At 64.7% G+C, this 112,504-nt stretch carries 107 protein-coding genes, 2 tRNA genes and 1 pseudogene; 69 read left to right on the top strand and 41 right to left on the bottom strand.

Annotation, left to right across the window (positions count from 1 at the left end; genetic code table 11):
- Window positions 1-67: 67 nt before the first annotated feature.
- The 12 genes from tsaB to AYJ54_RS20535 all read left to right on the top strand — a co-directional run bounded on the left by tsaB (window position 68) and on the right by AYJ54_RS20535 (window position 11,149).
- Window positions 68-763, top strand: coding sequence for a tRNA (adenosine(37)-N6)-threonylcarbamoyltransferase complex dimerization subunit type 1 TsaB (gene tsaB, locus AYJ54_RS20590; RefSeq protein WP_063701780.1), 696 nt, complete (start codon window positions 68-70; stop codon window positions 761-763).
- Entirely contained in the window at window positions 760-1,245 is a 486-nt protein-coding gene (gene rimI / locus AYJ54_RS20585; RefSeq protein WP_063701655.1) for a ribosomal protein S18-alanine N-acetyltransferase, read from the top strand. Before tsaB ends, rimI begins: the two co-directional genes overlap by 4 nt.
- Window positions 1,246-1,282: 37 nt before the next feature.
- Complete coding sequence (locus AYJ54_RS20580) at window positions 1,283-1,738, top strand: Fur family transcriptional regulator (protein WP_063701653.1); 456 nt, start codon at window positions 1,283-1,285, stop codon at window positions 1,736-1,738.
- Between the two features lie 205 nt (window positions 1,739-1,943).
- Complete coding sequence (locus AYJ54_RS20575; protein ID WP_063701651.1) at window positions 1,944-2,624, top strand: HAD family hydrolase; 681 nt, start codon at window positions 1,944-1,946, stop codon at window positions 2,622-2,624.
- Between the two features lie 188 nt (window positions 2,625-2,812).
- Complete coding sequence (gene miaB, locus AYJ54_RS20570; RefSeq protein ID WP_063701649.1) at window positions 2,813-4,210, top strand: tRNA (N6-isopentenyl adenosine(37)-C2)-methylthiotransferase MiaB; 1,398 nt, start codon at window positions 2,813-2,815, stop codon at window positions 4,208-4,210.
- A gap of 64 nt (window positions 4,211-4,274) precedes the next feature.
- Window positions 4,275-5,270, top strand: a complete 996-nt coding sequence (locus AYJ54_RS20565; RefSeq protein ID WP_063701647.1) for a PhoH family protein — start codon at window positions 4,275-4,277, stop codon at window positions 5,268-5,270.
- A 52-nt stretch (window positions 5,271-5,322) separates the two neighbouring features.
- Window positions 5,323-5,820 carry an rRNA maturation RNase YbeY gene (gene ybeY, locus AYJ54_RS20560; protein ID WP_063701778.1) on the top strand — a complete coding sequence of 166 codons (498 nt, stop codon included), beginning with the start codon at window positions 5,323-5,325 and terminating at the stop codon, window positions 5,818-5,820.
- Window positions 5,821-5,833: 13 nt separating this feature from the next.
- Window positions 5,834-6,949: a hemolysin family protein gene (locus AYJ54_RS20555; RefSeq protein ID WP_063701645.1), complete on the top strand. Its 1,116-nt coding sequence runs from the start codon at window positions 5,834-5,836 to the stop codon at window positions 6,947-6,949.
- Complete coding sequence (lnt, locus tag AYJ54_RS20550; protein WP_063701643.1) at window positions 6,946-8,559, top strand: apolipoprotein N-acyltransferase; 1,614 nt, start codon at window positions 6,946-6,948, stop codon at window positions 8,557-8,559. The genes AYJ54_RS20555 and lnt overlap by 4 nt, the downstream gene beginning before the upstream one ends.
- A gap of 224 nt (window positions 8,560-8,783) precedes the next feature.
- Window positions 8,784-9,197 (top strand): helix-turn-helix domain-containing protein, encoded by a 414-nt coding sequence (locus tag AYJ54_RS20545; RefSeq protein ID WP_027550026.1) that lies wholly within the window; start codon window positions 8,784-8,786, stop codon window positions 9,195-9,197.
- A gap of 84 nt (window positions 9,198-9,281) precedes the next feature.
- Window positions 9,282-10,439, top strand: coding sequence for a M20 family metallopeptidase (locus tag AYJ54_RS20540; RefSeq protein WP_063701642.1), 1,158 nt, complete (start codon window positions 9,282-9,284; stop codon window positions 10,437-10,439).
- Window positions 10,436-11,149, top strand: coding sequence for a tRNA (guanine(46)-N(7))-methyltransferase TrmB (locus AYJ54_RS20535; protein ID WP_063701640.1), 714 nt, complete (start codon window positions 10,436-10,438; stop codon window positions 11,147-11,149). Before AYJ54_RS20540 ends, AYJ54_RS20535 begins: the two co-directional genes overlap by 4 nt.
- Here AYJ54_RS20535 and AYJ54_RS20530 read toward each other — a convergent pair.
- On the bottom strand, window positions 11,146-12,228 hold the full coding sequence (locus tag AYJ54_RS20530; RefSeq protein ID WP_063701776.1) for a DUF2336 domain-containing protein: 1,083 nt from the start codon (window positions 12,226-12,228) through the stop codon (window positions 11,146-11,148). The genes AYJ54_RS20535 and AYJ54_RS20530 overlap by 4 nt on opposite strands.
- Window positions 12,229-12,598: 370 nt before the next feature.
- Between AYJ54_RS20530 and rimP the strand changes: the two genes are divergently transcribed.
- The 7 genes from rimP to rpsO all read left to right on the top strand — a co-directional run bounded on the left by rimP (window position 12,599) and on the right by rpsO (window position 20,398).
- Complete coding sequence (gene rimP / locus AYJ54_RS20525) at window positions 12,599-13,354, top strand: ribosome maturation factor RimP (RefSeq protein WP_063701639.1); 756 nt, start codon at window positions 12,599-12,601, stop codon at window positions 13,352-13,354.
- A 2-nt stretch (window positions 13,355-13,356) separates the two neighbouring features.
- Window positions 13,357-14,967 carry a transcription termination factor NusA gene (gene nusA / locus AYJ54_RS20520; RefSeq protein WP_063701637.1) on the top strand — a complete coding sequence of 537 codons (1,611 nt, stop codon included), beginning with the start codon at window positions 13,357-13,359 and terminating at the stop codon, window positions 14,965-14,967.
- Window positions 14,968-14,990: 23 nt separating this feature from the next.
- A complete protein-coding gene (locus tag AYJ54_RS20515; RefSeq protein ID WP_063701635.1) occupies window positions 14,991-15,674 on the top strand; it encodes an RNA-binding protein in 684 nt (227 codons plus the stop codon).
- A 69-nt stretch (window positions 15,675-15,743) separates the two neighbouring features.
- The gene (infB, locus tag AYJ54_RS20510; protein WP_063701633.1) at window positions 15,744-18,425 is read left to right on the top strand and encodes a translation initiation factor IF-2; all 2,682 of its coding nucleotides are present in this window, start codon (window positions 15,744-15,746) and stop codon (window positions 18,423-18,425) included.
- Window positions 18,426-18,579: 154 nt separating this feature from the next.
- Window positions 18,580-19,011 carry a 30S ribosome-binding factor RbfA gene (gene rbfA, locus AYJ54_RS20505; RefSeq protein ID WP_063701631.1) on the top strand — a complete coding sequence of 144 codons (432 nt, stop codon included), beginning with the start codon at window positions 18,580-18,582 and terminating at the stop codon, window positions 19,009-19,011.
- Complete coding sequence (gene truB / locus AYJ54_RS20500; RefSeq protein WP_063701629.1) at window positions 19,008-20,126, top strand: tRNA pseudouridine(55) synthase TruB; 1,119 nt, start codon at window positions 19,008-19,010, stop codon at window positions 20,124-20,126. Before rbfA ends, truB begins: the two co-directional genes overlap by 4 nt.
- Window positions 20,127-20,128: 2 nt before the next feature.
- Window positions 20,129-20,398: a 30S ribosomal protein S15 gene (gene rpsO / locus AYJ54_RS20495; protein WP_027550036.1), complete on the top strand. Its 270-nt coding sequence runs from the start codon at window positions 20,129-20,131 to the stop codon at window positions 20,396-20,398.
- Window positions 20,399-20,480: 82 nt separating this feature from the next.
- Here the strand turns inward: rpsO and AYJ54_RS49525 are convergent, their stop codons facing one another.
- A complete protein-coding gene (locus AYJ54_RS49525; RefSeq protein ID WP_136623826.1) occupies window positions 20,481-20,747 on the bottom strand; it encodes a hypothetical protein in 267 nt (88 codons plus the stop codon).
- A 36-nt stretch (window positions 20,748-20,783) separates the two neighbouring features.
- On the opposite strand from AYJ54_RS49525, the gene pnp reads away from it, so the two are divergent.
- A complete protein-coding gene (pnp, locus tag AYJ54_RS20490) occupies window positions 20,784-22,946 on the top strand; it encodes a polyribonucleotide nucleotidyltransferase (protein WP_063701627.1) in 2,163 nt (720 codons plus the stop codon).
- Between the two features lie 280 nt (window positions 22,947-23,226).
- On the opposite strand, the gene katG is transcribed toward pnp, so the two are convergent.
- The gene (gene katG, locus AYJ54_RS20485; protein ID WP_063701625.1) at window positions 23,227-25,395 is read right to left on the bottom strand and encodes a catalase/peroxidase HPI; all 2,169 of its coding nucleotides are present in this window, start codon (window positions 25,393-25,395) and stop codon (window positions 23,227-23,229) included.
- Between the two features lie 114 nt (window positions 25,396-25,509).
- On the opposite strand from katG, the gene AYJ54_RS20480 reads away from it, so the two are divergent.
- The 3 genes from AYJ54_RS20480 to AYJ54_RS20470 all read left to right on the top strand — a co-directional run bounded on the left by AYJ54_RS20480 (window position 25,510) and on the right by AYJ54_RS20470 (window position 27,594).
- Entirely contained in the window at window positions 25,510-26,436 is a 927-nt protein-coding gene (locus AYJ54_RS20480) for a hydrogen peroxide-inducible genes activator (protein ID WP_063701623.1), read from the top strand.
- A gap of 100 nt (window positions 26,437-26,536) precedes the next feature.
- The gene (locus AYJ54_RS20475; RefSeq protein ID WP_063701621.1) at window positions 26,537-27,001 is read left to right on the top strand and encodes a GNAT family N-acetyltransferase; all 465 of its coding nucleotides are present in this window, start codon (window positions 26,537-26,539) and stop codon (window positions 26,999-27,001) included.
- Window positions 26,998-27,594: a glutathione S-transferase family protein gene (locus tag AYJ54_RS20470; protein ID WP_063701619.1), complete on the top strand. Its 597-nt coding sequence runs from the start codon at window positions 26,998-27,000 to the stop codon at window positions 27,592-27,594. The genes AYJ54_RS20475 and AYJ54_RS20470 overlap by 4 nt, the downstream gene beginning before the upstream one ends.
- Before the next feature lie 23 nt (window positions 27,595-27,617).
- Here the strand turns inward: AYJ54_RS20470 and fabI are convergent, their stop codons facing one another.
- The 3 genes from fabI to fabA form a co-directional block, all read right to left on the bottom strand.
- Window positions 27,618-28,415, bottom strand: a complete 798-nt coding sequence (gene fabI / locus AYJ54_RS20465) for an enoyl-ACP reductase FabI (protein ID WP_063701617.1) — start codon at window positions 28,413-28,415, stop codon at window positions 27,618-27,620.
- 212 nt (window positions 28,416-28,627) lie between these two features.
- Window positions 28,628-29,851 carry a beta-ketoacyl-ACP synthase I gene (gene fabB / locus AYJ54_RS20460; RefSeq protein WP_063701615.1) on the bottom strand — a complete coding sequence of 408 codons (1,224 nt, stop codon included), beginning with the start codon at window positions 29,849-29,851 and terminating at the stop codon, window positions 28,628-28,630.
- A 40-nt stretch (window positions 29,852-29,891) separates the two neighbouring features.
- Window positions 29,892-30,413, bottom strand: a complete 522-nt coding sequence (gene fabA, locus AYJ54_RS20455) for a bifunctional 3-hydroxydecanoyl-ACP dehydratase/trans-2-decenoyl-ACP isomerase (RefSeq protein WP_063701613.1) — start codon at window positions 30,411-30,413, stop codon at window positions 29,892-29,894.
- A gap of 352 nt (window positions 30,414-30,765) precedes the next feature.
- On the opposite strand from fabA, the gene irrA reads away from it, so the two are divergent.
- On the top strand, window positions 30,766-31,254 hold the full coding sequence (irrA, locus tag AYJ54_RS20450; protein ID WP_063701611.1) for an iron response transcriptional regulator IrrA: 489 nt from the start codon (window positions 30,766-30,768) through the stop codon (window positions 31,252-31,254).
- A 199-nt stretch (window positions 31,255-31,453) separates the two neighbouring features.
- Here the strand turns inward: irrA and AYJ54_RS20445 are convergent, their stop codons facing one another.
- Window positions 31,454-31,984: an SH3 domain-containing protein gene (locus tag AYJ54_RS20445; protein ID WP_063701609.1), complete on the bottom strand. Its 531-nt coding sequence runs from the start codon at window positions 31,982-31,984 to the stop codon at window positions 31,454-31,456.
- Between the two features lie 324 nt (window positions 31,985-32,308).
- Here AYJ54_RS20445 and AYJ54_RS20440 point away from each other — a divergent pair, with 324 nt between their 5' ends.
- Window positions 32,309-33,310, top strand: coding sequence for a 2-hydroxyacid dehydrogenase (locus AYJ54_RS20440; RefSeq protein WP_063701607.1), 1,002 nt, complete (start codon window positions 32,309-32,311; stop codon window positions 33,308-33,310).
- Here the strand turns inward: AYJ54_RS20440 and AYJ54_RS20435 are convergent.
- Window positions 33,307-34,218: a LysR family transcriptional regulator gene (locus AYJ54_RS20435; protein ID WP_063701605.1), complete on the bottom strand. Its 912-nt coding sequence runs from the start codon at window positions 34,216-34,218 to the stop codon at window positions 33,307-33,309. The genes AYJ54_RS20440 and AYJ54_RS20435 overlap by 4 nt on opposite strands.
- Window positions 34,219-34,338: 120 nt before the next feature.
- Here AYJ54_RS20435 and AYJ54_RS20430 point away from each other — a divergent pair, with 120 nt between their 5' ends.
- Entirely contained in the window at window positions 34,339-35,346 is a 1,008-nt protein-coding gene (locus tag AYJ54_RS20430) for an aldo/keto reductase (protein WP_063701603.1), read from the top strand.
- A gap of 9 nt (window positions 35,347-35,355) precedes the next feature.
- Here AYJ54_RS20430 and AYJ54_RS20425 read toward each other — a convergent pair whose 3' ends face one another.
- A complete protein-coding gene (locus tag AYJ54_RS20425; RefSeq protein ID WP_063701601.1) occupies window positions 35,356-36,159 on the bottom strand; it encodes a HesA/MoeB/ThiF family protein in 804 nt (267 codons plus the stop codon).
- 90 nt (window positions 36,160-36,249) lie between these two features.
- Between AYJ54_RS20425 and AYJ54_RS20420 the strand changes: the two genes are divergently transcribed.
- Both AYJ54_RS20420 and AYJ54_RS20415 read left to right on the top strand, forming a co-directional pair.
- Window positions 36,250-37,611: a serine protease gene (locus tag AYJ54_RS20420; RefSeq protein ID WP_063701775.1), complete on the top strand. Its 1,362-nt coding sequence runs from the start codon at window positions 36,250-36,252 to the stop codon at window positions 37,609-37,611.
- A gap of 119 nt (window positions 37,612-37,730) precedes the next feature.
- Window positions 37,731-39,212 carry an aldehyde dehydrogenase gene (locus AYJ54_RS20415; RefSeq protein WP_063701600.1) on the top strand — a complete coding sequence of 494 codons (1,482 nt, stop codon included), beginning with the start codon at window positions 37,731-37,733 and terminating at the stop codon, window positions 39,210-39,212.
- Window positions 39,213-39,362: 150 nt separating this feature from the next.
- Here AYJ54_RS20415 and ggt read toward each other — a convergent pair whose 3' ends face one another.
- The gene (gene ggt, locus AYJ54_RS20410) at window positions 39,363-41,042 is read right to left on the bottom strand and encodes a gamma-glutamyltransferase (protein WP_063701598.1); all 1,680 of its coding nucleotides are present in this window, start codon (window positions 41,040-41,042) and stop codon (window positions 39,363-39,365) included.
- A gap of 241 nt (window positions 41,043-41,283) precedes the next feature.
- On the opposite strand from ggt, the gene AYJ54_RS20405 reads away from it, so the two are divergent.
- Window positions 41,284-42,027, top strand: a complete 744-nt coding sequence (locus tag AYJ54_RS20405) for a ParA family protein (RefSeq protein ID WP_063701596.1) — start codon at window positions 41,284-41,286, stop codon at window positions 42,025-42,027.
- Window positions 42,028-42,157: 130 nt separating this feature from the next.
- On the opposite strand, the gene mutM is transcribed toward AYJ54_RS20405, so the two are convergent.
- Window positions 42,158-43,039: a bifunctional DNA-formamidopyrimidine glycosylase/DNA-(apurinic or apyrimidinic site) lyase gene (gene mutM / locus AYJ54_RS20400; RefSeq protein WP_063701594.1), complete on the bottom strand. Its 882-nt coding sequence runs from the start codon at window positions 43,037-43,039 to the stop codon at window positions 42,158-42,160.
- Between the two features lie 81 nt (window positions 43,040-43,120).
- Between mutM and ubiE the strand changes: the two genes are divergently transcribed.
- The 11 genes from ubiE to trxA all read left to right on the top strand — a co-directional run bounded on the left by ubiE (window position 43,121) and on the right by trxA (window position 60,241).
- Complete coding sequence (gene ubiE / locus AYJ54_RS20395; RefSeq protein WP_063701592.1) at window positions 43,121-43,882, top strand: bifunctional demethylmenaquinone methyltransferase/2-methoxy-6-polyprenyl-1,4-benzoquinol methylase UbiE; 762 nt, start codon at window positions 43,121-43,123, stop codon at window positions 43,880-43,882.
- Window positions 43,879-45,453 carry a 2-polyprenylphenol 6-hydroxylase gene (gene ubiB, locus AYJ54_RS20390; RefSeq protein WP_063701591.1) on the top strand — a complete coding sequence of 525 codons (1,575 nt, stop codon included), beginning with the start codon at window positions 43,879-43,881 and terminating at the stop codon, window positions 45,451-45,453. The genes ubiE and ubiB overlap by 4 nt, the downstream gene beginning before the upstream one ends.
- A 56-nt stretch (window positions 45,454-45,509) precedes the next feature.
- Window positions 45,510-46,952 (top strand): bifunctional phosphopantothenoylcysteine decarboxylase/phosphopantothenate--cysteine ligase CoaBC, encoded by a 1,443-nt coding sequence (coaBC, locus tag AYJ54_RS20385; protein ID WP_063701589.1) that lies wholly within the window; start codon window positions 45,510-45,512, stop codon window positions 46,950-46,952.
- Window positions 46,949-47,407 carry a dUTP diphosphatase gene (gene dut / locus AYJ54_RS20380; RefSeq protein ID WP_063701587.1) on the top strand — a complete coding sequence of 153 codons (459 nt, stop codon included), beginning with the start codon at window positions 46,949-46,951 and terminating at the stop codon, window positions 47,405-47,407. The genes coaBC and dut overlap by 4 nt, the downstream gene beginning before the upstream one ends.
- 191 nt (window positions 47,408-47,598) lie before the next feature.
- A complete protein-coding gene (locus tag AYJ54_RS20375; RefSeq protein WP_063701585.1) occupies window positions 47,599-50,103 on the top strand; it encodes a sensor histidine kinase in 2,505 nt (834 codons plus the stop codon).
- Window positions 50,100-51,623, top strand: coding sequence for a tRNA (adenosine(37)-N6)-threonylcarbamoyltransferase complex ATPase subunit type 1 TsaE (gene tsaE / locus AYJ54_RS20370; protein ID WP_063701583.1), 1,524 nt, complete (start codon window positions 50,100-50,102; stop codon window positions 51,621-51,623). Before AYJ54_RS20375 ends, tsaE begins: the two co-directional genes overlap by 4 nt.
- 90 nt (window positions 51,624-51,713) lie before the next feature.
- Complete coding sequence (locus tag AYJ54_RS20365) at window positions 51,714-52,031, top strand: PilZ domain-containing protein (RefSeq protein WP_063701581.1); 318 nt, start codon at window positions 51,714-51,716, stop codon at window positions 52,029-52,031.
- Window positions 52,032-52,143: 112 nt separating this feature from the next.
- Window positions 52,144-52,866 (top strand): nucleotidyltransferase family protein, encoded by a 723-nt coding sequence (locus tag AYJ54_RS20360; protein WP_063701579.1) that lies wholly within the window; start codon window positions 52,144-52,146, stop codon window positions 52,864-52,866.
- A gap of 337 nt (window positions 52,867-53,203) precedes the next feature.
- Window positions 53,204-56,350, top strand: coding sequence for a double-strand break repair protein AddB (gene addB / locus AYJ54_RS20355; protein WP_063701577.1), 3,147 nt, complete (start codon window positions 53,204-53,206; stop codon window positions 56,348-56,350).
- Window positions 56,344-59,853 carry a double-strand break repair helicase AddA gene (gene addA, locus AYJ54_RS20350; protein ID WP_063701576.1) on the top strand — a complete coding sequence of 1,170 codons (3,510 nt, stop codon included), beginning with the start codon at window positions 56,344-56,346 and terminating at the stop codon, window positions 59,851-59,853. Before addB ends, addA begins: the two co-directional genes overlap by 7 nt.
- A 67-nt stretch (window positions 59,854-59,920) precedes the next feature.
- Window positions 59,921-60,241, top strand: coding sequence for a thioredoxin (trxA, locus tag AYJ54_RS20345; protein ID WP_008540017.1), 321 nt, complete (start codon window positions 59,921-59,923; stop codon window positions 60,239-60,241).
- A gap of 161 nt (window positions 60,242-60,402) precedes the next feature.
- Here the strand turns inward: trxA and AYJ54_RS20340 are convergent, their stop codons facing one another.
- From AYJ54_RS20340 to trpA, 4 genes are all read right to left on the bottom strand, one after another.
- Entirely contained in the window at window positions 60,403-61,143 is a 741-nt protein-coding gene (locus tag AYJ54_RS20340) for a metallophosphoesterase family protein (protein ID WP_063701773.1), read from the bottom strand.
- A 69-nt stretch (window positions 61,144-61,212) separates the two neighbouring features.
- Window positions 61,213-62,556 (bottom strand): bifunctional folylpolyglutamate synthase/dihydrofolate synthase, encoded by a 1,344-nt coding sequence (locus AYJ54_RS20335; protein WP_063701574.1) that lies wholly within the window; start codon window positions 62,554-62,556, stop codon window positions 61,213-61,215.
- Window positions 62,553-63,494 (bottom strand): acetyl-CoA carboxylase, carboxyltransferase subunit beta, encoded by a 942-nt coding sequence (gene accD, locus AYJ54_RS20330; RefSeq protein WP_063701572.1) that lies wholly within the window; start codon window positions 63,492-63,494, stop codon window positions 62,553-62,555. Before accD ends, AYJ54_RS20335 begins: the two co-directional genes overlap by 4 nt.
- A gap of 112 nt (window positions 63,495-63,606) precedes the next feature.
- Entirely contained in the window at window positions 63,607-64,443 is an 837-nt protein-coding gene (gene trpA / locus AYJ54_RS20325; RefSeq protein ID WP_063701570.1) for a tryptophan synthase subunit alpha, read from the bottom strand.
- 72 nt (window positions 64,444-64,515) lie between these two features.
- Between trpA and AYJ54_RS20320 the strand changes: the two genes are divergently transcribed.
- A complete protein-coding gene (locus AYJ54_RS20320; protein WP_063701568.1) occupies window positions 64,516-64,860 on the top strand; it encodes an endonuclease domain-containing protein in 345 nt (114 codons plus the stop codon).
- Window positions 64,861-64,939: 79 nt separating this feature from the next.
- Here AYJ54_RS20320 and trpB read toward each other — a convergent pair whose 3' ends face one another.
- The 8 genes from trpB to aroA form a co-directional block, all read right to left on the bottom strand.
- Entirely contained in the window at window positions 64,940-66,157 is a 1,218-nt protein-coding gene (trpB, locus tag AYJ54_RS20315) for a tryptophan synthase subunit beta (RefSeq protein ID WP_063701566.1), read from the bottom strand.
- A 14-nt stretch (window positions 66,158-66,171) separates the two neighbouring features.
- Window positions 66,172-66,813 (bottom strand): phosphoribosylanthranilate isomerase, encoded by a 642-nt coding sequence (locus AYJ54_RS20310; protein ID WP_063701564.1) that lies wholly within the window; start codon window positions 66,811-66,813, stop codon window positions 66,172-66,174.
- 66 nt (window positions 66,814-66,879) lie between these two features.
- Window positions 66,880-67,284, bottom strand: a complete 405-nt coding sequence (locus AYJ54_RS20305) for a LapA family protein (RefSeq protein WP_063701562.1) — start codon at window positions 67,282-67,284, stop codon at window positions 66,880-66,882.
- Between the two features lie 71 nt (window positions 67,285-67,355).
- Window positions 67,356-67,661 carry an integration host factor subunit beta gene (locus AYJ54_RS20300; RefSeq protein ID WP_063701560.1) on the bottom strand — a complete coding sequence of 102 codons (306 nt, stop codon included), beginning with the start codon at window positions 67,659-67,661 and terminating at the stop codon, window positions 67,356-67,358.
- 173 nt (window positions 67,662-67,834) lie between these two features.
- The gene (gene sppA / locus AYJ54_RS20295; protein ID WP_063701558.1) at window positions 67,835-68,815 is read right to left on the bottom strand and encodes a signal peptide peptidase SppA; all 981 of its coding nucleotides are present in this window, start codon (window positions 68,813-68,815) and stop codon (window positions 67,835-67,837) included.
- Between the two features lie 311 nt (window positions 68,816-69,126).
- A complete protein-coding gene (gene rpsA, locus AYJ54_RS20290; protein ID WP_063701556.1) occupies window positions 69,127-70,833 on the bottom strand; it encodes a 30S ribosomal protein S1 in 1,707 nt (568 codons plus the stop codon).
- Between the two features lie 268 nt (window positions 70,834-71,101).
- Window positions 71,102-71,740 (bottom strand): (d)CMP kinase, encoded by a 639-nt coding sequence (gene cmk / locus AYJ54_RS20285; RefSeq protein ID WP_063701554.1) that lies wholly within the window; start codon window positions 71,738-71,740, stop codon window positions 71,102-71,104.
- Window positions 71,737-73,074 (bottom strand): 3-phosphoshikimate 1-carboxyvinyltransferase, encoded by a 1,338-nt coding sequence (aroA, locus tag AYJ54_RS20280; protein WP_063701552.1) that lies wholly within the window; start codon window positions 73,072-73,074, stop codon window positions 71,737-71,739. Before aroA ends, cmk begins: the two co-directional genes overlap by 4 nt.
- 160 nt (window positions 73,075-73,234) lie before the next feature.
- Between aroA and AYJ54_RS20275 the strand changes: the two genes are divergently transcribed.
- From AYJ54_RS20275 to AYJ54_RS20265, 3 genes are all read left to right on the top strand, one after another.
- Window positions 73,235-73,642 carry a TIGR02300 family protein gene (locus AYJ54_RS20275; protein ID WP_063701550.1) on the top strand — a complete coding sequence of 136 codons (408 nt, stop codon included), beginning with the start codon at window positions 73,235-73,237 and terminating at the stop codon, window positions 73,640-73,642.
- A 66-nt stretch (window positions 73,643-73,708) separates the two neighbouring features.
- Window positions 73,709-73,784: transfer RNA gene (locus AYJ54_RS20270), tRNA-Ala, on the top strand.
- A gap of 161 nt (window positions 73,785-73,945) precedes the next feature.
- Window positions 73,946-74,182, top strand: a complete 237-nt coding sequence (locus AYJ54_RS20265; protein WP_063701549.1) for a GIY-YIG nuclease family protein — start codon at window positions 73,946-73,948, stop codon at window positions 74,180-74,182.
- 18 nt (window positions 74,183-74,200) lie between these two features.
- On the opposite strand, the gene AYJ54_RS20260 is transcribed toward AYJ54_RS20265, so the two are convergent.
- On the bottom strand, window positions 74,201-74,662 hold the full coding sequence (locus AYJ54_RS20260; RefSeq protein ID WP_063701547.1) for a MarR family winged helix-turn-helix transcriptional regulator: 462 nt from the start codon (window positions 74,660-74,662) through the stop codon (window positions 74,201-74,203).
- A gap of 154 nt (window positions 74,663-74,816) precedes the next feature.
- Here AYJ54_RS20260 and AYJ54_RS20255 point away from each other — a divergent pair, with 154 nt between their 5' ends.
- The 9 genes from AYJ54_RS20255 (at window position 74,817) to AYJ54_RS20215 (ending at window position 82,439) form a co-directional block, all read left to right on the top strand.
- Entirely contained in the window at window positions 74,817-75,242 is a 426-nt protein-coding gene (locus AYJ54_RS20255; protein WP_063701545.1) for an organic hydroperoxide resistance protein, read from the top strand.
- A 184-nt stretch (window positions 75,243-75,426) separates the two neighbouring features.
- Window positions 75,427-76,632, top strand: a complete 1,206-nt coding sequence (locus tag AYJ54_RS20250; protein ID WP_063701544.1) for a CaiB/BaiF CoA transferase family protein — start codon at window positions 75,427-75,429, stop codon at window positions 76,630-76,632.
- A 228-nt stretch (window positions 76,633-76,860) separates the two neighbouring features.
- A complete protein-coding gene (ugpB, locus tag AYJ54_RS20245) occupies window positions 76,861-78,177 on the top strand; it encodes a sn-glycerol-3-phosphate ABC transporter substrate-binding protein UgpB (protein ID WP_063701542.1) in 1,317 nt (438 codons plus the stop codon).
- Between the two features lie 50 nt (window positions 78,178-78,227).
- A complete protein-coding gene (gene ugpA, locus AYJ54_RS20240; protein ID WP_063701540.1) occupies window positions 78,228-79,109 on the top strand; it encodes a sn-glycerol-3-phosphate ABC transporter permease UgpA in 882 nt (293 codons plus the stop codon).
- Window positions 79,109-79,957: a sn-glycerol-3-phosphate ABC transporter permease UgpE gene (gene ugpE / locus AYJ54_RS20235; protein WP_063701538.1), complete on the top strand. Its 849-nt coding sequence runs from the start codon at window positions 79,109-79,111 to the stop codon at window positions 79,955-79,957. Before ugpA ends, ugpE begins: the two co-directional genes overlap by 1 nt.
- 6 nt (window positions 79,958-79,963) lie before the next feature.
- Window positions 79,964-81,055 carry a sn-glycerol-3-phosphate import ATP-binding protein UgpC gene (locus tag AYJ54_RS20230; RefSeq protein ID WP_063701536.1) on the top strand — a complete coding sequence of 364 codons (1,092 nt, stop codon included), beginning with the start codon at window positions 79,964-79,966 and terminating at the stop codon, window positions 81,053-81,055.
- A 281-nt stretch (window positions 81,056-81,336) separates the two neighbouring features.
- Window positions 81,337-81,762 (top strand): Hsp20 family protein, encoded by a 426-nt coding sequence (locus tag AYJ54_RS20225; protein ID WP_063701534.1) that lies wholly within the window; start codon window positions 81,337-81,339, stop codon window positions 81,760-81,762.
- Window positions 81,763-81,812: 50 nt separating this feature from the next.
- Window positions 81,813-82,085: a BQ00720 family protein gene (locus AYJ54_RS20220; protein ID WP_063701533.1), complete on the top strand. Its 273-nt coding sequence runs from the start codon at window positions 81,813-81,815 to the stop codon at window positions 82,083-82,085.
- Between the two features lie 111 nt (window positions 82,086-82,196).
- A complete protein-coding gene (locus AYJ54_RS20215) occupies window positions 82,197-82,439 on the top strand; it encodes a hypothetical protein (RefSeq protein ID WP_063701771.1) in 243 nt (80 codons plus the stop codon).
- A 215-nt stretch (window positions 82,440-82,654) separates the two neighbouring features.
- On the opposite strand, the gene ptsN is transcribed toward AYJ54_RS20215, so the two are convergent.
- The 8 genes from ptsN to AYJ54_RS20170 all read right to left on the bottom strand — a co-directional run bounded on the left by ptsN (window position 82,655) and on the right by AYJ54_RS20170 (window position 90,650).
- Window positions 82,655-83,116 (bottom strand): PTS IIA-like nitrogen regulatory protein PtsN, encoded by a 462-nt coding sequence (gene ptsN, locus AYJ54_RS20205; protein WP_063701529.1) that lies wholly within the window; start codon window positions 83,114-83,116, stop codon window positions 82,655-82,657.
- A gap of 213 nt (window positions 83,117-83,329) precedes the next feature.
- Window positions 83,330-83,929, bottom strand: coding sequence for a ribosome hibernation-promoting factor, HPF/YfiA family (hpf, locus tag AYJ54_RS20200; RefSeq protein ID WP_063701527.1), 600 nt, complete (start codon window positions 83,927-83,929; stop codon window positions 83,330-83,332).
- 81 nt (window positions 83,930-84,010) lie between these two features.
- Window positions 84,011-85,627, bottom strand: coding sequence for an RNA polymerase factor sigma-54 (gene rpoN, locus AYJ54_RS20195; protein ID WP_063701525.1), 1,617 nt, complete (start codon window positions 85,625-85,627; stop codon window positions 84,011-84,013).
- A gap of 91 nt (window positions 85,628-85,718) precedes the next feature.
- On the bottom strand, window positions 85,719-86,714 hold the full coding sequence (gene lptB / locus AYJ54_RS20190) for an LPS export ABC transporter ATP-binding protein (RefSeq protein WP_063701523.1): 996 nt from the start codon (window positions 86,712-86,714) through the stop codon (window positions 85,719-85,721).
- Window positions 86,715-86,930: 216 nt separating this feature from the next.
- On the bottom strand, window positions 86,931-87,635 hold the full coding sequence (locus tag AYJ54_RS20185; RefSeq protein WP_063701769.1) for an LptA/OstA family protein: 705 nt from the start codon (window positions 87,633-87,635) through the stop codon (window positions 86,931-86,933).
- A 22-nt stretch (window positions 87,636-87,657) separates the two neighbouring features.
- Complete coding sequence (gene lptC / locus AYJ54_RS20180) at window positions 87,658-88,404, bottom strand: LPS export ABC transporter periplasmic protein LptC (RefSeq protein WP_063701768.1); 747 nt, start codon at window positions 88,402-88,404, stop codon at window positions 87,658-87,660.
- A gap of 156 nt (window positions 88,405-88,560) precedes the next feature.
- Window positions 88,561-89,175 carry a ribonuclease D gene (locus tag AYJ54_RS20175; protein ID WP_063701521.1) on the bottom strand — a complete coding sequence of 205 codons (615 nt, stop codon included), beginning with the start codon at window positions 89,173-89,175 and terminating at the stop codon, window positions 88,561-88,563.
- A gap of 116 nt (window positions 89,176-89,291) precedes the next feature.
- Window positions 89,292-90,650: a UbiA family prenyltransferase gene (locus tag AYJ54_RS20170; RefSeq protein ID WP_082905758.1), complete on the bottom strand. Its 1,359-nt coding sequence runs from the start codon at window positions 90,648-90,650 to the stop codon at window positions 89,292-89,294.
- A 422-nt stretch (window positions 90,651-91,072) separates the two neighbouring features.
- Here AYJ54_RS20170 and AYJ54_RS20165 point away from each other — a divergent pair, with 422 nt between their 5' ends.
- The 4 genes from AYJ54_RS20165 to AYJ54_RS47460 all read left to right on the top strand — a co-directional run bounded on the left by AYJ54_RS20165 (window position 91,073) and on the right by AYJ54_RS47460 (window position 94,044).
- Window positions 91,073-92,344 carry an MFS transporter gene (locus AYJ54_RS20165; RefSeq protein WP_063701519.1) on the top strand — a complete coding sequence of 424 codons (1,272 nt, stop codon included), beginning with the start codon at window positions 91,073-91,075 and terminating at the stop codon, window positions 92,342-92,344.
- 405 nt (window positions 92,345-92,749) lie between these two features.
- A complete protein-coding gene (locus AYJ54_RS20160; RefSeq protein ID WP_063701517.1) occupies window positions 92,750-93,241 on the top strand; it encodes a hypothetical protein in 492 nt (163 codons plus the stop codon).
- A 372-nt stretch (window positions 93,242-93,613) separates the two neighbouring features.
- The gene (locus AYJ54_RS49515) at window positions 93,614-93,811 is read left to right on the top strand and encodes a hypothetical protein (RefSeq protein ID WP_136623820.1); all 198 of its coding nucleotides are present in this window, start codon (window positions 93,614-93,616) and stop codon (window positions 93,809-93,811) included.
- Window positions 93,812-93,843: 32 nt separating this feature from the next.
- Window positions 93,844-94,044, top strand: coding sequence for a hypothetical protein (locus tag AYJ54_RS47460; RefSeq protein WP_082905757.1), 201 nt, complete (start codon window positions 93,844-93,846; stop codon window positions 94,042-94,044).
- Window positions 94,045-94,443: 399 nt separating this feature from the next.
- On the opposite strand, the gene AYJ54_RS20145 is transcribed toward AYJ54_RS47460, so the two are convergent.
- The 3 genes from AYJ54_RS20145 to AYJ54_RS20135 all read right to left on the bottom strand — a co-directional run bounded on the left by AYJ54_RS20145 (window position 94,444) and on the right by AYJ54_RS20135 (window position 95,694).
- Entirely contained in the window at window positions 94,444-94,665 is a 222-nt protein-coding gene (locus AYJ54_RS20145; protein ID WP_063701511.1) for a ClpX C4-type zinc finger protein, read from the bottom strand.
- Window positions 94,666-94,711: 46 nt separating this feature from the next.
- Window positions 94,712-95,203 (bottom strand): hypothetical protein, encoded by a 492-nt coding sequence (locus tag AYJ54_RS20140; RefSeq protein ID WP_063701509.1) that lies wholly within the window; start codon window positions 95,201-95,203, stop codon window positions 94,712-94,714.
- A gap of 404 nt (window positions 95,204-95,607) precedes the next feature.
- Window positions 95,608-95,694: transfer RNA gene (locus tag AYJ54_RS20135), tRNA-Leu, on the bottom strand.
- 141 nt (window positions 95,695-95,835) lie between these two features.
- Between AYJ54_RS20135 and AYJ54_RS20130 the strand changes: the two genes are divergently transcribed.
- Window positions 95,836-96,801 (top strand): complex I NDUFA9 subunit family protein, encoded by a 966-nt coding sequence (locus AYJ54_RS20130; protein ID WP_063701764.1) that lies wholly within the window; start codon window positions 95,836-95,838, stop codon window positions 96,799-96,801.
- Between the two features lie 184 nt (window positions 96,802-96,985).
- Here AYJ54_RS20130 and AYJ54_RS20125 read toward each other — a convergent pair whose 3' ends face one another.
- From AYJ54_RS20125 to AYJ54_RS20115, 3 genes are all read right to left on the bottom strand, one after another.
- Window positions 96,986-97,726 (bottom strand): SDR family oxidoreductase, encoded by a 741-nt coding sequence (locus AYJ54_RS20125; protein WP_063701507.1) that lies wholly within the window; start codon window positions 97,724-97,726, stop codon window positions 96,986-96,988.
- Window positions 97,723-99,060: an FAD-binding oxidoreductase gene (locus AYJ54_RS20120; protein ID WP_063701505.1), complete on the bottom strand. Its 1,338-nt coding sequence runs from the start codon at window positions 99,058-99,060 to the stop codon at window positions 97,723-97,725. The genes AYJ54_RS20125 and AYJ54_RS20120 overlap by 4 nt, the downstream gene beginning before the upstream one ends.
- A gap of 219 nt (window positions 99,061-99,279) precedes the next feature.
- Window positions 99,280-100,086: an undecaprenyl-diphosphate phosphatase gene (locus tag AYJ54_RS20115; RefSeq protein WP_063701504.1), complete on the bottom strand. Its 807-nt coding sequence runs from the start codon at window positions 100,084-100,086 to the stop codon at window positions 99,280-99,282.
- A 169-nt stretch (window positions 100,087-100,255) separates the two neighbouring features.
- On the opposite strand from AYJ54_RS20115, the gene AYJ54_RS20110 reads away from it, so the two are divergent.
- The 3 genes from AYJ54_RS20110 to AYJ54_RS20100 all read left to right on the top strand — a co-directional run bounded on the left by AYJ54_RS20110 (window position 100,256) and on the right by AYJ54_RS20100 (window position 103,068).
- Window positions 100,256-100,948 carry a glutathione S-transferase family protein gene (locus AYJ54_RS20110; RefSeq protein WP_063701502.1) on the top strand — a complete coding sequence of 231 codons (693 nt, stop codon included), beginning with the start codon at window positions 100,256-100,258 and terminating at the stop codon, window positions 100,946-100,948.
- On the top strand, window positions 100,897-102,078 hold the full coding sequence (gene queG, locus AYJ54_RS20105; protein WP_063701500.1) for a tRNA epoxyqueuosine(34) reductase QueG: 1,182 nt from the start codon (window positions 100,897-100,899) through the stop codon (window positions 102,076-102,078). Before AYJ54_RS20110 ends, queG begins: the two co-directional genes overlap by 52 nt.
- A gap of 195 nt (window positions 102,079-102,273) precedes the next feature.
- A complete protein-coding gene (locus AYJ54_RS20100) occupies window positions 102,274-103,068 on the top strand; it encodes an acyl-CoA thioesterase domain-containing protein (RefSeq protein WP_063701499.1) in 795 nt (264 codons plus the stop codon).
- A 126-nt stretch (window positions 103,069-103,194) separates the two neighbouring features.
- Here AYJ54_RS20100 and AYJ54_RS20095 read toward each other — a convergent pair whose 3' ends face one another.
- Window positions 103,195-103,662: a nuclear transport factor 2 family protein gene (locus tag AYJ54_RS20095; RefSeq protein ID WP_063701497.1), complete on the bottom strand. Its 468-nt coding sequence runs from the start codon at window positions 103,660-103,662 to the stop codon at window positions 103,195-103,197.
- 147 nt (window positions 103,663-103,809) lie between these two features.
- Entirely contained in the window at window positions 103,810-104,619 is an 810-nt protein-coding gene (locus AYJ54_RS20090) for an alpha/beta hydrolase (RefSeq protein ID WP_063701763.1), read from the bottom strand.
- Between the two features lie 252 nt (window positions 104,620-104,871).
- On the opposite strand from AYJ54_RS20090, the gene infC reads away from it, so the two are divergent.
- The 3 genes from infC to rplT all read left to right on the top strand — a co-directional run bounded on the left by infC (window position 104,872) and on the right by rplT (window position 106,491).
- On the top strand, window positions 104,872-105,411 hold the full coding sequence (gene infC, locus AYJ54_RS20085) for a translation initiation factor IF-3 (RefSeq protein ID WP_082905765.1): 540 nt from the start codon (window positions 104,872-104,874) through the stop codon (window positions 105,409-105,411).
- A gap of 440 nt (window positions 105,412-105,851) precedes the next feature.
- Window positions 105,852-106,052 (top strand): 50S ribosomal protein L35, encoded by a 201-nt coding sequence (gene rpmI / locus AYJ54_RS20080; protein ID WP_008539890.1) that lies wholly within the window; start codon window positions 105,852-105,854, stop codon window positions 106,050-106,052.
- A 79-nt stretch (window positions 106,053-106,131) separates the two neighbouring features.
- A complete protein-coding gene (gene rplT, locus AYJ54_RS20075) occupies window positions 106,132-106,491 on the top strand; it encodes a 50S ribosomal protein L20 (protein WP_027550107.1) in 360 nt (119 codons plus the stop codon).
- A gap of 14 nt (window positions 106,492-106,505) precedes the next feature.
- Here the strand turns inward: rplT and AYJ54_RS20070 are convergent, their stop codons facing one another.
- The gene (locus tag AYJ54_RS20070) at window positions 106,506-106,913 is read right to left on the bottom strand and encodes a hypothetical protein (RefSeq protein ID WP_063701493.1); all 408 of its coding nucleotides are present in this window, start codon (window positions 106,911-106,913) and stop codon (window positions 106,506-106,508) included.
- A 143-nt stretch (window positions 106,914-107,056) separates the two neighbouring features.
- Here AYJ54_RS20070 and pheS point away from each other — a divergent pair, with 143 nt between their 5' ends.
- The 5 genes and pseudogenes from pheS to AYJ54_RS20045 all read left to right on the top strand — a co-directional run.
- Entirely contained in the window at window positions 107,057-108,139 is a 1,083-nt protein-coding gene (gene pheS / locus AYJ54_RS20065; protein ID WP_063701762.1) for a phenylalanine--tRNA ligase subunit alpha, read from the top strand.
- A 221-nt stretch (window positions 108,140-108,360) separates the two neighbouring features.
- On the top strand, window positions 108,361-108,807 hold the full coding sequence (locus AYJ54_RS20060) for an endonuclease domain-containing protein (protein WP_082905756.1): 447 nt from the start codon (window positions 108,361-108,363) through the stop codon (window positions 108,805-108,807).
- Window positions 108,804-111,212, top strand: a complete 2,409-nt coding sequence (pheT, locus tag AYJ54_RS20055) for a phenylalanine--tRNA ligase subunit beta (RefSeq protein ID WP_063701491.1) — start codon at window positions 108,804-108,806, stop codon at window positions 111,210-111,212. The genes AYJ54_RS20060 and pheT overlap by 4 nt, the downstream gene beginning before the upstream one ends.
- Window positions 111,209-111,979 (top strand): sulfite exporter TauE/SafE family protein, encoded by a 771-nt coding sequence (locus AYJ54_RS20050; protein ID WP_063701488.1) that lies wholly within the window; start codon window positions 111,209-111,211, stop codon window positions 111,977-111,979. The genes pheT and AYJ54_RS20050 overlap by 4 nt, the downstream gene beginning before the upstream one ends.
- 181 nt (window positions 111,980-112,160) lie before the next feature.
- A pseudogene (locus AYJ54_RS20045) lies at window positions 112,161-112,504 on the top strand (IS110 family transposase); the annotation flags it as partial.

The following is a 112,504-nucleotide window of genomic DNA, read 5'->3' as shown; positions in this document are numbered from 1 at the left end:
GCGCGCCCTGGTGGAGCGCGCAAACTTGCTCTGGTTTGATCGACGCGGAACCGACTACATTGCCGCCATGCTGATCCTTGCCATCGATACCGCGCTGGAGGCGTGCGCGGCCGCCGTTCTTGATACCGATGCGGGCGAACTCCTTGCGCAGGAGTCCCGTCTCATGAAGCGCGGCCACGCCGAAGCGTTGATGCCGATGATTGCGCGCGTCATGCAATCGGCCGATCTCGCATTCACCGCGCTCGACCGCATCGCCGTCACTGTCGGTCCCGGAAGTTTCACCGGCTTGCGCGTCGGCATTTCGGCCGCGCGCGGTATCGCGCTTGCGGCAAAGCGGCCCGCCGTCGGGCTGACGACGTTGTCGGCCTTTGCTGCCGCAATCGTCGGCCGGAGCGGGTCGGCGCCCGTGCTGTCCGCGATCGATGCGCGGCATGACCACGTCTATTTCCAGATCGTCGCCGGCGACGGCAGCCAGCTGGTGCCGCCGAAAGTGACCCCCATCGACGAGGCGATCGCGGCCTCGCAATTCGGTGCGCCGCATCTGGCCGGCAATGCCGCAAAAATCCTCGCCGAGCGTTGGCCGAAGGTTATGCCGCAACCCATTGCCGTCGATACGCAAGCAGCGCCCGACATCGGCTGGGTCGCATGGCTCGGCGCCGCGGCCGATCCCGACATCACGCCGGCGCGGCCGTTCTATCTGCGCGCACCCGATGCAAAGCCGGCAGCGCTACCGCCGCTCGCAGCACAAGCCGCAACCTCATGATGCGATGGTTGTCGGAATGGTGGCGCGGCGGCACGGCCGCCGTCGAGCCCGCTTCCGCGAGCGACGCGCTGCGGCTGGCGCAGCTTCATGGCGCATCCTTCGCACGCGGCTGGGGCGAGGGCGAGTTCGAGACCATGATGAGCGAGCGCAACACGCTCATCCATCGCCTGCGCCTGGGCCGCAAGACGATCGGCTTTGCGGTGTCGCGGATCGGCGCCGACGAAGCGGAAATCCTCTCGATCGCGGTGGACCAGGCCCATCGCGGACGCGGTCTCTCCCACATGCTGCTGATGACCCATCTCGGCCACCTCGCAGGACGCGGCGTCCGTACTATATTTCTGGAAGTGGAGGAGAATAACCAGCCGGCGCGGCGGCTCTACGATAAGAACGGATTCATGGTGGTCGGACGCCGCGAACGCTACTATAAGCAGCCGAACGGGGAACAATTGAACGCACTTCTGATGCGACGTGACTTGTCATAAACTTGATGGCAGGAAGCGCCGCCAGGCAGACAACCCTATGACCACACTGAAACCTTCTTCCGCGACCAAGGCCACCGGCATCGAAGCGCGCTGTGCCGCGACCGGCATGCGCATGACCGAGCAGCGCCGCGTGATCGCCCGCGTGCTCGCCGAGGCGATGGATCATCCCGACGTCGAGGAACTCTACCGGCGCTGCGTCGCCGTGGATGACAAGATCTCGATCTCGACAGTCTATCGAACCGTGAAACTGTTCGAAGATGCCGGCATCATCGAGCGCCATGATTTCCGCGAGGGCCGCGCGCGCTACGAGCAGATGCGCGACAGCCATCACGACCACCTCATCAATCTGCGCGACGGCAAGGTGATCGAGTTCACCTCCGAAGAGATCGAAAAGCTCCAGGCGGAGATCGCCCGCAAGCTCGGCTACAAGCTGGTCGATCACCGGCTCGAGCTCTATTGCGTCCCACTCGACGACGAAAAGCCGTCGAGTTGATGGCGATTGTAGATAGACCTTTCCGCGGATTCGCCTCACCTCTCCCCGTCGGGGAGAGGTCGATTTGCTCCTGGCGATGCGAAGCATCGTCCAGTGCAAATGGGGTGAGGGGTCTCAGTTTCCACGAGAGAGTAGAACCCCTCACCCGGCGCTTCGCGCCGACCTCTCCCTCCGGGAGAGGTAAGGACAACAGCGCCACACAGTTGTGCCAATAGACCTCATCATCTTCGATTGCGACGGCGTGCTGGTCGACAGTGAGGTGATCTCCTGTCGCGCGCATGCGGATGTCCTGACCAGGCACGGCTATCCGATCACGTCGGAGCAGGTGTTCGAGCGCTTTCTCGGCCGCTCGACACGGCAGGCCAATCTCGAAATCGAATCCGAGCTCGGCCGCAAGCTGCCCGACGCCTATCACGGCGACTTGCAGGACGAGCTGTTCCGCTCGTTCGAGGCCAACCTCGAAGCGATCCGCGGCATTCACGACGTGCTGGATGTGGTCACGCAAGCCGTCTGCGTGGCCTCCAGCGGCTCGCATCAACGCATGCGCGTGAGCCTCGGAAGCACCGGGCTCTACGAGCGCCTCGCGCCGAAGATCTTTTCAGCCTCGCAGGTGACGAACGGCAAGCCGGCGCCGGATCTGTTCCTGTTAGCGGCCGCCGAAATGGCGGTGCCACCGCACCGCTGCGTCGTGATCGAGGACAGCCTGGCGGGAATCGCCGGCGCCCGTGCGGCCGGTATGACGGTGTTCGGCTTTCACGGCGGCAGCCATTGCCGCGACGGCTATGCCGAGACCCTTCATCGGGCGGGGACCGACCTGACCTTTGCGGACATGCGGCAGTTGCCGGAACTGCTCCGGCGGGTCGAGGCAGACGCTCTGGCGGGCTGAATCGGCCCCTCCGTCGTCATTCCGGGGCACGCGCAACGCGCGTGAACCCGGAATCTCGCACCAAAACCTCTGGATTCCGGATTCGCTGGCGCGCCCCCGGAATGACGGCCTGTTTCGGGCCCCAATCGCTGGATTTTCGCCCCTCCAGCCTATATCTGAGGGCCGTTCTCCACCTCAATCCGGGTTCCATGAAGCCGCCGCGCAAGCTGCACATCAAATCATATGGCTGCCAGATGAACGTCTACGATGCCCAGCGCATGGTGGACACGCTGGCTCCGGAAGGATTCGTGGAGACGGCCAGCGCCGAGGACGCCGATCTCGTCATCCTCAACACCTGCCATATCCGCGAGAAGGCTTCCGAAAAGGTCTATTCCGAGCTCGGGCGCCTGCGCGTCGCCAAGGACGAGGCCGCACGTGAGGGCCGCGCGATGCAAATCGCGGTTGCGGGCTGCGTGGCACAGGCCGAAGGCGAGGAGATCGTGCGCCGTGCGCCAGTGGTCGACATCGTGGTCGGCCCGCAGAGCTATCATCATCTGCCGCAACTGCTGCGGCGCGCAGGCGACGAAGGGCGCGCGATCGAGACCGAATTCCCGGCCGAGGATAAGTTCGGCTTTCTCGCGCAGCCGAAGCCCGATGCGATCCGCGCGCGCGGCATTTCCGCCTTCGTCACGGTGCAGGAAGGTTGCGACAAGTTCTGCACCTTCTGCGTCGTGCCGTATACGCGTGGTGCGGAAGTCTCGCGACCCGTGGCGAAGATCGTCGACGACGTGAAGCGACTTGCCGACAACGGCGTGCGCGAGCTGACGCTGATCGGGCAGAACGTCAACGCCTATCACGGCGAGGGACCCGACGGGAAAAGCTGGCCGCTCGGCAAACTGCTCGAACACCTGGCACGGATGCCCGGCATCGCGCGGCTGCGCTATTCGACCAGCCACCCCCGCGACGTCGATGACAGTTTGATTGCAGCCCATCGCGATCTGGATGCGCTGATGCCGTTCGTGCACCTTCCGGTGCAATCGGGCTCGGACCGGATTCTGGCGGCCATGAACCGCAAACATACCGCCAATGATTATCGGCGTCTCATCGACCGTTTCCGTACCGCACGCCAAGACATTGCTTTTTCATCAGATTTCATCGTCGGCTTCCCCGGCGAGAGCGAGCAAGATTTTCGCGCCACCCTCGCACTGGTCACACAAATCAGCTACGCTGCGGCTTATTCGTTCAAATACTCCGCCCGGCCGGGAACGCCGGCCGCGGATATGCAGGAGACGGTGTCCCCAGCCGAGATGGACCAGCGATTGGAGCGGCTCCAGGAATTGATCGACAGCCAGCAATCGGCCTTCAACAAGGCCGCGATTGGCACAACCGTCGACGTGTTGTTCGAGCGCGCGGCGCGCAATGCCGGCCAGATCGTCGGCCGCACCGCCTATTTGCAGCCCGCGCATGTGATGGCCTCGCCCGACATCATCGGACAGATTCTGCCGGTGCGGATCGACAGCCTCGAGCGCTACAGCCTTTTGGGTGAACTCGTGACGCCGCGTGTTGCGCGCGAGCCCGCTTTATCGCCAATCGCCACTGGAGCCTGAACCCTTGCCAAAAAGTGCATCGGATTCGCCTTCTTTCGCTCCCAGCCGCAAATTTGACCGCGACATGCAAGTTCCGCCCGAGACCCAGGTCGTCATCGACTTCGACGACAACCGCGCCGCTTCCGCACTGGTCGGCCCCTACGGCCAGAACCTCGCGCAGATCGAGCGGCGACTCGGCGTGGTCGTCGACTCCAAAGGCAACCACATCACCATCGGTGGCACGCGCGACGGCTGCGACGCTGCGCGCCGCGTGCTGGAGATGCTCTACGCCCAGGCGGTGAAGGGACAGGATCTCGACCAGGGCGAGGTCGAAGGTGCGATCCGCGCCGTGATCGCGCAGGGCTCGCTGTTCGAGTTCGACGCCAAGTCGGCCAAGGCGACCTTCGAGAGCATCAACCTGCGCAAGCGTCCGGTGCGGGCACGTACCGCCGCGCAGGACTCCTATATCCGCGCGTTGAAGCGCCACGAGCTGGTGTTCGGCATCGGCCCGGCCGGCACCGGCAAGACCTGGCTCGCGGTCGCGCATGCCGCGCAACTGTTCGAGCGCAAGGAGGTCGATCGCATCATCCTGTCGCGCCCGGCGGTGGAAGCCGGCGAGCGACTCGGCTTTCTGCCGGGCGATCTCCGCGAGAAGGTCGATCCCTATCTGCGCCCGATCTACGATGCGCTCTATGATCTCATGGATGCACGAATCGTCGAGCGCGCGCTCCAGAGCGGCGAGATCGAGATCGCGCCGCTCGCCTTCATGCGCGGCCGCACGCTGACCAACGCCATCATCATCCTGGACGAGGCGCAGAACACCACGTCGATGCAGATGAAGATGTTCCTGACCCGTCTCGGCGAGAACAGCCGCATGATCGTAACCGGCGACCCGTCGCAGATCGACCTGCCGGCCGGCCAGACCTCGGGCCTGCGGGAAGCGACCCGCCTGCTCGACGGCGTCGAGGGCATTGCGCAAGTTCATTTCACCGCCGAAGACGTGATCCGCCACGAGCTCGTGGCGCGGATCGTTGCCGCCTATGACGGGTCGCCGCAGCGGTCGGTCGCAGGCAAGCCATAACGAGACACAACCGGATCCGAAAGGCGAAGAATCGTCCGGTCCGAACAACACCATGTCGCATCCCAACTTGCCCACCACCGAGGTCCTCGTCGTTGCCGATTGCTGGCAGAGCGAGCCCGACGCCGACGCCGTAATCCAGCGTGCGATCGCCGCTGCCGCCGAAAAGGTCGATGAGGACGTCGCGGAGGCCGAAGTGGCCGTGATGCTGACCGATGATGCCGGCATCCGCACGCTCAACAGCAACTGGCGCGGCATCGACAAGCCGACGAACGTGCTGTCGTTTCCGGCGCTGCAGCCCGAGGGCGAGTGGAAACCAGGCGATGCGCCGCGCATGCTCGGCGACATTGCCATCGCCTATGAGACCACGCGGCGGGAGGCGGATGCGGAACAAAAGCCGTTCGACCACCATTTGAGTCACCTCGCCGTGCACGGTTTCCTGCACCTGATCGGCTACGACCACGAAAACGACGACGACGCGGAGGAGATGGAAGCGCTCGAGCAGCAGATCCTGGCGCATCTCGGCATCCCCGACCCCTATGCAGAGCGCTGACGGATGGATTGAGATGGTGGATTCCGAACCGACCCACGACAATCCACGCAACACCCGCAACCTGCCGGCTGTGGTGACGCCCGGCGAGGTCCTGCGCCCGACGGCGGAAGGCTGGCTGCTGCGCGCGATCCGGACGCTGTTCGGCTGGAAGGCGGGATCGGTGCGCGACGATCTCCAGGTTGTGCTCGACGCCACCACGCCCGACGATACCGGCTTTTCGGCCGTCGAGCGCACCATGCTGCGCAACATCCTCGGCCTGCACGAGCGCCGCATCGCCGACGTCATGGTGCATCGCGCCGACATCATCGCGGTGAAGCGCGACATCCCGCTCGGCGAATTGATGGACCGCTTCGAGAGCGCCGGGCATTCGCGCCTCGTCGTCTTCAACGAGACGCTCGACGATCCCGTCGGCATCGTCCATATCCGCGACCTGCTCGCCTTCATGACCGCGCGCGCGCGCGTGTCGGAAGCGGCCAAAACCAAGCGCAAGAAGCCGCTGCCGGCCGGGCTCGACCTGCGCGCGGTCGACCTCGCACTGCCGCTGCACGATGCGCACATCATCCGCAAGCTGCTCTACGTGCCACCATCGATGCGGGCGATCGACCTGCTCGCGCAGATGCAGGCCACGCGCATTCACCTGGCGCTGGTGGTCGACGAATATGGCGGCAGCGACGGACTGGTCTCGATCGAGGATATCGTCGAGCAGATCGTCGGCGAGATCGACGACGAGCACGACAGCGACGAGCCGCCTTCGATCGTCCGCCAGGGCGACAACTCCTTCATCGCCGATGCCCGCGCCAGCCTCGACGACGTCCGTTCGGTGATCGGCGAGGATTTTGTCACCGGAGAAGCCGGCGACGAAGTGGAGACGCTCGGCGGTTATCTCGTCAGCTTCGTCGGCCGCCTGCCGGTTCGCGGCGAGGTGATCTCGGGCCCCGGCCATTACGAGGTCGAGGTGCTCGATGCCGACCCGCGCCGCGTCAAACGGCTGCGCATCTCGACGCGGAAGGAACGTCCCGCACCGCGCACCCAACGTGAGAGCCGCCGCCGTGAGGCGACGCCGGACGCGGGCCAACCGCCGGCCGGTGACGCACCCACGCCGCCGGGCGATGGGGCCGGCACCCCGTGAACCTCTTGCAGCGACTGCGGACGATCGCGCTTGCCGTCCTCCTGACCTGGGGATGGAAGCGCGCCCTCATTGCGATGGCAGCAGGAGCGCTGTCGGTTCTGGCACTGGCGCCATTCAACGCCTGGCCGGTGCTGTTCCTCACCTTCCCCGTACTGGTCTGGCTGATCGACGGCGCGGGCGGCGGACGGCTCGGCGGCATCCCCGCCGCGGCGCTGACCGGCTACTGGTTCGGGCTCGGCTATTTCGTTCCGGGCCTCTACTGGATCGGCTATGCCTTCTTCGTCGAGGCTGACGTCTTTGCCTGGCTCACACCCTTCGCCGTGCTGGGGCTGCCGGCCTATCTTTCGATTTTCACCGCGATCGGATTTGCGCTGGCGCGCCTGCTCTGGACCAAGGATTCAACGCGCGTACTTGCGCTCGCAGCAAGCCTCACCATCAGCGAATGGTTGCGCGGGCACGTCTTGACCGGCTTTCCCTGGAACGCCTTCGGCTATGCGCTGTCGGAGCCGCTGCCGCTGGCGCAGACGGCGTCCCTGATCGGCCTGTGGGGCATGACGTTCCTCACCGTTGCGATCTTCGCAAGCCCGGCGGTGCTGATCGACAGCAGCGCAGACCGCCGCGTGCCGTGGCGTGTGCCCGCCGCCGCGATCGCGCTCCTCATCATCATGGGCATCTTCGGCGCCATCCGCCTGTCGCTGCATCCGACCACGATGGTCGCGGGCGCCAAGCTGCGCCTGATGCAGCCGAACCTCCAGCAGGACGCGAAGTTCAACTACGCCGCCAAGGCGGAGGTGATGAAGAAGTATCTGTCCCTGTCGGACCGCGCCTCCGGGCCGCAATCGACTGGCGTCCGCGATGCCACCATCCTGATCTGGCCGGAATCCGCCTTTCCGTTCTTCCTGACCCGCGAAGCCGACGCGATGGCAGAGATCGCTGAGCTCCTGCCCAAGGGAACGGTGCTGATCACCGGATCGGTTCGTGCCCCTGACCTGCCGCCGGGCAAGCCGATCACGCGCGCCTACAATTCGATCTATGTGATCGACCACGACGGCAGCGTGCTCGCGGTCTACGACAAGCTGCACCTGGTACCGTTCGGAGAATATCTTCCGTTCCAGGACCTGATGGAGAAGCTCGGCTTCGAGCAACTGACCAGGGTGCGGGGAGGATTCATTCCGGGCACCGTACGGCATGCACTGCTGGTGCCGGGCGCCCCGCGTGCGCTGCCGCTGATCTGCTACGAGGCGATCTTTCCCGGCGACGTTGCGGCGCGCAACGAACGACCAGGCTGGATTGTGAATCTCACCAATGACGGCTGGTTCGGCATCTCGACCGGTCCCTACCAGCATCTGGAGCAGGCGCGGATGCGCGCCATCGAGCTCGGGCTGCCGCTGGTCCGCTCCGCCAATACGGGCGTGTCGGCGGTGATCGATCCGGTGGGACGAACCATCGCCAGCCTCGGCCTCGGGATCGAAGGCATATTGGATGCAAGCCTGCCCGCCGCGATCCCACCGACCATTTATGCGCGCGTTGGCGACATCCCCGCGGCCATGCTCGTCGCGCTGGCCGTGATCCTTGCGATGCGGCGGCGTGTTGCCAAACGGCACCCCTGATCGCGCCGTCCTCGCCGGCGCGTCCGGAATCCTTTGACAACCGTAGTCCCACGGTTGACAGATCGCTGGCGCCCTCCGCATTCTGACCCCGCTGCAACAAGACAGCGGTGCATTGCTAAATTTCTCCGCAATGTTCCCCAAAATGAGGTTGAGATTTTGATGGCGCTGGCACCTGAGGCATACTTGCCGATTGCGCTGAAGGTGGTGTTTGGAGGGCTGAGGAAATGTCGAAAGCGCCCAACCCTGTTGACAAATATGTCGGCAGTCGCGTGCGCATGCGCCGCATCATGTTGGGCATGAGCCAGGAAAAGCTCGGCGAAGCTTTGGGCCTGACTTTCCAGCAGATCCAGAAATACGAGAAGGGCACGAATCGGGTCGGCGCGAGTCGCATCCAGCAGATCGCCGAGATTCTCCAGGTGCCGGTGTCGTTCCTGTTCGAGGGCGGACCGAGCGGCACGCCCGGTCCCGACGGCTTCAGCGAAGGCGCTTCGCCGTCCTATGTCTCGGATTTCCTCGCGACATCGGAGGGACTTGCCCTGACCAAGGCGTTCACCCGAATAACCGATTCGAAGCTGCGCCGCTCCATTGTCGATCTCGTCGAGCAGATCGCCGCCCGCGAAGGCCCGGACAAGCGCTGACGCGCCGCCTCAATCCGATTTGAGACTGCGCCAAATCTGGCCTATGTCGTCATGTGCGGGCGCGCCTTGTGCGCGCCCTCTCCGATGATGCGGTTCAAAGGCACAGATGCGTCCATGGCGAGCTCCAATTTGTTCGATTCCCAAACTATTCTCGATGGCATCCGCCGCTGGGTGGAGATCGAGACGCCGACGGACACGCCTGAACAAATCAACAAACTGATCTCGATAGTTGCGGAGCAATATCGTGATCTGCCGGTTACGCTCGAACCCGTCGCCGGCGTCGACGGCTGCGGCGATCATCTCGTGGTCCGCTCGGCATGGGGACAGGACCGCCCGGGCATCCTGGTGCTCAGCCATCTCGACACCGTCCATCCCATGGGATTCATCGAGCGGCTGCCTTTCAAGGTCGAGGGCGACAGCGCGTTCGGTCCCGGCATCTACGACATGAAGGGCGGCGCCTACATCGCCCATCACGCCTTTCGCGCGCTGTGCGCAACGGCAGAGCGTTCGCCGCTCGGCATCACCCACATGTTCACCTCCGACGAGGAGATCGGCAGCCCAACCTCGCGTGCGCTGATAGAGACGGAGGGGCGCAAGGCCAAATATGTGCTGGTGACGGAGCCGGCGCGTGACGGCGGCAAGATCGTCACCGGACGCAAGGGCGTCGGGCGATTCGAAGTTTTCATCAAGGGCGTGCCCGCGCATGCCGGCACGCGGCCGGAAGACGGCCGCAGCGCCATCCGCGAGCTCGCCAACGTGATCCAGGCACTGGAGGGGATGAACGATCTGAAGCGCGGCGTCACCGTCAATGTCGGCGTGGTGCGCGGCGGCACGCGGCCCAACGTCACGCCGGAAGAGGCCTATGCAGAAGTCGATCTGCGCGTCCCCGGCTTCGCCGACGCCGAGGAATTCGTCGGCAAGATCCTCGGACTGAAATCGAAGACCGAGGGCGTCATCGTCAAGATCACGGGCGAGCTCAATCGCCCGCCCTATGAGAAGAGCAATTCGGGCGCCGCGCTGTTCGAGCATGCGAAGACGATTGCCACCGAGCTCGGCTTCGACCTGATCGACACCCACACCGGCGGCGGCTCCGACGGCAATTTCACGGCCGCCCATACCGCAACGCTCGACGGCCTCGGCGTCGACGGCAAGGGCGCGCACACCCATTATGAGCAGCTTTATGTCTCGTCGCTCGAGCCGCGCGCGCGGCTGCTCTATCGGCTCTATCAGACGCTGCGATGAACGAGGACAAGCCGCACCCGCGCCGCGCTGATGACAGCGAGCGCGCATTCTTCGGACGCCGCAAGGGCCACAAGCTCAGGCAGCACCAGGCCGATCTCATCGACAATTTGCTGCCACATCTTGCACTCGACATCGCAGGCGAAGCGCCCGCGAATGTCTGCGACATCTTCGATCCGGCCGCGAGTGAGCTCAGGCTCGAGATCGGCTTTGGCGGCGGCGAGCATCTTGCGGCGGAAGCGCTTCGCTTTCCCACGACCGGCTTCATCGGCTGCGAGCCCTATGTCAACGGCATGGCCAAAATCCTCGCGCAGATCGAGGCCGGCAACATCGGCAATATCCGCCTGTTCGCGGGCGATGCCGCCGAGTTGCTCGCCTGGCTGCCGCAGGCGTCGCTGTCGCGGATCGATCTCATCCATCCCGACCCCTGGCCGAAACGGCGGCACTGGAAGCGGCGCTTCGTCCAGGACAAGACGATCGCCGCAATGGCGCGCGTGCTGAAGACAGGCGGTGAATTCCGCTTCGTCTGCGACATCGACGATTACTGCGCCTGGACGCTGTCGCATCTTTCGCGTTCGCCGGATTTCCTTTGGCTTGCGGAGCGCGCCGATGATTTCCGCCTGCCCTGGGCCGGCTACACCATGACGCGCTACGGCCGGAAAGCCGCGCGCGAGGGCCGCAAGGCGGCATATCTGCGGTTCAGGCGACTCTAGATCGTCTGCCGGTTGCGCCAGAAATTCACGACGCGTTCGGCGGTCGAGGGCATCAGGCGCGTGAAGTTCGCGCGCGCTGCTTCGAGGTCGGCATCGGCCGGCGTCCGGTGCGGGCCGTACCACAGCAGGATGAGCGCACGCACGGTGGGCCAGCCGAGATTCAAGACACGGCCGAGGATCAGGATCGGATCGTAGCGGTCGCCCGCGATGAGGCGATCGAGGATCGAGAGCCTGACCCCGGACAGCGCGGAGAGCGCGGCGATCGATTCCTCGTATTTGTGCGCCTTGGCGAAGCCGAGCAGCGCGCTCTCGCCGAGGTGACCGTCGCGATGCAGGCCGAGCACGGTGCGCTGCGCCCCCGCGAAATCGCGGCGCGGCCCGGGCGGCAACGCCGCTTCCTCGATGGCAGCCATGGCGCGCTTGATCTCGACCTGGCGGACCGGGTTGACCACGCTGGAGAGGCGGCGGCGAATGACGTCGAGCGTACCGTCCAACAGCTCCTTCAGATGATCGCCCGAGAGATCGTCACGCTGACCGAGCTTGAGCGTCAGCACGCCGTCCTGCGATGCGCGCTTGATCAGCTCGGAGTAGCCGCCTGCTGAGAACACGGCACCGGCATTGCCGGCGGCGCGCCGCACCACGTCGCGATCGCCGCGCTCGACCAGCACATCGGTGATGTCAGCCGACAATATGGGGCGCTCCGTCATCGCCAGCAGATGGCCCTGCCCTTTCAGACGCGCGATCTCGAGCAGCGTGGCTTCGTCGAGCACGGGCGAGCGGCGCAGCACGGGACCAGCCACCATGATCTCATTCTCGCGGGCGAGCTGTTTCACCAGATGGCGCGGCGCATTGTTCAAGCGCGAGAAGCGCTCGGCGAGTTCGGCGCGCGCGACAAGTTCGGCATGGGGGACGAGGTCGATCAGGAGATCGTCGAACAGCGCAACGAGGTCGGGACGAAGCTTTGCGGAATCCTGGAAGAACAACTCGGCGATGGCGCGCGCCACCTCGCCGCGACGCTTCGGATCGCCGCCTCTGACGATATCGTCCAGTCCGGGAATGAGCGACGTGGCAACGGTCATGGAACGCAACTCGAATCTGGCACGCCGCGGGTGCGCCATTGGCTCAAGCCGCCCCACAAAAGGGAAATTTAGGTCCCCTTGATGAAGGAAGCGTTGCTCAAGGGGTGGCGAATCGGGCGCAAAAAGCCCCCGGCCAGCTGCGATGGGCCTTGTCCGGGAGGATGGAAAGCGCTATATCAGCGCCAACTTAATCTTCTCATACGATCCGCGTAGTGAGGGTGGGCCCGAAAGGACCCGCTCTTTTTTATTACCTGAACGCGGCTTGGCGGGAGAAGCAAGGCCCGACGAATTGTCGGGCCGAAGGAAGTTCCGAAGCAGCCTCTGAAGCGTTGTAACCAAGCCTTAACCATCGAGCGCCTTGACCCTGGATATGACCGAACCGAGCATTGGTTCCACGGATGCCGAGTTGCTGGCTGAGCCGCGGCTTGTGGTCGAGCCGGGCGTGGCGGCACGGGTATCCGCGATCGCCGACCCGGTGCTCCAGGGCATGGGCTACCGGCTGGTGCGTATCCGCATTTCCGGCGAGGCCGGCTGCACCGTTCAGATCATGGCCGAGCGTCCCGACGGCTCGATGCAGATCGAGGATTGCGAGGCGATCTCGCGGGCGCTGTCGCCCGTGCTCGACGTCGCCGACCCCATCGAGCGCGCCTATCGGCTGGAAATCTCCTCACCCGGGATCGACCGGCCTCTGGTGCGGCGCTCCGATTTCGAGCGGTATGCGGGCCATCTCGTCAAGGTCGAGATGGCCGTCGCCCATGAGGGGCGGAAGCGGTTCCGCGGCACCCTCGCCGGCGTCGAAGGCGACCGCGTGCGGCTGAAGCGCGACGACGTCAAGGCTGGCGATGAGGCCGAGGTTCTCCTAGTCATGGAGGATATCGGCGATGCACGGTTGGTGCTGACCGACGAGTTGATCGCGGAGTCCATGCGGCGCGGCAAGGCCGAGGCGCGTGAGATGCGCCGCAATCTCGGGCTGGAGCCGCCGCAAGCCCCGCACGCGAAGATCAGCGAGAAGACGACGAAGAATACCAAGCCGAAGAAGAAGCCGGCACCGAAGAATACCAAGCAACATCGCCTTGCCGCCGAACGCGCGCGGCGCGGCGAGATCGAGCCTGACGAAGGAGACTAGCCATGGCAGTCAGCGCCAATCGACTTGAATTGCTCCAGATCGCCGACGCCGTTGCGCGCGAGAAATCGATCGATCGCGGCATCGTCATCGCCGCGATGGAAGATGCCATCGCCAAGGCGGCGCGCGCCCGTTACGGCAGCGAGACTGACGTTCACGCCGAGATCGACCCGAAGAAGGGCGAGCTCCGTCTGTCGCGCCACATGCTGGTCGTGGACAAGGTCGAAAATCATTCCAACCAGATTTCGCTGGCGGATGCGCAGCGCGCCAATCCCGGCGCCCAGGTCGGCGACACCATCGCCGACACCCTGCCGCCGCTCGAATATGGCCGCATCGCCGCGCAGTCGGCCAAGCAGGTGATCGTGCAGAAGGTGCGCGAGGCCGAGCGCGACCGGCAGTATCAGGAGTTCAAGGATCGCATCGGCGACATCGTCAACGGCGTCGTCAAGCGCGTCGAATATGGCAGCGTGATCGTCGATCTCGGCCGCGGCGAAGCCATCATCCGCCGCGACGAGATGCTGCCGCGTGAAGTGTTTCGCAACGGCGACCGCGTGCGCGCCTATATTTTCGACGTGCGCCGCGAGACCCGCGGCCCGCAGATCTTCCTCTCCCGCACCCATCCGCAGTTCATGGCAAAGCTGTTCGCGCAGGAAGTGCCGGAGATCTATGACGGCATCGTCGAGATCAAGGCGGTGGCCCGCGATCCCGGTTCGCGCGCGAAAATCGGCGTGATTTCCCGCGATTCCTCTGTCGATCCGGTCGGCGCCTGCGTCGGTATGCGCGGCTCGCGCGTGCAGGCGGTGGTGAACGAATTGCAGGGCGAGAAGATCGACATCATTCCCTGGTCGCCCGACATCGCGACCTTCGTGGTCAACGCGCTCGCGCCGGCCGAAGTGTCCAAGGTCGTCATCGACGAGGACCGCGAGCGCATCGAGGTCGTGGTTCCCGACACCAACAACCAGCTCTCGCTGGCGATCGGCCGCCGCGGCCAGAACGTCCGCCTCGCCTCGCAGCTCACCGGCTGGGACATCGACATCCTGACCGAGCAGGAGGAATCGGAGCGCCGCCAGGCCGATTTCGAGAACTCCACCCGCGTCTTCATGGAATCGCTCAATGTCGACGAGGTGGTCGGCCAGCTGCTGGCGTCCGAAGGCTTCACCTCGGTCGAGGAACTCGCCATGGTGGACCTCAAGGAACTCGCCGGCATCGAAGGCTTCGACGAGGAGACCGCGCAGGAGCTCCAGAACCGCGCCCGTGAATATCTCGAGCAGCAGGAAGCCGAGCTCGAGGCCCGGCGCAAGGAACTCGGCGTCGAGGACGCACTCAAAGGCGTGCCCGGCGTGACCTCCAAGATGCTGGTGAAGTTCGGCGAGAACGACATCAAGACCGTCGAGGATCTCGCCGGCTGCGCCACCGATGATCTGGTCGGCTGGACCGAGCGCAAGGAAGGCGGCGAGTCCACCAAATATTCGGGCGCGCTCGACGGTATCGACATCTCCCGTGACGATGCTGAAGCGATCATCATGCAGGCGCGCGTCAAGGCCGGCTGGATCACCGAGGCCGACCTCGCCAAGCCCGCTGAGGAGGCCGAGGCGACCGAAGATCAGCCGGCTTAAGGGCAACAGGAGATGTCGCCCGGATGCTCGCTCATTCTGCCCACGAACTCGACCATGGGCCGCGGACCGAAAGGTCCGCGACCATGCGGATGTGCGTGGTCAGTCGCGAGGTCCGGCCGATCGACGAGCTGATCCGCTTCGTCGTATCGCCGCAAGGGCAGATTGTTCCCGATCTCAAACGCAAGCTGCCCGGACGGGGCATGTGGATCACCGCCTCGCGAAAGGCGGTTGCGGAAGCCGTGCGCCGTCACCAATTTAGCAAGGCCTTCAAGCGCGAGCTGCGCATCCCTCCGACGCTTCCGTCAGATACGGAGACGCTCCTGGTTCGGAGCGTGACCGAGGCGCTCGCGATTGCGGCCAAGGCGGGCCAGGTCGTGGCCGGCTTCGGCAAGGTCGAAAGCGCCCTACGGGAAGGCACCGTCGGGGTCCTGATCCACGCCAGCGACGGGGCCGCGGACGGAATCCGCAAATTGGACACGCTGGCGCGGCAAAATGACGGGAATCGCGGTACTCAGCCGCCGATTCCTATCATTACCGCATTGAAATCGGCAGAATTGGATTTGGCACTTACCCGGTCAAATGTGATACATGCTGCGCTGCTCGCGGGCCCGGCGAGCAGGACATTCCTGTCACGTAGCCAGATGCTGGTCCGATACCGGCTGGCGGACGATGACAAGACTGCCGAAAATCACGGCCAGGATTTCTGAAGACAACGACCAACCGGACGACGGTGCGGGAACGCACAACGCTAACAAGATCAAGATTGGGACTACTGAATGGTTGATACCAAGACCCCTGGCGACAAGAAGCTGAGCGTTCCGAGCAAGACGCTATCGCTCAAGCCGCGCGTCGAAACGGGTACCGTGCGCCAGAGCTTCAGCCATGGCCGGAGCAAGCAGGTCGTGGTCGAAAAGCGCGGCAAGCGCCGCATCGGCGACGGCGGCCCCGAGCCGCAGGCTGCTGAGGTTGCGAAGCCGGCGCCGGCCGCGCCCGCTCCGTCGCGCCCGGCTCCCCCGTCCCCGCCGCGCAATGCCGGATCCGGCGTAGTGCTGCGCACGCTGACGGAAGACGAACGTTCCGCCCGCGCCAGCGCGCTGGCCGATGCCAAGCAGCGCGAGATCGAGGAACGCCGCCAGGCCGAGGAAGAGGCCCAGCGCCGTGCTGTCCGCGAGGCGGCCGAACGTGCCGAGCGCGAAGCCGCGGAAACCCGCCGCAAGGCCGAGGAAGAGCGCCATCGCCACGAGGACGAAGCCAAGCGCAAGGCCGAGACCGAGGCCAAGAAGCGTTTTGGCGAAGGCGAGCAGCCGCAATCGGCCGCGCGTCCCGCGACGGCAGCACCGGCCGCTCCTGCGCCGCGGCCCGGGACGGCCACGGCGCGGCCGACGGCCTCCGCGGCCCGGCCCGCGACCACCACACAGCGGCCGGCCGGCCCGGCGGGTCGCGCCCCCGCTGTCGCGGCCGGACCGGACGAGGACGAGGGTCCACGCCAGATCCGTCGCGGTCCCGGCGGCGCCGTGCGTCCTGCGGCAGCCCCAAAGACCACCCATAAGCCTGGCCCGCAGAAGGAGCGCGGCCGCCTGACGGTCGTCACCGCGCTCAATGCCGACGACGTGCGCGAACGCTCGATCGCCTCGTTCCGCCGCCGCACCCAGCGCCTCAAGGGCCATGCCTCGAACGAGCCGAAGGAAAAGCTCGTCCGCGAAGTGACGATTCCGGAAGCGATCACCATCCAGGAACTCGCAAACCGCATGTCCGAGCGCGCGGTCGACGTCATCCGCATGCTGATGAAGCAAGGCGCGATGCACAAGATCACCGACGTGATCGATGCCGACACCGCGCAGCTCATCGCCGAAGAGCTCGGCCACACCGTGAAGCGTGTCGCCGCCTCCGACGTTGAAGAGGGCCTGTTCGACGCCGTCGACGATTCGACCGACACCGAGCCGCGTTCGCCGGTCGTGACCGTGATGGGTCACGTCGACCACGGCAAGACCTCTCTCCTTGACGCGCTCCGTCATGCCAACGTTGTCTCTGGCGAAGCCGGCGGCATCACCCAGCATATCGGCGCCTATCAGGTGTCCTCGCCCGAAACCGGCAAGAAGATCACCTTCATCGACACGCCCGGCCACGCCGCGTTCACCGCGATGCGCGCCCGCGGCGCCAAGGTGACCGACATCGTCGTGCTGGTGGTTGCGGCCGATGACGGCGTGATGCCGCAGACGGTCGAGGCCATCAACCACGCCAAGGCGGCGCGCGTGCCGATCATCGTTGCCATCAACAAGATCGACAAGCCCGACGCCAAGCCAGAGCGCGTGCGCACCGAGCTGCTCCAGCACGAGGTGCAGGTCGAATCGTTCGGCGGCGATGTCGTCGATGTCGAGGTGTCCGCCAAGAACAAGACCAATCTCGACAAGCTGCTCGAGATGATCGCGCTCCAGGCCGAAATCCTCGACCTGAAGACCAATTCGCACCGCCCGGCCGAAGGCACCGTGATCGAGGCCAAGCTCGACCGCGGCCGCGGCCCGGTCGCGACCGTGCTGGTTCAGCGCGGCACGCTTCATGTCGGCGACATCATCGTCGCCGGCGCCGAGATGGGCCGCGTCCGCGCGCTGATCTCGGATCAGGGCGAGACGGTGCAGGAGGCCGGCCCCTCGGTGCCGGTCGAAGTGCTCGGCTTCAACGGCCCGCCCGAGGCCGGCGATCGCCTCGCGGTCGTCGAGAACGAAGCCCGCGCCCGCCAGATCACCAGCTACCGCGCGCACCAGAAGCGCGAGAACGCGGCAGCGTCGATCTCCGGCATGCGCGGCTCGCTCGAGCAGATGATGTCGCAATTGAAGACCGCGGGCCGCAAGGAATTCCCGCTGATCGTCAAGGCCGACGTGCAGGGCTCGCTGGAAGCGATCCTCGGCTCGCTGGAGAAGCTCGGCACCGACGAAGTCGCAGCCCGCATCCTGCATGCCGGCGTCGGCGGCATCTCCGAGTCCGACGTGACGCTCGCGGAAGGCTTCAACGCCGCGATTATCGGCTTCTCGGTTCGTGCCAACAAGGAGGCGGCCGCGGCCGCCAAGCGCAACGGCATCGAGATCCGCTACTACAACATCATCTACGACCTCGTGGACGACGTGAAGAAGGCGATGAGCGGCCTGCTCGCGCCGACCTTGCGCGAAACCATGCTGGGCAATGCCGAGATCCTGGAGATCTTCAACATCTCCAAGGTCGGCAAGGTCGCCGGCTGCCGCGTCACCGACGGCACCGTGGAACGTGGTGCCAATGTGCGCCTGATCCGCGACAACGTCGTCGTGCACGAAGGCAAGCTGTCGACGCTGAAGCGCTTCAAGGACGAAGTGAAGGAAGTCCAGTCCGGCCAGGAATGCGGCATGGCCTTCGAGAGCTACCACGACATGCGCGTGGGCGACGTGATCGAGTGTTATCGAGTGGAGACGATCCAGCGCTCCCTGTAAGTCCAAATCTTACCGAAGCGCTCGGATCTTTTTGAACTGAAATTGCGAGAGTGCGATGGCCGGATTTTTTCCGGCCATCGCCTCTCATTCGTTTCAACAGGACAAATGACAATGCCCGTGTCCAAACACGGGCATGCCGAGGTGATTTCCAGAGATGCCCCGCCACCATCAGAAAAAGAGTTCCGCGCCCGGCGGCTCGCAACGGCAGTTGCGCGTCGGCGAAGCGGTTCGCCATGCGATGGCCGATATTCTGGCGCAAGGCAGTGCGCATGATGCGGACCTCGAAGGCCACATCATCACCGTGCCGGAGGTACGGATGTCGCCGGACCTGAAGCTAGCGACCATCTACGTGATGTCGCTCGGCGGCCGCGATACCGAGCGCGTGATTGCCGCGCTCGATCGCAACAAGAAGTTCCTGCGCGGCGAGGTCGCGCGGCGCGTTAACCTGAAATTTGCACCTGACATTCGCTTCCGCGTCGACGAGCGATTCGACGAAGCGGAACGGATCGAGAAGCTATTGCGAACGCCTGCGGTGCAAAAAGATCTGGAACAAGATCCGGATTCGGATCGGGAAGAAGACCAATGATGATGGACCCGGCTCACGGCACGATCGGCAACGAAGAGCCTGATACACGCGACGCGCAGAAAAATAATTTTGCGGAAGTTCGCGGCGATACTCAGCCGCACCAGGAGACGCGCCGCGTCAACAACGATCCGCGCGCCAAGCAGCAGAAGGGCAGTCAGCCGCGCCGCGACCGGCGCGACGTCCATGGCTGGGTCGTGCTGGACAAGCCGATCGGCATGACCTCGACGCAAGCGGTCGCCGTGCTCAAGCGCCTGTTCCAGGCCAAGCGCGCCGGCCACGCCGGCACGCTCGACCCGCTCGCCTCCGGCGGCCTGCCGATCGCGCTCGGCGAGGCCACCAAGACGGTCCCCTTCGTCATGGACGGCCGCAAGCGCTACCGCTTCACCGTGTGCTGGGGCGAGGAGCGCGATACCGACGACATCGAGGGCCGGGTTACCGCGACCTCCGACCAGCGCCCGACCCGGGAAGCGATCGAAGCGCTCCTGCCTCGCTTCACAGGGGTGATCGAGCAGGTCCCGCCGCGCTATTCCGCGATCAAGGTCCAGGGCGAGCGCGCCTATGACCTCGCGCGTGACGGCGAGGTCGTGGAGCTGGCTCCCCGCCCGGTCGAGATTCACCATTTATCCCTTGTAGATCAACCGGATAACGACCGAGCGGTATTCGAGGCCGAGTGTGGCAAGGGCACCTATGTCCGCGCGCTGGCCCGCGATATGGGCCGGATTCTCGGCACTTATGGCCATATCTGCGCGCTGCGGCGGACCCTGGTCGGCCCATTTGGCGAGAACGACATGATTCCGCTGGATCAGTTGGAGGCTTTGTGCCATAGAGCCGCGTCCGGCGAGGGCAGCCTCGCCGACGCGCTTTTGCCCGTTGAGACCGCGCTGGACGACATCCCGGCACTGGCCGTCACTCGGGCTGATGCGGCAAGGCTCCATCGGGGCCAGGCCGTTTTGTTGCGCGGACGGGATGCGCCCACTTGTAGCGGCACAGTCTATGTCACGGTGGCAGGCCGGCTTCTCGCGCTTGCCGAAGTTGGCAATGGCGAAATCATCCCCAAGCGTGTGTTCAACCTGACCGGCCTGACTGCCAGCACCGGTCGCAACGAGAGAAATTGACGATGTCGATTGCCGCAGATCGCAAAGCGGAAGTCATCAAGACGAATGCCACCAAAGCCGGCGACACCGGCTCGCCCGAGGTTCAGGTCGCGATCCTTTCGGAACGCATCAACAACCTCACGAACCATTTCAAGACCCACGTGAAGGACAACCATTCGCGCCGCGGCCTCTTGAAGCTCGTGTCGACGCGCCGCTCGCTCCTCGACTACCTGAAGAAGAAGGACGAGGCGCGGTACAAGGCGCTGCTCGAGAAGCACAACATTCGTCGTTAAGTGTTCCTGCGCGCGCCACCGGCGCGCGTTTTTGCGCGTGGTTTCGAACGAAAGCACTTTTTTCAAGGTCTTTGATCGAGGCTCACGCGTACGTCGGGTGCGGGCCAATGACGATTCGCATCCGGGGCATGATCCCGAAGGCCGCAATTTCGGCGTTCGGAATGACGTTCATGCCGACTGACCAGTCCAGCAGCAATCCGGCGGCTGGGCACAACGGGCAAGGTGCCCGTATGACCCGAAAGGATGGACGCCATGCGAAATCTAAAAACCATGGCAGGATCGCAGGACGCTGATCGCCCGCTCCGATCAGCGTCCCGCAATCTTGCGCATGGTTTTTGTTTTTCGGCACCGTTCCTCTTTCGTGAACCCATGAAAGAAGACCTCTATGTTCACTAAGCATTCAGTCGAGATCGACTGGGGCGGACGCCCTCTCAAGCTTGAAACCGGCAAGATCGCGCGCCAGGCCGACGGTGCCGTCATCGCGAGCTATGGCGAGACCGTGGTGCTCGCCACCGTCGTTGCGGCGAAGACGCCGCGCGAAGGCGTCGACTTCCTGCCGCTGACCGTCGACTACCAGGAGAAGGCCTACGCGGCCGGCCGCATTCCCGGCGGCTATTTCAAGCGCGAGGGACGTCCGACCGAGAAGGAGACGCTGGTCTCCCGCCTGATTGACCGTCCGATCCGTCCGCTGTTCGTCGACGGCTGGCGCAACGAGACACAGGTGATCGTCACCACGCTCTCGCATGACATGGAGAACGATCCCGACATTCTGGCGATGGTCGCGGCTTCCGCCGCGCTGACGCTGTCCGGCGCACCGTTCAAGGGCCCGATCGGCGCGGCCCGCGTCGGCTTCGCCAATGACGAGTACATCCTCAACCCGACCCTCGACGAGATGACCGACACCCAGCTCGATCTCGTCGTCGCCGGCACCGCCGACGCCGTGCTGATGGTGGAATCGGAGGCCAAGGAGCTCAACGAAGACATCATGCTCGGCGCGGTGATGTTCGGTCACCGTCACTTCCAGCCGGTCATCAACGCGATCATCGAGCTCGCCGAGAAGGCCGCCAAGGAGCCGCGCGAGGTCACCGCGATCGACAATTCGGCGATCGAGAAGGAAATGCTCGGCCTGATCGAGCAGGAGCTGCGCACCGCCTACGCGATCCCCGTGAAGCAGGAGCGCTACGCCGCCGTCGGCGCCGCCAAGGAAAAGGTGATGGCGCACTTCTTCCCGGAAGGGCAGGAGCCGAAATTCGACAAGCTGCGCGTCGCCGACGTGTTCAAGGAGCTCGAGGCCAAGATCGTTCGCTGGAACATCCTCGACACCGGCAAGCGCATCGACGGCCGCGACGTCAAGACCGTGCGCAACATCATCGCCGAAGTCGGCGTGCTGCCGCGCGCCCACGGCTCGGCGCTGTTCACCCGTGGTGAGACCCAGGCGATGGTCGTGACCACGCTCGGCACCGGCGAGGACGAGCAGTACATCGACGCGCTGTCGGGGACGTACAAGGAGACGTTCCTGCTGCACTACAACTTCCCGCCCTACTCGGTCGGCGAAACCGGCCGTCTCGGCGGCACCAAGCGCCGCGAGATCGGCCACGGCAAGCTCGCCTGGCGCGCGATCCACCCCGTGCTGCCGCCGCACCACGAGTTCCCCTACACGATCCGCGTGGTGTCGGAGATCACCGAGTCCAACGGCTCCTCGTCGATGGCTTCGGTCTGCGGCGCGTCGCTCGCGCTGATGGACGCCGGCGTGCCGCTGAAGCGGCCGACCGCGGGCATCGCGATGGGCTTGATCCTCGAGGACAAGCGCTTCGCGGTTCTGTCGGACATCCTCGGTGACGAGGATCATCTCGGCGACATGGACTTCAAGGTTGCCGGTACCGACCAGGGCATCACCTCGCTCCAGATGGACATCAAGATCGAGGGCATCACCGAGGAGATCATGCGGGTCGCGCTTGGCCAGGCCAAGGAAGGCCGCATCCACATCCTCGGCGAGATGGCGAAGGCGCTCACCGCGGCCCGCGCCGAGCTCGGCGAATACGCGCCGCGCATCGAGACCTTCAAGATCCCGACCGACAAGATCCGCGAAGTGATCGGCACCGGCGGCAAGGTGATCCGCGAGATCGTCGAGAAGACCGGCGCCAAGGTCAACATCGAGGACGACGGCACCGTGAAGGTCGCCTCCAGCGACGGCGAGGCGATGAAGGCGGCGATCAAGTGGATCAAGTCGATCGCGTCCGAGCCGGAAGTCGGCCAGATCTATGACGGCACCGTCGTCAAGGTGATGGAGTTCGGCGCCTTCGTAAACTTCTTCGGCTCCAAGGACGGTCTCGTCCACATCAGCCAGCTCGCGGCCAACCGCGTGCAGAAGACCACCGACGTCGTCAAGGAAGGCGATAAGGTCAAGGTCAAGCTGCTAGGCTTCGACGATCGCGGCAAGACCCGCCTCTCGATGAAGGTGGTCGATCAGACCACCGGCGAGGACCTCGAGGCCAAGGAAAAGCCGGCCGAAGGCCAGCAGGCTCCGCGCGAAGCGGCCGGCGAGTAAGTCTCGCTACATCAGAAACACGAAGGGCGGCCGAGAGGCCGCCCTTTTTGTTTTAACGCGTTGGATAGGTTATCCGCTCGGCTCTTCACCTCTCCCCATCGGGGAGAGGTCGATTTGCGCAGCAAATCGGGTGAGGGGGTTCAGGTCCCACGAGGGGGTGTAACCCCTCACCCGGCGCTTCGCCGTAGCCGAAGCTAGGCTTCGGCGTTTCTAAGAACGGCCGCCAAAGGCGGCTATGCCTCTCCCTATGGGAGAGGTGGAGCGAGAACGCGGAGACAGCTCAGGCGACGATGTCGAACCTGTCGAGGTTCATCACCTTGGTCCAGGCCTTGGCGAAGTCCTTGACGAACTGCTGCTTCGCATCCGACGAGGCATAGACCTCGGCGAAGGCGCGGAGCTGCGAGTGCGACCCGAAGATGAGGTCGGCACGCGTGCCGGTCCACTTGACCGCATTGGTCTTGCGGTCGCGGCCTTCGTAGGCGCCGTCGGCGCCGGCCGGCGCCCACTGCGTGCCCATGTCGAGCAGGTTGACGAAGAAGTCGTTGGTCAGCGTCCCTGGCTTCGAGGTGAAGACGCCGTTCTTCGAACCGCCGGCATTGGCACCGAGCACACGCAGACCGCCGACGAGCACCGTCAACTCAGGCCCGGTGAGCCTCAAGAGCTGCGCGCGATCGACGAGGGCCTCTTCGGGCATCATGAACTGCTGCTTCTTGCTGATGTAGTTGCGGAAGCCATCGGCCCGCGGCTCCAGCGGAGCGAAGGAGGCGACGTCGGTCTGCTCCTGCGAAGCATCCATGCGGCCCGGCGTGAAGGAGACCTTCACATCGACGCCGCCATCCTTCGCGGCCTTCTCGACCGCGGCAGTGCCGCCGAGGACGATCAGGTCGGCGAGCGAGACCTTCTTCGCACCGGCCGACGCGTTGAACTCCTTCTGGATCGTTTCGAGCTTGCCGAGGACCTTGGAGAGCTGAGCCGGCTGGTTCACCTCCCAGTCCTTCTGCGGGCTAAGGCGAATGCGCGCACCGTTGGCGCCGCCGCGCTTGTCAGAGCCGCGGAACGTCGAAGCCGACGCCCAGGCCGTCGAGACGAGCTCCGACACCGACAGACCCGACGCCAGGATCTTCGTCTTCAGCGAGGCGATGTCCTGGTCGCTGACCAGCTCGTGGTCCACGGCCGGAATCGGATCCTGCCAGATCAGCGTCTCCTGCGGCACCAGTGGGCCGAGATAGCGCTGAATCGGGCCCATGTCGCGATGGGTGAGCTTGAACCAGGCACGGGCAAAGGCGTCCGCGAACTGATCGGGATGCTCGTAGAAGCGCCGCGAGATCTTCTCATAGGCCGGATCGAGGCGCAGCGAGAGATCGGTCGTCAGCATGGTCGGCACTTGCTTCTTGGACTTGTCGTACGCGTCCGGAATGATCGCCTCGGCACCCTTGGCCTTCCACTGCTGCGCACCCGCCGGGCTCTTCGTCAGCTCCCACTCATACTTGAACAGGTTCTCGAAGAAGTAGTTGCTCCACTTCGTCGGCGTCTGCGTCCAGGTGACTTCCGGGCCGCCGGTGATCGCGTCGACGCCGACGCCGGTGCCATGCTTGCTCTTCCAGCCAAGACCTTGCTCTTCGAGCGCGCCAGCCTCCGGCTCCGGTCCGACGAGCGAGGGGTCGCCCGCACCATGGGTCTTGCCGAAGGTGTGGCCGCCGGCGATCAGCGCGACGGTCTCCTCATCGTTCATCGCCATGCGGAAGAAGGTCTCGCGGATGTCCTTCGCCGCTGCGATCGGATCCGGCTTGCCGTTCGGCCCTTCTGGATTGACGTAGATCAGGCCCATCTGCACCGCGCCGAGCGGCTCGGCGAGCTGGCGTTCGCCGCTGTAGCGCTCATCGCCCAGCCACGTGCCTTCAGGGCCCCAATAGAGCTCTTCCGGCTCCCACACGTCGGCGCGGCCGCCGGCAAAGCCGAACGTCTTGAAGCCCATCGATTCCAGCGCGACGTTGCCGGCGAGCACCATCAGGTCGGCCCAGGAAATCTTGCGGCCGTACTTCTGCTTGATCGGCCAGAGCAGCCGGCGCGCCTTGTCGAGGTTGGAGTTGTCGGGCCAGCTGTTCAGCGGCGCGAAGCGCTGCTGACCGGCGCCGGCGCCACCGCGGCCGTCGGTGATGCGGTAAGTGCCCGCGCTGTGCCAGGCCATGCGGATCATCAGGCCGCCGTAATGGCCGAAGTCGGCGGGCCACCACTCCTGCGAATCCGTCATCAGGGCGGTCAGGTCCTTGATGACCGCGTTCAGGTCGAGGGACTTGAACTCCTTGGCATAGTCGAAGTCCTTGCCCATCGGATCGGACAGGTCGGAATTCTTGTGCAGCATCTCGATGCTGAGCTGAGTTGGCCACCAGTCACGGTTTGCCGGCGCGCGTTTTCCGCCCGAAAACGGGCACTTCGAAGTGTCATCCATGAATACCTCCTCTGGTGGCGGTCAGACTTCGCCCCTTACCAAGTAGAAACACTCTAAGCTCCGGCTCCTATCAGGTGAAGTTGACTTTAATGATCGCTGCGATAGGATTTTCTGATGATCAATGTGACGCTGCGCCAGCTCCGCTATTTCGACGCGCTGGCGCGTCATGCCCATTTTGGCCGCGCGGCGGAAGCCTGTTCCATCTCGCAGCCCGCCCTGTCGATGCAGATCAAGGAACTGGAGGAGGCGCTCGGCGGCCTGCTGCTCGAACGCAGCGCCCGGCAGGTTGCGCTGACCCGGTTTGGCGAGGAGCTCGCTCAGCGCGTCCGCGACATTTTGCGCTCGGTCGATGAGCTCGGCGATTTCGCGCGGGCCTCGCAGGACCGGTTCGCGGGCCGCCTGCGCATCGGCATGATCCCGACGATCGCGCCCTACCTTTTGCCCAAGATCACCAAGAATCTGACGCGCATGCATCCGGAGCTCGACATCCGCGTGCGCGAGACGATGACCCCACGTCTGATCCAGGAGCTGGTGGAAGGCCGGCTCGACACCGCCATCGTCGCGCTGCCGGTGTCCGAGCCGTCGCTCACCGAAGTCGCCCTGTTCGAGGAAAAGTTCCTGCTGGTCCGGCCCGGCGCGGATGAGGGAACACCCGTCCCGTCGCGGGAAATGATGCGGGAGATGCGGCTATTGCTGCTCGAAGAGGGACATTGTTTCCGCGATCAGGCGCTGTCGTTCTGCAACATGCAATCCGCGCCGCCGCGGGAGATGCTTGATGCGAATTCGCTGTCGACGCTCGTCCAGATGGTCAGCGCCGGGATCGGCGTCACCCTGATTCCCGAGATGGCGGTGGCGGTGGAGACACGATCGGCCTCGGTCTCGGTTGCACCCTTCCGCGATCCGCAGCCTTCGCGCACCATCGGCATGGTCTGGCGCAAGACCAGCCCGCTAGCGCGCCAACTGCTGCAGATTTCCGAAGTGGTCTGCCTGTCGGCCGGCAAGGCGCGCCCGCGACAAGTCGCGCGCGCCGCGCGGGCCTGAGCGATTTCGGCTCGCGGCGAATTTTCCTAACTCGGCCGGGATCGCGCATTCGTGATCCATAGCGGCGCCCGCGTCGGGCACGTTTGAACGGAGAGGCCCAATGTCGGATCCAATCATCCGTCCCGCGCGCGCGGATGAATATGACGAGATCGCCCGCGTCTGGATGGAGAGCTGGGTCTCGACGGGGCTCGCCGAGGCGAGCGGCTTCCTGCTCGCGAATTTGCGGGCGCGCGTCCGGCGCGAGATCGAGAACGGCTGGAGCCTCTTTGTCGCCGACGATGACGGCGCGATCGCCGCGATGCTGGCGCTGCACCTGGCAAATTTCTATCTCGACATGCTTTTCGTCGCGCCCGCCTATCAGGGTCAATCGCTCGGCCGCAAACTGCTCGCCTTCACGCGAACGCAAATGCCGGACGAGATCTTCCTGCGCTGCGTGCGCGAGAACGAAAAAGCCTGGCGCTGGTACGAGCGCGAAGGCTTTGTGTTCGAGAAGGAAGCGATCGAGCCGTCGAACGGCTTCATGATGAAGTATTACCGGTGGAAGAACAAAGGAAACGCACCATGATCAAGCTCTATTGGTCGCCCCGCTCGCGTTCGTTCTCTGCGATCTGGCTGATGGAGGAAAGCGGGCTGCCCTATGAGCGTGTGCTGACCGACATCACGACCGGGGCGCAGAAGGCGCCGGATTTCCTCAAGATCAATCCGATGGGCAAGGTGCCCGCGCTCTGCGACGGCGACGCCGCGCTCGGCGAAGCCGCCGCGATCTGCGCCTACATCGCCGACCGCTATCCCGAGACGAAGCTCGCGCCTGCCGTGACCGACCCGCGCCGCGCGCGCTATCTGCAATGGCTGTTCTTCTCGCCGAGCTGCATCGAGCCGGCCATCATCCAGATCTTCACCAGGATCGAGGTGCCAACCTCAACCGCCGCCTGGGGCAGCGCCGCGCAGGTGTTCGACGTGTTGGAGGCTGCGCTGGAAAAAGGACCGTGGATCCTCGGCGATCAATTCTCCGCCGCCGACATCACCGTCGGCTCGGGTCTGAACTTCGCCGTGCGCCTGTTCAAGATGGTGCCGTCGCGCCCGGCCTTCGACGCTTACATAGCGCGGTGCATGGCGCGACCGGCATTCCAGCGCGCGGAGAAGATCGCGGCGGGATAGACGGCGCCCCCGAAAAGAGCGCGCTATTCCGCCTTCAGGTCTTCCGGCTTCGGCATCAGGATGATGTTGTAGCCGGAATCGACGTAGTGGATCTCGCCGGTCACGCCGCCTGACAGCTCCGACAAGAGATAGAGCGCCGAGCCGCCGAGCTCGTCGAGCGTGACGCCGCGGCCAAGCGGCGAATGCTTCTGCTGGAACGCGAACATCGCGCGCGCCTCGCCGATGCCGGAGCCGGCGAGCGTCCGCACCGGGCCGGCGGAAATCGCGTTGACGCGGATGCTGCGCGGCCCGAAATCGGCGGCGAGATAGCGCACGGAAGCTTCCAGCGCCGCCTTGGCGACTCCCATCACATTATAATTCGGCATCGCTCGCATCGAGGCGCCGAAGGTCAGCGTGATCATGCTGCCGCCCTGCGGCATCAGTTCGGCGGCGCGCTTGGCCACTTCCGTGAAGGAGAAGCAGGAGATCACCATGGCGCGCGAGAAATTCTCGCGGCTGGTGTCGGCGTAGCGGCCTTTCAGCTCGTTCTTGTCGGCGAAGCCGATCGCGTGGATCACGAAGTCGAGCTGGCCCCACCTCGCGCGCAGCGCATCGAACGTCGCATCGACGCTGGCGATGTCCTCGACGTCGCAAGGCAGCACCAATTCCACACCGAGCGAGTCCGCCAGCGGCCTGACGCGCTTGCCCTGCGCGTCGCCCTGGAAGGTGAAGGCGAGCTCGGCACCGTGGGCATGCAGCGTCTTCGCCATGCCCCAGGCGATCGAATGATCATTGGCAATGCCCATGATCAGACCGCGCTTGCCCTTCATCAAACCTTCCATTGCCTGATGGCTCCCATCATTCCGATGTCATCGCCCGCCTCGTGCGCACTTGCGCCCTGGAGCCGATGATCCAGTATCCGAGACAGTTGTTGTTGGCCAAGAAGCCGCGGCGTACTGGACTGCCGCCTTCACTGAAGCTTCGGCGGCCTCCGATCTCACGCCCGGCGAAGCCTTGGCGTAGCCGGGTCGCGCGGCATGACAGCGTCCTGGGCTCACGCATCAAGCCGGCTGAACACCAGCGTGGCATTGGTGCCGCCGAAGCCGAAGGAGTTCGACAGCACGGTACCGATCTTGGCGTTGTCGATGCGCTTGCGCACGATCGGCATGTCGGCGAACACCGGATCGAGTTCCTGGATGTGCGCGCTCTCGCAGATGAAGCCGTTGTTCATCATCAACAGCGAATAGATCGCTTCCTGCACGCCGGTTGCGCCCAGCGAGTGACCGGTCAGCGCCTTGGTCGCCGCGATCGGCGGGCACTTCTCGCCCACGCCGAACACCTTGCGGATCGCCTCGATCTCCGGCGGATCGCCGGCCGGCGTCGAGGTGGCGTGCGGATTGATGTAGTCGACCTTGGTCTTCACCGTCGACATCGCCATGCGCATGCAGCGCTCGGCGCCCTCGCCGGAGGGAGCGACCATGTCGTAACCGTCTGACGTCGCGCCATAGCCGACGATCTCGCCGTAAATGCGCGCGCCGCGCGCCCTGGCATGTTCGAGCTCTTCCAGCACCAGCACGCCGGCGCCGCCCGCGATGACGAAGCCGTCACGGTTGACGTCGTAGGGGCGTGAGGCGGTGGCGGGCGTGTCATTGTACTTGGACGACATCGCGCCCATCGCGTCGAACAGCACTGAGAGCGTCCAGTCGAGTTCCTCGCAGCCGCCGGCGAAGATGACGTCCTGCTTACCGATCTGGATCGTCTCGTAGGCATTGCCGACGCAGTGGTTCGACGTCGCACAGGCCGACGAGATCGAATAGTTCACACCCTTGATCTTGAACCAGGTCGCGAGCGTCGCGGACGCCGTCGAGGACATCGCCTTCGGCACTGCAAAAGGTCCGACGCGCTTCGGTCCCTTGGAACGGGTGATGTCGGCGGATTCGACGATGGTGCGGGCTGACGGGCCGCCGGAACCCATGATGATGCCGGTGCGGATGTTGGAGACTTCGTCAGGCCCTAAACCGGAATCCTGGATCGCCTGCTCCATCGCGATGTGATTCCACGCTGCACCCTGGCCGAGGAAGCGCATCGCACGCCGGTCGACAACCGTCGCAGGATCGAGCGAGGGCGCGCCCGCTACCTGCGAACGGAAGCCGAGCTCGGCATATTTCTCCGCCCGCGAGATACCTGACTTCGCCTCGTGAAGGCTCGCAAGCACTTCCTGGGTGTTGTTTCCGATGGACGAGACGATGCCCATTCCGGTGACCACAACCCGCCTCATGACAGCCTCGCCTTAATCGTTGTCTTCTTCCTGATGTGCCTTAGCCCAGCGTCGTGCCTTGCTTGAACAGGCCGACCTTCAGATCCTTGGCGCGATAGATAATCGTGTCATCGACTGAAAGCCACCCGTCGGCGATACCGAGCACGAGCTTTGACCGCATCACGCGCTTGATGTCGACGTTGTACACAACCTTGCGGGCCTCGGTCAGCACCTGACCGCCGAACTTCAGCTCGCTCAGTCCGAGCGCCCGACCGCGGCCCTCGCCGCCGATCCAGCCGAGGTAGAACCCGACCATCTGCCACAGCGCGTCCAGACCAAGGCAGCCCGGCATGACCGGGTCATTCTTGAAGTGACAGCCGAAAAACCAGAGATCGGGCTTCACATCGAGCTCGGCGCGCACCAGGCCCTTGCCGAATTCGCCGCCGGCGTCGCTAATTTCCGTGATGCGGTCGAACATGAGCATCGGGGGCAGCGGCAGCTGGGCATTGCCGGGGCCGAACATCTCGCCGCGTGCACATGTCAGCAAGTCTTCATATTCGTAACCGTTGCGCCTGTTCAGCATGCGGAAGCCTCTGTTCAAAATGCCGATTGAGCGGCGTTCTTTGGCGAAAATGGGTCCCGTTTTGTTCGGACAACAACGCCAATTGCCGCCGTCAGGCGCGAATACCACGAGCCCGAATGGACTGCAGGCCAAGCCTCAATGCCCTGGCAGCACCAAAATCGGTTAAGCGGAACCACGCGCTCTCTAACACAGGCCTTTTCGGCTAGCAAAGCACTCTCATGACGGTAAAATGACGGGATCGTCGCCCGGTTCCGCCGCTGATTAGAACCACTCTAGTTGCGAGAAACTTGCATCTGCATCTATCTCTTCTTATATTGCAGAGGATTAGTGTTCACGCGTGCCGAAATTGGAAATGAGCGAGAATAACGCGCCCCATCACGACGACGCCCATTCCGCGGCGCTTCTGTCCGGACGCCAGCCGGCGCTGACCGGCTGCCCGTGGCACGACGTCAATGAAATGCTCCAGGCTGCCGGCCTTCGCCCCACCCGCCAGCGGATGGCGCTCGGCTGGCTGCTGTTCGGCAAGGGTGCGCGCCACCTGACGGCCGAAATGCTCTATGAGGAAGCGACGCTGGCCAAGGTGCCTGTGTCACTAGCGACTGTCTACAACACGCTGAACCAGCTCACCGATGCCGGCCTGCTCCGGCAGGTCAGCGTCGACGGCACCAAGACCTATTTCGACACCAACGTGACGACCCACCACCACTATTACCTCGAGAACAGCCACGAGCTGGTCGACATCGAGGACCCGCATCTGGCGCTGTCCAAGATGCCGGAGGTGCCCGAGGGCTATGAGATTTCGCGCATCGACATGGTGGTGCGCCTGCGCAAGAAGCGCTGAGAACCCCTAAGTCAGGTATAGAGCGATCGTCATGGCCGGGCTTGTCTCGGCCATTGTCGTTTTGCGCTGTTATTCCGGGGCGGTGCGCAGCACCGAACTATGGTGCGCAGTTGCGCACCTGAGAATCTCGAGATCCCCCAATTCGCAATTGCGAATTGGGGCCCGATGCTGGCGCGCCGCCTCGGGATGACGCTTCGCGTCAGTTCACCTGCTCGTCGGCGTAAACCCCCCAGAGACGTTCCTGCTGGATCCAGCCGTCGAAACCGTTGCCGGTGACGTGGCACCAGTTTGCAGTGCACTTTTTCACTTGCGCGACGACGCCGACCTGGAGCTTTGCTGCAACCGCGCTGTCGGCATCGGCCCGGTCGTAGATCGGCGCGAGATCGTCCTTGTGCTTCATGGTGACCACCGCAGTGCGGCGGCCCGACAGCAGCGAGTGATAGACCCAGCCCTCGGCGCCTTCGGAGTCGCGCACCCGGCGCCAGTTCTCGAATTCGGCGGTGATTTCGACCGGCAGGCCGGCGCGGGTGTAGACCCAGGCGACATCATTGTCCTTGGTCGGGCCGGCGCGGACATTCACGTGATCCGACTTGAGGCTGACATAGCGGGGCACCGGCAGGCCGCTGGCGGTCTGGACGGTGTTGTCCTTCGCCGAATGCCCGGGGCTGACCGAGACACTCAACCAGGTGCAAACGAGCGCCATCACCGAACAAAAACGCCCCAACGCCATCAACCCGTCTCCTGTCGGAGACCCGGCCAGGCCGGGTCCCCACCCCAAAGTCCAAAAACCCTGCCGCACGCCCTTTTTCCCGCCCCACGCGGGTGTTCCCGAGGTCCTGCCCGTGGTTCTTGTCTTGGCCCGGCCTTCTGCTAGAGAGGACGGGCACTTGAATAACCAGTTTGTCCCGATTTTCCGGCCGGAAATGTCGGGAGAGCTTGAAGGAAACGCCGGGGACGACGCGGCAAGGGCAGTGTCGAACAACCGGGTTAATGAGGCCTGAACGGTAAGCCTTTGGCGGCAGAGGCGGGCCGCAATGTCTCGTGAGAGCAGGACATGTCGGTGAAGAAAAAGCCCCTCGTCGTCGTCACCCGCAAGCTGCCCGACTCGATCGAGACGCGAATGCGCGAACTGTTCGACGCGCGGATCAATCTCGACGACACGCCGATGTCGGCGGAGCAGATCGCGGAGGCGGCGCGCACGGCCGACGTGCTGGTGCCGACGGTCACCGACCACATCAGCGCCGACGTCGTCAATCAGCCCGACTGCAAGCTGCGCCTGATCGCGAATTTCGGCAACGGCGTCGACAATATCGATGTCGAGGCTGCGCATGCGCGCGGCATCACCGTCACCAACACGCCGAAGGTGCTGACCGAAGACACCGCCGACATGACCATGGCGCTGATCCTGGCCGTGCCGCGGCGGCTGATCGAAGGCGCCTCGATTCTGACGGAAGGGAAACCCTGGGCGGGCTGGTCGCCGACCTGGATGCTCGGCCACCGCATCGGGGGAAAGCGTCTCGGCATCCTCGGCATGGGCCGCATCGGCCAGGCCGTGGCGCGCCGCGCCCGCGCCTTCGGCCTCCAGATCCACTATCACAATCGCCGGCCGGTGGCGCCGAAGATCGCCGATGAGCTGGGCGCGACCTATTGGGAGAGCCTCGACCAGATGCTGGCGCGGATGGACATCATCTCGGTGAACTGTCCGCATACACCGGCGACCTATCATCTGCTCTCGGCGCGTCGGCTGAAGCTGATCCGCAAGGACGCCTACATCGTCAACACCGCGCGCGGCGAGGTCACCGACGAGGACACGCTGATCAAGCTGATCGAAGCCGGCGAGATCGGCGGCGCCGGCCTCGACGTCTACGAGCACGAGCCCGCGGTCAATCCGAAACTGGTGCGGCTCGCCAAGGCCGGCAAGGTGACGCTACTGCCGCATATGGGCTCGGCCACCATCGAGGGCCGCGTCGAGATGGGCGAGAAGGTGATCATCAACATCCGCACTTTCCTTGACGCGCACAAGCCGCCGGATCGCGTGCTGCCGAGCATGCTCTAAGATCTATTCGTCTTGCGCTTGCGCCAATCTGCGACGAAATCGATGAAGGCGCGCAGTGCCGGTGGCGCCTGGCGCCGGCTCGGATAATACAGGAACGGGCCGGGAAACGGCTCGCACCAATCCTCGAGCAAGCTCACCAGCGCACCGGATTTGAGGGCGTCGCCGACATAACCATCGAGGCTTGCCCAGATGCCCGCGCCGTCGAGCGCGGCGCGCATGGCAACACTCATATTTGTCGAGATCAGCTTGGCGGGCGGATCGACCTTGACGAGCTGACCGCCCTTCTCGAACTCCCAATCGTGCATGACCCCGCTGCTGTAGCGGGCGCGGATGCAATCATGGTCGAGCAAATCCTTCGGATGCCTCGGCTTGCCGCGGCGCGCGACGTACGCAGGCGATGCGACGACGACATAACGCTGCGGTCCGCTCAGCGGGATCGCGACCATGTCCTGCGCAAGATGCTCGCCATAGCGCACGCCGGCATCGAAGCCGGCGCTGACGATGTCGACGAAACCGCTTTCGGAAACGATGTCGAGATCGACTTGCGGGTGCGCCTCGAGAAACGGCCCGACCATCGGCGCCAGCACGAGGTCAACCGCCGGCGGCGGGGCGTTGATGCGGAGGCGGCCCGACGCCACCTCGCGCAGGCCCCGCACCTGATCCAGGGCATCGCCGACGTCGCGCAGGGCGGGCGCCACGCGCGACAATAGCAACTCACCCGCCTCGGTCAGCGCGACGCTGCGGGTTGTGCGGTTCATCAGGCGGACGCCGAGGCGTTCCTCTAGGTCCCGTAGCCGCTGGCTAAGACTCGACACCGACACGCGAATTTCCCGCGCCGCGCGCCGGAAATTGCGGGTGCGGGCGACCACCACGAAGGCGTCGAGATCGCGCAGATCGGGATCAGCCATTGTTCGATATGATGAACAAGCCATTCTGGATTGTCCAGCTTATCGGCGCAATGGAGCGGACGCATATCTGCCCTCGTCACGCGGCGCAATCAGCCCGCCGCCTTTACGAGGAGAGCCATCATGGAACAGCGCAAACTCGGTTCAACCGGCCCCACCGTCTCTGCCATCGGTCTCGGCTGCATGGGCATGTCGGAGGTCTACGGGCCGGCCGATCGCGGCGAGAGCATCGCCACGGTCCACGCGGCGCTCGATGCCGGGATCACGCTGCTCGACACCGGCGACTTCTACGCGATGGGCCACAATGAAATGCTGGTCCGCGAGGCGCTCAGGGACCACCAGCGCGACAAAGTGCAGCTCAGCGTCAAGTTCGGCGCGCTGCGCGGCCCCGCCGGCGAATTCGCCGGCATGGATTGCCGGCCGGCCGCAATCAAGAACTTCCTCGCCTATTCGCTGCAACGGCTCGGCACGGACTACATCGACATCTACCGCCCGGCGCGGCTTGATCCCAACGTTCCCATCGAAGAGACGATCGGCGGCATCGCCGAGATGGTGAAGGCCGGCTACATCAGGCATATCGGCCTGTCCGAAGTCGGCTCCGACACCATCCGCCGCGCGCATGCCGTGCATCCGATCGTCGATCTCCAGATCGAATATTCGCTGATCGCCCGCGGTATCGAGCGCGACATCCTCAAGACCTGCCGCGAGCTCGGCATCGGCATCACCGCCTATGGCGTGCTGTCGCGCGGCCTGATCAGCGGCCATTGGACGAAGGATAGCGGCAAGGTCGGCAGGGACTATCGGCTGATGACGCCGCGCTTCCAGGGTGCGAATCTCGACGCCAATCTCGCGCTGGTCGAGCAGCTGCGCGCGATCGCCACGGACGTCGGGGCAACGCCGGCGCAGGTCGCGATCGCCTGGGTGACGGCGCAGGGCAAGGAGATCGTGCCGCTGGTCGGCGCCCGCACCCGCAACCGTCTCACCGAGGCGCTCGGTGCCACCAAGGTGACGCTGACGCCGGCTCAGCTTGCGGCGCTGGCAAAGGCCTTCCCGCCGGACGTCGCCTCGGGCACGCGCTACGCGGCCGAGCAGATGGCGCATCTCGACAGCGAGAAGCCGGCCACAGCGTAACGGCTGCAATCAGGTGCGATGGGCGCTCAGGTCAGTGATGACCGGCCCATCGCCATTGAGCGGATTGGCCGGATCGCGCGTGTAGCGCAGCGTCTCGAAGCGCATCGCGCGCGCATCGATCATCAGGAGGCGGCCGACCAGGCCGTCGCCGAAGCCGACGATCTCGCGGATCGCCTCCAGCGCCATCATCGAGCCCAGCACGCCGGCGAGCGCACCCATCACACCGGCCTCCGCACAGGCCGGCACCGTGCCGGGCGGCGGCGCCTCCGGGAACAGGCAGCGATAGGTCGGATTGAACGCACCATCCGCGGTCTTCTCATGCGCGCGGATGGTGGTGAGCGAGCCGTCGAACGTACCGAGCGCCGCGGTGATCAGCGGCTTCTTCGCGAAGAAGCAGGCGTCGGAGACCAGATAGCGGGTCGAGAAATTGTCGGAGCCGTCGAGCACGAGATCGTAGTCGCCGATCAGCGAAAGCGCGTTGTCGGCATTGAGCCAGGTGGCGTGACCAACGAAGCGCACATGCGGATTGAGCGCAGCGATGCGCTCGGCGGCGCTTTCGACCTTGTGGCGGCCGATATCGGGCGTCGTATGGATCACCTGGCGCTGAAGGTTCGACAGCGACACCACGTCGTCATCGACCACGCCGAGCGTACCGACGCCCGCGGCGGCCAGATACATCAGGGCCGGCGCGCCGAGCCCGCCGGCGCCGATCACCAGCACGGAGGCCCGCTTCAGCGCAGCCTGGCCCGGGCCGCCGACATCGCGCAGCACGATATGGCGGGCATAGCGTTCGAGTTCGTCCGGGCTCAGCACCTTCTCTACTCCTGAACCACCCCGAGATTGTTCGCGACCAACGAGATGTGCTTCAATGCCATCACGTTCAATGGGCTTGCTGGATTTGTCATGAGATCGATGCTTGCGGCAACACTGATGTTCGCGGCTGCCGCAGGCGCGAACGCCCAGATGACGCCGCCGCAGATCCCCGGCACCAAGCCGAAGACGGTCCAGACCGTTCCGATCCGCCCGCCCGCATTGCAGACGCCGTCGGAGACGGCGGACGCCATGGCGCAGGCGGAGCGGCTGTCGCTCCAGTCCGACCTCGCCTGGGTCGGCGAATATAACGGCGCCATCACCGGCGACGTCAGCGAGCGCATGGTCAACGCGATCAAGGAGTATCAGAAAGCCAAGGGCGGCAAGCCGACCGGTGTGCTCAATCCGCAGGAGCGCGCCGCGCTCGCGGAGACCGCGCGGCGCAAGCAGGAGAGCGTCGGCTGGAAGATCGTGATGGAACCGACCAGCGGCGCACGGCTCGGCATTCCCGGCAAGCTGGTACCGCAGCAGGTCACCGATGCCAACGGCTCGAAATGGACCTCGCCGACCGGCACGGTGCAGGTTCTGCTCAGCCGCCGCAAGGAGGCGAACCCGACCACCGCGATGCTCGCAGAGCTGGAGAAGAAGGAGCCCGCGGGGCGCAAGGTCGACTACACCGTCGTGAAGCCGGACTTCTTCGTGCTGTCGGGACTTCAGGGACTGAAGAAATTTTACGTGCGCGGCACCTTCAAGGGCGACGAGGTCCGCATCATGACGATCCTCTACGACCAGGCCATGGAAAACACCGTCGAGCCGGTCGTGATCGCGATGTCGAGCGCCTTCAATGCGTTTCCGTCTGGTCCGATGGCCGGACCGCCGCCGCGCAAGACGGTCGAATACGGCACCGGCATCGTCGTCAGCGACGACGGCGCGATCATCACCGACCGCCTGGTCACCGACAACTGTCTGGCGATCACGATCGGCGGCTACGGCAATGCCGATCGTCTCGCCGAGGACAAGGAGCACGATCTCGCGCTGCTGCACATCTACGGCGTGCGCGGCCTGAAGCCGCTCAGCCTCGCAGGCGGCGCGGCGAGGACGAATGTCGACATCGTCGGCATCGCGGATCCGCAGAGCCAGGGCGGTGCCGGCGGCGTCTCAAGCCTCAAGGCCGCGCTGGCGCCAGTCACGGCCAGCGATTCCGCACTGTCTCCGCCGCCGGCCGTCGGGTTTTCCGGCAGCCCGGCGATCGATGGCGACGGCAAGTTCGCCGGCATCGCGCTGTTGAAGTCGGCGATGGTTGCGGGACCCGCGACAGCGGTGCCGGCGTCACAGGCCGTGATGGTGTCCGCGGAGGCTGTCCGCGATTTCCTGAAGGCGAATGGTGTCACGACGAACGGCACGTCGACGGATGCGAAGGCGGCCGTCGTGCGTGTGATCTGCGTACGGAAGTAGACTGGCGCGTCAAGCAGAGCAGCCAAAACTTGCTTGAGTGGCTTCGCCGCAACGGAGTCACGGAAGGCATGATAGCCTCCTCCGGTCGCCGGCACCACGCGGCTGGACGGGAGGAATTCATGAAAACCTATCAGCTTTATATCAACGGCCAGTATGTCGACCCCGCCAATGGCGAATGGTTCGATTCGATCGACCCCTATCAGGGCAAGCCCTGGGCAAAGATCCCGCGCGGCTCGGCCGCGGATGCCGACAAGGCGGTGAAAGCCGCCGACGAGGCGATGTGGCGCGGCCCGTGGTCGAAGATGACGGCCTCGGCACGCGGCAAGGTCATGCGCAAGCTCGGCGATCTCGTGGCGGCAAATGCGGAGCGTCTTGCCGAGATCGAAGTGCGCGACAACGGCAAGCTCATGGCGGAGATGCTGGGCCAGCTCCGCTATCATCCCGAATGGTGGTGGTATTTCGGCGGCCTCGTCGACAAGCTGGAAGGCGGCCTCGTGCCGATCGACAAGGCCGATACCTTCGCCTACACGACGCATGAGCCTGTCGGCGTCGTTGCCGCGCTGACCGCCTGGAACTCCCCGCTTCTGTTCGTCGCATGGAAATGCGCAGCAGCGCTCGCGGCCGGCTGCGCCGTCATCGTCAAGCCATCGGAATTCACGTCGGCCAGCACTTTGGAATTCGCGGCCTTGACGAAGGAGGCCGGGATTCCGGATGGAATCTTCAACGTGGTGACAGGCTTCGGTCCCGAGATCGGTAGCGAGCTGATCTCGCATCCCGGCGTCGCCAAGATCACCTTCACAGGCTCGGACACGACCGGCGCCAGGGTCTACGAGACCGCCGCGCGCAGCCTGAAACGAGTGTCGCTCGAACTCGGAGGCAAGTCTCCCAATATCGTCTTCGAGGATGCCGATCTCTCTGCGGCCGCCGCCGGCGCGGTCTCCGGCATCTTCGCGGCGACAGGCCAAACCTGTATCGCCGGATCTCGCCTTCTGGTGCAGCGCTCGATCAAGGACAAATTCGTGGAACGCCTGCTGGAGCTAGCACGCTCCGCCAAGATCGGCGATCCCATGAAGCCGGACACCAATATCGGCCCGATCACCACGCCCGCGCAGTACAAGAAGGTGCTGGACTATATCGACATCGCGAACGCCGAAGGCGCACGCTGCCTGCTCGGTGGAAAGCCGGCCTCCGGCGAAGGCATCACCGGTGGCCAGTTCGTCGAGCCGACGATTTTCGCCGATGTCGACAACACCATGCGGATCGCGCGCGAGGAAGTCTTCGGTCCGGTGCTCTCGATCATCGCCTTCGACACCGAGGAAGACGCCATTCGCATCGCGAACGACACGATCTACGGCCTTGCGGCAGGCATCTGGACCCGCGACCTCGCGCGTGCCGTGCGGGTGCCGAAGCAACTGCGCGCCGGAACCGTGTGGGTGAACACCTATCGGGCCATCAGCTACATGATGCCGTTCGGCGGCATGAAGCATTCCGGCGTCGGTCGCGAGAGCGGCATCCACGCTGTGCGCGAATATCTGGAGACAAAGAGCGTCTGGATCTCGACCGCGCAGGATGTTCCGGCCAACCCGTTCGTCATGCGCTGAAGAGTCGCGAAGCCGCGGAGCACTCCCATCTCTCCCGCTTGCGGGGGGCGGCGCGAAGCGCCGGGTGGGGGCTCTCTCCAGAGGGAGCATCTCGATCGCGGAAGCACCCCAGCCCTCCCCGCAAGCGGGAGAGTACCTTCTTCGTCCCAGCTAGCCCAGCCTGAACCTAACCCCGCTGCGCGCGAGGCCGCCGGAGATGCCGACCGGCGTGCCGTCGGCGCGCCAGCAGGCGGCGCCGGTCATGGAGCCGTCGTCGTCGAAGGCGATGCCATTCATGCCGCCGGCCACCGTCGCGACGGCGTCGACCCTGTGGCCCATACTCGCGAGCTTCGCCCGCACGCTCTCCGGCACTGCCTGCTCGACCTCGAGCGCATTGCCCTCGGTCCACACGCGCGGCGCCTCGACCGCCTCCTGCAAGCTCATGCCGTGGTCGATCAAATTGACCAGCGCCTGCATCGCGCTGGGGAAGATGCGCTTGCCGCCGGGCAGGCCGAGCGCATAGCGCAGCTTGCCGTCGCGTAGCGCCATCATCGGTGACATCGAGGTGGTGACACGCTTGCCCGGCGCCAGCGACAGCGCATGGCCGGGACGCGGATCGAACAGGTTCATGTAGTTGTTGGCGATCGCGCCGAGGCCGGGGATCAATATCTTCGCGCCGAAGAGATTGTTGATGGTCTGCGTGGTCGCGACCACGTTGCCGGAGGTATCCGCGGCCGTCATGTGCGTGGTGTGCGCGCCTTCGAGCTGCGACACGCCGGCGCCCCAGGCCTGCGCGCGCGCCGGATCGATGGCGCAGCGCCGCTCTTCGGCATAGGCCTTCGAGGTCAGCCGCTCCACGGGCACGCCGACATAGTCAGGATCGCCGCTTGCCGCGGCGCGATCGGCAAAGGCGATCTTCAGGACTTCGGCAAGGTAGTGGATGGTCTCGGGCGTGCCGAAGCCAAGACTTTCGATGTCGTAGCCCTCCAGGATGTTCAGCATTTGCGCGATATGCACGCCAGAAGCCGCAGGCGGTGGTGGCCCAAGGATGGTCCAGCCGCGATAGTCGGCGCGGATCGGCTGCCGCTCGACGGTCTTGTAGTTGGTCAGGTCGGCACGGCGGATGAAGCCGCCGGTCTTCTCCATGTAATCGACGAGGATGTCGCCGAGCGGCCCCTCATAGAGCGCCTTCTCGCCGTGATCGGCGATATAGCGCAGCGTCTCGGCATATTCGGCCTGCACCACCCTCTCGCCGACCTTCAGCAGCTCGCCGTTCGGCAGGAAGACCGCCGCGATCGGCTTGTCCTTGCGCATCTCCGCGGCGCTCTCGCCGATGCATTCGTGCAGGTAGGGCGTCGCCGCATAGCCGCGCGCGGCATGCTTGATCGCGGGCTGCATGACATCGGAGAGTGGCATGGTGCCGAACCGGCGCAGCGTCTCGCACCAGGCTTTTAGCGAGCCCGGCACCGCAACCGCCTTCGGGCCGTTGAGATTCTCGTTGCCGACGGTGTCGAACACGTCATGCACCGAGCCTGGCTTGGACGTGTAAGTATCTTCGCGCACAGCCGACGGCACCGTGCTCTGGCCGTCGATGAAGCGATGGCTGCCGTCGGCGAGCCGGATGTGGGCCATGCCGCCGCCGATGATGCCGACCATCATCGGCTCGACCACGGTCAGCGTGAACAGCGTTGCGATGGCGGCGTCGATTGCATTGCCGCCGGCAGCCAGCATCTCCGCGCCGGCGCTGGAGGCCAGCGGATGGTTGCTGACCACCATGCCGCGGCTCGAGACCGCCGGCATTTTCTGGCATTCAAAGGTGGTTGCCGTCCGGTCCCGCCAATTGCTGCTCATGCTGCTTGTCCCTCTTATTCGCGGCGGCGAGCACATCATACGCACAACTACGGGTCCAGTATTGGTACGGATTAGCTGGCATCCCCTATTCTGCCATCATCATTACCGTTGATTCGGACATCCGCGATCCCCTTTGGATCGGGCCGGGCACGTCCTGAGCGAGAACAGCTCAGCATCGAGAAGCGATGCGCGTTCGCGTGGCGTTACCCAAGACCCAAGCATTCCAAAGGAATCATCTTCCATGCATACGATCGTACTGGCCACCCAAAAGGGTGGCAGCGGCAAGAGCACGCTTGCCATCGGCCTCGCGCTGGCAGCCAGGCAGGCCGGCTTCACCGTCCGCCTGATCGAGACCGACCCGCAGGGCACCCTGTCCAACTGGCAGCGCCGCCGCAGCAATGAGGACCCTGTCGTCGAGCCGATCTATCACGCCGCCCATATCGAGCCGCGCCTGAAAATGCTGGCGGACAGCGGCCTCCAGCTTGCGATCGTCGACACCGCGGCCGGCCTCAGCGCTGCAACCACCGCCGCGATCCGTCATTCAGATCTCTGTCTGATCCCGGCCCGTCCGAGCGTCGCCGACATCGAGGCGACAGTCTCCACGCTCAGCGTCGCGCGCGCCTGGAAGCGGCCCTACGGCTTCGTGCTGAACCAGACCCCGATCCGCGGCCAGCGCATCGACAATGCGGCCGACGTGCTTGCCGAAGAGGCATCGCTCGATCTCGCCGACGTGCTCGCGCGCCCGCTGATCGTGATGCGCAACGACCACCAGGACTCGCTCGCCGCCGGCCTCGCCGTCAGCGAATTCGCGCCGAACGGCAAGTCGGCGGACGAGATCCGCCGCCTCTGGCGCTGGATCGAGACAAGGCTCGACCTCGAGGTCACGACCAATCGGCTGATCGACCAGGTGATCTCGGCCGCGGACGGCATGCTGCACGTCGCCGGCGAACGCGCGTCGGGCGAGATCACGGCACTGGCGTCCTGAGCGGGGCGATCGCTCCGCCGGCAGTCGGACTCTTCGCCCTCCGGTCGAAGCGCCAAAGCGACGAAGCAATCCGGCCACCAGCCCGGCCGGATTGCTTCGCTTCGCGCTTTTCAGGCGGGAATACGGGCCCTCACTTTTGACATTTCGGGCACCAGAAGGTCGATCGCCCATTCTGGGTGAAGCGCTTCACGGTGCCGCCGCAGCCCGGCGTCTTGCAGGTCTCGCCCTCGCGGTCATAGACCTTGAAGGAGTGCTGGAAGTAGCCGAGCTCGCCCGACGTCTGGCGATGGTCGCGCAGCGACGAGCCGCCGGCCTTGATGGCGTCATTGAGCACGGTGTGAATCGCGCCGACCAGCCGCTTGGCGTGATCGGTCGGCTCGCCCTTCTTGGTCGCGAGTGTGGCGGCGATCCGCCGCGGCGACAGATGCGAGCGATGCAGCGCCTCGCAGACATAGATGTTGCCGAGCCCTGCCACCACGCGCTGGTCGAGCAGCGACGCTTTGAGGCTCGTGGTCTTGCCGGCGCATGACCGCGCCAGCATCGCGGCATCGAATTCATTGCCGAGCGGCTCGGGGCCAAGCCCGCGCAGCAATGGCTCCTCATCGAGCGCGTTGCGCGCGATCACTTTCATGTAACCGAAGCGGCGCGGATCGTTGAACACGATGTCGGCGCCCGAGGACATCCGAAACAGCACGTGGTCGTGCGTGCTGTCCTTGCCGCGCGGATAGTGAAACTCGCCCGGCGCCGCCTCGTTGTCCGGCTTGATGACACGGAACGAGCCCGACATGCCCAGATGCATCAGCAGCACGTCGCCGGAGGCGAGATCGGCCATGAGATATTTTGCGCGGCGGCCGAGCCCCGTGACGATCTGGCCCTGGAGCCGGGCCACGAAATCCGGCTGAAAAGGGAAGCGAAGATCGGCCCGGCGGGCCTCGGCATTGAGGATCCTGGCGCCCTCCATGACGGGCTGGAGGCCGCGGCGGACGGTCTCGACTTCGGGCAATTCGGGCATGGTCAGGCATTCACCTTATGAGGGCAGTGTGATAGCGCCATTGCGGCGGCCGCGCTATGGTCCGCCTCGCGGAGTAGAGTAATGGATCGGCCGGGCGACACCACGCATTTTGGTTTCAGGGACGTCCCCCTGGGCGACAAGCAGACGCTGGTGAACGATGTGTTTCACAGCGTTGCCTCGCGTTACGACCTGATGAACGACCTGATGTCGGCCGGCCTGCACCGGGTCTGGAAAGACATCATGATCAACACGCTCGATCCGCCCAGGAGCGACCGGCCGTTCGCGCTGCTCGACGTCGCCGGCGGCACCGGCGACATCGCCTTCCGCGCCGCCAAGGCGGCGGGCCCCGGCTTCCACGCCACGATCTGCGACATCAACGCCAACATGCTGGCCGTGGGGCGGGAGCGCGCTGCGAAGCGGCATCTGGAGACCCAGGTCGACTTCGTCGAAGGCAATGCCGAAGCGCTCGCCTTCGCCGATCGCAGCTTCGACGCGTATACGATCGCTTTCGGCATCCGCAACGTGCCGCGGATCGATCTCGCCCTGCGCGAGGCCTATCGCGTGCTGAAGCCGGGCAGCCGCTTCCTGTGCCTGGAATTCTCCACCGTCGAGGTACCCGGGCTCGACCGCCTCTATGACCTGTTCTCCTTCAACGTGATCCCGCCGCTCGGCCGGATGGTGACGGGCGACGCCGAGTCCTATCAATATCTCGTCGAATCGATCCGCAAGTTTCCGAAGCCCAACGCCTTCGCCGACATGATCCGCGATGCCGGCTTCGCCCGCGTGAGCTGGCAGACATTGTCCGGCAGCATCGTCGCACTGCATTCGGGCTGGCGTTTGTGATCTCTGCCATCACCCACATTGCGCGCCTGACCCGCGCCGCGTTCGTGTTTGCGCGTGAGGGCGTGTTCGGTTCCGTCGATCCGGGTCTGGTGCCGCCGCCCGGACAGCTCGCGCTGAAGCTTGCACGCCTCATCGAGCGGCGCGGCCCCAAGCACGGACCGCGACTGTCGCGCGCGCTGACCCGGATGGGGCCCGCTTATCTGAAGCTCGGGCAATTCCTGGCGACGCGCCCCGACGTCGTCGGCGTCGTCATTGCGCGCGACCTCGAAAGCCTCCAGGACCGGCTGCCGCCGTTTCCGCAGGAAGACGCCGAAGCCGCGATCGCAACGTCGCTGGAGCGTCCGCTGAAGGACGTGTTCGTGAGCTTCGGGCCGCCGGTCGCAGCCGCTTCGATCGCACAGGTGCATCGCGGCGAGGTGCTGCGCGACGGCATCCGCAAGCCGGTCGCGATCAAGGTGCTGCGGCCCAACGTGGCCTCGCGTTTCCGGCGCGACCTCTCCGATTTCTTCTTCGTCGCGCACAGGGCCGAGATCTATTCGGCCGAGGCGCGGCGCCTGCGCCTGGTCGAAGTCGTCAACACCATGTCGCGGTCGGTGGCCATGGAGATGGACTTGCGGCTAGAGGCGGCTGCGCTGTCCGAGATGGCGGAGAATACGCAGGACGATCCGGATTTCCGCGTTCCCACGGTCGACTGGGACCGCACCACGCACAACGTGCTGACGCTGGAATGGATCGACGGCATCGCGCTGAACGATCATGCGCGGTTGCGGGAAGCGAAGGTCGACCTGCCCGATCTCGGCCGCAAGGTCATCCAGAGTTTTCTGCGACACGCGCTGCGCGACGGCTTCTTCCACGCCGACATGCATCCGGGCAACCTGTTCCTGGACGATGCGGGGCGTCTGGTCGCAATCGATTTCGGCATCATGGGCCGGCTGGGATTGAAGGAGCGGCGCTTCCTCGCCGAGATCCTGCTCGGCTTCATCACCCGCGACTATCGCCGCGTGGCGGAAGTTCATTTCGAGGCCGGCTACGTGCCCTCGCACCATTCGGTCGAGAACTTTGCGCAGGCGATCCGCGCCATCGGCGAGCCGATCCACAACCGCACCGCCGAGGAAATCTCGATGGCGCGGCTGCTCACGCTGCTGCTCGAGGTCACCGGGCTGTTCGACATGCGCACCCGGCCCGAACTGATCCTGCTCCAGAAGACCATGGTGGTGGTCGAGGGCGTGGCACGCGGCTTCGACCCCAGGCTCGACATCTGGAAGACCGCCGATCCCGTGGTGCGCGAATGGATCCAGCGCAATCTCGGACCCATTGGCCGGGTGCAGGGCGCGCTCGCTGGCAGCGGCGACCTCGCCCGCGTCCTGATGAACGTGCCCGACATCGCCGCCCGCTCGGTCAAGGTGCTGGAGCAGCTCGAGATCATGACGCGGGAGGGCCTGCGGCTGTCGCCGGAGAGCATCGCGGCGATGGGCCGCAGCGAGGGCCGCAAGAACCGGTGGCGCACCGTGGCGCTCTGGATCATCGCCGCGACCTTCATCGGCATCCTGATCGCCGTCCGGAATCTATGATTGCACTGCAATCATAGAAATGATAGCATCGCTATCATTTCGTGCTGGAGGGCGTCATGGCGAGCCTGACCATCCGCAAGCTCGACGAGAACGTCAAAACCTATTTGCGCCTGCGCTCGGCCAAGAACCGCAGGTCGGTCGAGGAAGAGGTCCGGGTCATCCTCCGCGAGCTGATCGAGGGCCGCGAGGAGCCGCTGACGCCATTGGCGGCGCCGCCCGATGTCGCTGCTCCGGCCCCCACCTCCCAGCGCACCAGCGCCCTTCCCGAGGCCAGCGTCACCCTGATCATCGGCGGCGGGATCGCGGCCTATAAGTCCCTCGACCTGATCCGCCGGCTGAAGGAACGTCGCATCGAGGTCCGCTGCGTGCTGACCAAGGCAGCACAGCAGTTCGTCACCTCGCTGGCCGTCAGCGCGCTCTCGCATGAGCGCGTCTACACCGACCTGTTCGACCCCCAGAGCGAATTCGATGCGGGCCATATCCGGCTGGCGCGGGACTGCGACCTGATCGTGGTGGCGCCGGCAACCGCCGACCTGATGGCCAAGATGGCTCACGGCCATGCCGATGATCTCGCCAGCGCCATCCTGCTCGCCACCAACCGCAGGATCCTGCTGGCGCCGGCGATGAATCCGCTGATGTGGAACAACGCGGCGACGCGGCGCAACGTGGCGCAGCTTCAGCGCGACGGCGTGGTGCTGATCGGGCCCAATTCCGGCGAGATGGCGGAAGCCGGCGAAGCCGGCGTCGGCCGCATGTCCGAGGCGATCGAGATCGCCGCTGCCGCCGAGCGCCTGCTGCGGCCGCCGGTGCCACGCCCGCTCGCCGGCAAGCGCGTGCTGATCACCGCGGGTCCCACGCATGAGCCGATCGATCCGGTCCGCTACATCGCCAACCGCTCCTCCGGGAAGCAGGGCTTTGCCATTGCGGCGGCCGCGCAAGCCGCGGGCGCCGAGGTGATTCTGGTGAGCGGCCCGGTCGATCTCGACGATCCCGACGGCGTCACGGTCAAGCATGTGGAGTCGGCACGGCAGATGCTGGAGCACGTCCAGGCGTCGCTTCCCGTCGACATCGCGATCTTCGCGGCCGCCGTCGCAGACTGGCGCGTCGCCAATGAAGGCGAGCAGAAGCTGAAGAAGACGTCCGCCGGCATGCCGCCGCTCCAGCTCGTCGAGAACCCCGACATCCTCGCCACGATCTCGAAGCTGATCGGCAAACGCCCGCCGCTCGTGATCGGCTTTGCCGCCGAGACCGAGCACCTCATCGACAACGCCAAGTCCAAGCTACAGCGCAAGGGCTGCGACTGGATCGTCGCAAACGACGTCTCGCCCGCAACCGGCGTGATGGGCGGCGACCGCAACACCGTTCATCTGATCAGCCGCAAGAATGGTGAGATCGCGGTTGATTCCTGGCCGGTGATGACCAAGGAACAGGTCGCCACCGAACTGATTGCGCATGTCGTAAAGAGCGTGGCCGACAAATCTCTGGAGCCCGCATCTTGAGCACGACAGTCACGGTCGAACTGCAACGCCTGGCCCATGCCGATGGCCTGCCGCTGCCCGCCTATCAGACGGCCGAGGCCGCCGGCCTCGACCTGATGGCGGCGGTTGCGGAGGACGAGCCTCTGACGCTCGCGCCCGGCAAGTATGCGCTGGTGCCAACGGGGCTCGCGATCGCATTGCCGGCCGCGTACGAGGCGCAGGTGCGGCCGCGCTCCGGGCTCGCCGCCAAGCATGGCGTCACCGTGCTGAACTCGCCCGGAACCATCGATGCGGACTACCGCGGCGAGATCAAAGTCATCCTGATCAATCACGGCGACGCTCCCTTTGTGATCAAGCGCGGCGAGCGCATCGCGCAGATGGTGATCGCGCCCGTGGTGCAGGCCACGCTGGTTCCGGTGGCCGCGCTGTCGGCGACGCATCGCGGCGACGGCGGTTTCGGCTCGACCGGCCGCTAACACGCCGCAATTCCACCCGAATCACCGCGGGACCATGGGCGGGAACCGCGCGGCCGGCATTTTTGTGGGGCCGCCTTTGCGTTCACGATCTGGACTCTTACCGGTCGAGTCAGCTTAAGGATATTGTCCTTTGATTCGCGTGCGGCGGGGGAAAGTCGTCGCGCGTAAATTCGTGCGGTCTTGGGGCAATTATGTCAGGCGTGATCGTGTCGATGCGTCGGACGCTGCTGTCGTGCACACCGCTGGCGCGCAACGGCCTATTTGGGAGCGCCCTCGCGGCGTTGCTGCCGGCTGCGCCGGCTCAGGCCGCCGACCTCGTCGACACACTCTCCATAATGCTGGACTTCAACCGGCAGGAAATCGCGGTGCTGACCACCGCGCTGGCGCTGCTCGGCTTCTCGGTCGTGGCCGCGATCCTGTTGATGCGCACGCGCGTCCGCACGGCGAAGAACGAGGCGCGGCTGCACGCGCGGATCGCGGAACTGCAACTCCAGGCCGACCGCTTCGGCGCATTGCTGTTCGCCGAGCCGCAGATCCTGATCTCCTGGCCGGCCGGCGACAACCGCGCGCAGATCTCCGGTGACATCTCCATGGTGCTGCCGCGCGACTCATCTCCGCAGCGCGTCCTCGCTTTCGGAACCTGGCTGCCGCCGGAACCGGCACTCCGGATGGATCACGCCGTCGATGCCCTTCGCGACCATGGCGACGGGTTCCAGCTCACCCTGACCACCGCCAATGGCCACACGCTCGAGGCCATCGGCCGTGCCATCGGCGGCCAGGCCATCGTCAGGATTCGCGAACTCTCAGGCCTGCGGCGCGAACTGGCTGAGACCAGCCTCCACCACAAGGCGCTGCTCGACGAGACCGAGATGCTGCGCGGCTTTGCCGCGGCGGCCCCGTGGCCGATCTGGGCCAAGGCCGAGAACGGCGCGCTGGCCTACGCCAACCCCGCCTATGTGCGCGCGACCGAGGCAACCAGCGTCACCGACGCCTACGACCGCAAGCTCGAACTGCTCGACAGCGCCGACCGCACCGCCATGGAGCGCAGCCTGAAGGAGGCAGCTCACTTCACCTCGCGGCTGCCGATCGTGATCGGCGGCGAGCGCCGCATCTATGACGTGCGCGCCGTCAATGTCGGCGGCGGCAGCGTCGGCGTTGCGATCGACGCCAGCGAGGCGGATGCGCTGAGCTCGGCGCTGGTCCGCATGGCGGAAGCGCACCGCCGCACGCTGGACCAGCTCTCCTCGGGCGTTGCCGTGTTCGACGGCCAGCGGCGGCTCGCCTTCTATAACGACTCCTACCGGCGACTGTGGGATCTCGACCGCACTTTCCTCGACAGCAATCCCGATGATTCCAGCGTGCTCGACCAGCTCCGCGCCGCACGCAAGCTGCCGGAGCAGCCGGACTTCCGCGCCTGGAAGGCAAAACTGCACGAGGCCTATCGCGCGGTCGAGGCCGCCCAGGACACCTGGTTCCTGCCCGACGGTCGCGCGCTCTCCGTCGTCACCACGCCGAACCCGGAAGGCGGCGTCACCTATCTGTTCGACGACGTCACCGAGAGCCTCGACCTTGCCCGGCGCTTCGACGGCCTGATCCGGGTCCAGCGCGAGACGCTGGACAGCCTCGCCGAGGGCGTGGCGGTGTTCGGCAGCAACGGCAAGGCGCAGTTGTTCAACCCGGCCTTTGCCCGGATGTGGAAATTGTCGAACGAGGCGCTGCGCGAGGAGCCGCATATCCAGACCGTCGAAGGCTGGTGCCATCAGCTGTTCGACGATCCCGTCGTCTGGCGCCAGATCCGCGAGGCCATCACCTCGATCGAGAACCGCGGCGACGTGCCGCTGAAGCTGGAGCGCAAGGACGGCAGCGTGCTCGATGGCATGATCCGGCCGCTGCCAGACGGCGCGACCATGCTGACGTTCCAGGACATCACCGACACCGAGAATGTCGAGCGGGCGCTGCGCGAACGCAACGAGGCGCTGGAAGCGGCCGACCAAATGAAGGTGGATTTCGTCCACCACGTCTCCTACGAGCTGCGCTCGCCGCTCACCACCATCATCGGCTTCGCGCACTTCCTCAGCGATCCCTCGACCGGGCCGCTGACGCCGAAACAGGCCGAATATCTCGACTACGTCACCAAATCGACCAATGCGCTGCTGGCGCTGACCAACAACATCCTCGATCTCGCGACCATCGACGCCGGCGCGATGAAGCTGGAACTCGGCCCGGTCGACGTCAGCAAGGCCATCGAGCTCGCCGCCGAGGGTATCCAGGACCGGCTCGCCACCGACCGCATCCGCCTCAAGGTCGAGATCGCGCCCGATGTCGGCAGCTTCGTCGGCGACGAGAAACGCGTGGTGCAGGTGCTCTATAACCTCCTCGCCAACGCCGTCGGGTTTTCTCCACAGGATTCGGCCGTCGGCATCAGCGCGCGCCGCACCGAGCGCAGCGTGGTCTTCACAGTGACAGATTCCGGGCCTGGAATACCTGCCGACATGAAGGACAAGGTGTTCAACTGGTTCGAAAGCCGTTCGCAGGGCTCGCGTCACCGCGGGGCCGGACTCGGCCTGTCGCTGGTGCGCTCCTTCGTCGAGCTGCATGGCGGCAGGGTGCGGGTGGATTCGATCGTCGGCAGGGGTACGGTCGTGATCTGCGACTTCCCGACCGACCAGGCGGCGCATCGCGACGCCGCCGAATGACCATACCGGCCACATTCTCCGTCGCTCTTGTCAACGAGACGGCCACCGCGCAGCTGATGGCCGATCTCGCGTTGCTGGTCGGACCTGGCGACCTCATCACGCTGTCGGGCGATCTCGGTGCCGGCAAGACCGCAGCGGCGCGCGCCATGATCCGCTATCTCGCCGATGATGAGGCGCTGGAAGTGCCGAGCCCGACCTTCACGCTGGTGCAGGGCTATGAGCTGCCGCCCTTCCCGGTGCTGCACGCCGATCTCTACCGCGTGGAAGACGAGAGCGAGCTCGAGGAGATCGGACTGTCGCCGCTACCGGAAGGCACGCTCGTGCTGATCGAATGGCCGGAGCGCGCGCCGTCGGCGATGCCCGAGGACCGCATTGACATCGCGCTGACGCACCGGCCGGCGCAGGGCTCGACCGCGCGCGCCGCCGACATCACCGGCTACGGCAAGGGCGCCGCCCAAGTCGCGCGCCTGAAGGCGCTGCGCGAATTCCTCAATGCGTCCGGCTATATCGACGCGACGCGCCGGCGCATGAACGGCGACGCCTCGACCCGTTCCTATGCGCGGCTGATGCGCGACGACGGCGTCGTCATCCTCATGAATTTTCCGCAGCGGCCGGACGGGGCCGCGATCTACAATGGGAAATCCTACAGCGCCGCGGTGCATCTCGCCGAGAACGTCAAACCCTTCGTTGCCATCGATGAGGGCCTGCGTGCGCAGGGCATCTCCGCGCCCGTGATCCACCACGCCGATCTCGACCACGGCTTCCTGATCACCGAGGATTTTGGCAGCGAAGGGGTGATCGAAGGCGATCCGGCCCAGCCGATCGCCGAGCGCTATGAAGCGGCGACCGACATGCTGGCCGCGCTGCACGCGAAGACACTGCCGGAGACGCTGAAGCTGGCAGGAGATGCGATCTACACCATTCCGGTCTTTGATACCGACGCACTCCTGATCGAAATCGGATTGATGCCGGAGTGGTATCTGCCCGACCGCAATGCTCCGCTCAGTGACGATTTACGCGCCGAATTCTTCGCGATGTGGCGCGAGCTGTTGCAGAAGCCGATGGCCGCGCCGAAAACCTGGGTGCTGCGCGACTTCCACTCGCCCAATATGATCTGGCTTGCCGACCGCGCCGGCATCGAGCGTGTCGGCGTGATCGATTTCCAGGACACCGTGCTCGGCCCGAAGTCCTACGACGTCGTGTCGCTGCTCCAGGACGCCCGCATCGACGTGCCCGAAAGCCTCGAGCTGACGCTGCTGTCGCGCTACATCAAGACGCGCCGCACGCAGGACGCAAACTTCGATCCGGCCGGCTTCGCCGAGCTCTACGCCATCATGTCGGCGCAGCGGAACACGCGGCTGCTCGGCACCTTTGCCCGGCTCAACCGCCGCGACGGCAAGCCGCACTACCTGCGTCACCAGCCGCGGATCTGGACCTACCTGCAACGCTCGCTGGCCCATCCTGCGCTGGCCCATTTGCGCGACTGGTACCTCGCCAACGTTCCGCCGCCACCATCCTGACGAGAGGCCCGATTTACCGGCTGTTAGCCAAGGCGCCCGTAGTCTGGGCGGCGGGGCAGCCGGATAAGAACGGGGCTGGAGCAAGGACAGATGGCGGCGAGGACCGATCAGCGCGGCGGCAACCGGGTTGTCTTCGAGCGCGGGATACCGGCCCAGATGATGGGGATCGACGGCACCTGGCGGCGCGACTGCACCATGGAGGACGTCTCCGAGACCGGCGCCAAGCTGACCATCGACGGCTCCGTCGAAGGCTTGCATCTGAGGGAATTCTTTCTGCTGCTGTCGTCGACCGGACTTGCGTACCGGCGCTGCGAGCTTGCCTGGGTCAATGGCGACCAGATCGGCGTCAATTTCCTCAAGCTGGGCGACAGGAAGAAAAAGGTGCGTTCCACATCCGTTGGAGCGTGACGGCAACACCCGTCGTACAAACGTCACGTCGGGTGATTAAGGCGGTCGAGGCTCGCCGAACCGTGCTAGGATTGCTGCGACCGCGAAATTCGAGAGTCTGAGAAAGCCTGGGATGTCCGTCAAACCGACCAAAGCCATGGTGCTCGCCGCAGGGCTTGGTCTGCGCATGCGTCCATTGACGGACAAGATGCCGAAGCCGCTGGTGTCGGTGGCCGGGCAACCCCTGCTCGATCATGTGCTCGACAAGCTCGACCAGGCCGGCGTGACCGAAGCGGTCGTCAATGTGCACTATCTGCCGGACCAGATCATCAATCACGTCGCGGGCCGCCAGCAGCCGCGCGTGACCATTTCGGACGAGCGTGACCAGGTGCTCGGCACCGGCGGCGGCGTGGTCAAGGCGCTGCCGCTGCTGGGCAACGCACCGTTCTTCCATGTCAATTCCGACACGCTGTGGATCGACGGCGTGCGCTCGAATCTCGCACGGCTTGCCGAGAACTTCGATCCCGCGCGGATGGACATCCTGCTCTTGATGGCGCCAACCGCAACCAGCATCGGCTACAGCGGTCGCGGCGATTACGGCATGCTGCCCGACGGCGCCCTGCGCAAGCGCAAGGAAAAAGAGGTCGTTCCGTTCGTCTATGCGGGCGCGGCGATCCTGTCACCGTCGATCTTCGCCGACGCGCCGAAGGGCGAGTTCTCGCTGACGAAGATGTTCGACCGCGCCAATGATCAGGAGCGGCTGTTCGGGCTGCGGCTCGACGGCGTCTGGATGCATGTCGGCACGCCCGACGCCGTGCACGCGGCGGAAGAGGCGTTTCTGGAGAGCGTGGTCTAGCGCTGCGCCGCTCGTGGCATCGTCATGCCCCGCGAAGGCGGGGCATCCGGTACGCCGCGGCTTCTCCATTGAATCTCTACCGTCTCTGGAATACTGGATCATCCGCCTTCGCGGATGATGACAGCGCGGAAAAAAGCGCCAGAATCGTAGGGTGGGCAAAGCGAAGCGTGCCCACCGCTTAAGCTGAAACCCGGACGCGAGATGTGGTGGCACGGCGCAAGCGCGCCTTTGCCGACCCCATGAGATGCTGCGAACAACGGGGAACACCTTGGTCTCGCGCATGACCATTTGAGGCTCCCTCCCTATATTGGCGCCTGATTCCCGAATCAGGCAGCCCATGCGCGTTTACAGCGTTCCAGTCTCAGTTCCATTCCTGCGCACGGTCGTGTCGGCTCTGCTCGACGGCCGGCTGGTCGAGGGATTCGAGGCGCGGAAGGAGCCGGCGCGACTTGCCGACGCCATGCTGTATCTCCCGACCCGGCGCGCGATGCGCGTCGTCCGTGAGATCTTCCTTGACGAGATGAAGGCGGACGCGGCGGTCCTGCCGCGCATCGTCGCGCTCGGCGATATTGACGAGGATGCGCTGGCCTTCGCTGACGAGGCTGAGCAGTTTTCCGGCGCGACACCGCTCGACATTCCACCGCGGCTCGGCGAGCTCGAGCGGCGGCTGACGCTGGCGCGGCTGGTCGCGGCCTGGGCCACGGGTCCGGTGCTGGCGCCTTTGGTCGTCGGCGGCCCCGCTTCGACGCTCGCACTCGCCGGCGATCTCGCGCGCCTGATAGATGACATGGTCACGCGCGGCGTCGACTGGAGCGCGCTCGATGGCCTCGTGCCGGACCAGCTCGACCAATACTGGCAGCATTCGCTCGAATTCCTGCGCATCGCGCGCATCGCCTGGCCCAATCATCTCGCCGAAATCAACAGGATCGAGCCCGCGGCACGGCGCGATCTTCTGATTGCGGCGGAAGCAAAACGGCTGACCGCGCATCCCGCGGGTCCCGTGATCGCGGCCGGCTCGACCGGCTCGATGCCGGCCACCGCAAAATTCCTCCATGCCGTCGCTTCGCTCCCGCATGGCGCGGTGGTGCTGCCGGGCCTCGACACCGATCTCGACGAGGACGCGTGGCGGATCATCGGCGGCGTGCGCGATGCGCTCGGCAAGTTCGCGGAACATCCGGCCTCGAACCATCCGCAATATGCCATGCACGCGCTGTTGCAGCGGTTCGGCATAAAGCGCAGCGATGTCGAACTCCTTCAGCCGGCGGCGGAAGGCGGCCGCGATCTCCTGGCGTCCGAATCGATGCGGCCATCCGCCAAGACGGAGATCTGGCACGATCGGCTGAAGCAGCCTGACGTGGCCGCCAGGATCGCCGGCGGCATGACGAATCTCGCGGTCGTCGAGGCACCCAACCCCGAGATGGAAGCGCTCGCGATCGCCATCGCGATGCGCGAGGCGCGCCATCTCGACAAATCGGCGGCGCTGGTGACGCCGGACCGCGCGCTGGCGCGGCGGGTGATGGCCGCGCTGACTCGATGGGATCTCGCCTTCGACGATTCCGGCGGCGACGTGCTGATGGAAACCTCCGCCGGCATCTTTGCGCGCCTCGCGGCGGAGGCGGCGACCAAAGGTTTGGAACCACCGACGCTGCTGGCGATGCTGAAGCACCCGCTGTGCCGGCTCGGCCGCGCAACGGGCGCGTGGAAAATGGCCATCGAAGGCCTGGAGCTCGCGGTGTTGCGCGGCACGCGGCCGCCAGCGGGCACGGCCGGCCTGATACGCGAATTCAACCGCTTCCGCGAGGAGCTGGCAAAGCTGTGGCGCGGTGAGGCCTCCGCGCTGCACCGCGCGGAGCCTCGCGCGCGTCTCAAGGCAGAAGATCTCGATCGCATCCAGGCGCTGATCGCGGCCTTGCAAACGGCATTGGCGCCGATCGAAAGCCTGGCGTCGTCGAAGCCGTATGACTTCGCCGAGCTCGCACACCGGCACCGCGAGATCCTTATCGAGCTGTCGCGCGACGAGCAGGGCATTCCATTGGCCTTCGAGGAGCGCGAGGGACTCGCGCTTGTTGCCGCGTTCGATGATCTCCTGCGCGGCGGGACGACGAGCGGATTGATGGTTCCGCTGCCGGACTACGCGGACGTATTCCAGACTGCGTTCGGAGATCGCGCGGTGCGGCGGCCGGACAAGCCGGGCGCGCGGCTCCAGATCTACGGCCCGCTGGAATCGCGCCTGATGCAGGCCGACCGCATCATCGTCGGTGGCCTGATCGAGGGGGTCTGGCCTCCTGCGCCGCGCATCGATCCCTGGCTGAGCCGGCCGATGCGGCACGAGCTCGGCCTCGATCTGCCGGAGCGGCGTATCGGCCTCTCTGCGCATGACTTTGCGCAACTGCTCGGCGCCGATGAAGTCATCCTCACCCATGCCGCCAAGGCCGGCGGAGCACCGGCCGTGGCCTCACGCTTCCTGCACCGGCTCGAAGCGGTCGCGGGCGCCGCGCACTGGAAGGCGGCGAAGCGGGCCGGCGAGAAATATGTGCAGTTCGCGGGCGCGCTGGACCAGCCCGCCGAGGTCAGGCCGATCAAGCAGCCCGAGCCGCGGCCGCCGCGCGCGACGCGGCCGCTCAAAATGTCGGTCACCGCAATCGAGGACTGGCTGCGCGATCCCTATACGATCTACGCCAGGCACATCCTCCGGCTCGATGCGCTCGATCCCGTTGACATGCCGCTCTCGGCCGCCGACCGCGGCTCGGCGATCCACGATGCCCTCGGCGAGTTCACCGAAAGCTACGCAACGCGTCTGCCTGACGATCCCGCGCGCGTGCTGCGCGCGATCGGCGAAAAGTATTTTGCGCCGCTGATGGAGCGCCCCGAGGCGCGGGCGCTGTGGTGGCCACGCTTCCAGCGCATCGCGCGCTGGTTCGGCGAATGGGAGACGGCGCGCCGCGACGTGATCGAGGCGATCACCGCGGAGACCCATGGCGAGATCTCGATCCCGCTCGACAATGACCGCAGCTTCCGCCTCTCCGCCCGTGCCGACCGCATCGAGCGGCGCCAGGGCGGCGGCTATGCCATCCTCGACTACAAGACCGGCCAGCCGCCGACCGGCAAGCAGGTGCGCATGGGCCTGTCGCCGCAGCTCACGCTGGAAGCAGCGATCCTGCGCGAGGGCGGCTTCCCCGACATCGACGCGGGCGCGTCGGTGAGCCAGCTCGTCTATGTCCGCCTGAGCGGCAACAATCCGCCGGGCGAGGAGCGCATCCTCGAGCTCAGGATCAAGCCGGGCGACACGCCGCAGCCGCCGGACACCGCAGCTGCCGACGCTAGGGCCAAGCTGGAGGCGCTGATCCGCGCCTTCGAGGACGAGAATCAGCCCTACACGTCGCTGAGCCTGCCGATGTGGACCAGCCGCTACGGCGCCTATGACGATCTCGCGCGGATCAAGGAATGGTCCGCGGCCGGCGGATTGGGGATCGAGGAATGGTAAAGGCCCCACGTCCCATTCCCGATGCCGTGCGCGCCACGCAGGCGCGCGCGTCGGATCCGACCGCGTCGGCTTTCGTGTCGGCCAATGCAGGCTCGGGCAAGACGCATGTGCTGGTGCAGCGCGTGATCCGGCTGCTGCTGTCGGGCGTCCCGCCGGAAAAGATCCTCTGCATCACCTTCACCAAGGCCGCCGCCGCCAATATGGCCGAGCGCGTGTTCACCACACTTGGTCATTGGGTGACGCTGGACGATGACGCGCTGGATGCGGCGATCCGTGCGGCCGGCATTCCCCACCCCAGTGCAAAGCTGCGCCGCGAGGCGCGAAAGCTGTTCGCCTGCGCGCTGGAGACACCGGGCGGATTGAAGGTTCAAACCATCCACGCGCTGTGCACGCGGTTGCTCCAGCAGTTTCCGTTCGAGGCCAACGTGCCGGCGCGCTTCGCCGTCATCGACGAGCGCGACCAAACCGACATGATGGAGCGCGCCAACCTGAAGGTGCTGCTGGATGCCGCGCGCGATCCGGAGAGCGTCACCGGCCGCGCGCTTCTGACCGCGATGGCGAATGCCGCCGACGTGACCTTCAAGGAGGTCGTGCGCGAGGCTTGTCTGAGCCGCGATCATTTCATGGCCTGGACCGACGAGGCCGGCAACGCCCAAGCCGCGGCCGCACAGATGGCGACGGTACTGGGCGTGGACGCGAGCGACCGCATCGAGGACATCGAGAACGAGATCCTCGATGGCCCGTTCCTGCCGCGATCGCGCTGGGACGACATCGCCTTCGCGCTGGAAGATGGCACCTCTACCGACAAAACCCAGGCCGAACGCCTCCGCGAGGCAAAGGTGTTTTCGGGCAGCGCGCAGGTCGACGCCTATCTCGGCGTTTTCCTCACCGACGACAAGCTGCCGCGCAAGGCGGTGCTGACCAAGAAATTCGGCGATCACAATCCGTCCGTCGCGCGCCTGTTCGAGGCCGAGGCGCAACGCCTGGGCGGATTGATCGAGAAGCGCCGCGCGGTGACGGTGCGCGATCGTACCGAGGCGCTCCTGCACATCGCGACTGCCGCTGCCGCGAACTACCGGCGCGAGAAGCAGGAGCGCGGGCTGCTCGACTATGACGACCTGATCGACAAGACGCTGGCGATGCTGAACCGCGTCACCTCGGGCTGGGTGCATTACAAGCTCGACCGCGGCGTCGATCATGTCCTGATCGACGAGGCCCAGGACACGAGCCCGCGGCAATGGGACATCGTCGCGCACATCATCTCCGAGTTCACCTCCGGCGAAGGCGCGCGCGAGGGGCTCAATCGCACCATCTTCGCCGTCGGCGACGAGAAGCAGTCGATCTTCTCGTTCCAGGGCGCGGCACCCCACGAATTCGACGCGCGCCGGCGCGAGTTGCACCGCAAGTTCACCGCCGCCGGGCTGAAATTCGATCCCGTGGCCTTCACCTATTCGTTCCGCTCGGGCGCGACGATCCTGCACTCGGTCGATCACGTCTTCCGCGAGCCCGAGATCTACAAGAGCATCCATGCGATCGAGATCGGCCATCCCCTGCACAATGCGCTGAGCGATGCCGGTCCAAGCGTGATCGAGCTGTGGGACCTTGCTGAAGCCGACGACAGGCAGGACATCGAGGGCTGGCGTGCGCCGTTCGACGGTGTCTCCGTCACCAGTCCCGAAGTAAAACTCGCCCGCCGTATCCAGGCCGAGATCAAGCGGCTGGTGGAGAGCGGCACGCTGACGGGGCACGAGGGCGAACGCCGGCCGCTGCGCTATGGTGACATGCTGATCCTGGTGCGCCGGCGCGGCAACGCATTCGATGCCGTGATCCAGGCGCTGAAGCACGCCAATATTCCGGTCGCGGGCGCTGACCGGCTGAAACTCACCGAGCATATCGCGATCATCGACCTGATGAACCTCGCCGATGCGCTGCTGCTGCCGCAGGACGATCTGGCGCTCGCGGTCGCGCTGAAGAGCCCGCTGTTCGGGCTCGACGATGACGACCTGTTCACGCTCGCCTGGGACCGCAAGGGATCGCTGCGCCGCGCGCTCGGCGAACACGCGGCTGGAAGCGAGAAGTTCGCCACGGCGCTGCGGCGCCTGGAGGCCTGCGAGGCCCGCGCGCGCGACGAGACGCCGTTCGCCTTCTATGCCTGGTTGCTCGGGGGCGACGGTGGACGCGCACGCATCCTGCGGCGGCTCGGCCACGAGGCCAACGACGCGCTCGACGAATTCCTGGAGCTCGCGCTGAACTATGAGCGCAAGGCGCCGGCCTCGCTGCAGGGCTTCATGGCCTGGCTGCGCTCGGCCGACACCGAGGTGAAGCGCGACATGGAGATTTCGCGCGACGAGGTGCGGGTGATGACCGTGCACGGTGCAAAAGGCCTGGAGGCCTCCGTCGTGTTCATGGTCGACACGACGTCCTCGCCCGCGGACACGCAGCGGCTGCGGCTGATCCACGTGCCGCACGGCAATAGCGGCGAGGTGGTGGTCTGGGCCGGACGGAAAGCAGACGATCCGAAGCCGGTCGTCGCGGCGCGCACCGCGATGCTGACCGAGACCGAAGACGAATACCGCCGGCTGCTCTATGTCGCGATGACGCGGGCGGCCGACCGGCTGATCGTCGGCGGCTGCATGCCCGGCAACATGAAAACGGTCCGCAAGCTCAGCTGGTACGACCTGATCGACACGGGGCTCACCGGCTCGGGCCTTCAGAAACAGACGGTCGAGACGCCGCATGGTCCGGTGACGCGATTCGCGCGGCCGGAGGACGCAGCGGCGCTGGGCGTTCCGGCGAAGACGACCGCCGAGCAGATCGATCTGCCTGACTGGCTGCGGTCGCCGGCGCGCCGAGAGCTGGTCGAGGACGATCCGGTGCGCCCCTCCGGGCAAGCCACGGACCAAGGCCGCGCGGTCCGGACCGGCGAATCGGTCCAGTGCCGCGCGCTGGCGCTGCAGCGCGGCACGCTGGTGCACCGGCTCTTGCAGTCGCTGCCCGACATCGCCGCCGAGCGCCGGCGCGAGGCCGCGCTCGGCTTCATGGCGCGCAATGCCGCGGACTGGGCGGAGGTCGATCGCGCCGCGCTGGCCGACAAGGTTCTTGCCTTGATCGCCGAGCCGCGCTTCGCGCCCGTCTTTGCCATCGGCAGCCGGGCGGAGGTCGCCATCGTCGGCCGGCTGGAGCGGCCGGGCCGGCCGCCGGCGCTGGTGTCTGGCCAGATCGACAGGCTAGTCGTCACCCCTAGCGAGGTCCTGATCGTCGATTTCAAGACCAATCAGGTGGCTCCGAGGAGCGCCACTGAAGCGCCCGCGGCCTATGTCCGGCAGCTTGCGCTGTACCGGGCGGTGCTCGCCCGCCTTTATCCCCAAAAGCCGATCCGGGCCGTCCTGCTCTGGACCGAGGCCCTTGAATACATGGAGATTTCAGCCCCCGCGCTGGACGCGGCGCTGGCATCCCTTCATGTCGGCGTGAGCATCCTTGACCCGGCAAGGGGCCGTTCATAGGTTGACGCCATGATCCCGGGCGCGATTCCACGTCGCGCCGATTCTTTTAACCGAGTGAGGTACTCCAATGGCCGTTAGCAAGGTTTCCGACGCCGATTTCGAAGCCGAAGTGCTCAAGGCGAACGGCCCGGTGGTCGTCGATTTCTGGGCCGAATGGTGCGGCCCTTGCCGCATGATCGCACCCGCGCTCGACGAGATCGCCGGCGCGATGGGCGACAAGGTCAAGATCGTCAAGCTCAACGTCGACGAGAGCCCGAAGACCGCGTCGAAGTATGGCGTGATGTCGATCCCGACCCTGATGATCTTCAAGGGCGGCGAGATGGCCTCCCGTCAGGTCGGCGCCGCGCCGAAGGCGAAGCTCCAGCAGTGGATCACGTCCGCGGTCTGATCCGTTTCGCGTACGAAGGGTTATGCAACGGCCGGCGTCATGCCGGCCGTTTTGTTTTGCCTGTAGCCCCGATGGAGCGAAGCGTAATCCGGGGCCTTTCATCGCTTGTGGCACAATCCCGGATTTCGCTTCGCGCCATCCGGGCTTCGCGTCGGCGACGGCTACCTGATCCACCCGGTCGCAAGCGCATTCGCAAGCTCCGGCTGGCCGTTGCGGCGCGCGAGCGCGGCCATTGCCTCGTGATCGTAGGCCACATGGCGGAACGTCACCTGCCAGACACCACCTGCCAGCTCGAGAACGGCGTAGCGCGCGTGCGGCGTGCCGGCCTCGACGACATGTGGGAACGGATGCTTGTCGCGATAACCGGGGCTGCCGACGCTGCCGGGATTGACGATCAGCCGGCCGTCGCGAAGCCGCACGGCGCGGGCAAGATGCGTATGGGCGCAGAGAATCAGAGATTGCGTGATGCCCCGCGCGAGCAGCTCGATGCGATCGAGCGGTGACATTGCGACGGTGCCGTCGGGGTGCACGGTATCGAGCCAATAGACCTCGTCATTGTCGGGCGTCGCATGGCAGAGGAAGACCTGCTCACGGAATACACGCGTCATTGGCTGCGCGCGCAGCCAGCCGAGATGCGCGACATCCAGCTGCGCATGCGCGGGACGGTCCCACGAGCCCATCTTCTCGGGCGGCCGGTCGAGGAGATAGCGGTCGTGATTGCCGAGCACATGCACGGCGTCGAGATTAATCAGGATATCGATGGTGCGTCGGGCGTCAAGCGGGCCGCTCAGCATGTCGCCCAGATTGACGATGTCCACGATGCCCTGGGCGCGGATGTCGGCGAGGACCGCCTCCAGCGCGAGATAGTTTCCGTGGACGTCGGCAATCGCGGCAAAACGCATCGTCATCCTCAAGCTCGTGCCCCGGACGCAGCGCTGGCGCGCTGCACCTTGTCCGGGACAGGAGACCGTCTATGCAGGAGGCGTGCCGTTGATTCCGAGGACGTGGCCGGCGAGATAGAGCGAGCCGGTGATCAGGATGCGTGGCGGCACTTCATAGGCAAGCTGCGACAGCGCGCGCAGCGCGGCCTCGATGCCGGGCGCGATCTCGGCGCGCATGCCGAGGCTGCGCGCGGCATCAGCAAGCCGGTCGACCGGCATGGCGTTCTCTGTGTCCGGGATCGGCACCGCGATGATGTGGCGGGTGAGGCCGGCGAAATTGGCGAGAAAACCCTGCGCGTCCTTGTTGGCCATCATGCCGGCGATGACGACCAGCGGCCGCGACACCCGCTCCTCGAGATCGCCCAGCGCAGCGGCTGCGACGCGCCCGCCCTCGGCATTGTGTCCGCCATCGAGCCAGATCTCGGAGCCCTGCGGTCCCCAGCCAAGCAGCTCGCCAGAGGTGATGCGCTGCATCCGCGCCGGCCATTCGGCACCGACGATGCCGGCTTCGAACGCCGCATGATTGATCTTGAACGCGCTGGTGGCGCGGAGCGTCGCGATCGCAAGGCCGGCATTGCCGAACTGGTGGCGGCCGAACAGGCGCGGCGCCGCCAGATCCATCAGGCCGCGATCGTCGGAATAGACCAGTCGCCCGTGCTCTACATTGACATGCCAGCCTTCGCCGGCGGCAAACAGCGGCGCGCGCATGCGTTTGGCCTGCGCCTCGATCACGGCCATCGCCTCCGGGGCCTGCTCCGCGCACACCACGGGCACGCCGCGCTTGATGATCGCGGCTTTCTCGGCGGCAATCGAGGCCAGGGCGTCGCCGAGGAAATCCATGTGATCCATGCTGATCGGCGTGATCACGCAGGCCGCCGGCGTATCGATCACATTGGTGGAGTCGAGCCGGCCGCCGAGGCCGACTTCGAGCAGCACCACATCGGCCGGGTTCTGCGCGAACAGGTGGAGTGCCGCGGCGGTCTTGAGCTCGAACACGGTCGCAGGCTCGCCGGCATTGACGCGCTCGACCTCTTCCAGCGCGGCACGCAGTTCATCGTCGCCGACGAGCACGCCACCGCCGACGCGGCCGAGCCGGAAGCACTCGTTGATCCTCACGAGATAGGGCGAGGTATAGGCGTGAACGCGCAGACCAGCGGCCTCGAGCGTTGCCCGCAGATAAGCGAGCGTCGAGCCCTTGCCATTGGTGCCGGCGATGTGGATCACCGGCGGCAGCTTGCGCTCGGGATGGCCGAGCCGTTCGAGCAGACGGTGCATCCGCTCGAGCCCGAGATCGATGCGCTTCTGATGCAGGGCCGACAGCCGCCCGATCAATTCACCGAGCGACGGCTTTGCACTGGGTGCGGCGGCGTTCACGCGTGCGGCGCGGCCGGCGCCACCTCGGGGGCCGATACGATCTGCGCCGGGCTTACCACCGGCGGCGTCGATTTCGATGCGCCCTCCGGCGCGGGCGACTTGGTCAGCAGGCGGCAGAGCCGCGCCAAGGTCGGGCGCAAATCATGGCGATGCACGACCATGTCGACCATGCCATGCTCTTTCAGGTACTCGGCGCGCTGGAAGCCCTCGGGGAGCTTTTCGCGGATGGTCTGCTCGATCACGCGCGCGCCGGCAAAGCCGATCAGTGCGCCGGGCTCGGCGATCTGTACGTCGCCGAGCATCGCGTAGGACGCGGTGACGCCGCCGGTGGTCGGATTGGTCAGCACGACGATATAGGGCTGCTTGGCCTCGCGCAGCATCTGCACTGCGACGGTCGTGCGCGGCATCTGCATCAGCGACAAGATGCCTTCCTGCATCCGCGCGCCGCCGCTCGCGGCGAACACGATGAACGGCGACTTCTTCTCGACCGCGAGCTCGAGCCCGCGCACGATGGCTTCGCCTGCGGCCATGCCGAGCGAGCCGCCCATGAAATCGAAATCCTGCACGGCGACGACGACGGCAGCGCCTTCGAGCTTGCCGTAGCCGACCTTGATCGCGTCGTTCAGGTTGGTGCGCGCGCGGGCATCCTTGATGCGATCGGCGTATTTCTTCTCGTCGCGGAACTTGAGCGGATCAGGAGTGACGTCGGGCAAGGCGACGTCGAACCAGGTCTCGTTGTCGAAGATCGACTTCAGCCGCGCCACCGCGCCCATGCGCATGTGGTAGTTCGAACCGGGGATGACGAACTGGTTGGCCTCGACGTCCTTGTAGAACACCAGCTGTCCGGAATCCGGGCACTTGATCCACAAATTCTCCGGCGTCTCCCGCCGCAGCATGTTGCGGATCTTCGGCCGGACCACATTGGTAAGCCAGTTCATGGTTTGCTCCGATTAGCCATCCCGCGCCGGGTATGGCCTGAAGGGATATATGGCGGCTGGGCCATTTGCCGGCAAGCCGCCGTGTCGTCTGCCTTGGCAGCGGAATTATGGCCTATTCCGCCGCCTGCTGCGCGCCCCTGACGCCGTGGGCCAGGGATGCTGTCAGTTCGGCAACGGCGTTAACGGTTTTGCTGGTTGCCCGTCCGTCGGCATCGAGGCTGTGCTTGAGGGCATCGACCAGCGCGGTGCCGACCACGGCGCCGTTGGCATGCGAGGCGATGGCGCGGGCAGCCTCCGGCGTGCGGATGCCGAAGCCGACGCAGACCGGCAGTTTTGTGTGCCGCTTGATGCGGGCAACGGCCTCGCTGACGGCCTTGCTGTCGGCCGCCGCCGCGCCGGTGATGCCGGTGATCGAGACGTAGTAGACGAAGCCCGAGGTGTTGGCGAGCACGGCCGGCAGGCGCTTGTCATCGGTCGTCGGAGTCGCCAGGCGAATGAAGTTGAGGCCGGCCTTCATCGCGGGCAGGCAGAGTTCGTCGTCCTCCTCCGGCGGCAGGTCGACGATGATGAGACCATCAACGCCGGCGGTCTTGGCATCGGCGAGGAACTTGTCGACGCCGTAGATGTAGATCGGGTTGTAGTAGCCCATCAGCACGATCGGCGTCGCGTTGTCGTCCTTGCGGAAGCCGCGCACCAGCTCGAGCGTCTTCTTCAGCGTCATGCCGGCCTTCAGCGCACGCAGGCCAGCGGCCTGGATCGATGGCCCGTCGGCCATCGGGTCGGTGAAGGGCATGCCGATCTCGATCACGTCGGCGCCCGCCTTCGGCAGCGCCTTGATGATCTCGAGCGAGGTCGCCGGATCGGGATCGCCGGCCATCAGGAAGGTGACGAAGGCCGAGCGGCCCGCTTTCTTCAGCTCGGCAAAACGGGTGTCGATACGCGTGGTCATGGTTCCGCGGTCGCTGTGTTATACCTCTCCCCTCCGGGGAGAGGTCGGCTGCGAAGCAGCCGGGTGAGGGGGATGGAGAGGTTCAAGTCCAGAGCGAGAAGGCTCCGCGAGTCGCAAACGAGCGCCGAAGCAAAGCTTTGGCAGGCGCTGCGTAACCGGCAGCTAGCCCGCTGGAAGCTTCGCCGCCAGCACCCGGTCGACCGATATGTCGTCGATTTCGCGACGCTCGACGGAAAGCTGATCATCGAGGTCGATGGCGTGACGCACTCCAGTTCGGCCGAGATCGAACGTGACAAGGCGCGGACCGAAGTGCTTGAAGCCTGCGGCTTCCGCGTCCTTCGAGTCTCGAACACGGATGTGTACGAGAATCTTGAAGGCGTGCTCGAGCTCATCGAAACCTCACTGAGGTTCGAGTGAGCGGAAAGGCCCCTCACCCGGCTGCTTCGCAGCCGACCTCTCCCCGTCGGGGAGAGGTGAAGAAAGCGCGACCTCTGCCTCACTTGGTCTTGCCCTTCAGGATGTCGCCGACCTGCGGGACGTCCTTGTCGCCACGGCCGGAGAGATTGACGACCATCAGGTGATCCTTCGGCCGCTTCGGCGCGAGCTCCATCACCTTGGCGATCGCGTGCGCGGGTTCGAGTGCGGGGATGATGCCTTCGAGGCGCGAGAGCAGCTGGAAGGCTGCGAGCGCCTCGTCGTCGGTCGCGGAGAGATATTTGACGCGGCCGATCTCGTGCAGCCAGGAATGCTCGGGGCCGATGCCGGGATAGTCGAGGCCGGCCGAGATCGAATGCGCGTCCTGGATCTGGCCGTCCTCGTCCATCAGGAGATAGGTGCGGTTGCCGTGGAGCACGCCGGGACGGCCGCCCGCGATCGAGGCGGCGTGCAATTGCGTGAGCCCGTGGCCCGCCGCTTCAACGCCAAAGATCTCGATGGTGGGGTCGTCGAGGAAGGGATGGAACAGGCCCATCGCATTCGACCCGCCGCCGATGCAGGCGACCAGCGAATCCGGCAGGCGGCCCTCGACCTCCTGCATCTGCACCTTGGTCTCGTTGCCGATCACCGACTGGAAGTCGCGCACCAGCGTCGGATAGGGATGCGGCCCCGCCACCGTGCCGATGCAGTAGAAGGTGTTGTGCACATTGGTGACCCAATCGCGCAGCGCCTCGTTCATGGCGTCCTTCAGCGTACGCGTGCCCGACTGCACCGGGAACACCTTTGCCCCCAGCATCTCCATGCGGATGACGTTGGGCTGCTGCCGCTCGACGTCGACGGCGCCCATGTAGACCACGCATTCGAGCCCGAAGCGCGCGCACAGCGTCGCCGTGGCAACGCCGTGCTGGCCGGCGCCGGTCTCGGCGATGATGCGCTTCTTGCCCATGCGCCGCGCCAGCATGATCTGGCCGAGCACGTTGTTCACCTTGTGCGAGCCGGTGTGGTTGAGCTCCTCGCGCTTGAGGTAGATCTTCGCGCCGCCAAGATGCTCGGTCAGGCGCTCGGCGAAGTAGAGCGGCGAGGGCCGGCCGACATAGTGCTTGAGATAGCCGTTCATCTCGGCCTGGAAGGCCGGGTCGGCCTTGGCCTCGTTGTAGGCCTTCTCCAGATCGAGAATCAGCGGCATCAGCGTTTCGGCGACGAACCGTCCGCCGAAGATGCCGAAATGGCCGCGCTCGTCGGGGCCGCTGCGATAGGAATTTGGCTTGGCGGTATTCATCGGACGCTCAACTCTTACGTGGCGCGCGCGGCGCGAATGAAGGCCTCGATCAGCTCCGGATCCTTGACGCCGGGAGCGCTCTCGACACCGGAGGACACGTCGACGCCGCCGGCACGGGTGATGCGAAGGGCTTCTGCGACGTTCTGGGCATGCAGGCCGCCCGAGACCATGTAGGGCAGCCGGAGCTCGAGATTGTCGAGCAGATGCCAGTCGAAGGGTGCGCCGAGGCCACCGGGACGTGTCGCATCTTTCGGCGCGCGCGCATCGAACAGGATGCGATCGGCGACCGAAGCGTAGCCGGGTAGCGCGGCAAGATCGGCCGCCGTCTCGACCGGCACGGCCTTCATCACCGGACGGCCGAACCGCCCCTTGATGTCGCGCAGCCGCGCGACGCTCTCCTTGCCGTGGAGCTGGAAGATGTCCGGCGACAGCGCGTCCATGATGTTGTCGAGCGTCGCGTCGTCGGCATCGACCGTGAGCGCCACCTTCAGCGCGCGCCGCTTCACCTGCCGGCCGAGATCGCGCCCCATCTCCAGCGCGAGGTGCCGCGGCGACGGCGGGAAGAACACGAACCCCACCATGTCGGCGCCCGCGTCGAGCGCCGTTTGAAGCGTCTCGCGCGTGGACAGGCCGCAGATCTTGACGAGCAGGGACATGGTCTCAAAGCAGGTGGAGGCCGCGTATCCGCGGCCGGAAAACAGGGTTTTCGGTTGCGGCCGCTTCTACAACGTCGCGCGCTGCTTGTCTCGCCCGATGGGGCCGTAGAGGCCGGCTCCGGAGGGGACCGGGAGGCGCTGCGGATCTTGACGCTGATCGTGCCGCGACGCGGCCGCCGAGGCCCGGAGATCGGCCAGCTCGGCCTTCGCGGACCGCGCCTCCGCCTCGTTCCGGCGGGCCGCACGCCGCCAGTGGTGCTGGCCGAGCCAGGTGGCGCAGCCGCCGGCCACAACTCCCAGGATCGCCACGATGATCAAAAGCGCGAACAGCGGCATCGTGGCGGAGAGGGCCGGATCGGTCGAATTGAAGGGGTCGAAGGAAACCGTGACGAAATGCCGGTTGGCGACGGCGAAGACCACGAGAAGCAGGCCCAGCGGAATCGCGATCAGCGCAGTCAGGAACTTTCGCATCTCGATCGCTCGCCTTGAATCAAGCCCGTAGCCGCATCACACGACCGCTTGGTTAGGTTCGGACGATGGCCTCAGTCGGCCGCGCCGGGGTCCGGATTGTCGCGGTTCAGCCGCTCGCGCATTTCCTTGCCGGTCTTGAAGAACGGAACGCTCTTCTGATCGACGGGCACATGGGCGCCCGTACGCGGATTGCGGCCGGCGCGTGCCGGGCGATGTTTCACCGAGAAGGCGCCGAAACCGCGCAACTCGACGCGATCACCGCGCGCGAGGGCCGCGACGATCTCTTCGAGAATCGCGTTCACAATGTTCTCGACATCCCGCTGGTAAAGATGCGGGTTGTGCTCGGCGATACGCTGAACAAGTTCGGATTTGATCATCGAGAGAAAGGACCCGGGAGCGTGCGGATCACCATTTCCGTGAAAATACCTTGAACTGTCAAGACGCTAAATGAAGTTTGGGGGACCTGAAAATGCGTGACAAATGCAAAAAAAGCGGGCTGTCGCAGCACCCGCTCAACGGGTAAATCCTGAAATACACGCCTAGTTCCCGGTCAATTCGACGCTGCCGGCTGCCAAAGGGCCAGCATTCCATCCATTCCGAACCGATCGACCGCCTGCGTGACGCCGCTCTGCTCGATCTGATGCGCAATCGAGCCCAGGCCGAGCGCTTCCAGGGTGACGGCGGCGGTCGCCTTGAAGAGCGACAGATCGCCGAAGCGGGGCTGCAGCTTATAGTCGCGGACCGAAAGGCCCTTCTTGACGCCCTTTTGCTCGACGAGCCAGGTTACGGCCGTCTTCTCATCGCCAATCTGATCGATCAGTTTGAGATCGATCGCCTGGCGCCCGGTAAATACCCGGCCATCGGCGACTTTCTCGAGCTGCGCGTCGTCCATGCCACGCCGCTCCTTCACGAGCCCCTTGAACCAAGCGTAGGAGTCCTTCACCAGCGCATCAAGCGCGGCGCGCGCCTCGGGGCTGGTCGGCTCAAAGCCGTTGGGCGCCGCCTTCAGCGGCGAGGATTTCACCTCCTCGACCTTGACGCCGATGGTCTTCAAGAGCTCGGCGACATTCGGATACTGGAACAGCACGCCGATCGAGCCGACCAGCGAGCTCTGCTGGGCAACAATGTGGTCGCTCGCGATCGCGGTGATGTAGCCGCCGGAGGCCGCGAGACCTTCGACCACGACGACCACCGGTTTCTTCGCCTTCAGCCGCGTCAGGGAGTCATAGAGCTGCTCGGAGCCGGCGGTGGTGCCGCCCGGGGAGTTGATGTGAACGATGACGGCGGCGGCCCGCGAGTTCTCGAGCCGCTCCAGCGCCTGGGTGCGCTCGGAGTCGCTGCGGATCAGGCCCTCGATCTGCACGCGTGCGATCGAGCCGGCGGACGCGAACGTGCCGCGCGCGCCGGGCGTTGCGATCAACGCGAAGCCCGCAATCGACGCGATCGCGATCAGCGCGGCCAGCACGCGCCAGAAGGTCAGCTTGCGGCGGATCCTGCGGCGATCGACGATGATGTCCGAATCGAGCGACATCGAAAAATCTCCAAATAAAAGGTCAGGCGCGTTGTGCCGTCACAGCGTGACCATTCGCTTATCTGAATACATCAATTGCGGCGCAATTTGAAGAAATGAAGGCCTGTCCCGGCGGTGGCCAGGACCTTGCCACACACTCATTTGTCGTCCCGGCTAAGTCGCCGTAGCCCGGATGGAGCGTAGCGCAATCCGGGACGTCTTTCGGTCGCGGCACGCCCCCGGATTTCGCTGCGCTCCATCCGGGCTACAGGCGCAACAAAAAAGCCCCGGCTCTCGCCGGGGCTTTGATGCTTGCACAATAAGCGTTTCGCTTACTTGTTGTCGCGATTCTTGAGCGCGGTGCCCAAGATGTCGCCGAGCGTCGCACCCGAATCGGAGGAGCCGTACTGCGCGATGGCTTCCTTCTCTTCGGCGACTTCGAGCGCCTTGATCGACACCTGGACCTTGCGGGCTTTCTTGTCGAACTGGATCACGCGGGCATCGACCTTCTCGCCGACGGCGAAGCGTTCGGCGCGCTGGTCGTTGCGGTCACGGGCGAGCTCGGAGCGCTTGATGAAGGTGGTGAAGTCGGTGCCGACGATCTTCACCTCGATACCGCTCTCCTTCACTTCGAGCACTTCGCAGGTCACGACCGCACCCTTCTTGACATCGCCCGGCTCGGCGAAGGGGTCGCCTTCGAGCTGCTTGATGCCGAGCGAGATGCGCTCCTTCTCGACGTCCACATCGAGCACCACGGCCTTCACCATGTCGCCCTTCTTGTAGTTGTCGATCACCTGCTCGCCCGGAAGCTTCCAGTCGAGGTCGGAGAGGTGGACCATGCCGTCGACGTCGCCCTCGAGACCCAGGAACAGACCGAACTCGGTCTTGTTCTTGACCTCGCCCTCGACCACCGAACCGGTCGGGTGCTTCTCGACGAAGACCTCCCAGGGGTTGCGCATGGTCTGCTTGAGGCCGAGCGAGATGCGGCGCTTGACGGAATCGACCTCCAGCACCTGCACTTCGACTTCCTGCGAGGTCGAAACGATCTTGCCGGGGTGCATGTTCTTCTTGGTCCACGACATCTCGGAGACGTGGATCAGGCCCTCGATGCCCGGCTCGAGCTCGACGAACGCACCGTAGTCGGTGATGTTGGTGACGCGGCCGGTGAAGCGGGCACCCAGCGGGTACTTGGCTTCGATGCCCTGCCACGGATCGTCCAGGAGCTGCTTCATGCCCAGCGAGATGCGGTGCGTCTCGTGGTTGATCTTGATGATCTTGACCTTCACGGTCTGGCCGATCGACAGCACCTCGGTCGGGTGGTTGACGCGACGCCAGGCGATGTCGGTGACGTGCAGCAGGCCGTCGATGCCGCCGAGATCAACGAACGCACCGTAATCGGTGATGTTCTTGACCACGCCGTCGATGACCTGACCCTCTTCGAGGTTCTGCACCAGCTCCTGACGCTGCTCGGCGCGGGTCTCTTCCAGCACGGTGCGGCGGGAGACGACGATGTTGCCGCGACGGCGGTCCATCTTGAGGATCTGGAACGGCTGCGCGTTGTTCATCAGCGGCGCGACGTCGCGGATCGGACGGATGTCCACCTGCGAGCGCGGCAGGAAGGCCACGGCGCCGTCGAGGTCGACGGTGAAGCCGCCCTTGACCTGGTTGAAGATGACGCCCGTCACCTTCTCGTTGTTCTGGAACGCCTTCTCCAGCTTGCCCCAGCTCTCTTCGCGGCGCGCCTTGTCGCGCGACAGCACGGCTTCACCGAGGGCGTTTTCGATGCGATCGAGGAATACTTCCACCTCGTCGCCAACCTTGAGATCGCTTTCACGGCCGGGGCCCGAAAATTCGCGCAGTGCGACGCGGCCCTCGGTCTTCAGGCCGACGTCGATGACGGCCATGTCCTTTTCAATTGCAACCACCTTGCCCTTGACGACGGAGCTTTCCTGCAAATTGCCGCCGGCAAAGGACTCGTCGAGCATCGCGGCGAAATCATCGCGCGAGGGGCTATAGGTATCAGCAGAAATCGAAGCCATTTGTTCTCCAGTTGCGGACGTCTCGCCGGCCATTGGGTTTAAGGGCGTATCGTGCGTGCAGTGTCGGAAGGTCCGCAAAACCTTCAAGCGACCGCTCGTCGTCCCGGGCGTTGACCGAGAACAGCAGGAGCGGGCCGGCCAGGCCCGCACGTTCGATACGTGGAAAATCTTGATCCGGAGCCTGGATGTCGCCGGCCCCCGAAACAGGGAGCCGAGGTATCGACCTCAACGAGCGGGAGCGGGCTCTTCCTCCAATGACGGCCGCGGCTTAACCCCGCGGACGGCCCGCTCGGACGGCCTCGATAATGTCGATGGCGGCCCGGACGCCGCCTTCTATATCCAGTTGGGAGTTATCTAGCAAGTAAGCATCCGGCGCTGGTTTCAAAGGCGCAATGGGCCGGTTCTTGTCGCGCTCGTCGCGCTGGATGATGTCGGCCAGGACAGCGGCCTCATCGGCCTCCTCGCCCCGCGCTCTCGCTTCCATGGTGCGGCGGCGGGCACGGACCTTGGGGTCGGCGACGACGAAAATCTTCACATCGGCATCCGGGCAAATCACGGTTCCAATGTCGCGGCCGTCGAGCACGGCCCCCGGCGGGTCGGCGGCGAACTGTCGCTGGAAGTTGACCAGGACTTCGCGGACCCGGGGGATCGCGGAGACGACGGAGGCGCCCTCGCCGACCTTCTGGGTCTTCAGGACGGGATTGCCGAACTTTTCGGGATCGAGCTCCAGGGCGGCCGCGACCGCGGCCGCTTCGTCCCGGAGGTCATGACCGGACTGCATCAGGGCGTAGGCTACCGCGCGATAGATCACGCCGGTATCGAGATGACGATAGCCGTAGTGGTGGGCGAGGCGCTTGCCAAGCGTGCCCTTGCCCGAAGCCGCGGGTCCGTCGATGGCGATAATCATGAAAACTCCGCGCCAATTGAGCGCATCATCGGAATAAAATCCGGGAAACTGGTGGCGATGAAGGCGGTGTCGTCGACCTTCACGGGTTGATCGGACGCGCAGCCCATCACCAGCGCCGACATCGCGATGCGGTGATCCATATGGGTGGCGACGAGACCGCCGCCGGGCACATGGCCGCGGCCCTGGACGATCAAATCGTCACCGGAAATCTCGACCTTCACGCCGTTGACGCGAAGCATGTCGGCGGTAGCCGCCAGGCGATCGGACTCCTTGACGCGCAGCTCGTGCAGGCCGCGCATGATGGTGGTGCCCTCGGCGAACGAGGCCGCCACCGCCAGCACCAGATATTCGTCGATCATCGAGGGCGCGCGCTCCGGCGGCACCTCGACGCCGCGAAGCTTCGAGGCGCGCAGGCGGAGTTGCGCCATCGGCTCGCCGGCATCGCCGCGCACCTCGCTCTCCTCGATCGAGGCGCCCATTTCACGCAGCGTCGTGAAGAGACCCGTGCGCAACGGGTTGGTCATGACGTCGGTCAGGACGAGGTCGGAGCCTTCGGCGATCAGCGCGGCAACGATCGGAAAGGCGGCTGAGGACGGATCGGCAGGCACCACGACTTCGGCGCCACGCAGCTCGGGTTGTCCGACGAGCGTGATACGGCGGCCATGCGTCCCTTCAACCGTCGAGGCGATGTCGGCACCGAAATGCTTCAGCATCAGCTCGGTATGGTCACGACTCGCCTCGGTCTCGATGACCGTCGTCGTGCCTGGCGCAGCCAGACCCGCCAGCAGCACGGCCGACTTGATCTGCGCTGACGCAACAGGGGTCTGGTAGGCGATCGGCAGGGGATCGCGCGCGCCCTGCAACGTCAACGGCAGACGACCGCCCTCACCGCCGGAAACGACCTTGGCACCCATCTTTTCGAGCGGATCCAGGATCCGGCGCATGGGACGGCTGCGCAGCGAGGCATCGCCATCGAACACCGTGGAGATCGGGCATCCGGCCACCGCGCCCATGACCAGCCGGCAGCCGGTGCCGGAGTTGCCAAAATCGAGCGGCGCCTTGGGCTGGGCGAAGCCGGCGACACCGACCCCGTGCACCTTCCAGGCAAAATTGCCGGTGCGCTCGACCTTGGCGCCCAGCGCCTGCATGGATTTGGCGGTGTTGAGGACGTCCTCGCCCTCGAGCAGGCCGGAAATCCGGGTCTCGCCGACCGCCAGCGCGCCCAGGATCAGGGCACGGTGGGAGATCGACTTGTCCCCGGGCACCCGTACTTTCCCGGTCAGGGCGCCGCTGGCGCGAGACTGGAGCGGCCTCGGTTGGTCGGAATGAGTCAAGATTGTGTCCTTGGATGTGCCCCTCGGGGGACAGGGCGCAGGTACCACATGGTCCGCGCCCCGTCACGGGCATGTCTTTCTTCTGTAATGCGCTATTGACAGCGGGCCGCCAACTAGCCAAGTGAAGCACCGCTTTTCAGACATTCCCAGGATTCCTGCCGTGGCCAAGTCCGAACTCGGAACCAAACGCATTTGCCCGACCACGGGCAAGAAGTTCTATGACCTCAACAAGAATCCGGTGATCTCGCCCTATACTGGCGAGGTGGTGCCGATTGCGCCGGTTGCGCCGGTGCGCGCGACCCGCGGCGCCGAAGCGCGCAGCACGGCCCAGGACACCACGCCGGAGCCGGCGGAGACCGAAGAGATGGTCTCGCTCGAGGAGGCCGATGCCGAGGAGAACACCGGCAAGGTCAAGGCCGTCGTGCCCGAATCGGAGGACGATATCGAGGTCGATGAGACCCTCGATGACGACGATGACGATGATTCGACCTTCATCGCGGACGAGGAAGAGGGCGATGAGGACGTGACCGACATCATTGGTGATGTCGGAGGTGATGAAGAGACTTGAGATAATTCCAGAACTGTGGTTCTGGGTCTCTCCCGACGCGTCGCCCAAGGCGCGCCGGATGGTTAAGGGGCCATAGCTCAGCTGGGAGAGCGCTTGCATGGCATGCAAGAGGTCGGCGGTTCGATCCCGCCTGGCTCCACCAGCCTTCGCTCGCTTCGCGAGCTTCGGCTGGGCAAGCCCGGGAAGTCCCTCGTAGCGAAGGGAGCGAAGGCTGCCCCGCCATAGCCCGGAGGGCGACGGCGGGCGCCGGCAATCTCTGTGACATTCACAAGCTGCTATCCTGCCTGCTCGGGAGGAAGCACAATGAAATACGTTTATATTCTTGAGAGTCTCGACTCCGAGCATTTCTACGTGGGCATCACGGACGATTTGCGGGCTCGATTGGCAAAGCATAATGCCGGCGAGGTTCCACACACGTCGAAATACGGGCCTTGGAGAATACGGACCTATTTTGCGTTCAACGACATGGCACGCGCTGTCGCGTTCGAACGGTATCTGAAATCTGGCTCCGGACGTGCCTTCGCGAAGAAGCACTTCTGATCGGTCATGTAGGAAATCCTACTCCCCGATCACCGCATTGAGCCTGTTGCGCAGGGCAACGATCTCGTTCTTCATCGCGACCAGCTCTGATACCGAGCATTCCGACGCCGCCAGGATCGACTGCGGCACGTTGCGCGCCTTTTCCTTCAAGGCCTGCCCTTGCGGGGTCAGCGCGATCAGCACCTGACGCTCATCCTCGCTGCTGCGTGTGCGCTTGAGCAGATGGGCGGCCTCCAGCCGCTTCAGGAGCGGCGTCAGCGTGCCCGAATCCAAAAACAGCCTCTCGCCGATGTCCTTCACCGGCACGTCGTCCTGCTCCCATAGCACCAGCATCACCAGATATTGCGGGTAGGTCAGGCCGAGCCGGTCGAGCAGCGGCTTGTAGACACGGTTGAACGCGTGCGCGGCCGAATAGACCGCAAAGCAGATCTGGTTATCGAGCCGCAGCGGCTGATCGGCCGCCGATTGTTTCCGAACCATGGAGAGCCTCACGAGAGTCGCCCGCATTGTGGGGCTAGGCCGCCGCATATTCAATTGCGAACAATTAAATGTGAGACCACTCGATTTCAATTGCGCGCAATAGAATTGTTTGCAATACAGATCGCACCCCAACCGGAACCCCAGGGAGACGAAAATGTCCGTGAATGTCCTCTACAAGACCAGCGCGAAGGCCACCGGCGGCCGCGACGGCCATGCCGCAACCCTCGACGGCGCCCTCGACGTCAAGCTCACCACGCCGAAGGAGCTCGGTGGTGGTGGCGGCGCCGGCAACAATCCCGAACAGCTCTTCGCGGCCGGCTATGCCGCCTGCTTCATCGGCGCAATGAAGTTCGTGGCCTCGCAGGGCGGCCCGAAGGTCCCGGCTGACGCCTCCGTCACCTCAACGGTCGGCATCGGCCCGCGTTCCGAGGGCGGGTTCGGCCTCGACATCGATCTGGCCGTCTCCCTGCCCGGCGTCCCCCGCGCGGAGGCCGAGGCGCTGGTCGAGAAGGCGCACCAGGTCTGTCCCTATTCCAACGCCACCCGCGGCAATGTCGACGTTCGCCTGAAGGTCGTCTGATCGACGGCGGGCTGGCTGGCCCGAGATCCCCCTCGGGCCAGCCACTTCCCTTGATTTGCCACGCCGCGGGATTGAGACGCGGCAGTGCATGCCGCCCTACTCCGGACGCCATTGCTGGCGCAGACAAACCTCGCTAGGCCTGAGATCGACGATCATCACAGGGTTGAAGCGAAGGTTTGCTGCCATGAGTTCTGAAGCCGCTTTGGGCGCAATGAGCGGACTGCGCGTCATCGATCTCACGCGCGTGCTCGGCGGCCCCTACTGCACGCAGATCCTCGCAGACCATGGCGCCGACGTGATCAAGGTCGAGCCGCCCGCGGGCGACGAGGTGCGCGAGTGGGGCCCTCCCTTCCACGAGGACGACGCGGCCTATTTCGTCGGCATCAACCGCAACAAGCGCTCGATCGGCCTCGACCTCGCCTCCGAGGGTGGCCGCGCCGTGCTGCTCAAGATGCTGGAGACCGCGGACGTCCTGATCGAGAATTTCAAACCGGGCACGCTGGAGAAATGGGGCATCGGCAACGAGGTGCTGCGCGAAAAATTCCCGCGCCTCGTGCATTGCCGGATCTGCGGCTTCGGCGCCGACGGTCCGCGCGGCGGCAACCCCGGCTACGACGCCATCATCCAGGCCATGACCGGCATGATCGCCGCGACCGGCTCGCCCGAGAGCGGCCCGATGCGGATCGGCGTGCCGCTGGTCGACATCACCACCGGACTTTATGCGGCGATCGGCATCCTGATGGCACTGTCGGAACGGCAGCGCTCGGGCCAGGGCCAGTTCCTGGAAACCACGCTCTACGAGACCGGCCTTGCCATCATGCATCCGCACACCGCGAACTATTTCATGCATGGCAAGCCCCCCGGCCTGACCGGCAACGAGCACCCCAATCTCGTTCCTTACGCGATCTTCCCGACGAAGACCGACAACATCTTCATCGGCGTCGGCAACGACGGCACCTTCCGCAAATTGTGCAAGGAGATCGGCAAGGCGGAGCTCGGCACCGATCCGCGCTTTGCCCGCAACAAGGACCGCATCGCCAATCGCGAGGCGCTGCGCGCCGAGCTTGCCGCCGTGTTCAGCCAGCACGAGGCCGAGCCGCTCTGCAATCGCCTGCTCGCCGCGGGCCTGCCGGCAGGCCCGGTGCAGAAGATCGACCAGGCGTTGACCAACCCGCACACGCTCTACCGCGGCGATATTATCGAGAAGGATTGGTACAAGGGCGTCGCCTCGCCGATCCGGCTCGATCGCAGCAAGCCGAGCCTGCGTCGCGTGCCGCCGAAATTCAGCCAGCACTCCGCCGAGGTGCTCGGGGAGTTCGGATACTCCAAGGCCGAGATCGACGCGATGGTCGCCAAGGGCGTGGTCTGCGGACCCGAGCGCAAGCGCTAAAAGGCCCTCGCCCTTCGCATCCGACAGCCGATGCCGCACTGCGGCGCGGGCACGCGTGTGCACCGCGAACGGCGGCGGCTGCCGGAAGCGCCTTCGCCTATTTGACGGCTTCCCTTTTCCAGCGCTTGCCGCTTTCGTTTCGGCCGCTTACACAGTCATGTGAACGTCATATGGCGCTGCTAGCGCAAGCGCTCTTCATGATGGCCGAAAAGGGGGAGGTTTTTCCAAATGGCTCTTCGACAATTTGCTGCGGCTGCCGCTGTTGCAGTCACGTTCGGCTGTGCCGCCTCGCCGGCCTTGGCCGTGACTGAAATCCAGTGGTGGCACGCGATGACCGGCGCGAACAACGACGTCATCGTCAAGCTCGCCAACGACTTCAACGCGTCGCAGAGCGATTACAAGGTCGTCCCGACCTACAAGGGCAACTACGCCGACACCATGAACGCGGGCATCGCGGCCTTCCGTGCCGGCAACGCGCCCCACATCATGCAGGTGTTCGAAGTCGGCACCGCGACCATGATGGCCGCGACCGGCGCGGTCAAACCGGTCTACAAGCTGATGACCGACGCCGGCGAGAAGTTCGATCCCAAGGCCTATCTGCCCGCGATCACCGGCTACTATTCGACCTCGAAGGGCGAGATGCTGTCCTTCCCCTTCAACTCGTCGTCGACCGTCATGTGGGTAAACCTCGACGAGCTCAAGAAGGCCAACGTCGAGATCCCGAAAACCTGGCCTGAAGTATTCGATGCCGCCAAGAAGCTCCACGCCAACGGCCACGCCACTTGCGGCTTCTCCGGCTCCTGGGTCACCTGGGTCAATCTCGAGCAGCTCTCCGCCTGGCACAACGTGCCGCTCGCCAGCAAGGCCAACGGCCTCGACGGCTTCGACACCGTGCTGGAGTTCAACCGACCGCTCCAGGTCAAGCATCTCGAGAACCTGGTCGAGCTCCAGAAGGACAAGACCTACGACTATGCCGGCCGCACCAACACCGGCGAGGGTCGCTTCACCTCCGGCGAATGCCCGATCTACCTGACCTCGTCGGCCTTCTTCGGCAACGTCAAGGCGCAGGCCAAGTTCAACTTCACCGCCGTGCCGATGCCGTACTACCCGGACGTCAAGGGCGCGCCGCAGAACTCGATCATCGGCGGCGCTTCGCTCTGGGTCATGGGCGGCAAGTCGGCCGAGGAGTACAAGGGCGTTGCGAAATTCCTGACCTTCCTCTCGGACACTGATCGCCAAGTGTATATTCACAAGGCCTCCGGCTATCTGCCGATCACCAAGGCGGCCTATGAGAAGGCGAAGGCCGAGGGCTTCTACAAGGATCAGCCCTACCTCGAGACGCCGCTGCTCGAGTTGACCAACAAGGAGCCGACCGAGAACTCGCGCGGCCTGCGCCTTGGCAACATGGTTCAGCTCCGTGACGTCTGGTCGGAAGAGATCGAGCAGGCACTCGCCGGCAAGAAGACCGCCAAGCAGGCGCTGGACGCGGCCGTCGAGCGCGGCAACCAGATGCTGCGCCAGTTCGAAAAGACCGCCGTGAAGTGAGGCGATGAGCGGCAGGCCGCGAATGCGTGGCCTGCCGCTCTCCTGACGTCATGCAAAAGCAGGCCATTTTCCAGTCAAAGCTGTTGCCTTATGCGCTGGTTGCGCCGCAACTCGCGATCGTCCTGATCTTTTTCTACTGGCCGGCCGCGCAGGCGGTCATCCAATCCTTCCTGCTCCAGGACGCCTTTGGTCTGTCGACCAGCTTCGTCTGGTTCGAGAACTACCTCGACCTCTTCAAGGAGCCCGCCTATTTCGAGGCGATCGTCCGAACCTTCTTCTTCTCGTTCGCCATCGCCGTTTCGTCGCTGTCCTTCGCGCTGCTGCTCGCCGTGATGGCGGACAGGCCGCTGCGCGGCTCAACGCTCTACCGTACGCTCCTGATCTGGCCTTACGCCGTCGCCCCGCCCGTGGTCGGCGTACTCTGGATCTTCATGCTGCACCCCTCGCTCGGCGTGCTCTCGCGCTATCTTCGCGCTGGCGGCGTCGACTGGAATCCGCTGCTCGACGGCAACCAGGCCGCGCTGCTGATCATCCTCGCCGCCGCCTGGAAGCAGATCTCCTACAACTTCCTGTTTTTCCTCGCCGGCCTTCAGAGCATCCCGAAGAGCGTGATCGAGGCAGCGGCGATCGACGGCGCGCGCCCGATGCGGCGGTTCTGGACCGTGATCTTCCCGCTGCTGTCGCCGACCATCTTCTTCCTCCTGGTCGTCAACATCGTCTACGCCTTCTTCGACACGTTCGGCATCATCGACACCATGACCCGCGGCGGTCCCGGCACATCGACGGTAACGCTGGTCTACAAGGTCTATACCGACGGACTCCTGGGCGGAAATCTCGGCAGCTCCGCAGCGCAATCGGTCATCCTGATGGTCATCGTCATCGTGCTGACGGGAATCCAGTTCCGCTTCGTCGAACGCAAGGTGACCTACTGATGGTCGAGGAAGAGGGCTTTCGGCGCTATGTCGCCCACGTCATCCTCTGGATCGGGATCGCCATCGTCGCATTCCCGGTCTATCTCGCCTTCATCGCCTCCACCCAGGACAACGCGCTGATCGCGAACGGGCAGATGTCGCTCTTGCCGGGCGGACATTTCCTCGAGGTCTACTACCAGACCATCTTTATCGGCACGAGCGGCTCGACCCGCGAGCCGGTCGGCAACATGATGCTGAACTCGCTGGTGATGGCGCTGCTGATCGCGGTCGGCAAGATCGCGATCTCGATCATCTCGGCCTATGCGATCGTCTATTTCCGCTTTCCGTTCCGGATGCCGATCTTCTGGATCATCTTCATCACCTTGATGCTGCCGGTCGAGGTGCGCATCTATCCGACCTACAAGATCGTCGCCGATCTGCACATGCTCGACAGCTATGCCGGCCTGTCGCTGCCGCTGATCGCGTCGGCCACCGCGACGCTGCTGTTCCGACAGTTCTTCATGACCGTGCCGGACGAGCTGCTGGAAGCCTCGCGCATCGACGGCGCCGGTCCGTTCCGCTTCTTCTGGGATACACTGTTGCCCCTATCGCGCACCAACATGGCCGCACTGTTCGTGATCCTCTTCATCCTCGGCTGGAATCAGTATCTCTGGCCGCTTCTGATCACCACGCGCGACGACATGCAGACCATCCAGGTCGGCATCCGCAAGATGATCACCACCACCGACGCGCTCACCGAATGGCCGGTCGTGATGGCGACCGCCGTGCTGGCGATGCTGCCGCCGGTGTTCGTCGTCGTCGTCATGCAGAAATTGTTCGTGCGCGGACTCGTTGAGACCGAGAAGTGAGTTTTCATGGCTAACGTCACCCTGCGCAACGTCCGCAAGACCTATCCCGGCGGCTTCGAGGCGATCAAAGGCGTCGATGTCGATGTCGGCGACGGGCAGTTCTGCGTGCTGGTCGGTCCCTCCGGCTGCGGCAAGTCGACGCTGCTCCGCATGGTCGCGGGGCTCGAGACCGTCACCGGCGGCGAGATCGACATCGGCGGCCGCGTCGTCAACCAGGTCGAGCCCGCCGACCGCGACATCGCGATGGTGTTCCAGAACTACGCGCTCTATCCGCATATGAGCGTCTACAACAACATGGCCTACGGCCTGCGCAATCGCGGCATGGCTGAGGCCGAGATCAAGACCCGGGTCGAGGAAGCGGCGCGCATCCTCGAGCTGGCGCCGATGCTCGAGCGCAAGCCGCGGCAGCTCTCCGGCGGCCAGCGCCAGCGCGTCGCCATGGGCCGCGCCATCGTGCGCCAGCCAAAGGTGTTTCTGTTCGACGAGCCGCTGTCGAATCTCGACGCCAAGCTGCGCATCGCGATGCGGGTCGAGATCCGCAAATTGCAGCGCCGGCTGAACACGACCTCGATCTACGTCACCCACGACCAGCTCGAGGCGATGACGCTCGCCGACATCCTGGTGGTGATGAATGGCGGCCAGGTCGAGCAGATCGGCAACCCCCTGGCGATCTACGAAAAGCCGGCGACGACGTTCGTCGCCTCGTTCATCGGCGCGCCGCCGATGAACCTGATGTCGACGCAGCCGGACGAGATCAAGTCGCAGCTCGGCAGCAACGGCCGTGCGACCGAGGCCGGCATCCTCGGCATCCGCCCGGAGGATTTCGTCATCACCGATCAGACCCCCACAGGTGGCGTCGCGCTTCCGCTAGCGGTGGAGGCGATCGAGCGCGTCGGCGCCGAGACCTTCGTCTATGGCTCGCGTCAGCAGGACGAGGAGCGGGTTGCCGCCAATCCCGGCGAATTGCCGCCTGGAGATGTCATCGTCCGGGTTCCCGGAACCGAGGCCCCGGCGATCGGCCAGAAAATCCGCGTCGCCGCGGTGCGCGAAAAGCTGCATCTGTTCAGCGGCGACGGCCGGACGCGGATCGAGGTGTGAGGCTTTCCGTCAGGGGCGATTAAAAATATCGAAAACAACCCCATGCAAAGTAGCCGATGTGGCCTTCCACGGTCATTCCGGGGCGCCCGAAGGGCGAACCCGGAATCCACAGGTTACGGCGCGAGATTCCGGATTCGACGCTTCGCGCCACGCCGGAACGACGAATCCACCGACCCCGGCTAGGTGCTTGAACCCGCACGGGATATGACCATATTGTTGACCAAGGGGCGCCACTCCGGGCCCTGAAACGTCAAAGTCGCTTCGAGAGGACTTTGTAAACTATGTCTCGTGTTCCCACGCTTTCCAGCCCGTTCCTTCTGGGCTTCGACGAGATTGAGCGCGTGCTCGATCGCGTCGTCAAAGGCGCCGACGGTTACCCTCCCTACAATATCGAGAGGTGTGAACGATCCGACGGTGCGCCGGAACGCTTACGCATCACGTTGGCGGTCGCCGGCTTCACCCGCGACCAACTCGATGTAACCATTGAGGAAAACCAGCTCGTGATCCGCGGGCGGCAGCAGGACGACAAGACCCGGCAATACATCCATCGCGGCATCGCCGCGCGCCACTTCCAGCGCACCTTCGTGCTGGCGGAGGGGATGCTGGTGCTGGGTGCGGATCTGAAAAACGGGTTGTTGTCGATCGATCTTGCCCGGCCGGAACCGGAGAGGATCGTTAAGACAATCGCTATCAATGAACACGAATAATGGAACGAGTAGCGGACTCGACCGCTTAGTCTCCTGAAGGAGTCGAGACCATGAACGACGGTTACGTTGCGTACGAATACGAAGCCAAGAACGTCTCAACCGAAACGCTGGCGACGCTCGGCGAGGGCCATATCGCCTATGTGAAGCAGATCCGCTCCGAGGACGTGCCGGACCTGTTTCCTGAGGCACCGAAGATCGCGCCGGGCATCAAGCTCTTCGCACTCCACGCCGCTGACGGCACGCCGATCATGCTGACCGACAGCCGCGAGGCCGCGATCGCGAATGCCTGGAGCAACGAGTTGCAGGCGGTGAGCGTGCACTGACGCGACTCGCACGCGCATAGAGATTCAAACGGGCATGCCTTCACACGAAGGCGTGCCCGTTTTCGTTTCAGCAATTGGATGTGGGAATTCGCAGAAATCAGAGAGGGTGCGATGCCGCTCTACACCTATGTAGCGATCTACAAAGACATTAGTTACGTCACTCAGAGGAGGCGCAGCAACTTTCAAGGTTTCGGCGATCGGCTTGAGACACTTCCTCCCGAACTCAAAAAGAAAGCGGCCCAGAACATGTACGCCGGTTTTGAACCCATTCCAAATCGACATAATGTTTGGCGAAGGACGCAAACGATTGACGGCAATGAGCTTGTCGTGATTGCGGTCCAGACTGATAGTTAGATTTCCAAGGCGCGGTGGGCCTTAAGTAGAATCAGTTGGGCCGCGGGCTCGCTCAACCTCTCCCGCTTGCGGGAGAGGTCGACGCGCAAAGCGCGGCGGGTGAGGGCTCTCTCCACGTCGGGAGTGTCGCCAGCGGAGACACCCCCACCCCAGCCCTCCCCCGCAAGCGGGAGAGGGAGCACACCGTCTTCGCGGGAGCGATTGAACCTGGCGAATTACGCCGCAGTCGCGGGCGGCAGTGCCAGCACCGAATAGATCGCCTGGGCATCGCGCGAGGCGCGGAGCTTCTTGGCGATGTCCTGGTCGCGCAGCAGGCGGGCGATGCGTGCCAGCGCCTTGAGATGATCGGCGCCGGCGCCTTCGGGCGCGAGCAGCAGGAAGACGAGATCGACGGGCTGGCCGTCCATTGCCTCGAAATCGATCGGGCGATCGAGGCGCGCGAACAGGCCAAAAATCTTTTCCAGCTTGGGCAGCTTGCCGTGCGGAATGGCGACGCCGTAACCGACCGCGGTGGTGCCGAGCTTTTCCCGCTGCAGCAGCACTTCGAAGATCGCGCGCTCGTTCTGCCCCGTCAGCTCAGCAGCCTTGGCTGCGAGTTCCTGCAAGGCCTGCTTCTTGCTGTTGACCTTCAATGCCGGGAGAATCGCCTCGGGTGCGACCAGATCGGTAATCGGCATGGAGCTTTCCGAGGTGAATTAAACCGTCAGGTTCCGAATTGGCCAGCTTGGCGAGAACCGCGCTGGACCGTTGTCAAGAAGGTGAAGCAGGAGGCGGACTTAGCCCCGGTCCTGATGTGGGGCGCTTCTACTCCAACGCAATCCCGGTGCCAACTCCCGCGTTCGGCTTTGCCCCGTCAATTGTTAAGGGGCAGCGGGGGTACGTCCGGGGCATTAGGCTTTGCCGTCCGACTTACCTCCTGGCGGGTCGATCCAGCCCACATTGCCGTCCGCGCGGCGGTAAATGATGTTCACCCGGCCCGAGGAGCCGTGCTGGAATACCAAGCAGGGGGCCCCGCTCAGGTCGAGTTCCATGACCGCCTCGCTGACCGACAGCAGTTTCAGAGAGGTGGTCGCCTCTGCGATGATTACGGGGTTGTAGCCGGTCAGTTCGTCCTCGCCCTCCGTCGGCGCCTCCAGGACGTAGCTCGTCGCATCGAGCCCGGCGAATTGGGCGGAGGCTGCAGCGGCCTTGCGGGCCGACCGGTCCTTCAGCCGGCTCTTGTAGCGGCGCAGCCGCTTCTCGATCATCAGCAGCGCCTGGTCGGCGCTGGCATAGGCGTCCGGCGCGTTCGAATCGGCCTCGAGCGTAATTCCCGAATCAAGATGCAGCGCACAGTCGGTGCGGAAACCGAAGCCGTCCTTGCTCAGCGTGATGTGGCCGGAATAATTGCCGTCGAAATATTTGCGTAAGACCTCGTCGGTGCGGTCGGCAACGCGGCCGCGCAAGGCTTCGCCGACGCTGATGCTTTTTCCCGAAATCCGGAGAGTCATGTGATGCCTCGCTTGGTTGGTGCCCAGCTTGGATCTTTCCCGATGGGAGATTGAGAGTACCGCGATTTGGCGCCGACGCAATCAGGCCGGTTCGGTGTTGCGGGAGCGGTCGGACAATGCGGTGGAGAGGACGTTACCAAGAGCGCTCTGCTTGTCGCGACGGCGTTGCACCGAGGAAGGAATGCGCATGGCTTCGCGGTACTTCGCGACCGTGCGGCGGGCAATATCAATGCCCGAGGCTCGCAACCGTTCCACGATCGTGTCATCCGACAGGATCGCGGATGGCTCTTCTGCATCGATCAGTTGCTTGATGTGGTGACGGACGGCTTCGGCGGAATGCGCCTCGCCGCCGTCGGCCGAGGCAATCGAAGCCGTGAAGAAATATTTCAGCTCGAAAGTGCCGCGATTCGTCGCCATGTATTTGTTGGCAGTGACGCGCGACACCGTGGATTCATGCATCTGGATCGCGTCGGCGACCGCCTTGAGATTGAGCGGCCGCAGATGCGCTACGCCGCGGGTGAAGAAGCCGTCCTGCTGGCGCACGATCTCGGTCGCAACCTTCAGGATGGTGCGGGCGCGCTGATCGAGCGCGCGGACGAGCCAGGTCGCGTTCTGCAAGGCATCCGTGAAATACGACTTGTCGCCGTCCTTGCCGATTTTCTTCGATAACTCGGAATAGTAGGTCTGGTTCACCAGCACGCGCGGCAAGGTGTCGCTATTGAGCTCGACGTGCCAGCCGCCGTCGGGACCCGGACGGACATAGACGTCCGGCACCATGGTCTGCAGGCGCGACGAGCCGAACTTCATGCCGGGCTTGGGGTCGAGCCTGCGGATTTCGCCGATCATGTCGGCGATGTCTTCGTCATCGACGCCGCAGACCTTGCGAAGCCCCGCAATGTCGCGTTTGGCGAGGAGATCGAGATGCTCGACCAGTGCCTGCATCGCCGGGTCGTAGCGGTCGAGCTCGCGGAGCTGGATCGCGAGACATTCACTCAAATTGCGCGCGCAGACGCCGGGGGGATCGAATTTTTGCAGCACGGCGAGAACGTCCTCGACGTCCCGCTGCGATGCGCCAAGCCGCTCGGCAGCCTCGCCGAGATCCGGTGGCAGATATCCGGCTTCATCGACGAGGTCGATCAGGTATTGGCCGATCATGCGCTGCGCGGGCGCGGAGAAGGCCACCGCGAGCTGCTCGGCGAGATGGTCGGCGAGTGTCGTCTCCGCCGCCACGAAGGCCTCGAGGTTATAATCCTCGTCGCCGGAGGCGCCGCCACCCCACTCGGTATAGACGGTCGGCGCGGCATCCTGGGCGTTGCGCGCGGCGGCCTCGGCCGGCTCCTCGGAAAAGACGTTGTCCAGGCCGGTGTCGAGGGTCTGCTCGATCTCGGCGCGGGTGCCGAGATCGCGGCTCAGCCATTCCTCCTGGCCCGGCTCGAAGGCCTCGCCGGTGCCCGTTTCGTCACCATTGCTGCCGCCGGAATCGTCGGAATCGCTGAACTGGGCGGCCTCAGTCGGAGCCTCGCCCCCGGCCGGCTCGTCATTGGCCCGCTCCAGCAGCGGATTACGCTCAAGTTCTTCCTCGACGAAGGTCGTGAGATCGAGATTCGACAATTGCAGCAGCTTGATCGCCTGCATCAACTGCGGCGTCATCACCAGCGACTGCGATTGCCGGAACTCTAATCTCTGCGTCAGCGCCATGAAGCAAGAACCGTTCCCAAAAATTTGGTCCGATTTTTGCTTATCCTACTCCAAGCCCGATGTACACGCCTTGACGAATTGGAAAAACGGGCTAGAGGCGGAACTCCTCACCAAGGTAAAGGCGGCGGACGTCGGGGTCATTGACGATCTCGTCCGGACTGCCCTCGGTCAGTATTTCACCGGCATAGACGATGTAGGCGCGGTCGGTGAGGCCGAGCGTCTCGCGCACATTGTGATCGGTGATCAGCACGCCGATGCCGCGATTGGTGAGATGGCGAACGAGGTCCTGGATGTCACCGACCGCGATCGGATCGATGCCGGCGAAGGGCTCGTCGAGCAGCATGTAGTTCGGACGCGTCGCCAGCGCGCGCGCGATCTCGACGCGGCGCCGTTCGCCGCCGGACAGCGCGATCGACGGCGATTTGCGCAGGCGCGTGATGTTGAATTCGTCGAGCAGGGCGTCGAGCTGCGCCTCGCGCTTCTTGCGCGAGGGCTCGACCACTTCGAGCACGGCGCGGATGTTCTGCTCGACCGTGAGGCCGCGGAAGATCGAGGCTTCCTGCGGCAGATAGCCGATGCCGAGCCGCGCGCGCTGATACATCGGCAGCTTGGTGACGTCGTGGCCGTCGAGCTCGATCGCGCCGCGATCGGCCTTGATCAGACCGGTGATCATGTAGAACACCGTGGTCTTGCCGGCGCCGTTGGGGCCGAGCAGGCCGACCGCCTCGCCGCGGCGCACATAGATGCTGACGCCACGCACGACCTGGCGGCTGCCAAAGCTCTTTTCCACGCTATGCACAGCCAGGAAGCCCTGCCGCTTGAGGAGCTGGGGCCCGGCGGAACCGTTGCTCCTGGGGACCGGCTGAGCCGGTTGCGGACGCGGCCGCGGAGCTTCGGCGCGGAACTGGTCCGCGGCCTGGAGCGGCTGCTCGCGCGCGATCGGGGGCGCATCGCGCACGGGGCTGGTCATGAGACCACCGACGCCGTCACCGAGTGCGGTAATGTCGTGGCGGACATCCTGGCGCGCAAATCCTGGCCGGCCGCGTTTGGCGGGGCGCCGACGGAACATGCTGAGTAAATCGACCATCCCCGCCTTCTAGCCTTTCACGGTGATCCCGCGACCTGCCGTGCGGTTGCAATTCGCCCGCGCAGCATGAATGAAAGGATGTCTCCTGCCCAGGAGACATCCTCGTTAAGCGGATCCCGCTTCGAAAGCCCGTTGCGGTAGATACAGTCTTGTCCGGCCGGCTTCAACCTCGGATCGCCGATGCCCAATTTAAGCCATTGAATTTACATTTGGAATTTACTTTTGTTTACTTGCCCCCGGCAATTGCAGGGGCGGGGCGCCCCCGGGCTTGGACTGCCCGCCGCAATCATTTCCGCCACCCTGCGGCAGCAGGGCCTGCACCTTGCCGCTGTCGGATTCGACGCGGGACACGCCGGTGGTCATGTCGACCATCAGCCGGTCACCGCGCAGCACGTTCTTGCACTGCGTCAAGACCACGCCGCCGAGCATGGTGATGAGGTTGGTCCTGGTGTCGAAGATGGCGGTCTCGCCGGTCACCACCTGATCCTTCTGGGTGACCACGACATTGCCGCGCGCTTCCAGCCGCTTGATCGAGGAGCTGCCGCCCGGGCCCGGCGTCGCCGACTGCATCGGCGCCGACTTCGCGCCCTTCGCGGGCGTAGGCTGCGGCGTGGCCGCCTTGTCACCGCCCGACTCGTAGAACACCACCAGCGTCTTCGAGGTCATGGTGGTGTCGCCCTGCACGACCTTCACATTGCCGGCGAAGGTCGCCTCCTTCTTCTTGTCGCGCATCTCCAGCGAAGCGGCTTCGATCTGGATCGGCTGATCGCGGTTCTGCGAAAAGCCCTGCATCGCGTTGGGCACGCCCTGCATGGTGCTCTGTGCTTGCGCCGCGCCGATCAGCACAGCACAGGCGACAAGCGCGGCCGCGCCGACGATGGCGCTACGCTTGTCTTCGCCACGCGGAAAAAACTTGGCCATGACAATCATCTTGAAGTGGCAATCATCTTGAATTGGCAGACTTGTTCTGGGGCGCACGCGTCTTCGCTGGCGGCGGCGGCGGGGGCTCGGCGGGTGCGGGCGGAGCCGCGGCCGGCTCGTCCGTGCTCAGCTTGTCCAGGTGCATCACCACATTGCCCTCGAAGCGGATGACATCGCCGCCTTCCGTGATTCGCAGCCGGTCGGAGGTCAGCGTGCCGTTGGTGAGCTTGACGTCGACATGCTCATCCGAGGAGACCGTGCCCTTGCCCATGTCGACGAAGGCCGAGTTCAGCCGCGCCTCATAGCCGGTCGAAGTGCGCAGGAAGATGTCCTTGTGGAGGTCGAGCTGCTGCTGCTTGTTGTCGAACCTGCCGGTGCGGGCATCGAGGAACAGGGTCGATTGATCTTCCATCAGGACTTTCGAGCGCAAGTCCGAAAGATCGACATGATCGGGATCGGTGATGTCCTGCGTTGCGGTCTTGGCCCAGAGCTCATAGGGCCGCTGGTCCGGCGTGAAACCGGAAAGATGCGGCGATTCCATGGTGATCTTGGTGCCTGACACCACCATGTTTCCGGAATCGAGCGGCAGGTTCGGCATCAGCATGCGGAACGGGTTGAAGATCGACACCCCGATGATGGCCGCCAGGGACAGGAGCACCGCGCCCGGCACCGCGATGCGCAGAATCCGCACCAGCCGGCTGTGCCGCGCCGCGCTGGCAAACCGCGCCGCGAGCGCGGCGTCATAGGTTGGATTGTGGGCCGAGTTCACCACTGCTCCGGGACGTCGCTAGCCTTTTCCAGTCGAAGGCTCCTGATCGAGGACGCCCCATTGTACCCGCTACCTGCGGAGTATGCAGCCTGCGACAGGCGGTACGACTGTGTCCGAAACGGGGCGGCGGCCTTCCTTGGCAGCCGGTCGGGGCCTTTAGGAATGCGCAAAAATGTCCTCGGCCTCCCAGCCCTGGAGGTCGAGCCGGGCCCGCGTCGGCAGGAAGTCGAAGCAGGCCTGGGCCAGCGCCGTGCGGCCCTCCCGCACCAGCATGGCATCCAGCCGCTCGCGCAGCGCATGCAGATGCAGCACGTCGGAGGCGGCATAGGCGAGCTGCGGCTCAGTCAGGCTGTCGGAACCCCAGTCGCTGGATTGCTGCTGCTTGGAGAGGTCGACATTGAGCACCTCGCGCACGAGGTCCTTGAGGCCGTGGCGGTCCGTATAGGTGCGCGTCAGGCGGGAGGCGATCTTGGTGCAGTAGAGCGGCTGCGCCATCACGCCGAAGGCCTGGTACAGCACCGCGATGTCAAATCGCGCGTAATGGAATATCTTGGTGATGGCGGGATTGGCGAGCAGCGCCTTCAGGTTCGGCGCGTCGGTGTGGCCCTTCGGGATCTGCACCACGTCGGCGCTGCCGTCGCCGGGCGAGAGCTGCACCACGCAGAGCCGGTCGCGGTGCGGGTTCAGCCCCATGGTCTCGGTGTCGATCGCCACCGCTCCGGTGTAGCGGGACAGGTCGGGCAGATCACCGCGATGCAGGCGTACGGTCATGGCGTTTCAAAACCTCACTCGAATTGGCGCGTCGGCATAATAGGCTAATCGGATTGCCCGCGATGTATCCACTGGAGGCGGGCCGCGCAAGCGCCGGGTGCGCCTTGCAGGCTCGGTCAGATCGCCGCCAGCATGATGCAGATCATCGCCGCCACCGTGATGCGGCTGGCCGCATCCCGGAAGGTGTAGATGATGGGATCGTCGGGCATCTCGCGGCGATGCGCCATCATCAGGGCACGGCCGAACCAGTAGAGCAGCAGCGGGTTCAAGAGCCACAGCATCCAGGGGCGGCTGTACAGCGGCGTCACGGCCGATGACGACACGTAGAGCGAGAACACCGTCACCGCGTTCATGGCGCTCGCGGCCGCCATCGCGGCGATCACGTGCAGGTCGGTAATCCTGTAGTCGCGGTTGGAGGGGTCGGCGAGCCCTGCGCCCTGGCGCATGCTGAGCTCGCTGAAGCGCTTGATCAGCGCCAATGAGGTGAACACGAACAGCGAGAAGATCAGCAGCCATTCCGACAGCACGACGCCGACGCCGACGGCACCGGCGATGATGCGCAGCGTGTAGAGACCGGCGAGCGTCACGACATCGACCAGCATCTTGCGCTTGAGCACCAGCGAATAGGCGATGGTGGTGACGAGATAGGCGCCGAGCACGCCGAGGAAGACGGCGGAGATGCAGAGGCTGGCGGCGACCGCGAACAGCCACAGCGCCGGAATTGCGAGCAGAGCGGAGGAGATCGGCAAGTCACCGGCCGCGAGCGCGCGATGGCGCTTGGTCGGGTGCTGCCGGTCGGCCGCGAGATCGAGCAGATCGTTCATCAGATAGGCGCCCGACGCGCAGGCCGAAAACGCCAGAAACGCCAGCAGCGCATAGCCGAGCGTCGCGAGGTGCATCTGGTGCGCGGTGATGGCGGGCACGAACACCAGCGTGTTCTTGGCGTATTGGTAGACGCGGAGCGCCTTCGCCCAAATCTTCAGGCTGGAAGTCTTCAGACTGGATGTCTTCGGGCTGGCCGGACGGCTACCGCTGCGGTCGCTGATCCGCTCGATCGAGCCACGGTCGAACGGCAGGGCATCGCCCGTGACGAGCGCGGCCGGCGCAACGACGCCATCGAAGCCGAGATGCGAGGCGATTCCCGCAGCATGATGAGCAAAGCGGCCAGCTACGAGATAGATCTTCTCGCCCCGCGCCCGCGCCGCCAGCGCCTGGCTCAGGACATCGGCGTCGTAGGGCAGATGGGCGTAGTCGACCTCGGCCTGGGCCAGCACATCCTCAAGCGCCGCCCGGCTCAGCGAGCCCTTCGCGCGCAGGCGGGCGAACGCGCCACCGACATCGGCGAAGAACGCCTCGAAGGCGAGCTGCGAGCGCAGCAGGGCGCCTTCGAGATCAATGACGAGCGTGCCCGCCAGCGCCGGGGTCGCCGACGGCTCGAGCGTGCCAGAATCGTACTGCCAGACAGGCTGCTCCATCCGAAAACGCTCTATTGACCGCGGCATGACCGGCCCTTGGCCGGGGAGCAGGGAAATGGACGGCCAAAACCCTAGGGGATCATTCGCTAAGGGCAGCTTAATTCGGGTGGAGAAGGGGGACGGCCGCCGCGGGATGCCCAGGTCCAATCGGTGCAAAATCGCTGCGAATTCGGATCGAATCGCCGGGATATCCGGCCGGGCGGTCACGCTCCCGGTCAGGCAAGCGCGCGGCGCCCAATCGAGGTTGGCGAGAGGAGACGGACGGTTCTTTGGAAGTCAGGCTGTTGCATGGATCCCACAATCCGGCACGAGCTCCATATTCCAGCGGAACTTGGGTCATGCGCCCGTGGAAATCGTCCCGTGCCATCCTATCTGCGAGTTTCTCGCGCTCCCTTGCCCCCGTTCACCGCGAATTAAGTGTCATGACCGAACAGACGCTCGCTGCGCCTATCGACGATCAACAGGAACGCCAACGCGGCTTTTCGCGCTACCAGTCGCTCCTCATCGCGTTGCTCGCGTTCACACAGTTCACGATCATTCTCGATTTCATCATCATGTCGCCGCTCGGCGCCATCCTGATGCCCTCGCTCAACATCACGGCCGCGCAATTCGGCGTCGCGGTTTCGGCCTACGCGTTCAGCGCGGGACTTTCGGGTATCCTGGCCGCCGGCTTTGCCGATCGCTTCGATCGCAAGCGCCTGCTGTTGTTCTTCTATGTCGGCTTCACGCTCGGAACCATGCTCTGCGCCGCAGCGCAGAACTACCATGTCCTGCTGCTCGGCAGGATCGTGACCGGATTGTTCGGCGGCGTGATCGGCTCAGTCGTACTTGCCATCATCACCGACCTGTTCCCGTTGCATCTGCGCGGCCGCGTGATGGGATTCGTCCAGACGGCGTTCGCCGCGAGCCAGGTGCTCGGCATTCCGGCCGGGCTGTTTCTCGCCAATCACTGGAGCTGGCATTTCTGCTTCGTTGCGATCGTCGGCCTGTCGATCGTCGCGATCGCAATCATCGCGCTGGCGATGGAGCCGGTCGACGCGCATCTGCGGCTCAAGCAGGACAAGAACCCCTTCCACCACCTGATAGCGACCGTCGGACAGCCGCGCTATACGCTGGCCTTCGCTGTCACGACTTTGCTGGCGACCGGCGGGTTCATGCTGATGCCCTTCTCCAGCGCCTTCACCGTGCATAATCTCGGCATCGACATCCTGCACCTGCCGACGATCTATCTCGTCTCCGGCCTGTTCAGCATCGTCACGGGGCCGCTGGTCGGCAGAGCGAGCGATGCGTTCGGCAAATATCCGACCTTTGTCTTTGGCAGCGTGGTGTCGGTGATCATGGTGCTGATCTATACCCATCTCGGCCGCGTCTCGCTCGCGACGGCGATCCTCGTCAACGTCCTGATGTTCGTCGGCATCTTCTCACGTATGATCCCGTCGCAGGCCCTGATGTCGGCAATCCCCGATCCCAGTCAGCGCGGCTCGTTCAGCGCGGTCAGCGCGTCACTGCAGCAGCTCTCCGGCGGGCTCGGTTCGGTGCTCGCCGCCGCGATCATCGCGCAAGACCCGGATGGTTCGCTGATCCATTTCGACCGGCTCGGATACATCGTCGTAGCGACGTCGATCGTCTCGCTGGTCGCGATGTACTTTGTGCAGAAATCGGTCGCGAATCGGGCCGGCAGGCGGGTCGTCTGACGGCAAGCGGGCCGATTTGGCGCAATAGGGGGCCGTCGCGAGAGCGATGGATGGATCGCCGCCTGCTACCTCCACTGATCGGAAGCAGCCCCATTTTGCATCCAAATTCCGCAAAGTGGTGCCAAGGACTGGATCGCCACCGCCCAGAACGCCTGCATTTGCTGGGATTTTCAGCCGTCCGGTAGGGTCTTGTGTACCGGCGTCGTGTACCGTTTTCAACCCTCCGAGCACTGACAGGGCACCAGAGTGCCGGCCGCCCGGCCCTCGGCTGGGCTTTCTTTGGGTCCGATGGGATTTCAACGGCACTTGAGCGATCTCCTTAAGTAGTCCGAAGCGACGCCTCACCTACAGGTTGTCGGGCGATAGAGCCGAGCAGATTGGTGTGAAAGGCAGGGATGGCAAGGAATGCATATTGCGCGTGCACTATCTTCACTGGTCGGCGCTCTTGCGATCGCATGGACCCTGTCGATCAGTACGCCGCGACAGGCGCAGGCCCAGGACTTCGGCCCTGTAAATGGGACGTGGGAGGGCAGTCTTGGTCCTATCAGTGGTCCGGGGTTGTCCGAGTCAAATAAGCCTCTGCCGATTCGCATGATTGTTCGAGATGAGGCGGCTCAAGTGTTCACCGGTGAAAACTTCAACGATGAGGTCAAGTCCGGGAGGTTCAAGGTCGAGCGAGTCGCTACCAACATGATCATTTTTGCGATCGACTCAGGGACGGACAATGACGGGCTTTGGGTCGAAACATGGGCGTTTGTAATTACACAGAAGGATCGAAATACCCTGATCACGAACCTTTATCGCGTGGTCAACAACACCGACGTGCCTCTGAACCTTGACTTCAGTAAATTTTCCTCTGCGAAAACTGGCGAACTTAAGCGGGTTTCACCGGAATGAACCTTCGATCATTCGCGACGTGTCGGCTGACGCCGCATCGATGACGAAGACACGATGGGATTTGGCTGAAGCTTCGATGGGTCTGATGCCATGAACGACGCAAGCAACAGGGAAGTGACGGAACAGAGTGAGGCGGAGAACCCAGAAGTGGGTACGCCGCGACGGGTCGATATTGAGCTGTTCATTGTGCACCCGACGTGGGAGCCGACAGAGATTAGCACCGCGCTTGGGTTGGAAGCGAACTTCGCGCACCGGGTGGGCGGGCCCCGGAAGACCCCGGCCGGCACTCCGCTCCCCGGAAACCACCCTGACACACGATGGAGACACTGCATCCGATGCAATGTCAGGGATCAATGGTACGCCGGAGAGGTGATGACCTTTGTCGATAGACTCGAGCCTCACAAAGCGTTCTTTGCAAGCCTCACATCGACAGGCGGAAGGGCAAGCATAATCATTCAGTTTTTCGGTGACGGATATTTGGGTGACGAGCTACCCGTAGCCACCCTGGCGAAGCTGGTCGACCTTGGGGTGGCCCTTGCGATCGAATGTTTTGCGGACCCGCAGTCATGACCCGGTCAACCCTGTCGAGAGGATCGCCGTCCATGACCCGTAATGCTAATTTAGAAGACGAAGCGGCCAGACTCACTGAGCTACTTCGAGGGAAAGTAGTCAAGGTGGTGTGGCGTCACCGACCGGGAGAAGTAGGAATCGAGTTCAACGACGGGACGCGCCTGTTTTTTGATGCGGTGAGTAACGGGCTTGAATGCTCTGTCACTGGAGGCGACGAGTTCAATGAGCCTTAAGCCCGCTGTCATACGCGACGTGTCGGCTGTTGCCGCTTCGATGACAAAGGCGCTTGGTCCCAAGTTGGGTAAGCAATTCATAGCAAATCCCAATGTGGCGAAGTATGCGTTCGTTCCCAGATTCCCGGACGATGTAGCCACCGGACGGTCCGTTGCTCGTGCACTTCAGAAGATTGAAAGCCCGCGAGGCCCGACTTTGATCGCCGCTTACTGCTTCACGATTGAGGCGAGAAAGATAGCCGCAGCAGAGGGCTGTGACCTGGTAAGCATGAGTGAGTTTGCTTGGACGGACGCCACATATGCACGGGCACGAGAGCCATTGTCATAGGAAAATGGGGCGGCGAGTCTACTTGCCGAGAAGAAGGTCCAGCTTGGCGGAGCCTGAGGGCCTACGACAGTTCATCGGGAAATATCCCCAAGCGCCGCAACAAAGCTGCGATGCTGCTCGAGCCATTCCGGTCGTTGCATTGCGATGGCCTGCACGCACAACTGAACGCATTCATCACAGATCGAGGCCGCCGTCTTCTGACCCTTCTCGTTCACTGCGGCGCCCCGGATGAGCGACAAGACTTCATCGTGCCCTTTTCCACAAAACGAGCAGATCAGATCCGAACCGGTCATCGCTTCTCACGCAGGTAGCCTGAATTGGAATAGCCACTCGTCTCGGTCACGTAGCCGGTCTTCGCGATGCCCCTTGCCCGCCGGCCAGCCGCCTCGGATGCCCCACGGCATGCTTGTACTCTGATCGGGAAATGAACGGCCATGCATTGTAATCTCCGGCCGCCAGAAACTCGGCCGCACGTTCGTGGGAGATCGTGTTAGGCCCGCTCAGCCACCTCGTCACAACCGGGCGAGCACGTCGCATAGGCGAGAGGCCAGGCAGGGAGATCCTCGGCCATCGGTACTCAAAATCGTTGTCAAGAAACAGGACCCAGCGCAGCACTTCCCGGCGCCAGCTTGGATCGATGCTGTAACGTCCGACCAACCGATGCTCTTTCATGTCGCTGTAGAGGAGCCACGACATATCCGCGATCGCCAAAATCGCTGCATCCTCCTCGCTCTCCGGGGTACTGCGCTCGAACCGGTGGTTGGTGATCGCTCCCGCAATCAGGCGCCTGAGGTTTCTGGAGAGCTGGTCGCGTGCTGGCCGATTTATCATCCTGCAACTCCCAGTCGGATCTGGTGGCAAGCGAAGCAGACGTCACAGCTCATTTAGCCGCCTCGATTCTCTTCACGCAGACCGGCTCGCTGGCCCCGGTCCGGGTGCAATCCCAATCGGGGCCAAATCCTGCATTTGTCGCTTGCTGCGAGAACTTCGGGTTATCCGATGGTGAGAAGGATGAACATGCCGATTACCGCAAGGACGATTGGATACCGGCGACATCTCCAATCCTGAGAGGCGGCCACGGCCGTTTCATCTCGCTTAAGTACCACACTTGGATGGACCGGCAGAGAAGCCAGCGTTCAATCACGGCGGCATACCTAAGAATCTGCTACTTGAGGCTGCGCCATTCTCGGGTAAGCGGTTCAAATCTCCCGGATTTCAATCGCTTGGGAGAAAAGTGGTGCCCAGGAAAGGACTCGAACCTTCACGGCCGTTAAGCCACTGGCACCTGAAGCCAGCGCGTCTACCAATTCCACCACCTGGGCATGCCGGTTGGGGCACGGAGGCGGTTACTACGGTTCGGTGACGCGCTTGTCAAATCATGCGTGGGGATGCGGATTGCGCATCGCAAACCGGCCCGATACAAGCCTCCTCAAGACGCACTCTTCCCGCAGGAATGGACCGCCATGGCAACGAATCTGGACACGCTCGTCACGGTTTTCGGCGGATCGGGGTTTTTGGGCCGGAGCGTCGTCCGCGCGCTGTGCAAGCGCGACTACCGGGTCCGGGTCGCGGTGCGGCGGCCGGAACTCGCCGGCTTCCTCCAGCCGCTCGGCCGGGTCGGGCAGGTCCATACCGTGCAGGCGAACCTGCGCTACCCGGCCTCGGTCGAGGCGGCGCTGCGTGATTCGCATGTGGCGATCAATCTGGTCGGCATCCTCGCCGAGAGCGGCGGACAGACGTTTGACGCCGTCCAGGCCAAGGGCGCCGAGACCGTCGCCAAGGCGGCAGCCGCAGCCGGCGCGGAAATGGTGCATGTCTCGGCGATCGGCGCCGACGAAGAGTCGCCCTCGCATTACGCCCGGGCCAAGGCGGCCGGCGAGAAGGCGGTGCTCGCCGCGGTGCCGTCGGCCACGATCTTCCGTCCCTCGGTGTTGTTCGGCCCGGAGGACCAGTTCACCAACCGCTTTGCTGCGCTGGCACGGATGTCGCCGGTGCTGCCGCTGATCGGCGGCGAGACCAAGATGCAGCCCGCCTATGTCGGCGACGTCGCGACCGCGATTGCGGATGCGGTCGATGGCAAGGCCAAGAAGGGTGCCACCTACGAGCTCGGCGGGCCGGAAGTGCTGACCATGCGCGAGATCATCGAGACCATCCTCGCCATCACCGGGCGCAAGCGGATGCTGATCCCGCTGTCGTTCTCCCTCGCTCGTTTCCAGGCCGCCTTCCTGCAATTCGCGCCGGGCGCACTGAAGCTGACGCCGGATCAGGTCACGCTGCTCGAGCGCGACAACATCGTGTCGGAGGCAGCGAAGGCCGCAGGCCTGACGCTGGAAGGCCTCGGCATTGCGCCCGATTCGCTCGAGGCGATCGCCCCGCAATATCTCTGGCGTTTCCGCTCCGCCGGGCAGTTCCAGCGTAACGGCGCGTAACGTCTTCCCTTACCTCGCCCCGCTTGCGGGGAGAGGTCGAATTCGAGCGAAGCTCGAATTCGGGTGAGGGGGACTCTCCGCGAGTCCAACTGTCACCGTCCCCGGGGAGAGTCCCCCTCACCCCAACCCTCTCCCCGCAAGCGGGGCGAGGGAGTTGCACCTTCGCCGCGACCGCAGCCCAGAATCAAAATTTCAGCTTCTTGAAGATCGCTTCCGGCAGCGTCTTGATGATGAGCATCACGAGACGCCATTTGCCGCTGACGTAGACGACGTCGGTCCGCCGCTGCACGGCGTTGAGTATTGCATCGCCCACCACCTTTGCCTCGACGGTCAGGGGACCGATCAGCTTCATGCCTTCGGTCATCCTGGTGCGGACGAAGCCGGGCTTAACGGTGACGACGTGAACGCCGCCGCGGCTGGCGCGGGCGCGCAGGCCTGACAGGAACGCCGAAAAGCCCGCCTTGGCCGAGCCGTAGACATAGTTCGAGGCGCGGCCGCGATCGCCTGCGACCGAAGACACCCCGACGATCGTGCCGCTGCCGCGCGCCAAGAATTTTTCGGCGAACAGGCCGAGGATCAGCGCAGGCCCCTCATAGTTGGAGCGCATGATCGTCGTGGCATGGTCGAGATCGCCCTGCGCGTTCTCCTGCGTGCCCAGCAAGCCGACGATCGAGATGACGACATCCGGCAATGCCGGAAGGCCGCTGACGAAGCCTTCAAACGATGCCGTGTCGAGCACGTCGAATTTCGAGACGCTTGCCTCGACATTGTAGCGGGCACGCAGATCGGCGGCGTCAGGCTCGAGCACGGCGACATCGCGCCCGGCGAGCTGCACATCGTATCCCGCCTTGGCGAAAGCGCGCGCGGTGGCGCGGCCGATATCGGAGGAGCCACCCAGCACCAGAACGGTCTTGCGCGAAGTCACGGCTGCACCTCATCAAACAGACGCTGTGAAAGTCTTGATCGGATTTTCCCGGCAGGATCCAGCGACTTCCGGATCGCCTTGAAGCGTTGCAGGGCCGGATAGCCCGCCTCGAAGGTCGCGCGCGACTGGCGCGCGTCTTTCGCCAGATACAGCCGTCCGCCGGCGGTGACGACGAGACGGTCGATCTCGTCGAGGAAATTGAGGATGTCGCCCCGTATCGGGAAATCCAGCGCCAGCGTGTAGCCCGGCAGCGGAAACGACAGGATACCGTCGCCCTGGCCGAGCTTCTTCAGCACCGCGAGGAAGGAGGCGTCGCCGCGCCTGGAGATGCGTTCGAGAATGTCGCCGAGCACGTCGCGCGCGCCCTGCTCCGGAATCACGCATTGATGCTGGAGGAAGCCGCGCCGTCCATAGATGCGATTCCAGGCACTGATGCTGTCGAGCGGGAAGAAATACGGAAACAGCGAGACCAGATGGCTGCCGCCGGCGCGCCTCGCGCCCATGCGGTAGTAGAGCTCGTTGAAGGCGCGAATGCTGTAGCGGTTCAGCGTCATCGACGGAAGGTCGACCGGCACGGCGAGCCCGGGATCCTTTCCAAGCGGAAATGCGTCAGCACCGTCCGGGAGCTCGGCTCTTCCAGCGTGCTCGCCGAGATAGATCAGCGAGCGGCCGAGGTCGCTGCCACGCGCCGCGCAATCGATCCACGCCACCGAATAGGTTGCGGAATCGCCGGCATCGAGCGCGCGCATCGCCGCATCCAGATCGGACGCCGAGACCACCCGCTCACGGATCCAGCCGGTCTCCACCGGCCGGAGCCGGATCGTCGCTTCCAGGATGACCCCGGTCAGGCCCATGCCGCCGACGGTCGCGAAGAAGGCATCGGAATCCTGCTCGCGCGAGACCTCGATGGTCTCGCCCCGCCCGGTGCGCAGCAGGATGCTGTCGACATAGCGGCCAAAGCCGCCCTCGCAATGATGGTTTTTGCCGTGAACGTCGGCGGCGATGGCACCGCCGATCGACACGAACCGCGTGCCCGGAACGACGAAAGGCAGGAAGCCGCGCGGGCCAAACGTGTCGATCAGGTCCGACAGCAGCACGCCGGCCTCCAGGCGTATGCGCCCGGTCGCCGGATCGAATGACCTGACCCGGTCGAAGCCCGTCATCGCGATGGTCCTGATGGCGCCGATCCCGGCGTCGCCATAGGCGCGGCCGTTCCCCCTGGCCACAGTGCCGGACGCACCGGCGACAGCCTCGCCGACCGCCTCAAACGACCGCGGCCGCAGGATATCGGTATCGACGACCGGGAAGCGCCCCCAGCCGCTGACGAGGGTCATCGTTCAGCTCCTTTGCCGGGCATGCCCCGCCCCGCTTTGGAAACTACCTACCGATCAAAAGCTTATATTACGTTGAGGCGGTGATGCGACTTTTGCGGGGATTAAGGCGCAACGAGACTGGGTCCAGTCGAATGCCTCGGTGCTCACCTCTCCCCAGCGGGGAGAGGTTAGGTCAGAGTGCTCCGGCCAGCAGCGTTTCAATCAGAAATTCGTCGTGCTCTACCGGCCGAGCGCCAGCGCGATCAGGCCGAGCGTGCCGACGATGACGCGCCACCAGGCAAACACCACGAAGCCGTGGCGGGTGACATATTCGAGGAAGCTCTTCACCACGATGATCGCGGTGATGAACGACACCACGAAGCCGATCGCGACGATGCCCATATGGTCCATCGTCATCTCGGCGCGGCTCTTGTAGAAGTCATAGGCGAACGCGCCGATCATGGTGGGGATCGCGAGGAAGAACGAGAACTCCGCCGCCGCGCGCTTATCCGCGCCGAGCAGCATGGCGGCGACGATGCTGGCGCCGGAGCGCGACACGCCCGGGATCATCGCCACGCACTGCGCGATGCCGATGTAGAGATACATCAGCAGCGGAAACCTGGTGGCATCGTGCTCGCGCGGCTTGAGATCGAGCCGGTCGACCCACAAGAGAATGGCACCGCCGACAATCAGTGTGAAGCACACGACCCACGGATTGAACAGCACGCTCTTGATGTATTTGCCGGCGACGAGGCCGACGATGACAGCGGGCAGGAACGCGACCAGCACGCCGATCACGAAACGGCGTGCATAGGCATCGCCGGAGAACATGCCTATCGCGACATCCCACAATTTCCTGAAGTACAGCCCGACGATCGCGAGGATCGCGCCGAGCTGGATCAGGACCGTAAACGAGTCCCAGAAAGCGCCTTCGCCAAGGCCGAAGAAGCGCTCCGCGAGCAGGAGGTGACCTGTCGAGGAAACGGGTAGGAACTCAGTCACACCCTCGATGATGCCGAGGATCACTGCCCGTATTGTGTCTGACATATTTACGGTCCATTTCGGCTGGAAAAGCGGGGGCTCTTCTCGCCTATTCGTCCCGCTGCCGCAATCGCTAAATGCGGCATCGCGGGTTGTCTCGCGGTTTTGAGGAACTAGTGTGACGCCGAACAAACATTGATGGATTCTTAAGCACCACCAAATAATCAAAGGCTACATGTTTACGCTGTTTCATCATCCGTTCTGTCCGCATTCGCGCTTCATCCGCCTGATCGTGGGCGAATACGGGCTCGAGCTTCGGCTGACCGAGGAACGCACCTGGGAGCGGCGCGAGGCATTTCTGCTGCTCAACGCGGCGGGCACAACGCCGGTACTGGTGGACGACAGGGAGCCGCCGATTCCGGGCGCGGCCATTATCGCCGAGTATCTCGATGAGGCCTACGGGCAGGGTATGGGCGCCAAGCGGCTGATGCCGGAAACAATTGCCGAGCGCGTCGAGGTGCGCCGGCTGATGGCCTGGTTCAACGAAAAATTCTTCGAGGAGGTCTCCCATCCGCTGGTGACCGAGCGCATCTATAAGCGCTTCATGAGCGAGGAGAATGGCGGCGGCCCGCCCTCGGCCGACGTGATGCGCGCCGCCAAGGCCAATGTGCGCTATCATCTGGCCTATATCGGCTGGCTGGCGCAGACGCGCAACTTCCTCGCCGGCGACCGGTTGACTTACGCGGATCTCGCCGCCGCGGCGCATCTTTCGGCGATCGACTATCTGGGCGACGTGCCATGGAGCGAGGACGACGCAGCAAAGGCGTGGTACGCGCGGGTGAAATCCCGCCCGTCGTTCCGTCCGCTCCTGAGCGAATGGCTGGCCGGCGTGCCGGCGTCGCGGACCTACGTGGACCTCGACTTCTGAACCCTGCCTCTGATCTGTCTGAACTGAAAGCAGCGCTTGCGCGCGAGGCGCAGGCGCTCGGGTTCGACTGCATCGGCGTCACTGCACCCGGCACGATCGACAATGCCGGAAAATACTTCCTCGAATTCATCGCCTCGGGCGGCCATGGCGACATGGACTGGCTCGCCGCGCAGCCCGAGCGCCGCGTCGATCCGCGCGGGCTGTGGCAGGACGTGCGCAGCGTGATCATGCTCGGCGTGAACTACGGTCCCGACCAGGATCCGCTGGCGATCCTGCAAGACCCCACGCGCGCGGCGATCTCGGTCTATGCGAAAGGCGACGACTATCACGACCTGATCAAGAAGCGCCTGAAGGCGCTGGCGCGCTGGCTGGTTGCGACCGTGCCATCCGAGGTGAAGGTGTTCGTCGACACCGCCGCGGTGATGGAGAAGCCGCTCGCGCAAGCCGCGCATCTCGGCTGGCAGGGCAAGCACACCAATCTCGTCTCGCGCGAATTCGGCTCGTGGCTGTTCCTCGGCGCGATCTACACCACGCTCGAGCTGCCGCGCGACGACGCGGAGATCGATCATTGCGGCTCCTGCCATGCGTGTCTCGACATCTGCCCGACCGCGGCGTTTCCCGCGCCCTACAAGCTCGATGCGCGGCGCTGCATTTCGTATCTCACCATCGAGAACAAGGGACCGATCCCGCGCGAATTCCGCAATGCGATCGGCAATCGTATCTACGGCTGCGACGATTGTCTCGCTGCCTGCCCCTGGAACAAGTTCGCGCAAGAGGGCCGCGAAGCAAAGCTCGCCGCGCGCGACGAATTGCGCGCGCCGAGCTTGGCTGAGCTGGCGCGCCTCGATGACGCGGCCTTTCGCGCGCTGTTCACGAAGTCGCCGGTCAAGCGCATCGGCCGCGACCGTTTTTTGCGCAACGTGCTGATCGCGATCGGCAACTCCGGTGATGCGACGCTGGCGGTAGAGGCGCGGCGCTTGCTCGACGATGCAAGCCCGCTGGTGCGCGGGGCTGCGGTATGGGCGCTGGGGCAGTTGCTGTCGCGAGATGAGTTTGATGCGATGAAGCTTGTCGCGATGGGCATCGAGCCCGACGAGAGCGTGCGTCAGGAGTGGCAAGCCGCTTCCTAAAACTCGCTGTCATGCCCCGCGAAGGCGGGGCATCCAGTACGCCGCGGCTTATCCGTATTCGTCACCGCCTCCGGAATACTGGATCACCCGCTTTCGCGGGTGATGACGGCGGAGAGCGAGGAAAAGGCGCGCCGCTCCTCACCAAGAAGATCGAGCACCTTGATTTCCCCGCGCGATCCTTCAAGGTCGCGCATCATGACCAACATGCCTTTCTTCACCCGCGACGGCGACACATTCCATCCGACGGAAGTTGCCAATGGTCCGTGGGATCCAAAATCGCTGCACGGACGCGTCATCGTCGGTCTGCTCGGCTTCGCCATCGAGGAGCGTCATTCGGGCCCGGAATTCGTGCCGGCGCGGCTCACCGTCGACATGTTTCGCCTGCCGACCATCGACAAGCCGATTCAAGTGACGACGCGGCTGGTGCGCGACGGCCTGCGCATCCGTGTGGTGGAGGCAGAGTTCTCCTCCGGCGGCGTCAGCATGGCGCGCGCCTCGTGCCAGCTCCTGCGCCGGACGCAAAATGCCGACGATAACGTCTGGTCGCCGGCGAATTGGGATGCGCCGAAGCCCGCCGACATTCCACCGCCGACCGATCCGCGGCTTGGCATGAACGGCAAATGGACGACGCGTCCGATCGTCGGCCACATGGGCTCGCTCGGCCCGCGCCGGCTCTGGATGAGCGAGGTGCGCGAGCTCGTTGCGGGCGTGCCGATGACGCCGTTCGTCCATGTCGCGACCGGCGCTGATTTCGCCAGCCCCTTTGCCAATGCCGGCGACAAGGGGCTCGGCTACATCAACAGCGATGTAACCATCTATCTGCACCGCCTGCCGGTGACGAGATGGATCGGCTTCGAAGTGGTGAACCACCACGCCACCGACGGCGTCGCGATCGGCGAATGCTGGCTCCATGACGAACAGGGCCCGATCGGCACCGCGACAGTGGCAGCGCTGGCGCAGCGCAAGCCGATGGCGAAGCCGCCGCCGTAGTTTCTCCGCCGTCATTCCGGGGCGCGCGAAGCGCGAGCCCGGAATCCATCGGGCCTCAAGTTTGCGTGTGAATGGATTCCGGGCTCGCGCCTATCGGCGCGCCCCGGAACGACGACGAGGAGACGGCTACACCAAATGCCGCTTCATCTCCGGCCGCGCCTTCAGCTCCGCGCCCTGCTTGGCGACGATCTTGGCGATGCGCTCAGGCGCAAACTTCAAGTCGACGAAGGCCGGCGCGGTGTTGGCGACCTCGTGATAGCTGACGATCTTGCTGTCGCGGAGCGTCATGATCGCGACGCCTTCGAACATCGCCCGCGCACCACTCGCCTCCGGCAATGTCGAGCGATAGCTGAAAGTGTAGCGCGCATAGAGCGTGGTTCCGTCGGAGACCGGATCGTGCATGTCCCAGCGGAAATCGCTGGCCGTGCGATAGAACCAGTCGTCGATCATCCCGGCGATTTTTTCGCGGCCTGCGAATGCGCCGTAGAACACGTCGTGATAGACGCCGTCCTCGGTGAACAGTTCGGCAAAGGCCCTGCCGTTGCGCTGCTCGACCGCGTCGCAGAAGGCGCGCAGCATGGCTGTTGCGTTCATTGGCGTTCCTCCTTCCCCATTTTCTGTCATGCCCCGGCTTGACCGGGGCATCCAGTACGCCGCGGCCTCTCAGTCAAACATGACCGTCTCTGGAATACTGGATCGCCCGCTTTCGCGGGCGATGACATCGAGTGCTGGGCAACGACTTCACCCGAACTCCGCCACGGCGGCAAGGATTCGCGCGATGTCCTGCGGACGCGACAGGCGGTGATCGCCGTCCTGGATCATGGTCAGCACGACGTCGTCGGCCGGCAGGCGATGCGTCAGCGCAAACGCGTGCTGCCACGGCACGTCCGGATCCTTGGCGCCCTGCAGAATGCGAACAGGACAGCCGAGATCGATGGCGCTGCCGAGCACGAGGTGATTGCGCCCCTCCTCGATCAGGTTCCGCGTGATCGGATAGGGCGAGCCGTCACCATATTCTGACGGCCTGAGCCAGAGACCCGTGGTCTCGATCTCCTTCTTCACCTCGGCCGAGAAGTTCTTCCACATCAGCTCCTCGGTGAAATCAGGCGCCGGCGCGATCAGCACGAGGCCCGCGAGCGATGCCTTGGCTTGCTGCTTCTCTTGCTGTTTCTCTTGCCGCTTCCTGACTTCGCGCGCGAGAAGAAGCGCCATCCAGCCGCCCATGGAGGAGCCGATCACGACCTGCGGTCCCTCGCAGAACCGTTCGAACACCGCCACGCTCTCCTCGAGCCAGCGCCCGATGGTTCCATCAGCGAAGTCGCCGCCGGATTCGCCATGGCCGGAATAATCGAACCGGACCGAGGCGCGACCATGGTCCTTGGCCCAGCCGTCCAACGCCACGGCCTTGGTGCCCTGCATGTCCGACTTGAAGCCACCGAGCCAAAACAGCCCGGGTCTCAGGCCTGCCCGGCTGCGCACCGCAATCTTGCGCGCTGACGGGCCCTCGCCCACATCGATGAAGCTCGGCGCGTCGAAAATCGCATTGGTCATGGAACGTTTACTCTGGTTGTGCGGTTTGAGCTGTTCGGGCGCGTTCCGCAACGCGGACCCCATGTCGACATTGACCCTTTGGGACGCTTGCGGAACAGAAGCAAGGTGTCTATGTCGAGCAGCGTGCCGATAGGCGTGACCAAAATGCCTCGCATTTGAGGCTTTTTCGATCGCGGCACGGGCGACTTGCTTGCCGGCAAACGCATCTTCCTTCAAAATAACCGCTTCCTTCACAACTTTGGAGAACCACCCATTCGTCGTCCCAATAGAGCCCCGGCCCCTGCCAGCAAAGACGGGCCGCGCATCAATGATGATATTCGCAATGCGCAGATCCAGCTGATCGATCAGACCGGTGAGAACAAAGGCACGGTCGAGACCGTCGTGGCCATCCGGTTGGCCCAGGAAGCTGGCATGGATCTGGTCGAGATTTCGCCGAATACCAGCCCTCCCGTCTGCAAGATCATGGACTACGGGAAGTACAAGTATTCCGCTCAGAAGAAAGCCGCCGAAGCTCGCAAGCGGCAGAAGACCGTCGAGATCAAGGAGATCAAGCTCCGCCCGATGATCGACGATCACGATTATGACGTGAAGATGCGCGCGATGCAGCGGTTCTTCGAAGAGGGCGACAAGGTCAAGATCACGCTGCGCTATCGCGGCCGCGAAATGGCGCACCAGGAGATCGGCACCAAGCTGCTCGACAAGATCAAGAGCGATGTCGCCGAGCTCGCCAAGGTCGAGCAGGACGCCAAGTTCGAGGGCCGTCAGGTCGTCATGGTGCTGGCACCGCGCTGACGCGGGCTCTTGAAGGCTCAGAATTCAACGGCCCGTCCGGATATCCAGCGGGCCGTTTTGTTTTGTGCGCGGCCTATCCTTCGAGACGCCCGCTTTGGCGGGCTCCTCAGGATGAGGTCTCTTTTCGCGGCGAGATCCAAAAGCGATTGCGGGAAATGGGCCATTTCGGTCCTGCTCCGGGCGGCAAGGCGTGGACATGAGGATCGGCAACCCAAGATAGTCGACCGGCAGGTTCCGGCGGTTCATCGTTGCCAATTGGCTCCCGCTCTGCCATAAGCCCAACCTTCATCGCCCGGCTGATTTAAGGGCTGCCGTGGCGATGTCCGTGCGGGTTTCCTGCGTATGCGCAAAAACCTGAGCACAATCAACGCTCTAACGAGCATTTTTGACGGCCAGCCGCCTTCGCGGGCGGATTTCTGTTGTGGCCATAGGAGAGCCAAATGCCCAAGTTGAAGACCAAATCGGGCGCTAAAAAGCGCTTCAAGGTGACTGCTACCGGCAAAGTGATGCACGCCCAGCGCGGCAAGCGTCACGGCATGATCAAGCGGACGAAGAAGCAGATCCGTCAGCTCCGCGGCACCCGCGTGCTGTTCAAGACCGACGGCGACAACGTCAAGAAGTACTTCTTGCCGAACGCCTGATCGCGTCCACGATCAATTCAGCCGAGCCGCGTTTCGCGCGGCGATCCCAAACCGAAGTCATCTCTGAAGGATTTTTGTCATGTCTCGCGTCAAACGCGGTGTGACCGCCCACGCCAAGCACAAGAAAGTCTACAAGGCCGCCAAGGGGTTCTACGGCCGCCGCAAGAACACCATCCGCGCCGCCAAGCCGGCCGTCGAGAAGGCCCAGCAGTATGCCTTCCGTGACCGCAAGCGCCGCAAGCGCACCTTCCGCGCGCTGTGGATCCAGCGCCTCAACGCTGCTGTCCGTCCGTTCGGCCTGACCTACAGCCGATTTATCGACGGCCTCGCCAAGTCGGGCATCACCGTGGACCGCAAGGTGCTGTCGGATCTCGCGATCCGCGAGCCCGCCGCGTTCCAGGCGATCGCCGAGAAGGCCAAGGCTGCGCTGGCTGCCTGAAGCCAAAGCACGCGCTAACGGCCGGCTCCGCCGGCCTTCAGCGCTCTTCGCGAGTAGCGCTGGGCGACCTCCGCCCGGCAGAAGGCTGTGAACGAGATATAAATCGTGCCGGACTTGTTCCGGTATTTCCGGTCGCAGACCCGCAACTCGCGCTGATAGCTGAGCTTCTGCGGTGGCTTGAGGTGACCGAGGAAGTCGGCCTCGCACTTCTTCTCGACGATCTCGCCGAACTGGACGTCACCGCTGGCGCCGTATTCGCAGGCTTCGAACAGCTTCATGGCGCGATCGCAGCCTGGTGCCGCGTTCAGCACGGCGATGATGTCGTCCATCGACGTGGATTTGGCCGGGCATTCTTCCGCGGCATGAGCCGCACCTCCAAGCAGAACCAGGGCCAGAGCGGCCAGGCAGGATCGCAAACGCATCGTCCTCTCCTTCGACTACAGGTTGGTGCCAGCCATGCCAAAACGGTTCAAGACCCCGGCCGTTTCTGATGCCGTTACGGCTTGACGTTCCGACCCGGCTGCGGCCACAACCGGCAGCCTTTTGAAGTTAAGAGGATTTGACCGTGTCCGACCTCGCGAGCCTCGAACAATCCATCCTTGAGCAGATCGCTTCGGCCGGCGACGAAGCGGCCCTCGAAGCCGTCCGCGTCTCGTCCCTCGGCAAGAAGGGCTCGATCTCCGCGCTGCTTGCTACCCTCGGCAAGATGTCGCCGGACGAGCGCAAGACGCAAGGCGCGGCGATCAACCAGGCCAAGGACAAGGTCACCGATGCGCTGGCCGCGCGGCGCGACGTCCTGAAATCCGCTGCGCTCGATGCGCGGCTGGCCTCCGAGACCATCGACGTCACCCTGCCGCTGCGCGACGCAGCCGCAGAGGCTGGCCGCATCCATCCGCTGAGCCAGGTCTGGGACGAACTGACGACGATCTTCGCCGACATGGGATTCTCGGTCGCCGAGGGTCCCGACATCGAGACCGACGATTACAACTTCACCAAGCTGAACTTCCCCGAGGGCCATCCCGCGCGCGAGATGCACGACACCTTCTTCTTCCATCCGAAGGAGGACGGCTCACGCATGCTGCTGCGGACCCACACCTCGCCGGTGCAGGTGCGCACCATGCTGAGCCAGAAGCCGCCGATCCGCGTGATCTGCCCGGGCCGCACCTATCGCATCGATTCGGACGCGACCCACACGCCGCAATTCCATCAGGTCGAGGGCCTCGTCATCGACAAGAGCTCGCATCTCGGCCACCTCAAATGGATTTTGCACGAGTTCTGCAAGGCGTTCTTCGAGGTCGACCACATCAACATGCGCTTCCGGCCCTCGTTCTTCCCGTTCACCGAGCCGTCGCTGGAAGTCGACATCCAGTGCCGCCGCGACAAGGGCGAGATCCGCTTCGGCGAGGGCGAGGACTGGCTCGAGATTTTGGGCTGCGGCATGGTGCATCCGAACGTGCTGCGCGCCTGCGGCATCGATCCCGACGAGTACCAGGGTTTCGCCTGGGGCATGGGCATCGACCGCATCGCGATGCTGAAATACGGCATGAGCGACCTGCGCCAGCTCTTCGACAGCGACGTCCGCTGGCTGTCCCACTACGGCTTCAAGCCGCTTGAAGTCCCCACGCTCGCAGGAGGGCTGAGCTCGTGAGGCTCGCTCTCAAACACGAGCCTGCGACGACTCTCTCCGGCCCCATTGCGGAGACAGCCCTCTCCCTGCCCCTCCCCCGCAAGCGGGGGAGGGAATGGATAGAGCGAGCGCGTAGCATTCATCGTATGGATACGTATCCTCTGTCCGCCCGACAGGTCGGACTCCCTCCCCCGCCTGCGGGGGAGGGTTGGGGTGAGGGTGTCTCAGCGTTGGGGTTGCCAATGGTCGATCCTGAACATCCGGACTGGAAAGTCTCGGGCAAGCTCCGAGCCAATGCCCGCGCGCTCAGGCGCAATTCAACCGATGCAGAGCAAATTCTGTGGTCGGAGCTGCGCGCCGGCCGATTGAACGGTGTGATTTTCCGCCGCCAAGTACCGATCGAGCGTTATGTCGCCGATTTCGCCTGCCACGCGGCGAAGCTCGTTATTGAACTCGACGGCGGTCAGCATTTCTCCGATGAGGGCGAGAGTGCGGATGCGCGTCGCTCCGCTCTCATTGAAGCGAGAGGCTTCAAGGTCCTCCGCTTCAGCAATCATGATGTGATGACAAATCGCGTCGGCGTTCTCGAAACAATCGCGACCGCCGTCTCGGAGAGAGCCCCCACCCCAGCCCTCCCCCGCAAGCGGGAGAGGGAGCAGACCGTCCCCGTGGAGAAAAAGCAGCCATGAAATTCACCCTCTCCTGGCTGAAGGATCATCTCGACACCGACGAGCCGCTGGACAAGCTCGCCGACAAGCTCACCATGATCGGGCTCGAGGTCGAGAACATCGAGGACAAGGCGAAGGCGCTGAAGCCGTTCACCATCGCGAAGGTGATCTCCGCCGAGCAGCATCCGAATGCCGATCGTCTGCGCGTCTGCATGGTCGACACCGGCAACGGCGCGGCCCCCGTGCAGGTCGTCTGCGGCGCGCCGAATGCGCGCACCGGTCTCGTCAGCGTGTTCTCGCCGCCCGGCACCTACATTCCCGGCAAGGACATCACGCTCGGCATCGGCACCATCCGCGGCGTCGAGAGCCGCGGCATGCTGTGCTCGGCGGCCGAACTGCAGATCTCGAACGACCATGACGGCATCATGGAGCTGCCGGCCGATGCGCCGATCGGCGCTGCTTACGCCGAATGGGCCGGCCTCGGCGATCCCGTGATCGAGATCAACCTGACGCCGAACCGGCAGGACTGCACCGGCGTGCACGGCATCGCGCGCGACCTCGCTACGGCCGACATGGGCAAGTTCAAGGACCCGACCATCAAGGCCGTGAAGGGCGAATTCCCTTGTCCCGTGAAGGTCACGGTCGAGGACGCCACGCTGTGCCCGGGCTTCGCGCTCAGGCTTGTGCGCGGCGTGAAGAACGGATCGTCGCCGGAATGGCTGCAGAAGCGGCTGACCGCGATCGGGCTTCGCCCGATCAACGCACTGGTCGACATCACCAACTTCATGACCTTCGACCGCGCGCGCCCGCTGCACGTGTTCGACGCCAAGAAGGTCAGGGGCAACCTCGTCGTGCGGCGTGCCCGCGACGGCGAGACGCTGCTCGCCCTCGACGGCCGCACCTACAATCTCGATCCCGCGATCTGCGTGATCGCCGACGACCATGGCGTCGAATCGCTCGCCGGCATCATGGGCGGCGAGGCCTCGGGCTGCGACGAGAACACCACCGACGTGCTGATCGAATCGGCGCTGTGGAACGAGATCAACATCGCGCAGACCGGCCGCAAGCTCGGCATCAATTCGGATGCGCGCTACCGTTTCGAGCGCGGTGTTGATCCGGCCTTCATGGTGCCGGGGCTAGAGCTTGCGACCAAGCTCGTGATGGAGATGTGCGGCGGTGCGCCGTCGGAGACCATCGTGGTCGGCAAGGCCTTTGGCGACGACCGCGTGATCGAGTTCCCAATCACCGAGGTGAAGCGGCTGTCCGGCATCGAGGTGCCGCAGGTGGAGATGAAGCGCATCCTCAACCATCTCGGTTTCATGATGGCGGGCGCAGGTCCGGTGGTGAAGGTCGCGGTCCCGTCCTGGCGCTCGGACGTGCACGGCAAGGCCGACATCGTCGAGGAGATCGTCCGCATCTTCGGCGTCGACAAGGTGCCGGAGACGCCGTTCGAGCGCGGCGAGGACGCGCGCAAATCCGTGCTGACGCCGCTTCAGCTCCGCACGCGCCGCGCCAGGCGCGCGCCTGCAAGCCGCGGCATGGTCGAGGCGGTGACCTGGTCGTTCATCACAAAGCCGGCAGCCGAGCTCTTCGGCGGCGGCCAGCGCGAACTCGAGGTGGCCAATCCGATCGCCGCCGATCTCTCCGACATGCGGCCGAGCCTCCTGCCGGGCCTGATCGCGGCCGCGCAGGCCAATGCCGATCGCGGCTTTGGCGATGTCGCGCTGTTCGAGGTCGGCCAGGTCTTCAGGGGCGATCGTCCGCAGGACCAGTTGATGGCGGCAAGCGGCGTCCGCCGCGGCTTTGGCTCGTCCGAAGGTCTCGGGCGGCACTGGTCGGGCTCAGCGATGGCCGACGCGTTCGACGCCAAGGCCGATGCGCTGGCAGTGCTGGCCGCGGCCGGCGCACCGATGCAGGCGCTGCAAATCGTCCCCGGCGGCGCTACGTGGCTGCACCCCGGACGCTCCGGCACGATCCAGATGGGCCCGCAAAACGTGCTCGGCTATTTCGGCGAGATGCATCCGCGCGCGCTCGAAGCGCTTGGCGCCGACGGCCCCGTGATGGTGTTCGAGGTGATCCTCGACCGCATCCCCGAGGCGAAGAAGAGAGCCACGCGCGCAAAACCCGCGATCGAGCTGTCGGCGTTCCAGCCGGTCTCGCGCGATTTCGCCTTCATCGTCGATCGCGGCGTGAAGGCGGGCGACATCGTGCGCACCGCGCAGGGCGTCGACAAGAAGCTGATCACCGGTGTGAATGTCTTCGACGTCTATGAAGGCAAGGGCATCGAGGACGGCAAGAAGTCGATCGCGATCGCGGTGACGATCCAGCCGCGCGAAAAGACCCTGACCGACCAGGAGATCGAGACCGTCGCCGCCAAGATCGTCACCGAGGTGACGAAGAAGACCGGCGGCACTTTGCGGGGATGAGTCCTGGAGACTTTCTCCCTGGTGACGTCAGCATCACCATCGCGATGGCGCTTTGCGCCATCGCTTTCGTTTCAGGCACTGCGCGCGGCTTCTCCGGCTTCGGCTCCGCGCTGATCTTCATGCCGCTGGCCAGCAGCGTCGCGCCGCCGCGGCTGGTCGCAGCGCTGCTCCTCGTCGTCGATTTCGTCGCGGCAGCGCCGCTCCTGCCCGATGCGTGGAAGAAGGCCGACCGCAAGGCGACCGCCGTGATCGTGCTGGGCGCGCTGGTCGGCGTACCCGTCGGGACCTATTTCCTCAGCGTGCTCGATCCCGTCGCCACGCGCTGGATCATCGCCTGCTTCGTCGCCGCACTGCTGCTTCTTCTGCTCTCGGGCTGGCGTTACCGCGGCAAAGACCACGCCTGGCTGTCGGTCGGCATCGGCGGCCTCTCGGGCTTCTGTAGCGGACTGGCTCAAACCGGCGGCCCGCCAATCGTCGGCTACTGGCTCGGCCGTCCGATTGCCCCGATCGTCGCACGCGCCAACATCGTGCTGTTCTTCGGCGCGTCGGACTTTTTCTCGATGGTGAGCTACGCGACGACCGGCCTGATCTCGCGCGAATCGCTCGTGCTCTCGCTGATCGTCGGCCCGGTCTACGCTATCGGCGTCGCCTTCGGCGCGTCCCTGTTCGGTCGCGCCAGCGAAAAGGTGTTTCGCAGCATCTGCTACGCGCTGATCGCGATGGCGGTGATTGTCGGCCTGCCGGCGCTGGATGGGATTTTGCGCTAGCTCTCTCCGGAGTCGTCGTGGCGAAAGCCAGGACCCATTACCCCGGTCAGTGATTGTAGCGCGAGCTGACAACCACGAGTCTTCGCTAAACCACTTCCTGTGGTTGATGGTGTGGACGGCCCCCTACGGCATCAGTGTGCCAGAATGAGGTTGTTGCAAATCTCAGACAAGGGAGCCGTCCGTGAGCCAGATTATCCGCATTGGGATGGATACGTCGAAGTATATTTTTCAATTGCATGGGGTTGATGCATCGGAATCGGTCGTGCTTCGCAAGCGGCTGAGCCGCAAGGCGATGCTGGCGTTTTTTGCCAAGCTGCCGCCGACGGTGGTGGCGATCGAGGCGTGCGGGGCTGCCCACCACCTGGCGCGAGAGCTTGGCAAGCTGGGGCACACGGCCAAGCTGATCGCGCCGCAATTGGCGAAGCCCTATGTGCCGCGCAACAAGAACGACGGGCGCGATGCGGAGGGTCTGTGCGAGGCGGCGAGCCGGCCGCGGATGCGGTATGTGCCGGTGAAGACGGCAGA

Origin of the sequence: Bradyrhizobium centrolobii, assembly GCF_001641635.1 — a bacterium.
GTDB classification, from domain to species: Bacteria; Pseudomonadota; Alphaproteobacteria; order Rhizobiales; family Xanthobacteraceae; genus Bradyrhizobium; species Bradyrhizobium centrolobii.
The sequence above is the reverse complement of the archived record's forward strand: the minus strand, read 5'-3'. Positions and strand labels throughout refer to the sequence as shown.

Coding starts and splice junctions, on each gene's coding strand:
- tsaB (WP_063701780.1), top strand. CDS start 68: ATGCTGATCCTTGCCATCGATACCGCGCTGGAGGCGTGCGCGGCCGCC.
- rimI (WP_063701655.1), top strand. CDS start 760: ATGATGCGATGGTTGTCGGAATGGTGGCGCGGCGGCACGGCCGCCGTC.
- AYJ54_RS20580 (WP_063701653.1), top strand. CDS start 1,283: ATGACCACACTGAAACCTTCTTCCGCGACCAAGGCCACCGGCATCGAA.
- miaB (WP_063701649.1), top strand. CDS start 2,813: ATGAAGCCGCCGCGCAAGCTGCACATCAAATCATATGGCTGCCAGATG.
- AYJ54_RS20565 (WP_063701647.1), top strand. CDS start 4,275: ATGCAAGTTCCGCCCGAGACCCAGGTCGTCATCGACTTCGACGACAAC.
- ybeY (WP_063701778.1), top strand. CDS start 5,323: ATGTCGCATCCCAACTTGCCCACCACCGAGGTCCTCGTCGTTGCCGAT.
- AYJ54_RS20555 (WP_063701645.1), top strand. CDS start 5,834: ATGGTGGATTCCGAACCGACCCACGACAATCCACGCAACACCCGCAAC.
- AYJ54_RS20545 (WP_027550026.1), top strand. CDS start 8,784: ATGTCGAAAGCGCCCAACCCTGTTGACAAATATGTCGGCAGTCGCGTG.
- AYJ54_RS20540 (WP_063701642.1), top strand. CDS start 9,282: ATGATGCGGTTCAAAGGCACAGATGCGTCCATGGCGAGCTCCAATTTG.
- AYJ54_RS20535 (WP_063701640.1), top strand. CDS start 10,436: ATGAACGAGGACAAGCCGCACCCGCGCCGCGCTGATGACAGCGAGCGC.
- AYJ54_RS20530 (WP_063701776.1), bottom strand. CDS start 12,228: ATGACCGTTGCCACGTCGCTCATTCCCGGACTGGACGATATCGTCAGA.
- rimP (WP_063701639.1), top strand. CDS start 12,599: ATGACCGAACCGAGCATTGGTTCCACGGATGCCGAGTTGCTGGCTGAG.
- nusA (WP_063701637.1), top strand. CDS start 13,357: ATGGCAGTCAGCGCCAATCGACTTGAATTGCTCCAGATCGCCGACGCC.
- AYJ54_RS20515 (WP_063701635.1), top strand. CDS start 14,991: ATGCTCGCTCATTCTGCCCACGAACTCGACCATGGGCCGCGGACCGAA.
- infB (WP_063701633.1), top strand. CDS start 15,744: ATGGTTGATACCAAGACCCCTGGCGACAAGAAGCTGAGCGTTCCGAGC.
- rbfA (WP_063701631.1), top strand. CDS start 18,580: ATGCCCCGCCACCATCAGAAAAAGAGTTCCGCGCCCGGCGGCTCGCAA.
- truB (WP_063701629.1), top strand. CDS start 19,008: ATGATGATGGACCCGGCTCACGGCACGATCGGCAACGAAGAGCCTGAT.
- rpsO (WP_027550036.1), top strand. CDS start 20,129: ATGTCGATTGCCGCAGATCGCAAAGCGGAAGTCATCAAGACGAATGCC.
- pnp (WP_063701627.1), top strand. CDS start 20,784: ATGTTCACTAAGCATTCAGTCGAGATCGACTGGGGCGGACGCCCTCTC.
- katG (WP_063701625.1), bottom strand. CDS start 25,395: ATGGATGACACTTCGAAGTGCCCGTTTTCGGGCGGAAAACGCGCGCCG.
- AYJ54_RS20480 (WP_063701623.1), top strand. CDS start 25,510: ATGATCAATGTGACGCTGCGCCAGCTCCGCTATTTCGACGCGCTGGCG.
- AYJ54_RS20475 (WP_063701621.1), top strand. CDS start 26,537: ATGTCGGATCCAATCATCCGTCCCGCGCGCGCGGATGAATATGACGAG.
- AYJ54_RS20470 (WP_063701619.1), top strand. CDS start 26,998: ATGATCAAGCTCTATTGGTCGCCCCGCTCGCGTTCGTTCTCTGCGATC.
- fabI (WP_063701617.1), bottom strand. CDS start 28,415: ATGGAAGGTTTGATGAAGGGCAAGCGCGGTCTGATCATGGGCATTGCC.
- fabB (WP_063701615.1), bottom strand. CDS start 29,851: ATGAGGCGGGTTGTGGTCACCGGAATGGGCATCGTCTCGTCCATCGGA.
- fabA (WP_063701613.1), bottom strand. CDS start 30,413: ATGCTGAACAGGCGCAACGGTTACGAATATGAAGACTTGCTGACATGT.
- irrA (WP_063701611.1), top strand. CDS start 30,766: ATGAGCGAGAATAACGCGCCCCATCACGACGACGCCCATTCCGCGGCG.
- AYJ54_RS20445 (WP_063701609.1), bottom strand. CDS start 31,984: ATGGCGTTGGGGCGTTTTTGTTCGGTGATGGCGCTCGTTTGCACCTGG.
- AYJ54_RS20440 (WP_063701607.1), top strand. CDS start 32,309: ATGTCGGTGAAGAAAAAGCCCCTCGTCGTCGTCACCCGCAAGCTGCCC.
- AYJ54_RS20435 (WP_063701605.1), bottom strand. CDS start 34,218: ATGGCTGATCCCGATCTGCGCGATCTCGACGCCTTCGTGGTGGTCGCC.
- AYJ54_RS20430 (WP_063701603.1), top strand. CDS start 34,339: ATGGAACAGCGCAAACTCGGTTCAACCGGCCCCACCGTCTCTGCCATC.
- AYJ54_RS20420 (WP_063701775.1), top strand. CDS start 36,250: ATGAGATCGATGCTTGCGGCAACACTGATGTTCGCGGCTGCCGCAGGC.
- AYJ54_RS20415 (WP_063701600.1), top strand. CDS start 37,731: ATGAAAACCTATCAGCTTTATATCAACGGCCAGTATGTCGACCCCGCC.
- ggt (WP_063701598.1), bottom strand. CDS start 41,042: ATGAGCAGCAATTGGCGGGACCGGACGGCAACCACCTTTGAATGCCAG.
- AYJ54_RS20405 (WP_063701596.1), top strand. CDS start 41,284: ATGCATACGATCGTACTGGCCACCCAAAAGGGTGGCAGCGGCAAGAGC.
- mutM (WP_063701594.1), bottom strand. CDS start 43,039: ATGCCCGAATTGCCCGAAGTCGAGACCGTCCGCCGCGGCCTCCAGCCC.
- ubiE (WP_063701592.1), top strand. CDS start 43,121: ATGGATCGGCCGGGCGACACCACGCATTTTGGTTTCAGGGACGTCCCC.
- coaBC (WP_063701589.1), top strand. CDS start 45,510: ATGGCGAGCCTGACCATCCGCAAGCTCGACGAGAACGTCAAAACCTAT.
- AYJ54_RS20375 (WP_063701585.1), top strand. CDS start 47,599: ATGTCAGGCGTGATCGTGTCGATGCGTCGGACGCTGCTGTCGTGCACA.
- tsaE (WP_063701583.1), top strand. CDS start 50,100: ATGACCATACCGGCCACATTCTCCGTCGCTCTTGTCAACGAGACGGCC.
- AYJ54_RS20365 (WP_063701581.1), top strand. CDS start 51,714: ATGGCGGCGAGGACCGATCAGCGCGGCGGCAACCGGGTTGTCTTCGAG.
- AYJ54_RS20360 (WP_063701579.1), top strand. CDS start 52,144: ATGTCCGTCAAACCGACCAAAGCCATGGTGCTCGCCGCAGGGCTTGGT.
- addB (WP_063701577.1), top strand. CDS start 53,204: ATGCGCGTTTACAGCGTTCCAGTCTCAGTTCCATTCCTGCGCACGGTC.
- addA (WP_063701576.1), top strand. CDS start 56,344: ATGGTAAAGGCCCCACGTCCCATTCCCGATGCCGTGCGCGCCACGCAG.
- trxA (WP_008540017.1), top strand. CDS start 59,921: ATGGCCGTTAGCAAGGTTTCCGACGCCGATTTCGAAGCCGAAGTGCTC.
- AYJ54_RS20340 (WP_063701773.1), bottom strand. CDS start 61,143: ATGCGTTTTGCCGCGATTGCCGACGTCCACGGAAACTATCTCGCGCTG.
- accD (WP_063701572.1), bottom strand. CDS start 63,494: ATGAACTGGCTTACCAATGTGGTCCGGCCGAAGATCCGCAACATGCTG.
- trpA (WP_063701570.1), bottom strand. CDS start 64,443: ATGACCACGCGTATCGACACCCGTTTTGCCGAGCTGAAGAAAGCGGGC.
- AYJ54_RS20320 (WP_063701568.1), top strand. CDS start 64,516: ATGGAGAGGTTCAAGTCCAGAGCGAGAAGGCTCCGCGAGTCGCAAACG.
- trpB (WP_063701566.1), bottom strand. CDS start 66,157: ATGAATACCGCCAAGCCAAATTCCTATCGCAGCGGCCCCGACGAGCGC.
- AYJ54_RS20310 (WP_063701564.1), bottom strand. CDS start 66,813: ATGTCCCTGCTCGTCAAGATCTGCGGCCTGTCCACGCGCGAGACGCTT.
- AYJ54_RS20305 (WP_063701562.1), bottom strand. CDS start 67,284: ATGCGAAAGTTCCTGACTGCGCTGATCGCGATTCCGCTGGGCCTGCTT.
- AYJ54_RS20300 (WP_063701560.1), bottom strand. CDS start 67,661: ATGATCAAATCCGAACTTGTTCAGCGTATCGCCGAGCACAACCCGCAT.
- sppA (WP_063701558.1), bottom strand. CDS start 68,815: ATGTCGCTCGATTCGGACATCATCGTCGATCGCCGCAGGATCCGCCGC.
- rpsA (WP_063701556.1), bottom strand. CDS start 70,833: ATGGCTTCGATTTCTGCTGATACCTATAGCCCCTCGCGCGATGATTTC.
- cmk (WP_063701554.1), bottom strand. CDS start 71,740: ATGATTATCGCCATCGACGGACCCGCGGCTTCGGGCAAGGGCACGCTT.
- AYJ54_RS20265 (WP_063701549.1), top strand. CDS start 73,946: ATGAAATACGTTTATATTCTTGAGAGTCTCGACTCCGAGCATTTCTAC.
- AYJ54_RS20260 (WP_063701547.1), bottom strand. CDS start 74,662: ATGGTTCGGAAACAATCGGCGGCCGATCAGCCGCTGCGGCTCGATAAC.
- AYJ54_RS20255 (WP_063701545.1), top strand. CDS start 74,817: ATGTCCGTGAATGTCCTCTACAAGACCAGCGCGAAGGCCACCGGCGGC.
- AYJ54_RS20250 (WP_063701544.1), top strand. CDS start 75,427: ATGAGTTCTGAAGCCGCTTTGGGCGCAATGAGCGGACTGCGCGTCATC.
- ugpB (WP_063701542.1), top strand. CDS start 76,861: ATGGCTCTTCGACAATTTGCTGCGGCTGCCGCTGTTGCAGTCACGTTC.
- ugpA (WP_063701540.1), top strand. CDS start 78,228: ATGCAAAAGCAGGCCATTTTCCAGTCAAAGCTGTTGCCTTATGCGCTG.
- ugpE (WP_063701538.1), top strand. CDS start 79,109: ATGGTCGAGGAAGAGGGCTTTCGGCGCTATGTCGCCCACGTCATCCTC.
- AYJ54_RS20230 (WP_063701536.1), top strand. CDS start 79,964: ATGGCTAACGTCACCCTGCGCAACGTCCGCAAGACCTATCCCGGCGGC.
- AYJ54_RS20225 (WP_063701534.1), top strand. CDS start 81,337: ATGTCTCGTGTTCCCACGCTTTCCAGCCCGTTCCTTCTGGGCTTCGAC.
- AYJ54_RS20220 (WP_063701533.1), top strand. CDS start 81,813: ATGAACGACGGTTACGTTGCGTACGAATACGAAGCCAAGAACGTCTCA.
- AYJ54_RS20215 (WP_063701771.1), top strand. CDS start 82,197: ATGCCGCTCTACACCTATGTAGCGATCTACAAAGACATTAGTTACGTC.
- ptsN (WP_063701529.1), bottom strand. CDS start 83,116: ATGCCGATTACCGATCTGGTCGCACCCGAGGCGATTCTCCCGGCATTG.
- hpf (WP_063701527.1), bottom strand. CDS start 83,929: ATGACTCTCCGGATTTCGGGAAAAAGCATCAGCGTCGGCGAAGCCTTG.
- rpoN (WP_063701525.1), bottom strand. CDS start 85,627: ATGGCGCTGACGCAGAGATTAGAGTTCCGGCAATCGCAGTCGCTGGTG.
- lptB (WP_063701523.1), bottom strand. CDS start 86,714: ATGGTCGATTTACTCAGCATGTTCCGTCGGCGCCCCGCCAAACGCGGC.
- AYJ54_RS20185 (WP_063701769.1), bottom strand. CDS start 87,635: ATGGCCAAGTTTTTTCCGCGTGGCGAAGACAAGCGTAGCGCCATCGTC.
- AYJ54_RS20175 (WP_063701521.1), bottom strand. CDS start 89,175: ATGACCGTACGCCTGCATCGCGGTGATCTGCCCGACCTGTCCCGCTAC.
- AYJ54_RS20170 (WP_082905758.1), bottom strand. CDS start 90,650: ATGGAGCAGCCTGTCTGGCAGTACGATTCTGGCACGCTCGAGCCGTCG.
- AYJ54_RS20165 (WP_063701519.1), top strand. CDS start 91,073: ATGACCGAACAGACGCTCGCTGCGCCTATCGACGATCAACAGGAACGC.
- AYJ54_RS20160 (WP_063701517.1), top strand. CDS start 92,750: ATGCATATTGCGCGTGCACTATCTTCACTGGTCGGCGCTCTTGCGATC.
- AYJ54_RS49515 (WP_136623820.1), top strand. CDS start 93,614: ATGACCTTTGTCGATAGACTCGAGCCTCACAAAGCGTTCTTTGCAAGC.
- AYJ54_RS47460 (WP_082905757.1), top strand. CDS start 93,844: ATGACCCGTAATGCTAATTTAGAAGACGAAGCGGCCAGACTCACTGAG.
- AYJ54_RS20145 (WP_063701511.1), bottom strand. CDS start 94,665: ATGACCGGTTCGGATCTGATCTGCTCGTTTTGTGGAAAAGGGCACGAT.
- AYJ54_RS20140 (WP_063701509.1), bottom strand. CDS start 95,203: ATGATAAATCGGCCAGCACGCGACCAGCTCTCCAGAAACCTCAGGCGC.
- AYJ54_RS20130 (WP_063701764.1), top strand. CDS start 95,836: ATGGCAACGAATCTGGACACGCTCGTCACGGTTTTCGGCGGATCGGGG.
- AYJ54_RS20120 (WP_063701505.1), bottom strand. CDS start 99,060: ATGACCCTCGTCAGCGGCTGGGGGCGCTTCCCGGTCGTCGATACCGAT.
- AYJ54_RS20115 (WP_063701504.1), bottom strand. CDS start 100,086: ATGTCAGACACAATACGGGCAGTGATCCTCGGCATCATCGAGGGTGTG.
- AYJ54_RS20110 (WP_063701502.1), top strand. CDS start 100,256: ATGTTTACGCTGTTTCATCATCCGTTCTGTCCGCATTCGCGCTTCATC.
- queG (WP_063701500.1), top strand. CDS start 100,897: ATGGCTGGCCGGCGTGCCGGCGTCGCGGACCTACGTGGACCTCGACTT.
- AYJ54_RS20100 (WP_063701499.1), top strand. CDS start 102,274: ATGACCAACATGCCTTTCTTCACCCGCGACGGCGACACATTCCATCCG.
- AYJ54_RS20095 (WP_063701497.1), bottom strand. CDS start 103,662: ATGAACGCAACAGCCATGCTGCGCGCCTTCTGCGACGCGGTCGAGCAG.
- AYJ54_RS20090 (WP_063701763.1), bottom strand. CDS start 104,619: ATGACCAATGCGATTTTCGACGCGCCGAGCTTCATCGATGTGGGCGAG.
- rpmI (WP_008539890.1), top strand. CDS start 105,852: ATGCCCAAGTTGAAGACCAAATCGGGCGCTAAAAAGCGCTTCAAGGTG.
- rplT (WP_027550107.1), top strand. CDS start 106,132: ATGTCTCGCGTCAAACGCGGTGTGACCGCCCACGCCAAGCACAAGAAA.
- AYJ54_RS20070 (WP_063701493.1), bottom strand. CDS start 106,913: ATGCGTTTGCGATCCTGCCTGGCCGCTCTGGCCCTGGTTCTGCTTGGA.
- AYJ54_RS20060 (WP_082905756.1), top strand. CDS start 108,361: ATGGTCGATCCTGAACATCCGGACTGGAAAGTCTCGGGCAAGCTCCGA.
- pheT (WP_063701491.1), top strand. CDS start 108,804: ATGAAATTCACCCTCTCCTGGCTGAAGGATCATCTCGACACCGACGAG.
- AYJ54_RS20050 (WP_063701488.1), top strand. CDS start 111,209: ATGAGTCCTGGAGACTTTCTCCCTGGTGACGTCAGCATCACCATCGCG.